The 114309-nt window shown below is 68.1% G+C and carries 107 protein-coding genes and 5 pseudogenes (1 of these 112 only partly in view); 71 read left to right on the top strand and 41 right to left on the bottom strand.

Features of this window, described 5'->3' with window-relative positions; genetic code table 11:
- Positions 1-119: the beginning of a mycofactocin-coupled SDR family oxidoreductase gene (locus K6T84_RS06030; protein ID WP_224864257.1), read on the bottom strand. It extends 712 nt beyond the left edge of the window; 119 of the gene's 831 nt are visible here — the first part of the coding sequence; the start codon lies at positions 117-119; its stop codon lies off the left edge, out of view.
- Positions 120-166: 47 nt separating this feature from the next.
- On the opposite strand from K6T84_RS06030, the gene K6T84_RS06025 reads away from it, so the two are divergent.
- Positions 167-733 carry a TetR/AcrR family transcriptional regulator gene (locus K6T84_RS06025; protein ID WP_224864258.1) on the top strand — a complete coding sequence of 189 codons (567 nt, stop codon included), beginning with the start codon at positions 167-169 and terminating at the stop codon, positions 731-733.
- Here K6T84_RS06025 and K6T84_RS06020 read toward each other — a convergent pair.
- Complete coding sequence (locus tag K6T84_RS06020) at positions 730-1242, bottom strand: nitroreductase/quinone reductase family protein (protein ID WP_224864259.1); 513 nt, start codon at positions 1240-1242, stop codon at positions 730-732. The two genes, K6T84_RS06025 and K6T84_RS06020, sit on opposite strands and share 4 nt — an antisense overlap.
- A 48-nt stretch (positions 1243-1290) precedes the next feature.
- Here K6T84_RS06020 and K6T84_RS23975 point away from each other — a divergent pair, with 48 nt between their 5' ends.
- Positions 1291-2091 carry a DUF8817 family protein gene (locus tag K6T84_RS23975; protein ID WP_526025536.1) on the top strand — a complete coding sequence of 267 codons (801 nt, stop codon included), beginning with the start codon at positions 1291-1293 and terminating at the stop codon, positions 2089-2091.
- A gap of 11 nt (positions 2092-2102) precedes the next feature.
- On the opposite strand, the gene K6T84_RS06005 is transcribed toward K6T84_RS23975, so the two are convergent.
- Positions 2103-4298, bottom strand: coding sequence for an AAA family ATPase (locus tag K6T84_RS06005; RefSeq protein ID WP_225401260.1), 2196 nt, complete (start codon positions 4296-4298; stop codon positions 2103-2105).
- A gap of 348 nt (positions 4299-4646) precedes the next feature.
- On the opposite strand from K6T84_RS06005, the gene K6T84_RS06000 reads away from it, so the two are divergent.
- Entirely contained in the window at positions 4647-5207 is a 561-nt protein-coding gene (locus K6T84_RS06000) for a chorismate mutase (RefSeq protein ID WP_225401261.1), read from the top strand.
- 1 nt (position 5208) lies between these two features.
- Here the strand turns inward: K6T84_RS06000 and pssA are convergent, their stop codons facing one another.
- From pssA to K6T84_RS05980, 4 genes are read right to left on the bottom strand one after another with little or no spacing between them, the layout of a single operon-like run.
- Positions 5209-6102, bottom strand: a complete 894-nt coding sequence (pssA, locus tag K6T84_RS05995) for a CDP-diacylglycerol--serine O-phosphatidyltransferase (RefSeq protein ID WP_329786659.1) — start codon at positions 6100-6102, stop codon at positions 5209-5211.
- Positions 6099-6806, bottom strand: coding sequence for a phosphatidylserine decarboxylase (locus tag K6T84_RS05990; RefSeq protein WP_224864262.1), 708 nt, complete (start codon positions 6804-6806; stop codon positions 6099-6101). The genes pssA and K6T84_RS05990 overlap by 4 nt, the downstream gene beginning before the upstream one ends.
- Positions 6807-6825: 19 nt before the next feature.
- Positions 6826-8043 (bottom strand): molybdopterin molybdotransferase MoeA, encoded by a 1218-nt coding sequence (gene moeA, locus K6T84_RS05985; protein WP_225401262.1) that lies wholly within the window; start codon positions 8041-8043, stop codon positions 6826-6828.
- A gap of 14 nt (positions 8044-8057) precedes the next feature.
- Positions 8058-8981, bottom strand: a complete 924-nt coding sequence (locus tag K6T84_RS05980; RefSeq protein WP_225401263.1) for an SDR family NAD(P)-dependent oxidoreductase — start codon at positions 8979-8981, stop codon at positions 8058-8060.
- A 100-nt stretch (positions 8982-9081) separates the two neighbouring features.
- On the opposite strand from K6T84_RS05980, the gene K6T84_RS05975 reads away from it, so the two are divergent.
- Genes K6T84_RS05975 through K6T84_RS05965 form a run of 3 tightly spaced genes read left to right on the top strand, consistent with a single transcriptional unit; the run spans position 9082 to position 11675 of the window.
- The gene (locus tag K6T84_RS05975) at positions 9082-9594 is read left to right on the top strand and encodes a PH domain-containing protein (RefSeq protein WP_224864265.1); all 513 of its coding nucleotides are present in this window, start codon (positions 9082-9084) and stop codon (positions 9592-9594) included.
- Between the two features lie 30 nt (positions 9595-9624).
- The gene (gene fic, locus K6T84_RS05970; RefSeq protein WP_225401264.1) at positions 9625-10176 is read left to right on the top strand and encodes a protein adenylyltransferase Fic; all 552 of its coding nucleotides are present in this window, start codon (positions 9625-9627) and stop codon (positions 10174-10176) included.
- 8 nt (positions 10177-10184) lie between these two features.
- Positions 10185-11675: a PH domain-containing protein gene (locus K6T84_RS05965; RefSeq protein ID WP_225401265.1), complete on the top strand. Its 1491-nt coding sequence runs from the start codon at positions 10185-10187 to the stop codon at positions 11673-11675.
- Between the two features lie 24 nt (positions 11676-11699).
- Here the strand turns inward: K6T84_RS05965 and K6T84_RS05960 are convergent, their stop codons facing one another.
- Positions 11700-13385, bottom strand: a complete 1686-nt coding sequence (locus K6T84_RS05960) for a DEAD/DEAH box helicase (RefSeq protein WP_225401266.1) — start codon at positions 13383-13385, stop codon at positions 11700-11702.
- Between the two features lie 56 nt (positions 13386-13441).
- On the opposite strand from K6T84_RS05960, the gene K6T84_RS05955 reads away from it, so the two are divergent.
- The 4 genes from K6T84_RS05955 (at position 13442) to K6T84_RS05940 (ending at position 18383) form a co-directional block, all read left to right on the top strand.
- Positions 13442-14140 carry a M24 family metallopeptidase gene (locus tag K6T84_RS05955; RefSeq protein WP_224864269.1) on the top strand — a complete coding sequence of 233 codons (699 nt, stop codon included), beginning with the start codon at positions 13442-13444 and terminating at the stop codon, positions 14138-14140.
- Positions 14141-14321: 181 nt separating this feature from the next.
- Positions 14322-15947 (top strand): chaperonin GroEL, encoded by a 1626-nt coding sequence (gene groL / locus K6T84_RS05950; RefSeq protein ID WP_224864270.1) that lies wholly within the window; start codon positions 14322-14324, stop codon positions 15945-15947.
- Positions 15948-16087: 140 nt separating this feature from the next.
- Positions 16088-17044: a hypothetical protein gene (locus K6T84_RS05945; RefSeq protein ID WP_224864271.1), complete on the top strand. Its 957-nt coding sequence runs from the start codon at positions 16088-16090 to the stop codon at positions 17042-17044.
- A gap of 13 nt (positions 17045-17057) precedes the next feature.
- Complete coding sequence (locus tag K6T84_RS05940; protein ID WP_225401267.1) at positions 17058-18383, top strand: bifunctional adenosylcobinamide kinase/adenosylcobinamide-phosphate guanylyltransferase; 1326 nt, start codon at positions 17058-17060, stop codon at positions 18381-18383.
- Here K6T84_RS05940 and K6T84_RS05935 read toward each other — a convergent pair.
- From K6T84_RS05935 to K6T84_RS05925, 3 genes are read right to left on the bottom strand one after another with little or no spacing between them, the layout of a single operon-like run.
- A complete protein-coding gene (locus K6T84_RS05935; RefSeq protein WP_224864273.1) occupies positions 18376-18768 on the bottom strand; it encodes a pyridoxamine 5'-phosphate oxidase family protein in 393 nt (130 codons plus the stop codon). The genes K6T84_RS05940 and K6T84_RS05935 overlap by 8 nt on opposite strands.
- 10 nt (positions 18769-18778) lie before the next feature.
- Positions 18779-19159, bottom strand: a complete 381-nt coding sequence (locus K6T84_RS05930; protein ID WP_224864274.1) for a hypothetical protein — start codon at positions 19157-19159, stop codon at positions 18779-18781.
- Between the two features lie 33 nt (positions 19160-19192).
- Positions 19193-22924 carry a PE family protein gene (locus K6T84_RS05925; protein ID WP_225401268.1) on the bottom strand — a complete coding sequence of 1244 codons (3732 nt, stop codon included), beginning with the start codon at positions 22922-22924 and terminating at the stop codon, positions 19193-19195.
- Positions 22925-23168: 244 nt separating this feature from the next.
- Between K6T84_RS05925 and K6T84_RS05920 the strand changes: the two genes are divergently transcribed.
- From K6T84_RS05920 to K6T84_RS05910, 3 genes are read left to right on the top strand one after another with little or no spacing between them, the layout of a single operon-like run.
- Positions 23169-23390 carry a hypothetical protein gene (locus K6T84_RS05920; RefSeq protein ID WP_224864275.1) on the top strand — a complete coding sequence of 74 codons (222 nt, stop codon included), beginning with the start codon at positions 23169-23171 and terminating at the stop codon, positions 23388-23390.
- Positions 23391-23424: 34 nt separating this feature from the next.
- Entirely contained in the window at positions 23425-26043 is a 2619-nt protein-coding gene (locus K6T84_RS05915; protein WP_304621313.1) for a LuxR C-terminal-related transcriptional regulator, read from the top strand.
- 18 nt (positions 26044-26061) lie between these two features.
- Entirely contained in the window at positions 26062-27078 is a 1017-nt protein-coding gene (locus K6T84_RS05910) for an aldo/keto reductase family protein (protein ID WP_225401269.1), read from the top strand.
- Between the two features lie 6 nt (positions 27079-27084).
- Here K6T84_RS05910 and K6T84_RS05905 read toward each other — a convergent pair whose 3' ends face one another.
- The gene (locus K6T84_RS05905) at positions 27085-28818 is read right to left on the bottom strand and encodes an N-acyl-D-amino-acid deacylase family protein (protein WP_224864277.1); all 1734 of its coding nucleotides are present in this window, start codon (positions 28816-28818) and stop codon (positions 27085-27087) included.
- A 47-nt stretch (positions 28819-28865) separates the two neighbouring features.
- Between K6T84_RS05905 and K6T84_RS05900 the strand changes: the two genes are divergently transcribed.
- The 5 genes from K6T84_RS05900 (at position 28866) to K6T84_RS05880 (ending at position 33381) form a co-directional block, all read left to right on the top strand.
- Complete coding sequence (locus tag K6T84_RS05900) at positions 28866-29243, top strand: VOC family protein (protein ID WP_224865653.1); 378 nt, start codon at positions 28866-28868, stop codon at positions 29241-29243.
- 11 nt (positions 29244-29254) lie between these two features.
- The gene (locus K6T84_RS05895; RefSeq protein ID WP_225401270.1) at positions 29255-29776 is read left to right on the top strand and encodes a mycothiol transferase; all 522 of its coding nucleotides are present in this window, start codon (positions 29255-29257) and stop codon (positions 29774-29776) included.
- Between the two features lie 59 nt (positions 29777-29835).
- A complete protein-coding gene (locus tag K6T84_RS05890; protein WP_225401271.1) occupies positions 29836-31356 on the top strand; it encodes an aldehyde dehydrogenase family protein in 1521 nt (506 codons plus the stop codon).
- Positions 31356-32189, top strand: coding sequence for a hypothetical protein (locus tag K6T84_RS05885; RefSeq protein ID WP_225401272.1), 834 nt, complete (start codon positions 31356-31358; stop codon positions 32187-32189). Before K6T84_RS05890 ends, K6T84_RS05885 begins: the two co-directional genes overlap by 1 nt.
- 91 nt (positions 32190-32280) lie before the next feature.
- Entirely contained in the window at positions 32281-33381 is a 1101-nt protein-coding gene (locus K6T84_RS05880; protein ID WP_224864281.1) for a hypothetical protein, read from the top strand.
- Positions 33382-33384: 3 nt separating this feature from the next.
- On the opposite strand, the gene K6T84_RS05875 is transcribed toward K6T84_RS05880, so the two are convergent.
- Positions 33385-35406: a prolyl oligopeptidase family serine peptidase gene (locus tag K6T84_RS05875; protein ID WP_225401273.1), complete on the bottom strand. Its 2022-nt coding sequence runs from the start codon at positions 35404-35406 to the stop codon at positions 33385-33387.
- A gap of 58 nt (positions 35407-35464) precedes the next feature.
- On the opposite strand from K6T84_RS05875, the gene exaC reads away from it, so the two are divergent.
- From exaC to K6T84_RS05855, 4 genes and pseudogenes are all read left to right on the top strand, one after another.
- On the top strand, positions 35465-36988 hold the full coding sequence (gene exaC, locus K6T84_RS05870) for an acetaldehyde dehydrogenase ExaC (RefSeq protein ID WP_224864283.1): 1524 nt from the start codon (positions 35465-35467) through the stop codon (positions 36986-36988).
- A 13-nt stretch (positions 36989-37001) separates the two neighbouring features.
- A pseudogene (locus K6T84_RS05865) lies at positions 37002-37394 on the top strand (DUF779 domain-containing protein); the annotation flags it as partial.
- A gap of 41 nt (positions 37395-37435) precedes the next feature.
- Positions 37436-37714 carry a putative holin gene (locus K6T84_RS05860; protein WP_224864285.1) on the top strand — a complete coding sequence of 93 codons (279 nt, stop codon included), beginning with the start codon at positions 37436-37438 and terminating at the stop codon, positions 37712-37714.
- Positions 37707-38258, top strand: a complete 552-nt coding sequence (locus K6T84_RS05855; RefSeq protein ID WP_408065929.1) for a hypothetical protein — start codon at positions 37707-37709, stop codon at positions 38256-38258. Before K6T84_RS05860 ends, K6T84_RS05855 begins: the two co-directional genes overlap by 8 nt.
- A gap of 63 nt (positions 38259-38321) precedes the next feature.
- Here K6T84_RS05855 and K6T84_RS05850 read toward each other — a convergent pair whose 3' ends face one another.
- Together K6T84_RS05850 and K6T84_RS05845 are read right to left on the bottom strand one after the other, a co-directional pair.
- Positions 38322-38726: a type II toxin-antitoxin system VapC family toxin gene (locus K6T84_RS05850; RefSeq protein ID WP_224864286.1), complete on the bottom strand. Its 405-nt coding sequence runs from the start codon at positions 38724-38726 to the stop codon at positions 38322-38324.
- Positions 38711-38956, bottom strand: coding sequence for an antitoxin VapB family protein (locus K6T84_RS05845; RefSeq protein ID WP_225401274.1), 246 nt, complete (start codon positions 38954-38956; stop codon positions 38711-38713). The genes K6T84_RS05850 and K6T84_RS05845 overlap by 16 nt, the downstream gene beginning before the upstream one ends.
- Before the next feature lie 135 nt (positions 38957-39091).
- On the opposite strand from K6T84_RS05845, the gene lpdA reads away from it, so the two are divergent.
- Complete coding sequence (gene lpdA, locus K6T84_RS05840; RefSeq protein ID WP_225401275.1) at positions 39092-40486, top strand: dihydrolipoyl dehydrogenase; 1395 nt, start codon at positions 39092-39094, stop codon at positions 40484-40486.
- 23 nt (positions 40487-40509) lie between these two features.
- Here the strand turns inward: lpdA and K6T84_RS05835 are convergent, their stop codons facing one another.
- From K6T84_RS05835 to ramB, 3 genes are read right to left on the bottom strand one after another with little or no spacing between them, the layout of a single operon-like run.
- Positions 40510-41964: a DUF92 domain-containing protein gene (locus K6T84_RS05835; protein WP_225401276.1), complete on the bottom strand. Its 1455-nt coding sequence runs from the start codon at positions 41962-41964 to the stop codon at positions 40510-40512.
- A gap of 6 nt (positions 41965-41970) precedes the next feature.
- Positions 41971-42510: a carboxymuconolactone decarboxylase family protein gene (locus K6T84_RS05830; protein WP_225401277.1), complete on the bottom strand. Its 540-nt coding sequence runs from the start codon at positions 42508-42510 to the stop codon at positions 41971-41973.
- Positions 42507-43934 carry an acetate metabolism transcriptional regulator RamB gene (ramB, locus tag K6T84_RS05825; RefSeq protein ID WP_224864291.1) on the bottom strand — a complete coding sequence of 476 codons (1428 nt, stop codon included), beginning with the start codon at positions 43932-43934 and terminating at the stop codon, positions 42507-42509. Before ramB ends, K6T84_RS05830 begins: the two co-directional genes overlap by 4 nt.
- 82 nt (positions 43935-44016) lie before the next feature.
- Between ramB and K6T84_RS05820 the strand changes: the two genes are divergently transcribed.
- From K6T84_RS05820 to K6T84_RS05810, 3 genes are all read left to right on the top strand, one after another.
- Positions 44017-44835, top strand: coding sequence for an acyl-[acyl-carrier-protein] thioesterase (locus tag K6T84_RS05820; protein WP_225401278.1), 819 nt, complete (start codon positions 44017-44019; stop codon positions 44833-44835).
- A gap of 292 nt (positions 44836-45127) precedes the next feature.
- Positions 45128-46414 (top strand): isocitrate lyase, encoded by a 1287-nt coding sequence (gene aceA / locus K6T84_RS05815; protein ID WP_224864293.1) that lies wholly within the window; start codon positions 45128-45130, stop codon positions 46412-46414.
- Positions 46415-46503: 89 nt separating this feature from the next.
- Complete coding sequence (locus tag K6T84_RS05810; RefSeq protein WP_225401279.1) at positions 46504-47358, top strand: 3-hydroxybutyryl-CoA dehydrogenase; 855 nt, start codon at positions 46504-46506, stop codon at positions 47356-47358.
- A gap of 3 nt (positions 47359-47361) precedes the next feature.
- Here K6T84_RS05810 and K6T84_RS05805 read toward each other — a convergent pair whose 3' ends face one another.
- The gene (locus K6T84_RS05805; RefSeq protein WP_225401280.1) at positions 47362-48075 is read right to left on the bottom strand and encodes a TetR/AcrR family transcriptional regulator; all 714 of its coding nucleotides are present in this window, start codon (positions 48073-48075) and stop codon (positions 47362-47364) included.
- A gap of 104 nt (positions 48076-48179) precedes the next feature.
- On the opposite strand from K6T84_RS05805, the gene K6T84_RS05800 reads away from it, so the two are divergent.
- From K6T84_RS05800 to deoC, 6 genes are all read left to right on the top strand, one after another.
- Positions 48180-49517: a DUF445 domain-containing protein gene (locus tag K6T84_RS05800; RefSeq protein WP_408066057.1), complete on the top strand. Its 1338-nt coding sequence runs from the start codon at positions 48180-48182 to the stop codon at positions 49515-49517.
- Positions 49518-49605: 88 nt separating this feature from the next.
- Complete coding sequence (locus K6T84_RS05795; RefSeq protein ID WP_224864296.1) at positions 49606-49998, top strand: helix-turn-helix domain-containing protein; 393 nt, start codon at positions 49606-49608, stop codon at positions 49996-49998.
- Between the two features lie 62 nt (positions 49999-50060).
- Positions 50061-50654, top strand: a complete 594-nt coding sequence (locus tag K6T84_RS05790; RefSeq protein ID WP_224864297.1) for an ATP synthase subunit B family protein — start codon at positions 50061-50063, stop codon at positions 50652-50654.
- Between the two features lie 42 nt (positions 50655-50696).
- Positions 50697-50978: a DUF2516 family protein gene (locus K6T84_RS05785; RefSeq protein WP_224864298.1), complete on the top strand. Its 282-nt coding sequence runs from the start codon at positions 50697-50699 to the stop codon at positions 50976-50978.
- A gap of 26 nt (positions 50979-51004) precedes the next feature.
- Positions 51005-51367: a DUF2599 domain-containing protein gene (locus K6T84_RS05780; protein ID WP_224865656.1), complete on the top strand. Its 363-nt coding sequence runs from the start codon at positions 51005-51007 to the stop codon at positions 51365-51367.
- On the top strand, positions 51367-52044 hold the full coding sequence (gene deoC / locus K6T84_RS05775) for a deoxyribose-phosphate aldolase (protein WP_225401281.1): 678 nt from the start codon (positions 51367-51369) through the stop codon (positions 52042-52044). Before K6T84_RS05780 ends, deoC begins: the two co-directional genes overlap by 1 nt.
- A gap of 10 nt (positions 52045-52054) precedes the next feature.
- Here deoC and K6T84_RS05770 read toward each other — a convergent pair whose 3' ends face one another.
- From K6T84_RS05770 to K6T84_RS05745, 6 genes are all read right to left on the bottom strand, one after another.
- A complete protein-coding gene (locus K6T84_RS05770; protein ID WP_225401282.1) occupies positions 52055-52813 on the bottom strand; it encodes an LmeA family phospholipid-binding protein in 759 nt (252 codons plus the stop codon).
- A gap of 10 nt (positions 52814-52823) precedes the next feature.
- A complete protein-coding gene (locus K6T84_RS05765; protein ID WP_408066065.1) occupies positions 52824-53717 on the bottom strand; it encodes an LmeA family phospholipid-binding protein in 894 nt (297 codons plus the stop codon).
- 122 nt (positions 53718-53839) lie between these two features.
- The gene (locus K6T84_RS05760) at positions 53840-54655 is read right to left on the bottom strand and encodes a carbon-nitrogen hydrolase family protein (protein ID WP_224864302.1); all 816 of its coding nucleotides are present in this window, start codon (positions 54653-54655) and stop codon (positions 53840-53842) included.
- 9 nt (positions 54656-54664) lie between these two features.
- On the bottom strand, positions 54665-54922 hold the full coding sequence (locus K6T84_RS05755; RefSeq protein WP_224864303.1) for a Txe/YoeB family addiction module toxin: 258 nt from the start codon (positions 54920-54922) through the stop codon (positions 54665-54667).
- Positions 54919-55194, bottom strand: coding sequence for a type II toxin-antitoxin system Phd/YefM family antitoxin (locus K6T84_RS05750; RefSeq protein WP_225401284.1), 276 nt, complete (start codon positions 55192-55194; stop codon positions 54919-54921). The genes K6T84_RS05755 and K6T84_RS05750 overlap by 4 nt, the downstream gene beginning before the upstream one ends.
- Positions 55195-55270: 76 nt before the next feature.
- On the bottom strand, positions 55271-55777 hold the full coding sequence (locus K6T84_RS05745; RefSeq protein ID WP_224864305.1) for a DUF2505 domain-containing protein: 507 nt from the start codon (positions 55775-55777) through the stop codon (positions 55271-55273).
- Between the two features lie 26 nt (positions 55778-55803).
- Here K6T84_RS05745 and K6T84_RS05740 point away from each other — a divergent pair, with 26 nt between their 5' ends.
- Positions 55804-56859 carry a UDP-N-acetylmuramate dehydrogenase gene (locus tag K6T84_RS05740; RefSeq protein ID WP_225401285.1) on the top strand — a complete coding sequence of 352 codons (1056 nt, stop codon included), beginning with the start codon at positions 55804-55806 and terminating at the stop codon, positions 56857-56859.
- Between the two features lie 19 nt (positions 56860-56878).
- Positions 56879-58222 carry a L,D-transpeptidase gene (locus tag K6T84_RS05735; protein ID WP_225401951.1) on the top strand — a complete coding sequence of 448 codons (1344 nt, stop codon included), beginning with the start codon at positions 56879-56881 and terminating at the stop codon, positions 58220-58222.
- Here the strand turns inward: K6T84_RS05735 and K6T84_RS05730 are convergent.
- On the bottom strand, positions 58200-58958 hold the full coding sequence (locus K6T84_RS05730) for an SDR family oxidoreductase (RefSeq protein WP_224864307.1): 759 nt from the start codon (positions 58956-58958) through the stop codon (positions 58200-58202). The two genes, K6T84_RS05735 and K6T84_RS05730, sit on opposite strands and share 23 nt — an antisense overlap.
- 259 nt (positions 58959-59217) lie before the next feature.
- On the opposite strand from K6T84_RS05730, the gene K6T84_RS05725 reads away from it, so the two are divergent.
- From K6T84_RS05725 to K6T84_RS05710, 4 genes are read left to right on the top strand one after another with little or no spacing between them, the layout of a single operon-like run.
- Complete coding sequence (locus tag K6T84_RS05725; protein ID WP_408066064.1) at positions 59218-60450, top strand: ROK family protein; 1233 nt, start codon at positions 59218-59220, stop codon at positions 60448-60450.
- Between the two features lie 21 nt (positions 60451-60471).
- A complete protein-coding gene (gene mshA, locus K6T84_RS05720) occupies positions 60472-61800 on the top strand; it encodes a D-inositol-3-phosphate glycosyltransferase (RefSeq protein WP_225401286.1) in 1329 nt (442 codons plus the stop codon).
- The gene (locus tag K6T84_RS05715; protein ID WP_225401287.1) at positions 61797-62318 is read left to right on the top strand and encodes a type III secretion system chaperone family protein; all 522 of its coding nucleotides are present in this window, start codon (positions 61797-61799) and stop codon (positions 62316-62318) included. The genes mshA and K6T84_RS05715 overlap by 4 nt, the downstream gene beginning before the upstream one ends.
- A 53-nt stretch (positions 62319-62371) precedes the next feature.
- Entirely contained in the window at positions 62372-62494 is a 123-nt protein-coding gene (locus K6T84_RS05710; protein WP_255613074.1) for a putative type II toxin-antitoxin system PemK/MazF family toxin, read from the top strand.
- On the opposite strand, the gene K6T84_RS05705 is transcribed toward K6T84_RS05710, so the two are convergent.
- Positions 62466-63254 carry a cutinase family protein gene (locus K6T84_RS05705; protein WP_408066056.1) on the bottom strand — a complete coding sequence of 263 codons (789 nt, stop codon included), beginning with the start codon at positions 63252-63254 and terminating at the stop codon, positions 62466-62468. The two genes, K6T84_RS05710 and K6T84_RS05705, sit on opposite strands and share 29 nt — an antisense overlap.
- Before the next feature lie 67 nt (positions 63255-63321).
- On the opposite strand from K6T84_RS05705, the gene K6T84_RS05700 reads away from it, so the two are divergent.
- The 6 genes from K6T84_RS05700 (at position 63322) to K6T84_RS05675 (ending at position 79710) form a co-directional block, all read left to right on the top strand.
- Positions 63322-64068 carry a phosphoglyceromutase gene (locus K6T84_RS05700; RefSeq protein ID WP_225401290.1) on the top strand — a complete coding sequence of 249 codons (747 nt, stop codon included), beginning with the start codon at positions 63322-63324 and terminating at the stop codon, positions 64066-64068.
- A 128-nt stretch (positions 64069-64196) separates the two neighbouring features.
- Positions 64197-65384, top strand: coding sequence for a sensor histidine kinase (locus K6T84_RS05695; protein WP_225401291.1), 1188 nt, complete (start codon positions 64197-64199; stop codon positions 65382-65384).
- Between the two features lie 12 nt (positions 65385-65396).
- On the top strand, positions 65397-66080 hold the full coding sequence (gene regX, locus K6T84_RS05690) for a two-component sensory transduction protein RegX (RefSeq protein ID WP_224864315.1): 684 nt from the start codon (positions 65397-65399) through the stop codon (positions 66078-66080).
- A 191-nt stretch (positions 66081-66271) separates the two neighbouring features.
- On the top strand, positions 66272-73360 hold the full coding sequence (locus tag K6T84_RS05685) for a type I polyketide synthase (protein ID WP_225401292.1): 7089 nt from the start codon (positions 66272-66274) through the stop codon (positions 73358-73360).
- A gap of 3 nt (positions 73361-73363) precedes the next feature.
- A complete protein-coding gene (locus K6T84_RS05680) occupies positions 73364-78715 on the top strand; it encodes a non-ribosomal peptide synthetase (protein WP_225401293.1) in 5352 nt (1783 codons plus the stop codon).
- Positions 78716-78720: 5 nt separating this feature from the next.
- Positions 78721-79710: an NAD-dependent epimerase/dehydratase family protein gene (locus tag K6T84_RS05675; protein ID WP_225401294.1), complete on the top strand. Its 990-nt coding sequence runs from the start codon at positions 78721-78723 to the stop codon at positions 79708-79710.
- Between the two features lie 220 nt (positions 79711-79930).
- Here K6T84_RS05675 and K6T84_RS05670 read toward each other — a convergent pair whose 3' ends face one another.
- From K6T84_RS05670 to K6T84_RS05660, 3 genes are all read right to left on the bottom strand, one after another.
- The gene (locus tag K6T84_RS05670; RefSeq protein WP_224864319.1) at positions 79931-80191 is read right to left on the bottom strand and encodes a ribbon-helix-helix domain-containing protein; all 261 of its coding nucleotides are present in this window, start codon (positions 80189-80191) and stop codon (positions 79931-79933) included.
- Position 80192: 1 nt separating this feature from the next.
- The gene (locus K6T84_RS05665; RefSeq protein ID WP_224864320.1) at positions 80193-80447 is read right to left on the bottom strand and encodes a hypothetical protein; all 255 of its coding nucleotides are present in this window, start codon (positions 80445-80447) and stop codon (positions 80193-80195) included.
- Positions 80448-80639: 192 nt separating this feature from the next.
- Positions 80640-81902 carry an ATP-binding protein gene (locus K6T84_RS05660; protein WP_225401295.1) on the bottom strand — a complete coding sequence of 421 codons (1263 nt, stop codon included), beginning with the start codon at positions 81900-81902 and terminating at the stop codon, positions 80640-80642.
- A gap of 490 nt (positions 81903-82392) precedes the next feature.
- Between K6T84_RS05660 and brnA the strand changes: the two genes are divergently transcribed.
- The 11 genes and pseudogenes from brnA to K6T84_RS05605 all read left to right on the top strand — a co-directional run bounded on the left by brnA (position 82393) and on the right by K6T84_RS05605 (position 92311).
- Positions 82393-82629: a type II toxin-antitoxin system BrnA family antitoxin gene (gene brnA / locus K6T84_RS05655; protein WP_224864322.1), complete on the top strand. Its 237-nt coding sequence runs from the start codon at positions 82393-82395 to the stop codon at positions 82627-82629.
- Positions 82630-83748: 1119 nt separating this feature from the next.
- The gene (gene egtA, locus K6T84_RS05650) at positions 83749-85083 is read left to right on the top strand and encodes an ergothioneine biosynthesis glutamate--cysteine ligase EgtA (protein ID WP_082632566.1); all 1335 of its coding nucleotides are present in this window, start codon (positions 83749-83751) and stop codon (positions 85081-85083) included.
- Positions 85080-86042 (top strand): annotated as a pseudogene (gene egtD, locus K6T84_RS05645) (L-histidine N(alpha)-methyltransferase); the annotation flags it as partial. The gene egtA and the pseudogene egtD, both read left to right, overlap by 4 nt.
- Before the next feature lie 294 nt (positions 86043-86336).
- Entirely contained in the window at positions 86337-86834 is a 498-nt protein-coding gene (locus K6T84_RS05640; protein WP_224865607.1) for a YkgB family protein, read from the top strand.
- Positions 86827-87543 (top strand): flavodoxin family protein, encoded by a 717-nt coding sequence (locus K6T84_RS05635; RefSeq protein WP_224863853.1) that lies wholly within the window; start codon positions 86827-86829, stop codon positions 87541-87543. Before K6T84_RS05640 ends, K6T84_RS05635 begins: the two co-directional genes overlap by 8 nt.
- Positions 87544-87563: 20 nt before the next feature.
- A complete protein-coding gene (locus tag K6T84_RS05630) occupies positions 87564-88205 on the top strand; it encodes an RNA polymerase sigma factor (protein ID WP_224863852.1) in 642 nt (213 codons plus the stop codon).
- A 5-nt stretch (positions 88206-88210) separates the two neighbouring features.
- On the top strand, positions 88211-88435 hold the full coding sequence (locus tag K6T84_RS05625; protein ID WP_224865606.1) for an anti-sigma factor family protein: 225 nt from the start codon (positions 88211-88213) through the stop codon (positions 88433-88435).
- 176 nt (positions 88436-88611) lie between these two features.
- Positions 88612-89124, top strand: coding sequence for a DoxX family protein (locus K6T84_RS05620; protein ID WP_057003408.1), 513 nt, complete (start codon positions 88612-88614; stop codon positions 89122-89124).
- A 62-nt stretch (positions 89125-89186) separates the two neighbouring features.
- Positions 89187-89819, top strand: a complete 633-nt coding sequence (locus K6T84_RS05615) for a TetR/AcrR family transcriptional regulator (protein ID WP_224863851.1) — start codon at positions 89187-89189, stop codon at positions 89817-89819.
- Positions 89820-89952: 133 nt separating this feature from the next.
- Complete coding sequence (locus K6T84_RS05610) at positions 89953-90867, top strand: haloalkane dehalogenase (protein ID WP_224863850.1); 915 nt, start codon at positions 89953-89955, stop codon at positions 90865-90867.
- A gap of 229 nt (positions 90868-91096) precedes the next feature.
- The gene (locus K6T84_RS05605) at positions 91097-92311 is read left to right on the top strand and encodes an MFS transporter (protein WP_224865605.1); all 1215 of its coding nucleotides are present in this window, start codon (positions 91097-91099) and stop codon (positions 92309-92311) included.
- Between the two features lie 28 nt (positions 92312-92339).
- Here K6T84_RS05605 and K6T84_RS05600 read toward each other — a convergent pair whose 3' ends face one another.
- On the bottom strand, positions 92340-92948 hold the full coding sequence (locus K6T84_RS05600; protein ID WP_224863849.1) for a CGNR zinc finger domain-containing protein: 609 nt from the start codon (positions 92946-92948) through the stop codon (positions 92340-92342).
- A gap of 166 nt (positions 92949-93114) precedes the next feature.
- Here K6T84_RS05600 and K6T84_RS05595 point away from each other — a divergent pair, with 166 nt between their 5' ends.
- From K6T84_RS05595 to K6T84_RS05575, 5 genes are all read left to right on the top strand, one after another.
- Complete coding sequence (locus K6T84_RS05595; RefSeq protein WP_224863848.1) at positions 93115-93633, top strand: hypothetical protein; 519 nt, start codon at positions 93115-93117, stop codon at positions 93631-93633.
- A gap of 40 nt (positions 93634-93673) precedes the next feature.
- A complete protein-coding gene (locus tag K6T84_RS05590; RefSeq protein WP_224863847.1) occupies positions 93674-94537 on the top strand; it encodes an alpha/beta fold hydrolase in 864 nt (287 codons plus the stop codon).
- The gene (locus K6T84_RS05585) at positions 94534-95220 is read left to right on the top strand and encodes an alpha/beta fold hydrolase (RefSeq protein ID WP_224863846.1); all 687 of its coding nucleotides are present in this window, start codon (positions 94534-94536) and stop codon (positions 95218-95220) included. The genes K6T84_RS05590 and K6T84_RS05585 overlap by 4 nt, the downstream gene beginning before the upstream one ends.
- Positions 95221-95358: 138 nt before the next feature.
- Entirely contained in the window at positions 95359-95895 is a 537-nt protein-coding gene (locus K6T84_RS05580) for a carboxymuconolactone decarboxylase family protein (RefSeq protein WP_057003414.1), read from the top strand.
- A 13-nt stretch (positions 95896-95908) separates the two neighbouring features.
- Positions 95909-96787: a pyridoxamine 5'-phosphate oxidase family protein gene (locus K6T84_RS05575; RefSeq protein ID WP_224863845.1), complete on the top strand. Its 879-nt coding sequence runs from the start codon at positions 95909-95911 to the stop codon at positions 96785-96787.
- A 50-nt stretch (positions 96788-96837) separates the two neighbouring features.
- On the opposite strand, the gene K6T84_RS05570 is transcribed toward K6T84_RS05575, so the two are convergent.
- Complete coding sequence (locus K6T84_RS05570; protein ID WP_224863844.1) at positions 96838-97449, bottom strand: CGNR zinc finger domain-containing protein; 612 nt, start codon at positions 97447-97449, stop codon at positions 96838-96840.
- Between the two features lie 151 nt (positions 97450-97600).
- On the opposite strand from K6T84_RS05570, the gene K6T84_RS05565 reads away from it, so the two are divergent.
- The 5 genes from K6T84_RS05565 to K6T84_RS05545 all read left to right on the top strand — a co-directional run bounded on the left by K6T84_RS05565 (position 97601) and on the right by K6T84_RS05545 (position 100983).
- Positions 97601-98014 (top strand): hypothetical protein, encoded by a 414-nt coding sequence (locus tag K6T84_RS05565; RefSeq protein ID WP_224863843.1) that lies wholly within the window; start codon positions 97601-97603, stop codon positions 98012-98014.
- Positions 98011-98184 carry a hypothetical protein gene (locus tag K6T84_RS05560; RefSeq protein ID WP_224863842.1) on the top strand — a complete coding sequence of 58 codons (174 nt, stop codon included), beginning with the start codon at positions 98011-98013 and terminating at the stop codon, positions 98182-98184. Before K6T84_RS05565 ends, K6T84_RS05560 begins: the two co-directional genes overlap by 4 nt.
- 26 nt (positions 98185-98210) lie before the next feature.
- Positions 98211-99068: an alpha/beta fold hydrolase gene (locus tag K6T84_RS05555; RefSeq protein ID WP_224863841.1), complete on the top strand. Its 858-nt coding sequence runs from the start codon at positions 98211-98213 to the stop codon at positions 99066-99068.
- Positions 99069-99130: 62 nt separating this feature from the next.
- Positions 99131-100036, top strand: a complete 906-nt coding sequence (locus K6T84_RS05550; RefSeq protein WP_224863840.1) for an MOSC domain-containing protein — start codon at positions 99131-99133, stop codon at positions 100034-100036.
- Positions 100036-100983, top strand: a complete 948-nt coding sequence (locus K6T84_RS05545) for a PDR/VanB family oxidoreductase (RefSeq protein WP_224863839.1) — start codon at positions 100036-100038, stop codon at positions 100981-100983. The genes K6T84_RS05550 and K6T84_RS05545 overlap by 1 nt, the downstream gene beginning before the upstream one ends.
- Before the next feature lie 195 nt (positions 100984-101178).
- On the opposite strand, the gene K6T84_RS05540 is transcribed toward K6T84_RS05545, so the two are convergent.
- Both K6T84_RS05540 and K6T84_RS05535 read right to left on the bottom strand, forming a co-directional pair.
- Positions 101179-102030 carry an SDR family oxidoreductase gene (locus tag K6T84_RS05540; protein WP_224863838.1) on the bottom strand — a complete coding sequence of 284 codons (852 nt, stop codon included), beginning with the start codon at positions 102028-102030 and terminating at the stop codon, positions 101179-101181.
- A gap of 39 nt (positions 102031-102069) precedes the next feature.
- The gene (locus tag K6T84_RS05535; RefSeq protein ID WP_255612426.1) at positions 102070-102693 is read right to left on the bottom strand and encodes an SDR family NAD(P)-dependent oxidoreductase; all 624 of its coding nucleotides are present in this window, start codon (positions 102691-102693) and stop codon (positions 102070-102072) included.
- A gap of 183 nt (positions 102694-102876) precedes the next feature.
- Between K6T84_RS05535 and K6T84_RS05530 the strand changes: the two genes are divergently transcribed.
- Entirely contained in the window at positions 102877-103500 is a 624-nt protein-coding gene (locus K6T84_RS05530) for a TetR/AcrR family transcriptional regulator (RefSeq protein WP_224863837.1), read from the top strand.
- Between the two features lie 145 nt (positions 103501-103645).
- On the opposite strand, the pseudogene K6T84_RS05525 reads toward K6T84_RS05530, so the two are convergent.
- The 4 genes and pseudogenes from K6T84_RS05525 to K6T84_RS05510 form a co-directional block, all read right to left on the bottom strand.
- Positions 103646-104149, bottom strand: a pseudogene (locus K6T84_RS05525) (IS1380 family transposase); the annotation flags it as partial.
- Between the two features lie 51 nt (positions 104150-104200).
- A pseudogene (locus K6T84_RS05520) lies at positions 104201-104353 on the bottom strand (L-histidine N(alpha)-methyltransferase); the annotation flags it as partial.
- A gap of 263 nt (positions 104354-104616) precedes the next feature.
- Positions 104617-105468 (bottom strand): inositol monophosphatase family protein, encoded by an 852-nt coding sequence (locus tag K6T84_RS05515; protein WP_224863836.1) that lies wholly within the window; start codon positions 105466-105468, stop codon positions 104617-104619.
- A 3-nt stretch (positions 105469-105471) separates the two neighbouring features.
- A complete protein-coding gene (locus tag K6T84_RS05510; RefSeq protein ID WP_224863835.1) occupies positions 105472-106299 on the bottom strand; it encodes a DUF5919 domain-containing protein in 828 nt (275 codons plus the stop codon).
- 256 nt (positions 106300-106555) lie between these two features.
- Between K6T84_RS05510 and K6T84_RS05505 the strand changes: the two genes are divergently transcribed.
- The 4 genes from K6T84_RS05505 to K6T84_RS05490 all read left to right on the top strand — a co-directional run bounded on the left by K6T84_RS05505 (position 106556) and on the right by K6T84_RS05490 (position 110278).
- The gene (locus K6T84_RS05505; protein ID WP_224863834.1) at positions 106556-106900 is read left to right on the top strand and encodes an SCO3933 family regulatory protein; all 345 of its coding nucleotides are present in this window, start codon (positions 106556-106558) and stop codon (positions 106898-106900) included.
- An 89-nt stretch (positions 106901-106989) separates the two neighbouring features.
- Positions 106990-108393 (top strand): FtsK/SpoIIIE domain-containing protein, encoded by a 1404-nt coding sequence (locus K6T84_RS05500; RefSeq protein WP_224863833.1) that lies wholly within the window; start codon positions 106990-106992, stop codon positions 108391-108393.
- Between the two features lie 80 nt (positions 108394-108473).
- Positions 108474-110003 (top strand): replication initiator, encoded by a 1530-nt coding sequence (locus K6T84_RS05495; protein WP_224865603.1) that lies wholly within the window; start codon positions 108474-108476, stop codon positions 110001-110003.
- Positions 110003-110278 (top strand): hypothetical protein, encoded by a 276-nt coding sequence (locus K6T84_RS05490; protein WP_224863832.1) that lies wholly within the window; start codon positions 110003-110005, stop codon positions 110276-110278. Before K6T84_RS05495 ends, K6T84_RS05490 begins: the two co-directional genes overlap by 1 nt.
- A gap of 45 nt (positions 110279-110323) precedes the next feature.
- Here the strand turns inward: K6T84_RS05490 and K6T84_RS05485 are convergent, their stop codons facing one another.
- The 3 genes from K6T84_RS05485 to K6T84_RS05475 form a co-directional block, all read right to left on the bottom strand.
- Entirely contained in the window at positions 110324-110722 is a 399-nt protein-coding gene (locus tag K6T84_RS05485) for a hypothetical protein (RefSeq protein ID WP_224863831.1), read from the bottom strand.
- Between the two features lie 104 nt (positions 110723-110826).
- A complete protein-coding gene (locus K6T84_RS05480; protein WP_224863830.1) occupies positions 110827-112266 on the bottom strand; it encodes a recombinase family protein in 1440 nt (479 codons plus the stop codon).
- A gap of 9 nt (positions 112267-112275) precedes the next feature.
- Positions 112276-112428: a hypothetical protein gene (locus K6T84_RS05475; RefSeq protein ID WP_225401296.1), complete on the bottom strand. Its 153-nt coding sequence runs from the start codon at positions 112426-112428 to the stop codon at positions 112276-112278.
- Between the two features lie 490 nt (positions 112429-112918).
- Between K6T84_RS05475 and K6T84_RS05470 the strand changes: the two are divergent.
- Positions 112919-114309: pseudogene (locus K6T84_RS05470) on the top strand (hypothetical protein); the annotation flags it as partial.

Raw genomic sequence — 114309 nt, 5'->3', positions numbered from 1 at the left:
GCGCAGATGTCCACCCCGATGATGTCGGCGCCCTCCCGCGCGAGCCGCACGGCGTGACTTCGCCCCTGCCCCCGCGCCGCGCCGGTGATGAATGCGACCTTGCCGTCGAGAGAACCCACGGGCGCTACAGTAACTGTGTTACTCATCGGCGGCAAGGGGTTGATCAGTGTTCAGTTCGCAGGAGCGGATCCTGGCGATCGTCGTCGAAATCCTCGAAACCGACGGCTACGACGCGGTGCAGTTGCGTGAGGTCGCGCGCCGCGCCCGGATGTCGCTGGCGACCATCTACAAGCACTACGGCACCCGCGACGAGCTGATTCTGGCCGCGCTGGACACCTGGATGCTGACGAACCGTTACGCGGGTATCACCCCGCAGGGCCGCGAACCCGGAGAGCCGCTCTACCCGGCGCTGATGCGGATCTACCGGAGCATCTTCGAACCGTGGGAGCGGCATCCGGCGATGCTCACCGCCTACGTGCGGGCCCGGTCCGCGCCGGGCGGAGACAAGCTGGCGCGCCGGGGATTCGACGTCGTGGTCCCTGCGGCCATGGCGGTGCTCGTCGGCGTCGACGAAGGATTCATTGCCGACCTGGACCTCGTCATCTCCAACCTGGTGTACGGGTTGTCGGGTCGCTTCGCGGCCGGGGAGATCGCCATCACGGACATCCTGCCCGGACTGGATCGGGCCGTGTACTGGATGACCAACGGCTACGAGATGAATGCGCGTGCTTAGCGTCTGGTCAACGCGAACACGTGGATGTCACGATCGGTCCGGTGCTGGTAGGTGCCGTAGTTGCTGACATAGTCGACGAACATCTGGTAGACGCGGTCGTGCTCGGCACCGGTGAGCTCGGTGGCCCGAACCGGAATCTCCTTGCCGCCCATCGTGACCCAGGCATTCGGGTCGGCGAGCAGGTTCAACACCCACGCCGGATGGTGTGACTGCCCGAAGTTGCTGCCCACCAGGAACAGCCGGTCGCCCTCGCGCATGTAGGCCAGCGGGATCTGCCGGCGCTGACCCGATTTTCGCCCCGTGGTGCTCAGCAGCAGCAGCGGGACCGCCATCGGGCCCAGGATGGTGAGCCGCCCGCCACTCTTTTCGAGCAGCCAGCGGTCCAGCGGAGCGCCCCGGCGGATGAGCCACGCGACAGGTTTCGTCCCGACGACGGCCCCCACCGCCCGCCGTACTCGCTCGCCAGGGTCGCGTCCCCATCGCACGTCGGGAAAAGCGTCTTCGGTCATGTCAGGATCCTGCCATTTCAGCGGCACAGGCCGTGTGAGACTGACGAAATGTCGGAAATCGTTTTCACCGCTGTCGCGCCGGTCATTCCGGTGCGGGACCTCGACGCCGCACTGGACCGCTACCGCCGGCTCGGGTTCACCGTCGCGCCCTACTCCGGGGCCGCCCGGTACGGTTTCGCCGAACGCGGGCCGGTCTCGTTGCACCTGTCCGAGTGGGCCGAGCATGATCCGGCGCGGACCGCCTCCAGCGTGTACTTCTACGTCGACGACGCCGACGCCCTCTACGCGCAGTGGACCGCCTCCGGAGTGCCGGGACGTTTCGTCGAGCCGGCCGACACCGACTATCGACTGCGCGAGTTCGCCTACGTCGACCCCGAAGGCACCCTGCACCGCGTCGGCTCACCGATCCTGACCAAGATCGCCCAGGCCAGCCGCGACATCGCGGCTCCCGCGGAGGTGATCTTCGAGTTGATCGCCGATCCGGCGCAGCAGCCGGGCTGGGACGGCAATGACAATCTGTCCGAAGCCGCTGCCGGACAACGGGTTCGTCAGGTCGGGGCGATGTTCACCATGGCGCTGACTATGGGGGTGGTGCGGGAGAATCACGTGGTGGAGTTCGAAGAGGGCCGCCGTATCGCCTGGTTCCCGGCCGAACCCGGCCGGCAACCGCCGGGGCATCTGTGGCGGTGGGAGCTGGAGCCGCTCGATGAGACCCACACTCGGGTCACCCACACCTACGACTGGACGCAGCTGACCGACCCGAAACGCCTTGAGCGGGCACGCTGGACCACTGCGGACCGGCTCGCCGAGTCGCTGGCCCGACTAGCCGCACTGGCCGAGGGATCCTGACGTCGCGGCGCTCACCGACCGTCGGCGAAGGCACGCAGCGCGTCGATCTGAGCGGGATCCAGCGAGGGCCGGACGTTTTCCCGGGCGGCGGCGACATCGGCCTTCGTGACGTCGGCGGCGTCGATCGAGCGTCGCATCGCGGTCAGCGCCGCTTCGCGCAGCAGCGCCACGCAGTCCGCGGCGCTGTAGCCGTCCAGGTCGGCGGCCAGCGCATCGAGGTCCACGTCGTCGTGCAGCGGCACGGATTTGCCGGCCACCTTCAGGATCTGCCGGCGGGCGTCGGCGTCCGGCGGCTCGACGAACACCAGCTTCTCCAGCCGCCCGGGCCGGGTCAGGGCCGGGTCGATCAGTTCGGGCCGGTTGGTGGCGCCCACCACCACCACGTCGCGCAGCGGGTTGGCACCGTCGAGCTCGGTCAGCAGCGCGGCCACCACCCGGTCGGTGACGCCCGAGTCGAAGCTCTGGCCGCGCCGTGGCGCGAGCGCGTCGATCTCGTCGAGGAACACCAGCGACGGAGCCGAGTCGCGGGCGCGCTGGAACAGATCCCGCACCGCTCGCTCGCTGCTGCCCACCCACTTGTCCATCAGCTCAGCGCCTTTGACGGCGTGCACGCTCACCCGCCCGGAACCGGCCAGGGCGCGCACCACGAACGTCTTGCCGCACCCCGGCGGGCCGTAGAGCAGCACCCCGTGCGGCGGTTCGACGCCCAGCCGGGTGAAGGTGTCGGGATGTTGCAGCGGCCACAGGATCGCTTCGGTCAGAGCCTGTTTGGTGGCCACCATGTCACCGACGTCATCGAGGGTCACCGAGCCGACCGACACCTCGGCGGTCGCCGAGCGCGACAGCGGACGGATCACGCTCAGCGCCCCGATGAGGTCGTCCTGGGTCAACACGGGTTCCTCGCCACCGTCGCTGGCGCGTGATGCCGCCCGCAGCGCCGCCTCGCGGACCAGTGCGGCAAGGTCGGCGGCGACGAAACCCGGAGTGCGATCGGCGATTTCGCTCAGCGTGAGGTCGGCGGTGGGAACCGACACCAGCAACGTCGTCAGCAACGCTGCTCGGGTGGGGCCGTCGGGCAGGCTCAATCTGATCTCGCGGTCGCAGAGCTCCGGTGCCCGCACTCGGGCGTCCAGCTGGTCGGGCAGTGCCGAGGTCGCGACGAAGGCGACCCCGTCGGTGGCCACCGCGGCGCGCAGTTCGGCCAGGATCAGCGTGGCCACCGGTTCGGGTGTTTCGGGCAGTAATGCGTCGATGTCGGCGATCAGCAGTACTCCGCCGCCGTCGTGGATCTTCGCCGCCGCTGCCCGCACCGCGGCCAAACGGTCGTCGGCGGCCAGTGCCCCGACCTCGGGGCCGTCCAACTCCTCGATCCGGCGACCCTCGCAGACCGCACGCACCAGCGTCGTCTTGCCGACCCCGGCCGGACCCGACACCAGCACCCCGAGGTTCGTTCCGGCGTTGAGGGTCTTGAGCAGCTGCGGCTCGTCGAGGGCCAGTTTGAGCCATTCGGCGAGTTTGGCCGCCTGGGCCTCGCAGCCCTTCAGTTCGTCGATGGCGATGCGGGCCGGGCGCACGTGTGTGACGGCGGGGGCCGCCGGTGACGTCGTGGTGCCGCCGTTGCCCCAGGTGACCAGTGAATTGGGTTGCACGCTCACCGGACCGGCGGGATCGACCCCGGTGACGGTCAGCAGCTCGGAGGTCCAGCTGATGCCGACCGCCGAAGCCAGCGCCGTGGTCGCCTCCGACGTCGACGTGCCCGGCCCCAGATCACGCGGCAGCAGCGAGACGGCGTCGCCGACGGTCAGCACCTTGCCCAACAGGGCCTGGCGCAGCGTGGTCGGCGACAGCGCTTGCGAGGCCGCCGAGCCGCTCAGCGTGACCGAGCGGGCGCCGTAGACGGTCACCGCGGCCACCACCACCTCGGTGCCGTCGCGCAGCCCGGCGTTGGACAGCGTCACGTCATCGAGCAGCACCACCCCGGCCGGTGCGTCCGGCCCGGCCAGCCCGACCACCGCCGACGTCGTCCGGGAACCGGTGAGCGACACCGCATCCCATTCCCGAATACCCAGGGCGGCAACCGCTTCGGCGTGCAACCGGATCACGCCCCGGCGGGCGTCGACGGCCGAGGTGTTCAGCCGGGCGATCAACGTCAGGTGCCGAGACGTGTCGACGCGGCGGTGTTCGGTTTGCTCTTCGGTGGAACCCACCCGGGTCAAATTACGCGGATTTCGTCGTCAGTGTCGACTACTACCGCGCGCCGTTAGGAGTCGAACCGGATCAGCTGGATGCTGACGGTTTCGGTGTCTCCGGTGACGGGCACGGTGTACCAGATCGTCCGCCGGTGAGGCTGCGGAAGTGCCTCGTTTTCTTGCCAGACCTGACCAGGAAATCTGATCCGCCGCTCGGTCAACCGGTTATGCCCCAGGCTTCAGCCAGCTGCTCGCGTGACATCGTCAGCGATTCGCCCTGTTCGAGTCCATCCGATTTTATGCGTTCGGGTGCGACGCGTCCTACCTGACGGCGTAGACGGTCATCCGAGGCGCTTGAATAGACCCATGTGGTCACACCGAAGCACGCTTGCCGCGGCGCTCTGCGCGGCCCTGCTGCTGGCCCCGCCGGCCCGAGCCGACTCCACCAACCCGCTCCACGACCTGATCGACGCCGCCGCCCAGCGCCTGCAGGTCGCCGACGACGTCGCGGCGGCCAAGTGGCTCGCCGGCGCCCCCGTCGAGGATCCGGACCGGGTACAGCTGCAACTGACCGCGCTGGCCTCGGCGGCGCGGGCCAGACACCTCGACGCCGACTATGTGACAACGGTTTTCACCGACCAGATCGACGCCACCCAAGTCCTGGAACACCACTGGTTCGCCCAGTGGAAGCGCAATCCCGCCTCCGCACCGGCCACCGCCCCGGACCTGATGGCATCAAGGGCCCGCATCGACGGCCTCAATCAGGTGATGCTCGGCGAGATCGGCCGACAGTGGCAGCAGCTGAACGCACTGGACTGTGCGGCCCGGCGCGACGAGGCGGTCGACGACGTCGGCGCCAACCGGCTGTTCGACGACGTCTACCAGCAGGGGCTGATAGCGGCGACCCGGAACTATTGCCTGCGGTAGCTCAGCGGTTCGGTTTGCGCAGCCGCAGCCGGGCCATCGACTGCCCGCTGGGCCGGCGGATCCCCAGCGGCCGGCGTCCCGGCTGTGCCCGGCGGATCGCCCGCCGCGCGGCCCGGCGCTCCTTGGGTGCGTCCTCCCAGGCCTCCGGGTGCGCGGCCACCCAGCGCTGGCTGCGGACCGAGAACGGAATGGTGCACAGGTAGGCCCCGATGAGCACCAGCACCAGCACGTAGGGGTACTGGAACGCCGCCGCTGCTACCAGCGCCAGCACCGCCAGCAGCACCGCGGCCAAATGCGGCGGCACCGACACCGCGTGCATCTTGCGCATCGGGATCCGGCTGACCAGCAGCATCGAGGTAGCCACCACCCAGGCACAGGTGAACCACGGCGAGGTCCACCAACCGTCGCCGAACTGCAGTTTGGCGGCCAGCAGGCCCATCAGCGTGATCGCGCCGGCCGGGGCGGGCATCCCGACGAAGAACTCCCGGGTGTAGGCCGGCAGGGTGGCGTCGTCGAGCAGGGTGTTGAACCGGGCCAGCCGCAGCACCACGCACACCGCGTAGACCAGCACCACGATCCAGCCCGCCGGCTGCGTCGACAGCAGCGTCACATAGATCACCACCGCCGGGGCCACGCCGAAGTCGACGGCGTCAGCCAGGGAGTCGATCTCGGCGCCCATCCGCGACTCGGCGTTGAGGATGCGTGCCACCCGGCCGTCGAGGCCGTCGAGGATGGCGGCGGCGGCGATCAGCGCCATCGCCAGGTGGGGCTGCCCGTCCAGGGCGTACTTGATCGAGGTCAGTCCGGCGCAGATCGCCAGCACCGTCATGGAACTGGGCAGGATGTGCAGGCCCACCGGACGACGGTTGCGGACCTGCTGAGAGGGTCCCGTCACGGCAGCACGGCCAGCACGGTCTCGCCGGCGACCATCCGCTGGCCGATGCCGACCAGCGGCTGCGTCCCGGGCGGAAAGTAGACGTCCAGCCGCGATCCGAACCGGATCAGCCCGTAGGTGTCGCCGATCGCCAGATGGTCACCGGGCCGGGCGTCGCAGATGATGCGACGGGCCACCAGGCCGGCGATCTGCACGGCGATCACCTCGGCGCCCTCGGCGGTGCGGATCCGCACACTGTTGCGCTCGTTGTCCGCGCTGGCCTCGGCGCGATCCGCCGACCCGAACCGGCCGGCGCGATGCAGCACCTCGATCACCTCGCCGCCGACCGGGGCGCGCTGCACGTGGGCGTCGAACACCGACATGAAGATGCTGACCCGTGGCAGCGGAGTGTCCGGCAGATCGAGCTCCGGCGGAGGACTGGCCGTGTCCACCAGGCAGACCGCGCCGTCGGCGGGGGCCACCACCACACCGGGACGCGTCGGCGGCACCCGGTGCGGATGCCGGAAGAAACCGGCACTGGCTCCGGCGGCCAGCAGTCCGGCGCCGCGCAGCCAGCCGCGCTTGCGGCCCAGCGCCGCGACGCCGAGCCCTCCGGCGACGAACGGCAACCCGGCCCGGTGCATCGGCGGCACCGTCGATCGCACCAACTCGAGGAGGTGTCTCAGACCGCCGGGGTCATCGGCGGCGCGGGGTCTTCTGGCCATCCGGTCATCTTAGAAGGGTTCACCCGGTGAGGTCCCAGACCTCCACCTCGGTGCCCTGCGGCAGCTCGGTCACGTCGTCGGCGATGTCGAGCAGGCAGTTCGCCGAGGCCAGGAAGCGCAGATGGTGCGACGCCGGGGGGCCGTAATTGGTGACGGTCCCGGTCTCATGGTCGAGCAGGCCGCGCCGGAACTGCCGCCGGCCCGGCGGTGACGTCAGATGCTCGCTGAGCACGGCGCTGCGGCGCGGTCGGTCCGGCGCCGGCAGATCCATCGCGCGACGCAGGGCGGGACGCACGAACACCTCGAAGGACACCTGGGCGCTGACCGGATTACCGGGCAGGGTGATGATGGCCGCCCCACCGACCCGACCGATACCCTGCGGCATCCCCGGCTGCATGGCGACCTTGACGAAGTGCACGCCCTGGTCGCCGTCGCGGCCGAACACGTCCTTGACCACCTCGTAGGCGCCCGCGCTCACTCCGCCGCTGGTGATGAGCAGGTCCACCGCCCCGTCGCGCACCCCGTATCGGTCGAGCACGGCGGTGAACTCGGCGGTGTCGTCGGCGACGGTCGCCGCGCCCACCACCTCGGCACCGGCATCACGTATCGCGGCCGCCAGCATCACCCCGTTGGACTCGTAGATCTGGCCGGGCTTCAGCGGTGTTCCCGGATGGATCAGCTCGGAGCCGGTGGAGATCACCAGCACCCGCTGCCGGGGCCGCACGGTCAGCTGGGCCAGGCCCAGTGCCGAGGCCAGGCCGACCGTGGGCGCGTTGACGACCTGTCCGGCCCACAGCACGGTGGCGCCCTCGGCGACGTCGCCGCCGGCCCGGCGGATGTGGCGACCCTGGGCGGTTGCGGCGCTGATCGTCACCACATCGGTGCCGCCGTCGGTGGCCTCCACCGGCACCACCCCGTCGGCGCCGAAGGGCATCGGCGCACCGGTCATGATGCGGTGCGCGGTGCCGGCCACCAGCGTCGGAATGTCGGTGCGGCCGGCCGGAATATCCTCGGCCACCGGCAATCTCACCGGACTCTCGGGCGTCGCGCCGGCCACGTCGGCGGCCAGCACGGCGTACCCGTCCATTCCGGAGTTGTCGAAGACGGGCAGACAGATCGGTGCGGTGACGTCGGCGGCCAGCACCAGGCCCTCGGCATCCGACAGTGAGACCGCGACCGGCGGGCGAGGACGGATCAGGCCGGTGACAGCCCGCTGGTGTTCTTCGACAGATCGCATTCCGACATTTTGGCCTAGACCGGGTAGGTGATTCCTGTCAGCTCCTCCGACAGTGCCCACAGCCTTTGCTGGAGCTCTGTCTCGTGGGCCTGATTGCTGGCGTCGACCAGTTTCGGGTGGCCGCGCTGCTCGCCGATACCGCTGGGCCCGTAGTACTGCCCACCCCGCACGCCGGCGTCGGTCGCGGCACGCAACGTCGGCAGCGCGCCCATCGCCGCGCTCTGCACTACCAGCGGTGTCAGCAACCGGTCCGCCGGTCGCAGCAGCGGCGGCAGATAGCGGGTCAGTTCGGTGTTGGAGGTGCCCGGATGCGCGGCGACGGCGATGGTCGACTTGCGTTTGGCGGCCAGCCGGCGCTGCAACTCGAAGGTGAACATCAAATTGGCCAACTTGGACTGGCCGTAGGCGGCGATCCGGTTGTAGCCGTGCTCCCACTGCGGGTCGTCGAAGTGGATGGCCGCCATGATCCGGTGCGCCATGCTGCTCACGGTCACCACCCGCGAACCCTTGACCCGCATCATCTTGGGCAGCAGCAGGCCGGTCAGGGCGAAATGGCCGAGGTGGTTGGTGCCGAACTGCAGCTCGAAGCCGTCGACGGTGGTCTGTTTGGGGGTGTACATCACCCCGGCGTTGTTGATCAGCAGATGGATGCGTGAATGTGCCGCGGTCAGGGCCGCGGCGGCTTCGCGGACTGACGCCAGCGAACTCAGATCGAGCTCTTGGATGTCGACGACGGCCTTCGGGTGGGCCTTGGTGATCCGCTGGGCGGCCGAGTGGCCCTTGTCCAGATCGCGCACCGCCAGCACCACCGTCGCGCCGTGCATGGCCAGCGCCTTCGCGGTGTGATAGCCGATTCCGGTGTTGGCGCCGGTGATCACCGCGACGCGGCCGGCCTGATCCGGAATGTCCGCCGCCGTCCACCTGTCCCGGCTGCTCATGTGGCAAACGATACTCAGGTGACGCAGGTTGTGCCGGGTCAGTTTGCGGGTTGCGTGGTCGGCAGTGCGGTGCCGGACGCGCCCTGACATCCTCTCCTACATGGCCCAGTACGCAGACCGCCCGACGGGGATCACCCTGGTCGACCCCACCAACCCGCCGAGCTCCCGGGCTCCGTTGGTGTGGGCGCTGGTCGGTGCGGTGCCCTGGCTGGTGCTGGCCGTGGTGCAGCTGGGGTGGGCGACGACCGATCAGCGGTTGCCGTGGCTGCACGTGGCGGCCCTGGCCGTCACCGCCGCGGGTCTGCTGGTCTCGACGGTGGTGGCCCCGCTGTGGCGCTACCGGGTGCACCGGTGGGACATCAGCGACACCGCGGTCTACACCCGCACCGGCTGGCTGGTGCAGGAGCGCCGGATCGCACCGATCTCGCGAGTGCAGACCGTCGACACCTACCGCGGCCCGTTGGACCGGCTGCTCGGGCTGGCCAACGTGCGGGTGACCACCGCGTCGTCGGCGGGGGCGGTGCACATCGTGGCGCTGGACGCCCCGGTCGCCGACCGGGTGGTGGCGCACCTGACCGACATCGCCGCGCTGGGCAGCGACGACGCCACGTGAGCGATCGGCGGCGCGGCATACTATTGTGGGATGCGCGACATCGACGAGGCCAGCAAGCGTCGCGCACTGGCACTGTTCGGAAGCGCTGAGCTAGCGGCATTCGAAGTCGGCACCACGCGCGGGCTGCAGCAGATCCACCGGTACCTGTTCGTAGATCTCTATGACTTCGCCGGCCAGATCCGTTCCCGAGATATCAGCAAAGACGGATTTCGTTTCGCCAGCGCAATTTACCTGAGCGACGCGTTGAGGCAGATCGAGAAGATGCCCGAGTCGACGTTCGAGCAGATTGTCGAGAAGTACGCCGAAATGAATGTCGCGCACCCGTTCATGGAAGGCAATGGGCGCAGTACGCGGATCTGGCTCGACCTGATCCTGAAGAAAAACCTGGGGAAGTGTGTCGACTGGGTGGCCGTCGACAAACATGAGTACCTAGAGGCGATGAAGCGCAGTCACGTCAAAACCACCGAGCTGCGTGAACTGCTGCGTGGCGCTCTGACCGACAGGGTCGACGACCGAGAGGTCTATATGAAGGGCGTCGAGCAGTCGTACTACTACGAGGAACCCGACAACTACAAGGGCTGAACCGCGCTATGAACGGCACACAACGCTCTGACCAGTGGCAGCGCCTGAGCCCCCGGATGCTGCTGGTGCATCCGCTGCACGAGGCGCTGCGTGAGCTGCCGCTGCTGATCGCGGTGGTGGTGTTCGGCTCGGCCACCGACAACAAGGTCTGGGTGGTGGCGATGATCTGGGTGATCGCCCTGGTGGGTGTGACGCGCTGGTTCACCACCACCTACCGCATCGAACCCGATCCGGAGAGCGGCCGGGTGCAGCTGCGCTCGGGATTGCTTCGCCGAAACCTGCTTTCGGTGCCGCGCAACAGGATTCGTTCGGTGGAGACCGACGCCCGACTGTTGCACCGGCTGCTGGGCCTGACTGTGCTGCGGGTCAGCACCGGCCAGCACGCCGCCGGTGACGGGGTGTTCGAGCTGAATGCCGTTGAGAGCAGCCAGGTTCCACAGTTGCGGAAGATCCTGCTGGCGCACACCGGTCAGCCTGCCCGCGCGGCGGCGCCCTCGGCCAAGTCGAAGGTGCTGGCACGGTGGCGGCCGTCCTGGTTGCGCTACAGCCCGTTGAGCCTGTCCGGGCTGCTGACGATCGGGGCGGCCGGCGGAGCGTTGCTGCAGAGCGGAGCCTGGGCGGCGCTGCAGGATTCGCCGATGAGCCGGGCGTGGCTGGATGCCGCGCAGCGGTTCGGCAGGCAGCAGAGCGTGGCGGTGACGGTCGCGGTGCTGGTGGTGGCCGCGGTACTGCTGGCGGTGCTGAGATCCCTGTTGACCTACGGAAACCTGGTGCTGTCACGCAGTTCCGGGCAGGTAGGGGATGTGCTGGCGTTGAGCTACGGGCTGCTGCGGGTGCGTGAGCACAGCTACGACATGCGGCGGCTGCGCGGCGGAACACTGCGGCGCCCGCTACTGGTGCGGATGTTCGGCGGGGCGCGGCTGGACGCGGCGATGACCGGAGTCAACGGGGAAGGGGAATCCTCGATCCTGTTGCCGCCGTGCCCCCGGGTTACCGCCGAGCAGGTGCTGACCGGATTGGTGGCGGACCCCGTCGTGGTGACCGGGCCGCTGCGTCGGCACGGGCCGGCCGCCACGAGACGCCGCTGGACCCGGGCACTGCTGCTGCCGATGGCTCTGGGGGCCGGGCTGGCGATCGCGACCTCGGGTTATGAAGTGCCGCAATGGTGTTGGCCGCTGTGGGGGGCGCTGACGGTCGGTGCCGCGCTGCTGGCCGCCGACCGGGCGCGCGCCCTGGGGCACCGGGTGGACGCCCGGTGGCTCACCGCCCGCACCGGCAGTTGGGAGCAGCGCCGGTATGCCATCTCCACCGACGGCATCATCGGCTGGACGGTGCGCCAGAGCTGGTTTCAGCGACGCGCCGGGGTGGCCACCCTGATTGCGGCAACGGCCGCCGGGGTCAAGGCCTACCGGGTGATCGACGTGCCGGAGGCATGGGCCTGGTCGGTGGCCGCGCAGGCGTCGCCGTGGGTGGCCGGCAGCACGTGGGCGCGTTCCTGACCGCTCGGCTGTGACTGCTCGGCCCTACAGTTGCCGGATCGCCTCGATACGCGCCCGCAGCTGGTCCGACGTCGCCGCCGCCACCGGCGGGCCGCCGCAGATTCGGCGCAGCTCGTTGTGGATCCAGCCGTGCGGTTTGCCGAGGCGGTGATGCGTCGCCGACACCAGCGCGTTGAGTTCGTGGCGCAGCGCGCGCAGCTGCCCGTGGGTGGTCACCGGTACCGGAGCACCGCCCACCACCTTGGAACGCCGGTCCAGCTGCTCCTCCTGGCGCTGACGCAACAGATCCCGCATCTGGTCGGCATCCAGCAGACCGGGGATGCCGAGGTAGTCGGCCTCTTCGTCGCTGCCGGCCGGGGTGGCGGTGCCGAACGAGGCGCCGTCGAAGATCACCTGGTCCAGCTCGGCGTCCGCGCCCAGGGATTCGAAGCCGTTCTCCAGCTCGGACGGCTCGTCGCGGCGGCGCTGCGCCTCGTCGAACTCGTCGCGTTCGGACTCCCGGTGCGGCTTGCCCAGGACGTGGTTGCGCTGCTCTTCCATCTCGCTGGCCAGGCCCAGCAGCGACGGCACCGACGGCAGGAAGATGCTGGCCGTCTCACCCGGCCGCCGCGAGCGCACGAAACGGCCGATGGCCTGGGCGAAGAACAACGGGGTCGACGCGCTGGTGGCGTACACACCGACCGCCAGCCGCGGCACGTCGACGCCTTCGGAGACCATTCGCACCGCCACCAGCCAGCGAGACGTGGCCGCGGAGAACTGTGCGATCTTGTCCGAGGCGCTCGGGTCATCGGAGAGCACCACCGTGGGGGCCTCGCCGGTCAGGGTCGTCAGCAGCTTGGCGTAGGCGCGGGCGGTCTTCTGATCCGAGGCGATGATCATGCCGCCGGCATCGGCCATGCCGCCGTCGCGCAGCTGCCGCAGCCGGGTGTCCGCCGCGGTGATCACCGCCGGCATCCACTCGCCGGCCGGGTCCAGTGCGGTGCGCCAGGCCCGCGCGGTGTGCTCGGCGGTCAGCGGCTCACCGAGCCGGGCCGAATGCTCCTCACCGGCACTGTCACGCCAGCGGGCCTCACCGGAGTAGGCCATGAACACCACCGGGCGCACCACGCCGTCGGCGAGCGCGTCGGTGTAGCCGTAGCTGTCGTCGGCCACCGAGCGCAGGTGGCCGGCGCCGTCGGGCTCGTAGTTGACGAACGGGATGGGACTGTCGTCGCTGCGGAACGGGGTTCCGGTCAGCGACAGCCGGCGGGTGGCGTCGTCGAACGCCTCGCGGATGCCGTCGCCCCAGCTCTTGGCGTCGCCGCCGTGGTGGATCTCGTCGAAGATCACCAGGGTCTTGGCGGCCTCGGTGCGCACCCGGTGCCGGGCCGGGTGGCTGGCCACCTGGGCGTAGGTGACGACGACGCCGTGGTACTCCGAGCTGGTCTGGGAGTCGGAGTTGGAGAACCGCGGGTCCAGCGCGATGCCGTGCTCGGCGGCGGCCGAGGCCCACTGCACCTTGAGGTGTTCGGTGGGCACCACGATCGTGATGCGCTCAACGGAACGGTCGGCCAGCAGCTCGCCGACGATACGCAGCGCGAACGTCGTCTTACCCGCGCCTGGCGTGGCGACCATCAGGAAATCTCGCGGCTTGGCCGTCAGATAGCGCACCAGAGCCCGGCGTTGCCAGCCCCGCAAAGCCCGGGTGCTGGGCGCTGCGTCAGCCCGCACCCGGTCTCCTCCCCTGATCGGAATGCAGTCTAAGCCAAGCGGATAGCATCGCTGGCGTGTCCACCCCGGGCGAGCCGGAATCGATTCGCGTCGAGCGACTGCTCGACGCTCAGGCCAGAGCCGTCGCGTTGTTCGACGAGATCGAGCGTCGCGGCCTGGTCAGGCCCGGTGTGGGTGAGCGGCAACTATCCGACGAGATCCGCGACCTGGCCGCCGACATGTTCGGGGTGACGCGGCACTGGCACAAGCGGGTGATCCGCGCCGGCGAGAACACTCTGCTGCCGTTTCACGCCGACCCGCCCGATCGCGTCATGGCCGACGACGACATCGCCTACCTCGATCTGGGGCCGATCTTCGCCGAGTGGGAGGCCGACTTCGGCCGCACTTTCGTGCTCGGTGATGACCCGGACAAGCTCGCGCTGCGTGACGCGCTGCCGCGGGTCTGGCAGGCCGGGCGGGCGTTCTTCGACGCCCACGCGGACGTCACCGGCGCGCAACTCTACGAGCATGTCGGGCTACTGGCGCAGGCCGAGGGGTTCGAGTTCGGCGCCCCGATTGCCGGGCACCTGCTCGGGGAGTTCCCGCACAAGAAGATCTCCGGCGACGACGCCCGGTTCTACGTCGCACCCGGATCCGACGAGCCGATGCGCCGCACCGACCCCACCGGCCGGATCTGCCACTGGATCCTGGAGGTGCACCTGACCAACCGGGCTCGGGGGTTCGGCGGGTTCTACGAGCAGTTGCTCGATCTCTAGCAACCTTGCACTCTCCAGGTCCGAGTGCTAAAAATGACGTTGGCACTCGCGACCGGCGAGTGCTAGGTCGGGACAGTGAGGTACGGGGCCGCACCTGCGGAGCACACCCACAGCCGTCCGTCGCGGGCACTGCACCCGACCAACAAGCCGTGCACCCCCTAACCGGAGGAATCACTTCGCAATGGCCAAGCAAATTGCGTATGACGAAGAGGCCCGCCGTGGCCTCGAGCGGGGCCTGAACGCCCTCGCTGACGCGGTCAAGGTGACGCTGGGCCCCAAGGGCCGCAACGTCGTCCTGGAGAAGAAGTGGGGCGCCCCCACGATCACCAACGATGGCGTGTCCATCGCCAAGGAGATCGAGCTGGACGACCCCTACGAGAAGATCGGCGCCGAGCTGGTCAAAGAGGTCGCCAAGAAGACTGACGACGTCGCCGGCGACGGCACCACCACCGCCACCGTGCTGGCCCAGGCCCTGGTCAAGGAAGGCCTGCGCAACGTGGCCGCCGGCGCCAACCCGCTGGGTCTGAAGCGCGGCATCGAGAAGGCTGTCGAGAAGGTCACCGAGACCTTGCTCAAGGAAGCCAAGGACGTCGAGACCAAGGAGCAGATCGCGGCCACCGCCGGGATCTCCGCGGGCGACCAGTCCATCGGTGACCTGATCGCCGAGGCCATGGACAAGGTGGGCAACGAGGGTGTCATCACCGTCGAGGAGTCCAACACCTTCGGTCTGCAGCTGGAGCTCACCGAGGGCATGCGCTTCGACAAGGGTTACATCTCGGGCTACTTCGTCACCGACGCCGACCGTCAGGAAGCGGTCCTGGAGGACCCCTACATCCTGCTGGTCAGCTCCAAGGTGTCCACGGTCAAGGACCTGCTGCCCCTGCTGGAGAAGGTCATCCAGGGCGGCAAGCCGCTGCTGATCATCGCCGAGGACGTCGAGGGTGAGGCCCTGTCGACCCTGGTCGTGAACAAGATCCGCGGCACCTTCAAGTCCGTGGCCGTCAAGGCCCCGGGCTTCGGTGACCGTCGCAAGGCGATGCTGCAGGACATGGCGATCCTCACCGGTGGCCAGGTCATCAGCGAAGAGGTCGGGCTGTCGCTGGAGAGCGCCGACATCGCGCTGCTGGGCAAGGCTCGCAAGATCGTCGTCACCAAGGACGAGACCACGATCGTCGAGGGCGCCGGTGACTCCGACGCCATCGCCGGCCGGGTGTCGCAGATCCGCGCCGAGATCGAGAACAGCGACTCCGACTACGACCGGGAGAAGCTGCAGGAGCGGTTGGCCAAGCTGGCCGGCGGCGTTGCGGTGATCAAGGCCGGGGCTGCCACCGAGGTGGAGCTCAAGGAGCGCAAGCACCGCATCGAGGACGCGGTGCGCAACGCCAAGGCCGCCGTGGAGGAGGGCATCGTCGCCGGTGGTGGCGTGGCCCTGCTGCAGGTTGCTCCGTCGCTGGACGAGCTGAAGCTCACCGGTGACGAGGCGACCGGTGCCAACATCGTCAAGGTGGCGCTGTCGGCTCCGCTGAAGCAGATCGCCTTCAACGCCGGCCTGGAGCCGGGCGTTGTCGCCGAGAAGGTCTCGAACTCGCCCGCCGGCACCGGCCTGAACGCCGCCACCGGTGAGTACGAGGACCTGCTCAAGGCCGGCGTCGCCGACCCGGTGAAGGTGACCCGCTCGGCGCTGCAGAACGCGGCGTCCATCGCGGCACTGTTCCTGACCACCGAGGCCGTTGTCGCCGACAAGCCGGAGAAGGCCGCCGCTCCTGTCGGCGACCCGACCGGTGGCATGGGCGGCATGGACTTCTAAGTCTGGTTGCACGAAAGAGCCCGGTTCCCCTTCGGGGGGCCGGGCTTTTTCGTGGCCGAGGGGCCGACAGCAACCCCCCAGGAATAAGTGCTGATGCTTGTTGTGAAAAAGAGCCACGCTGTTATGACCGAGAGGGATCGATGAAGCACATCGCATGGGGGATCGTTATCGGCGGAGCCGCGGCGGCCGCGTTCGCAGGTTCGGGAGTGGCCAACGCGGATCCCGCGTCGTGGACGCCGAGCTACGACGTCGACGGCGCCCAATTATTCGCAGGGCTGCCAACTTTGGGCCAGGAAGCGTGGTCCCCGGCATGGGAACTGCCCGTGAGCTTCACCTCGAGCGATGGCACGACCCTGACCGGGACCGACTACATCACCGCGTCGTCCGGCGGGTTCAACGACGAGTTCATCACCAAAGACGGGGCAACCTACGACCAGAACCAGCTGCTCCCGGGATTCACCAACCTGTACTACGACCCGGCCGGGGACGGTACCGCCGTCGACGTGATGAAGACCCCGTTCGGCAACGTCGATCTGTCGTCGATGGCCTCGACGTTCGCCCCGCCGGAGCTTCCCACGGTGAACGCGGAAACCGTGGGCCACAACATCGTGGTCGCTGACGGCGCCATCTACCGCATAGGGGAGGCGATCGGCCTGTCCGACAAGACCGGTGTTGCCGCGGCCGGAGGGCTGACGGATCCCGCCACCATCACTACATTGCAGACCCCCGAATCGTCGCTGGTGTGGGCGGCACCGGCCGCCTACACCGATCACAGCGGAGTGGATGCAACGACGCTGACTGGGAATCTGTATGTCACATCGCCGACCGACGTCGAGTTCGTCGACCAAGCCGGGGATGTCTTCGACCAACACACGTTGGTATCGGGCTTGTTCTTCGTAGAGAACTTGTATTACGACCCGGTCAACGGCCCTGCGGTGGATAAGGCCCTGACGCCTTTCGGGCTCGTCGACCTGTCGTCGGTCGCCTCCTGGTTCGCCCCGGCCGACGTCTCCGATCTGTCGGTGACTCCGTCGCCGGTTTCCGACCTGGCCGACGCCGGCCTGTACAGCGCGCTGGACCTTGGGTTGCCGTCGTAACGAGGATGGCGGTATGGAAATCCTGCTGCTGGGCACCGGGTCCGCCGACGGGTGGCCGAATCCGTTCTGCCGATGCGGCTCCTGCGCGTCGGTGACGCAGGTTCGTGGCCAGACCGCCGCGCTGGTCGACGACACCCTGCTGCTGGACTGCGGGCCCGAGGCGCCGCGGGCCGCGGTTCGCTTAGGGCGCTCGCTGGCTTCGGTGCGCCACATCCTGTTCACCCACGGCCACCCCGACCATGTCGGGCCCGCCGCGCTGCTGATGCGGCACTGGACCGGGGCCGGCGAGTCCCTCGATGTAGTCGGACCGGCCAGTGCGCTCGACCAATGCCGGCATTGGGTGGGGCCAGCCGATCCGGTCCGATTCGTCGAGGTGACCCCCGGCGACGACATGCGCATGGGTGACTACCGGGTGCGGGTACTGGCGGCCGCACATGGCGCCGACATCGGCGCCGACGCGGTGCTCTACGACCTGGAATCGGTTGGCGGCCGGATCTTCTGGGCCACCGACACCGGCCCGCTCCCGGAGGCCACGCACGCCGCGGCGGCCGGCGCCGTCTTCGACGCGGTGTTTCTGGAGGAGACTTTCGGCAACTACACCGAGCATGGCACCGAGCACCACGATCTGCCGGCGTTCACGGCCACCGTGCAGCGACTGCGAGCGTCGGGGGCCGTCGTCGACACCACCGATGTCGTCGCGGTGCATCTGAGCCATCACAACCCTCCGGAGGCGGAATTGACTGTGGCACTGTCGGAGTCGGGTGCTCGGCCGGGACGCGACGGTGAGGTGGTGACGGTCGGGCGGCGACGGCCGACGCGCACCCTGGTGTTGGGCGGGGCGCGATCGGGCAAGTCCGCGCACGCCGAGGCGCTGCTGGCCGGCGAGTCCGCGGTGACCTACCTGGCCACCGGCGGGGTGCGCGAGGGCGATCCGGAGTGGGCGCAGCGCGTGCGGCTGCACCGGGAGCGACGGCCGTCGTCCTGGCGAACGGCAGAGACCATCGACGTCGCCGATGCCCTGCGTAGCGCCGAAACCCCTTTATTACTGGACTGTTTGGGGACTTGGCTGACCGCGCGGATGGACCTGCACCGGGTGTGGGATGGCGGCTCGCTGGAGCCCGTGCACACCGACATCGAGGAACTGGTGTCGGCCTGGCGGGCGTGTCCGACGGTTGCGGTGGCCGTCAGCAACGAAGTCGGCAGTGGGGTGGTGCCGCCCACTGCGGCCGGGCGGCTGTTCCGCGACCTGCTCGGTGTGCTCAACGCGCGGATGGCTGCGGAGTCCGATGACGTGGTGCTGATGGTGGCCGGTCGGCCGCTCCGGCTACCGGCTAGGTGAGCTTCAAGTCCACACAGTCGCTGTAGCAAGGGGTTTCGCCCGGCGACGCCGGGGTGGCGACCCGGATCAGCACCGCGCGGCTGGGGGCGATCGCCAGGCTGGCCAGATCGCCTCCGGCATCGGAGACCTCCGCGGTGCCGTCGACGATCACGGTGTAACCGCCCGGGACCGGTGGCGGCCACATCACCGTCACCTCACTGCTGCGGGCGAGGTTGTTCCGGCTGCGCCGGCCGCCCAGTGCGCCGATGTGCACGGTGTCGCCCTGCAAGGTCGGCATCACCGGCACCGGGTGCGGGCGGTTCTCGGCGTCGACGGTGATCAGGTAGGCGTAGTCATGGCCCACCAGCCTTTCGGCGAGCTGTGCAAAATCCACGTTCGAGGTCATGTCCGCCAGCCTAATCCGCTTTGAGCTGCACGCAGTCGTGGACGGTGCCCACCGCCCGCCCGGCCTCGAACACCGGCCGGTGCAGCAGGGCCTTGGTCGGCGTGACCAGCACCGGGGCGGCCGGGTCGTCGGACAGCTCGGCCCGCCCGTCGACGAACAGCGAATAGTCGCCGACTTCACGCGCGGGCCAGACCAGGGTGACCGAGTGTCGGGCGGACATGTTGTCCCGGCCGTGGGCGCCGACCGGGCCGATGTCCACCCGGGTGCCGTCGAACGTCGGGGTGATCGCGGTGGTACGGACGCGGTAGTCGTCGCCGACGGTCACCAGGTACGCGAAGGCGTAGCCGGGTAACAATTCCCCGAGGCGGGCGAGGTCGACGGACTTGGCCATGAAATCGAGGATAGGAGCCGCCCGTCGACGGCATCAGCCGGCGTACCCGCCGGCTCCACCGGGCAGGCCGCCGCCGCCGCCACCGCCGCCGCCTCCTCCGCCGATCGCGTCGCCGACGCCGCCGCCGCTCCCGCCGCCAGTGGGGCCGCTGGGACCGCCGCCGCCACCGGGGACGCCGCCGCCGCCGTGGCCGCCTCCTCCGCCGCCGTAGACGTCGTTGCCGGCGCCGCCAGCCCCGCCGTAGGGTTCGCCGCCGGCGCCGCCGCTGCCGGCGCCGCTGCCGCCTCCTCCGCCTCCGCCGCCGAAGCCTTGGTTGCCGGCGGTGCCGTCGCTGTTGGGGCCGCTACCGCCAGCCCCACCACTGCCGTCGGAACCCCAGCTGCCGCCGCCGCCCCCGCCGCCGTAAACGCCGCTGCCGGCGCCCCCGCTGCCACCGGCACCGAAGCTGCCGCCGTCGCCGCTCCCGCCGTCGCCGCCGTCGCCACCGGTGCCGTCGCCACCGGTGCCGTGGCCGAGGCCGCCGCCACCGCCGCCGCCCCCACCGCCGCCGGCGATGCCGCTGTCGGTGCCGTTGCCCCCGTTGCCGCCGTCGCCGCCATCACCACCGTTGCCGTACAAACCGCCGTTGCCGCCAGCTCCGCCACCGCCGCCGGCGGCGCCCGAAGTGGTGGCGCTGTAGCCGTTGCCGCCGTCGCCGCCGTTGCCGACCGGGTCGGTGAAGGTGTTGGTGCCGGCACTGCCGGGAGTGCCGGCGCTGCCGCCGGTGCCCCCCGTGCCGGCGTCGCCGCCGTTCCCGCCCGCGCCGACGTGCCCGGGGTCACCGCCCTTGCCGCCGTTACCGCCGTTGATGTGCGAGGCGTCGCCGTCTGCGCCATTGCCGCCGTTGCCGGGTGTGCCGGCAGCACCGCCGTGACCACCGTCGCCGCCGTTGCCGTTGGTACCGACGGTGCCGGCGACCGCGCTGCCGCCGCTGCCGCCGTTTCCGCCGTTCCCGCCGGCCCCGCCGTCGCCCCCGTTTTCGCCGTCGCCGCCGTTGGCGCCTGCGACGTAGGGGGAGGCGTTGGCGGCGTCGAAGCCGTCGTTTCCGGTGGCACCAGTGGCGCCGTCGCCACCGTGCCCGCCGGTGCCGCCGGTCCCGCCGTTGCCCGAGAACGCGCCCCCGGCGCCCCCGGCGCCGCCGTCGCCGCCGTCGGTGCCGCTGACGTCGGCGTCGACATAGCCGACGGGGACCTCGGTGGCGTCGTAGCCGTCGCCGCCGGTACCGCCGTTGCCGCCGTTGCCGATCCGCCCGCCGTCGCCGCCGGCCCCGCCTTTGCCGCCGTCGATGCCGGGGGTGTAGGAGGCAGAGCCGTTGCCGCCGTCGCCACCGTTGCCGCCGGTGCCGGGCCCGTTGTCGCCGGCGGTCAGGCCGGAGAGGGCGCGGGTGCCGTTGCCGCTGTCGCCGCCGAGACCGCCCACTCCGCCGGCGCCGGGGTTGCCGCCGTTACCGCCCTTGCCGCCGTCGCCGGGCAGGGAGCCGGGCCCGCCGTCACCGCCATGCCCGCCGTCACCGGCCGCACCGCCGAGACCACCGGCCCCGCCCTGGCCGCCGGTGCCGTGCGCGCCGTCGTGGAATCCGGCGGCAGATGCCCGACCCCCGGCGCCGCCGTTGCCGCCCAGCCCGCCGTCACCGCCGGTGCCGCCGTCACCACCGGTGCCGCCGGTTCCGCCGGTGCCGCTGGGGTCGTCTTGGGTGCCGAAACCGCCGAGGCCCCCGTTGCCGCCGTTGCCTCCGCCGGCGCCGCTGCCACCGGCACCGCCCAGGCCGCCGTGGCCGCCCGCGCCGCCGTTCCCCGCCAGTGCTCCACCGGCTCCGCCGGCACCCCCCGCGCCGCCGTTGCCGCCGGCCAACCCGGCCGCGCCGACCCCGCCGGTGCCCCCGTCCCCGCCATTGCCGCCGATGCCTGCACCGGTGTGGAGGGGGACGTCGTCTCCGCCTTCCCCGCCGTTGCCGCCATTGGCGCCGGTGCCGCCGGTCCCGCCGCTGCCGCCGGTCCCGCCGACACTGCCGGCCAGCCCAGCCCCGTAGCCGCCGTGCCCACCGTTCCCGCCGGGGGCTCCGGCGCCGCCGTCGCCACCGTTGCCGCCGTCGCCCCCGGTCGTGACTGTGTTGAAACCGTTGGTCCCCCGGCCGTTTCCGCCGTCACCGCCGGGCGCCCCGGGACCGCCGTCACCGCCGTTGCCGCCGGCCGCACCGGTGACCGGGTCGGTCACATTAGTGAAGCCGCGGCCCCCGTTGCCGCCGGTACCGCCGGCCTGGCCGGCGACGGTGCCGTGCCCACCGTCGCCGCCGGGCGAGCCGATGCCCTGGTTGTTGTTGACCCCGTTGGCGCCGTCGGCCGCCGGGGTGGTGGGGGTCAGCGGGGTGGGGTTGACGCCGTCGGTGCCCTTGACGCCGTTGCCACCGTCGCCGCCCGCCCCGCCGTTGCCGACCTGTCCGGCGTCGCCGCCGGCGCCGCCGTTGCCTCCGGACGCTCCGGCTGTGGTGGGGGTGTAGCCGTTTCCGCCGTTTCCGCCGTTTCCGCCGCTGGTCGGGGTGGCGCCGGCGATGCCGGCGGCACCAGCGGCGGCGCCGAGTCCGGGTGTGCCGGCCGCTCCGCCGGTGCCGGGGTTGCCGCCCTTGCCGCCGGCGCCGCCGTCGAGGGTGGTGGCGTCACCGTTGGCTCCGTTGCCGCCGTTTCCGGGTGTGCCGGCGGCCCCGCCATCACCGGCATCACCGCCGGTGCCGGTGGCCCCGGCGGCGCCGAACAGCCCACCGCGGCCGCCGCTCCCGGCGTTGCCGCCGTTGCCGCCGCTTCCTCCGTTGCCCCCGTCGCCGGCGTTACCGCCGGCGGCTCCGGCGAGGACGGCATTCAGGCCGTCGACGCCGGCGCCGCCGGCTCCACCCGTGCCCCCGGCCCCGCCGATTCCGCCGTTGCCGCCGACACCGATCAGCCAGCCGGCGGCACCCCCGGCGCCGCCGTTGCCGCCCAATCCTCCTGCGGCCCCGGCGGTTCCGCTGTCGCCGGGATTGGTGCCGTTTTTGCCGGCGGCCCCGGTCGCGCCTGCCGCACCGGCCCCGCCGACCCCGCCGTCACCGAACAGCCAGCCACCGGCCCCACCGTTGCCGCCGTCACCGCCGTCGAAGCCCTTACCGCCTGCCCCGCCGACACCCATCAGCCAGCCACCGGACCCGCCGTCACCTCCCGTACCGCCGTCGACGCCGTCACCGCCGTCACCGCCGTCACCGCCGTCACCGACGAGCCCCGCGTCCCCGCCGTCGGCGCCGGCCGCTCCGGTGCCACCGTCCCCGAACCAGAAACCGCCGTCACCGAGGTCGCCGAACGCCCCGGAGGAACCCAGCAATGAGTCGTTGGTGCCGGTGAAGTCGTCGACTCCGTTGCCGATCAGGACCCGGCCGAACAGCTCGACGAAGGGGGCGTTGATGATCGGGTCGAGCCATTGGCCCACCGGGCCGGTGATCCAGGCCTGGTCGGCGGCATGGATCGGGTCGTAGATGTACTGGTCGAACAGCGAGGCGATCAGCTGGTCGAAGTCTGCGGGATCGGTGGACGGGGCCGCGCCCAGGTCGGGATCGAAAGCCCCCGCCCCGAACACCGAACTCACAATCATGTCCAGCGCGTCATCGAACGGATCGGCCACCGCGCCCGGCGCGGTACCGAACGCCAGGAACGCGCCCACCGCACTGCAAGCACCCACCACCCGAACGCGACGACGACCCGACATGTCTACCTCCCGGCGAACCCCGCTGAATCCCACGTTCCCTCAGCTTGCGCTCAGCACGCCGCGGCCGTCCCCGTAGCGCACTACCTGTCCTTACGCCCACCGCAGCGCGGACTACTCAGGCCACCGGAGCCGAGCAGTCGAGTAGTCGGCGGCATCGCGCAGTCGGGAATCGGGTAGTGGTCCACGGACGCCGCGGGCCACCGGACCGTTCACAGTGGGTGGCGAGCGGGAAGCGAGGGAAGCCGTGGCCGCAACTCATGGCATCGGGCACACCGGGCACCGGTATGAGACGGCGCTGCGGCGGCTCCCGGACGCGCATTCGCTGGCGCTGCGGCTGCGTGACGCCGGTGTCGCCGACGAGGTGATCTGCGGGTACCTACAGATCGAACCCGAAGGCCTGGACAGTGTCATCGAACTGGCACAACAGAAGCTGGACGCCGAGTTGACCAGGATTCCTGAGTATTGACCGTCAGAGTCTAGGGGTTGCTTACTATCGACCAATGAGTGACCGCTGGCCGTTGACGGGTCGCGGGGAAGAACTTCGGCTGGTCACCGAGGCACTCGCCGACCATGAGTGGCGGGGTGTTCTGATCGCCGGCCGGGCCGGTGTGGGCAAATCCCGGCTGGCCCGTGAGGCCGCGGACGCCATGGCCGCTGCCGGCTGGGCGGTCAGTCGGCTGTCCGGGACCGCGACCGCACGCTCGGTTCCGCTGGGTGCGTTCGCGCCCTGGGTCGACGACTTCGATGCGAACCCCATGGCGATGGCACGCCAGGTCATCACCGAGCTGCGGGCGCGGGCCGGGGATGCGCCGCTTCTGGTGGTGGTCGACGATGCGCATCTACTCGACGATCTGTCGGCGCTGGTGCTGCATCAACTCGTAGGGCACGGTGCGGATGCGGCGGTGGGCGTCATCGCCACGGTCCGCAACGGCGAACACCCACGCGATGCGGTGACGACGCTGTGGAAGGACGGCGTGCTGCGACGGCTGGAACTGCAGCCCCTGTCGCGCCCGGAATCCGACGAGTTGATGGTCGTGGCCCTGGGCGCCGTCAGCCCCGACTGCCTGACGCGGATGTGGAAACTGACCCGCGGCAACATGCTGTATCTACGTCATCTCGTCGAGCAGGAGCGGGCGGCGGGCCGGCTGGCGTGCGAGGCCGGCCAGTGGCGCTGGGCGGCCGGGTTGGCGGTGTCGCCGACGCTGGTCGAGCTGGTCGAATCCCAGATCGGTGCGGTGCCCGACGAGGTGCGCGAGGTCGTGGACCTGGTGGCGGTCGGCGAACCCATCGACCGGGCTTGCCTGGCGTCACTGGCCAGCCCGCACGCCGTCGAGGCGGCCGAGGAGCGCGGACTGATCCGGGTGCCGCCGCATGGCGACGTGGTCTATGTGGGGCACCCGCTGTACGGGGAGATCCGGCTGGAGCAGTGTGGCCCGCTGCGGCTGCGCCGGATGCGCGGTGAGGTGGCGACCGCGATGGCACGTGAGCCCGGGCGGGTGGACCCGCTTCGGCTCGGTCTGCTGTGGATGGAATCGGATCTGCCACCCGACCCGATGGTGCTGTCGCGGGCCGCCAACATCGCCCGCTCGCGGCTGGATCTCGCGCTGGCCGAGCGGTTCGCGCGCGCGGCCGTCGAGGCCGGTGGTGGGCCGATGGCCGAACTGCTGCTCGCCTACGTGCTGTTCATGCTCGAGCAGGGCCCGGAAACCGAGCAGATCCTGAGCACCGTCGACGTATCAAGGCTGCCCGCAACGGGTTTCGTCACCCCGGTGATCCTGCGTTCGGCGAACCTGCTGTGGGTGCTGCGACGGCCCGAACAAGCCTGGGAGGTGACCGAACAGGCGCTGCGCGGCAACGACGATACGGCGCTGCGCACCTTCCAAGCCGTCCAACAGGTGTTGGGCGGGTGGCCGGCCGAAACCGTTGACACGCTGGCCGGGGTGGACCTGGACCAGCTCGATCACTTCGGCCAGACCCTGGGCCGCTGCGCCGGCGTCATCGCACTGGGTGATCTGGGCCGGACCAGCCTGGCCGCGGCGCAGGTCGAGGCCGGGTACGCGGTGATCGCCCAGTCGCCCCAGGACAGTTTCCAGGGCAGTGGGCTGGCCGAGTTCCACGCCTACGCGCTGCTGGCCGCCGGCTGCATCGAGGATGCGGTGGCCGTTGCCGAAGCCCGCTACCGGCTCTGCGCGGACCTGCCCGGGATGGTCAGCGCCATGGCCGCCGCGACCGCCGGCATGACGTCACTCGGCCAAGGGGATCTGCCCACTGCGCTGCGCCGACTGGCTGGGGCCGCCGCCGGGATCGGCAGCTACGGGGAGATCAGCGGCCTGTTCTATCGGTTCAAGATCCTCTACACCGAGGCGCTGGCCCGCAGTGGGCAGGTGGATGCCGCCGACGCCCAGCTGGCAGCCATCCGGGACAACCATCATCCCGCCTACGCCTATGTCGAGACGGGCTGTCTGCTGGCCGGGGCGTGGGTGGCTGCGGCGCGCGGCAGAGCCGGTGAGGCACGTCGAATCGCCTCCGGTGCAGCGAGATTCGCCCGCGACCACGGTCAGCTCACCCGCGAGGTGGTGGCGCTGCAGACCGCGGTGCAGTTCGGTGACCCGTCGGTCGCCGACCGGTTGGACGAACTGGCGGGAACGGTCGAGGGTCCTCGGGCGCCGCTCGCGGCCCGCTATGCGCACGCATTGGCCGACGGCGACAACGACGCCCTGGAGGCGGTGTCCCAGGAGTTCGAAGCCATCGGTGACGTGCTGGCCGCTGCCGACGCCGTGGCGCAGGCCTCCGCGGGTTACCGCCAGGCCGGCCTTCGTGGCAGCGCGCTGTCGGCCAGTGCCCGCGCCCGCCAACTCGCCGAGCGCTGCGGCGGGGCCACCAGTCCGGCGCTGGCCGCGGCCAGGATGACGCTTCCGCTGACCGGGCGCGAGCGCGAGATAGCGCTGCTGGTGGCCCAGGGCCTGTCCAACCGCGACATCGCCGAGGCGATGTCGTTGTCGGTGCGCACGGTGGAGGGCCACGTCTACCGGGCGACGGTCAAAGCCGGTGTCGCCACCCGAGCCGAATTATCCACAATGGTCCAGCAATTCGACCAGACGCCGGTGCCGCCCGGCTGAGTTGGGCAAGATGAACCTATGGAATTCCGCTACCTGGGCAAGTCCGGCCTGCAGATCTCCGAGATCACCTACGGCAACTGGCTCACCCACGGCTCGCAGGTCGAGAACGACGTCGCCACCGAGTGCGTGCATGCCGCACTGGACGCCGGTATCACCACCTTCGACACCGCCGACGTCTACGCCAACGGGCGTGCCGAGGAGGTGCTCGGCGCTGCGTTGAATGGTCAACGACGCGAGTCGCTGGAGATCTTCACCAAGGTGTACTGGCCGATCGGCCCGGCCCCGCTCGGCAAGAACGACACCGGCCTGTCCCGCAAGCACATGATGGACGCCATCGACGGGTCGCTGCGCCGGCTGGGCACCGACTACGTCGACCTCTACCAGGCACACCGCTACGACTCCTTCACCCCGCTGGAGGAGACCATGCAGGCCTTCGCCGACATCGTCCGGGCCGGTAAGGCGCGCTACATCGGGGTCAGCGAGTGGACGCCCGAGCAGATCCGCAACGCGCACGGGCTGGCCCGCCAGCTCGGCGTCTCGCTGATCTCCAGCCAGCCGCAGTACTCGATGCTGTGGCGGATCATCGAACCCGAGGTGGTCCCGACCTGTCGGGAACTGGGCCTGAGTCAGATCGTCTGGTCGCCGATGGCCCAGGGCGTGCTGTCGGGCAAGTACCTGCCGGGCCGGCCGCCGCCGGCCGGGTCGCGGGCCACCGACGAGAAGGGCGGTGCGAACTTCATCAAACGGTTCATGACCGACGACGTGCTGAGCAGGGTGCAGCAGCTGGCGCCGATCGCCGCAGAGCTGGAGCTCACCACCGCACAGTTGGCGATCGCCTGGGTGCTGCAGAACGACAATGTCGCCGCCGCGCTGGTCGGGGCGTCGCGCCCGGAGCAGGTCACCGAGAACGTCAAGGCATCCGGGGTGCGGATCCCGGACGAAATCCTGGCCCGCATCGACGTGGTGCTGGGTGACGCGGTGACCGCTGACGGCGAATTAGTGGCGAAATCCACTCCACCGCAACGGATGCTCTGATCCGGGTCAGGCCGGCGCTGGTTGCCGGCCCCGCACCAGCCTGCCGGGCCGCGCGGCGGTGGGTTTGCCGTTCTCGGCGATGATCTCGCCGGCAACCACCGTCGCGACGTAGCCATCTGCGGTCTGATCGAGCCGACGCCCGCCGGCGGGCAGGTCGTAGGTGACCACCGGCCTGTGCAGACGCAGGTTCTGGTGATCGATCACGTTGAGGTCGGCCTTGTAGCCCACCGCGATCCGGCCCCGGTCCGCAAGGCCCGCGACCTGGGCGGGTACGGACGTCAATTCGCGGACCGCCACCTCGACGCTGAGGCGCCCGGAAGCGCGGTCGCGTGCCCAGTGCGTCAGAACGTAGGTGGGAAAGCTGGAGTCGCAGATCATCCCGTAGTGCGCGCCACCGTCACCGAGGCCCAGCACCACGTCATCGCGGCGCATCAGGGTGCCGACGGTGTCCAGGGAGTTGTTCTCGAAGTTGGCCAGTGCGTCGAGCAGGATCGCGCGGCCGTCGTCGTCGAGCAGCCGATCATAGGCTTCCTCGACGGGGGAGACGCCGCGGGCTTTGGCCCGTGCCGCAATGCTTTTCGCTTCCTCGGGCTCGTAGTCGGCGTCGTCGTCCAGCGGGAAGGTCCAGTCCCAGGACTGGGCCATGTAGGCGAGCGGATTGGTCGGGACGATACTGGGCGAGTCGGCCAGAATCTGCTGGCGGACCTCGGGTTTGCGCATTTCGGCGACGCGCTCGGCCAGTGGCAGGCCCGCGATTCTGCGGTAGCTGGGGTACAGCACGAACGGGTGGATGCTCAAGTCCAGGCCGACCATGAGGCCGATCGGGCGGGGGAAGACCTGCGCGGTGATCGCGGCGCCCGACCCGTTGGCCGCCTCCACCATGGCCATGGCGTCTTGCCAGAGCGGCGGGCCGGTGTTGCCGATCAGCAGGCTGAAGGTCACCGACAGACTTGATTCGATTGCCGCGTCGAATACCTGTTGCAGCACAGGCTGATATGCACCGGCGGGCAGATCCGGGACGAACTGGATCAGGCCGCCTCCGCCGTCGGCCAGGCCGCGGCTGATCGCCTGGATCTCGGCGAAAGAGGCGTCGTAGCTGGGAATCTGCGAACCGGTTTTTGTACGGTGGGTCATCAGTCGCGACGACGAGAACCCAAGCGCCCCAGCCTCGGCGGCCTCGCGGGCCAGCCGGCGCATGTGCTCAAGATCCTCTGGAGTTGCGGGCTCGCGGTCGGCACCGCGCTGGCCCATCACGTAGACCCGCAGTGGTGAATGCGGCAGGAACGCCGCAACGTCGATGTCCCGGTGGCGTTGGTCGACGGCATCCATGAACTGCGGGAACGTTTCCCAGGTCCACGGCAGGCCGTCGGTCATCACCACACCGGGAATGTCTTCGACGCCGGACATCAGGTCCACCAGCACGTCGTGGTCGGCCAACCGGCACGGCGCGAAACCCACCCCGCAGTTGCCCATCAATGCGGTCGTCACGCCATGGGCCGATGAGGGATTGAGCCGATCCGACCAGATCGACTGCCCGTCGTAGTGGGTGTGCAGATCGATGAAACCCGGTGTCACCAGAAGCCCGGTCGCATCGATCACGTGCTGGGCCCCGCCGGCCCTACCGACCGCCGGACCGATCTCGACGATCACCCCGTCGCGCACCGCGACGTCACCGACGAACGGGCTGCCGCCCAGCCCGTCGACGACCGTCCCGTTTCGGACGATGAGGTCGAAACTCACCCAACCAATCTACGACCGTGTCGGCATCTCGTGCCAGGATGGCTGAAATGATCGACCACTTCGGCATCAACTGCACCGACTACGCCGCATCGCAGCAGTTCTACGACACGGTGCTGGCCGTACTCGGCTACAGCCGAGAGCTCGATTTGGGGCCGGCCATCGGGTACGGCCGCGACGGTCACCCGGCATTCTGGATCGCCGACGCCGCCGCTGGTGACGCCTCGGGTCCCAACCGGGAGATTCACGTCGCGTTCGCCGCCGCCGATCACGCCCAGGTGCAGGCGTTCTACGACACCGCACTGGCGCTCGGCGCCGAATCACTGCACGCCCCGCGACTGTGGCCCGAGTACCACCCCGACTACTACGGCGCCTTCGTCCGCGATCCCGACGGCAACAACGTCGAGGCCGTCTGCCACCAGGCGTAGCGTCAGCCGGTATGACCGGTACCGACCCGACGGCGGCCCTGCGGGATCTGCTCCGCGACGCGTTCACCCGGCTGATCGAGCACAGCGACGCAGTCACCGACGGACTCACCGAGGAGGTGGCCCGGTATCGGCCGACGCCGAAGGCCAACAGCATCGCGTGGCTCGTGTGGCACAGCGCCCGGTGCCAAGACATCCAGGTGGCCCAGGTCGCGGGCGTCGAGCAGGCCTGGACCCGCGACGGCTGGGTGGGCCGGTTCGCCCTCGACCTGCCGCCCGATGACAGCGGGTACGGCCACGGCCCGGCCGAAGTCGCCAAGGTCGACGCACCCGCGGAACTGCTGGCCGGCTATTACCGCAGCGTGCACCAGTTGACGCTGGACTACCTCGACGGTGTTACCGCCGACGAGCTGGCCCGCGTCGTCGACACCCACTGGGACCCGCCTGTCACCGCCGGTGTGCGGCTGGTCAGCGTCATCGACGACTGCGCCCAGCACCTGGGTCAGGCCGCGTACCTGCGGGGTCTGAAGGACTGACTTGACACCTGTCGAGACCGGGTGCGATCCGGATCACAAACCGGACTAGCATGGCGCCCATGACCACCACGAATCCAGCCCCCACCTTCTCGGGCACCGACACCGTGCTCAACCCCGCCAGCGGTGAGGTCGCCGGCGAGGTGCATTGGACCGATGCGTCGGACGTCCAAGGCATTGCCACCGGCCTGCGCACCGCCCAGCGCGAATGGGAGCGCCGCGGCGCCAAGAGCCGGGCCAAGGTGCTGTCCCGTTTCGCGATCTGGCTGGGCGACAACCGCGACGAGATCGAGAAGCTGCTGATCGCCGAGACCGGCAAGTCCAGCACCGACGCCGCGCAGGAAGTGCCGCTGCTGATCATGATCCTGTCGTACGTGATCAAGGTGATGGACGAAGCGATGGCGCCCGAGACCCGCCCGGCGTCGCTGCCCATGATGCGGATCAAGAAGGTCGCCATCCACTTCCGGCCGCGGCCGGTGGTCGGTGTGATCGCGCCGTGGAACTACCCGGTGGCCAACGCGCTGATGGACGCCATCGGCGCGCTGGCGGCCGGCTGCGCGGTGCTTCTCAAGCCGTCCGAGCAGACCCCGCTCACCGCTGAGCTGCTGAGCCAGGGATGGAAGGCCGCCGGCGGCCCGGACGTGTTCGCGGTGGTCCAGGGCGCCCGCGAGGTCGCCGAAGCGGTGATCGACAACTCCGACTACGTGCAGTTCACCGGTTCCACCGGTACCGGACGCAAGGTGGCCGAGCGGGCCGCGAGCCGGCTGCTGCCCTACAGCCTGGAACTGGGCGGCAAAGACCCGATGATCGTCTGCGAAGACGCCGACATCGACCTGGCCGCGCACGCCGCGGTGTGGGGGGCGATGTTCAACGCCGGCCAGACCTGTGTGTCCGTCGAGCGGGTGTATGTGCTCGACGCCGTCTACGACAAGTTCGTCGCCGCGGTGGTCCGCGACGTGGAGGCGCTGGAGATGGGCTCCGGTGAGGGGAAGCACTTCGGGTCGCTGATCAGCGATGCGCAGCTGGCCATCGCCGAGCGCCACGTCAACGAGGCGGTCGCCGCCGGGGCGCGTGCGCTGACCGGCGGTAAGCGTGCGGCGGGTCCGGGTGCCTTCTTCGAGCCCACCGTGCTTGTCGACGTCGATCACTCGATGGCCTGCATGACCGAGGAGACCTTCGGCCCGACGCTGCCGATCATGAAGGTCAGCAGCGTCGACGAGGCGATCCGGCTCGCCAACGACAGCGTCTACGGGCTGAGCGCCTCGGTGTTCTCCCGCGATGTCGCTCGGGCCAAAGACATTGCCCTGCAACTGGATTGTGGAGCGGTGAACGTCAACGACGTGATCTCCAACCTGATGTGCACCACGGCGCCGATGGGCGGCTGGAAGACCTCGGGTATCGGCGCGCGGTTCGGCGGCGTCGACGGAATCCGCAAGTTCTGCCGGCAGGAGACCGTCGTCGCGCCGCGTACCAACGTGGGGGCCGGCGGCAACTACTACCACAATTCTCTCAAGGCACTGGCGCGGATGAACGGGCTGATGACCCGGATGGCGCTGGCGCGTCCGCGCCGCACCGCCAAATAGTGCGTGCGCTGACGGCGGCGCTGTTCTGGTTGCTGGCCACCGTGAGTCTGGCGGCCGCGGTGCCGACCGCGTGGGCGCAGTACAACCTGATCGACGGTGACGGCTATGCGCGCCTTGCCGAACGGGCCGCCGGCCAGCCGGGTCTGCAGGACGCGGTCGCGGCCGAACTCAGCGCCCAGGCCGTGCAGTTGATCCGCGGCGCGGGTTTCTCCGTCGACCCGTCATCGGTGCGGCGGGCGGCTCGCGAATACACCGCCGGGCCGTCGTTTCCGACGCAGTTCGTCCGCGTCAACCGGGACGGGCACGCGTGGCTGCTCAACGTCGGCGACCTCGGGCCCTGGGAGATCGACGTGGCGCCGATGCTGCGCGACGACGCGTTCGCCCAACTGCTGTCGGACTACCCGGTCACGGTGCCCGCCTCGATGACGGTGCCGTTGACATCGACCTCGACGGAGGTGATACGCCCCGCCGGACTGCACCGGCTTCCGGTGTGGGGACCGATGCTCAGCGTGGTGCTGGCCGCAATGACCGGGTTGTGCGCCGTATGCACCCTGGTCGGCGCGCGTCATCGCGGGCGAGCCTTGGCCGGTCTGGGTGTCTCGGCACTGCTGGTGGGGGCCGGCGCCTGGTCGGTGATCGAAGTGGGGCGGCGCTACCTCGACCAGCTGCTCAACCAGGCCACCGGCGACATTCGCCGGATCGCCGACGCCATGGTGGACGCCGCCGAGGGCAGCCTGCATCTGTGGCTGAGCCTCACGCTGGCGACCGGCGGGGCGCTGGTGCTGGTGGGCGTGGGTGTCGCGCTCATGGGTGGGCTGCGCAAGTCCAAATAGCCACCCAAAGACATGTCGACTGAACGATCGACACCCGTGGGCCGCGCTGATTGCCATAATTGACGATCAACCACGGGAGGTTGACACGTCCATGAGCAAGCCCGACACGGCACGATTCGACTTCCGGCCGCACCATGCGATGTGTGCCCTGGCCGTGTTGTGGGTGGTGCTGGCGCTGCTCACCTGGCCGGGTATCGGCTGCTGGTTCGCCGCCGCGGCCTACCTCTGCGCTTGGGCATACACCCGCCACCACCAGACCGTCTGGCCGGCCGACGTCCAGGCGGCGTGCGCGAACCGCGGCTGGGCGCTACCGCGTGACGAGCCGGCCCCGGACGACCGCAATCCCCCGATCCCGTTTCGCCCCATGACGATTGCCGAACTGTACGCCGGCGTCGTCAAGATCGTGTGGCGGAACTGGCCGACGCTGATCGGAGTACCCGCAGTCATTCTCACCGGCCTGGTGGTGGCACTGGTCGCAGTCACCCAGACTGTCGAGAAGGTCATGGGTTCACCGCAGCTGGCCGGCATGGTCGTCGGCGGCGGCGGGGATCTGCGCCCCGGTGCGGTCGCACTGATCGTGGTGGTGGCCTTGGCGTTCCTCGCAGCCATGCTGCCCGGTGACGGGCTGATGATCAGCATCGCCACCAAGGCAGCCGACTGCGCGGTGCGCGGCCAGCCGATCCGATTCGACGAGATGTTTCACCGTGCCAAACGGCGCAAGTATGCGGTCGGCCGGTTGACCGGCACCTACTACCTGATCTTGACGGTCATGCTGGTGGTTCAGGTCGTCGCGGCTTCCAGCGTGTTCTACACCGCGCTGGTGCCCACGCTGGTGGTCGGTGGCCTGGCGTCGGTGTTCGTCTCCATTCTGCTGTGCCTGTCGCCGGTGGTGCTGGTTCTCGAAAAGCGTGGAGTCGCAGACTCATTCCGGCGTTCGATCGAGATCTGTCGACCGGCCGTGGGACGAGTCATCGCGATCAACCTGGTGTGGATCGTCGCCGTGACACCGGTGGTGGTGCTGTCGGTGTTGTTCCCCACGGTCACCCCGGTGGTGGTCCTGGTCATCGTGCCGGTGGTGTTCGGCGTGGTCCGCTGCCTGCAGATGCTGGTCTACGCCGATCTGCGTATGCGCCAAGACAACTACGGGCAGGAACTACGAACCGCATGGGCCCGCAACACCGGGGCCGGGTAACGCTCAGCCCTTGCCGCCCAGCATCCGCCACAGGAACGAGAAGCTCAGCGCGGACTTGAACGCCGCTTGGGCGTTGTCGGCGGCGCCGCCGTGGCCGCCCTCGATATTCTCGTAATACCAGACCTTGTGGCCGAGCTCTTCGAGTGCGGCGGCCATCTTGCGGGCATGCCCCGGGTGAACGCGGTCGTCGCGGGTGGAGGTGGTGATCAGCACCGGGGGGTAGTCACGTGAATCCGAAATATTCTGGTACGGAGAGTATTTGGAGATGAATTCCCAGTCTTGCGGGTTGTCCGGGTCGCCGTACTCGGCGACCCAGGACGCACCGGCGAGCAACAGGTGGTAGCGGCGCATGTCCAACAGCGGTACCTGACAGACCAGTGCGCCGAACAGCTCGGGATAGGCGGTGAGCATGATGCCCATCAACAGCCCACCGTTGCTGCCGCCCACCGCGCCCAGCCGGTCCACCGTGGTGATGCCGCGGTCCACCAGATCGGTTGCCACCGCTGCGAAGTCCTCAGCCACCAGATGCCGACCGGACCGCATCGCCTGGGTATGCCAGCCGGGGCCGTACTCGCCGCCGCCGCGGATGTTGGCCAGCACGTAGGTGCCACCGCGGGACAGCCACAGCCGGCCTAGCACGCCGTCATAGCCTGGGGTGCGGGCCACCTCGAACCCGCCGTAGCCGCCCAGCAGGGTCGGCCCGGTGGCGCCGGCCGGGCGCACCACGAAGTAGGGGATCGCGGTGCCGTCCTTCGACGTCGCGAAGTGCTGGCTGACGTCCAGGCCATCGGCATCGAAAAAGGCCGGGGCGGCCTTGATCTCGGTCAATGGACCGTCCACCGGACCGTGCAGCAGCCGCGACGGACGGTCGAATCCGCTGGAGTCCAGGAAGATCTCATCACCGGTGTGGTCGGCGGTGGCGATCACGGTGTTGGTGTTCGCCGGCACCTCGGCGACCGGACGCCGCTCCCAATCGCCCGGCGTGATGACCTCTACCCGGCTCGCCACGTCGTGCAGGGTGACCAGCACCAGCCGGTCGCGGGTCCACGCGTAATGGTGTAGCGCGGTGTGCTCATCGGGTTCGAAGACTACACTCAACACGGCTGTGCCGGAGAGGAATTCGTCGTAGTTCGCGGCCAGCAGTGAACCGGCGCGGTAGGTGTCTGTGGCGGTGACCCAGTCGGTGCGCAGATCGATCAGGAGCCACTGCCGGTGGGCGGACACCGTCGCATCGGTAGGCGCGTCGATCCGGATCAGCTCGCCATCGCGCAGCTCATAGACCTCGTCGTTGAAGAAATCGATGGCCCGCGACACGAGCGTTCGCTCGAACCCGGGTGTGCGGTCCCGGCCGGCCGCCACCACGACGTCGGTCACCGACCCGGCGAACACCAGCTCCGCCTGCGACAGGTCCTGCCCACGGCGCCACCGCTTGACCATCCGCGGGTAACCGGACTCGGTCAACGAATCGGCGCCGAAGTCGGTGCCCACCAGCACGGTGTCCTCGTCCTCCCAGCCGATCCGGGTCTTGGCCTCAGCTAGCGTGAACCCGTCCGGAACGAATTCTCTTGCTGTCATATCGAATTCGCGAACCACGACGGCGTCCGAGCCACCACGGGACAACGACACCAGGGCGCGGGTGTGGTCGGGTTCGATGACGTTCGCGCCGCCCCACACCCAGTTCTCGTCGTCGGTGCGGGCCAGCTCATCGAGGTCGATCACCACGTCCCACTCGGGCGCGGAACTGCGGTAGCTGTCCAGGGACGTGCGCCGCCACCGGCCGCGTGGGTTGGCGCCATCGCGCCAGAAGTTGTACAGATAGTCGCCGCGGCGACGCACGTAGGGGATCCGGGCGTCGGTGTCGAGGACCTCGAGGGCGGCGGTGCGCATCGCCTCGAAGTCCTCGCCGGCGAACTCGTCGACGGTCGGTGTGTTCTGCGCCCGCACCCAGTCCAGCGCGTCGTCTCCGGTGACGTCTTCGAGCCAGAGGTACTTGTCGTCCAGCGGGTCACCAGCCATGGAGGACATTGTGGCAACGGCGGTAGTGTGATGTGTACAACACCATCGAAAACTAGGGGTTAGGCCGATGACCGTTTTCGCGCGCCCGGGTTCTGCCGGCGCACTGATGAGCTACGAGTCCCGTTACGGGAATTTCATCGGCGGCCAGTGGGTGGCACCGACCGGCGGTGAGTACTTCGAGAACACCACGCCGGTCACCGGCCAGCCGTTCTGCGAGATCCCGCGCTCGACGGCGGCCGACATCGACAAGGCGCTGGACGCCGCGCACGCCGCCGCCCCGGCGTGGGGAAAGACCTCCCCGGCCCAGCGGGCGGAGGTCCTCAACAAGATCGCCGACCGGATCGACGCGAACCGCGAGGCGCTCGCGGTGGCCGAGGTATGGGACAACGGCAAGCCGATCCGGGAGTGTCTGGCCGCCGATATCCCGCTGGCGGCGGACCATTTCCGCTACTTCGCCTCGGCGATCCGCACCCAGGAGGGCGCGCTGTCCCAGCTCGACGACGACACCGTGGCCTACCACTTCCACGAGCCGCTGGGTGTGGTGGGCCAGATCATCCCGTGGAACTTCCCGATCCTGATGGCGGCCTGGAAGCTGGCGCCGGCGCTGGCGGCCGGTAACGCCGTCGTGCTCAAACCCGCCGAGCAGACTCCGGCGTCCATCCTGTTCCTGATGGGCCTGATCGGTGACCTGCTGCCGGCCGGAGTCCTCAACGTGGTCAACGGATTCGGTGTCGAAGCCGGCAAGCCGCTGGCGTCGAGTAATCGGATCGCCAAGATCGGTTTCACCGGCGAGACCACCACCGGTCGGCTGATCATGCAGTACGCCAGCCAGAACCTGATCCCGGTGACGCTGGAGCTGGGCGGCAAGAGCCCCAACATCTTCTTCTCCGACGTGCTGGCGGCCAACGACGGCTTCCAGGACAAGGCCCTAGAGGGGTTCGCAGGGTTTGCGCTCAACCAGGGTGAGGTGTGCACCTGCCCGTCGCGTTCGCTGATCCAGTCCGACATCCACGACGAGTTCCTTGAGTTGGCGGCGATCCGCACCAAGGCGATCCGCCAGGGCGACCCGCTGGATGCCACCACGATGATCGGCGCGCAGGCCTCCAACGACCAGCTGGAAAAGATCTTGTCCTACATCGAGATCGGCAAAGACGAGGGTGCCCGGGTGGTCACCGGTGGCGAGCGCGCCGAACTCGGCGGCGAGCTATCGGGTGGTTTCTACGTGCAGCCGACGATCTTCGCCGGGCACAACAAGATGCGGGTCTTCCAGGAGGAGATCTTCGGCCCGGTGGTGTCGGTGACGTCGTTCTCCGACTACGACGACGCCATCTCGATCGCCAACGACACCCTCTACGGCCTGGCGGCCGGGGTGTGGAGCCGCGACGGCAACACCGCCTACCGGGCCGGCCGGGACATCCAGGCCGGCCGGGTGTGGGTGAACTGCTATCACGCCTACCCAGCACACGCCGCGTTCGGCGGCTACAAGCAGTCCGGGATCGGCCGGGAGAACCACAAGATGGTGCTCGACCACTACCAGCAGACCAAGAACCTGCTGGTGTCCTATTCCGAACAGGCGACCGGTCTTTTCTGATGGGCCCTTTCTGATGGACGCACCGGACCGGGTGACGATCACCGCCCCGGCCGCCGAACTGGTGGCCCGGCTGGTGGCGCGTCACGGTCCGGTGATGTTTCACCAGTCCGGCGGTTGCTGCGACGGCTCGGCACCGATGTGTTACCCCGACGGGGACTTCATAATCGGTGACTACGACGTGCTGCTCGGGGTGCTCGACGGGGACGCGGCCGGGGTGGGGGTGTGGATCTCCGGGCCGCAGTTCGAGGCCTGGAAGCACACCCAGCTGATCATCGACGTGGTGCCGGGCCGGGGCAGCGGGTTCAGCCTGGAGGCGCCCGAGGGCATGCGGTTTCTGTCCCGCGGCCGGGCGTTCACCGACGCTGAGAACGCAGCGCTGCAAGACGTGCCGCCGATGACCGGGTCGTTACCCCGCTGACCGGCGTCGCCGCCGTAAAATTTGCTGGTGTGATACCCCTGCCGCGCCCGTGGTTGTTGAGCAGTGTGATGCTCGTCGGTGCGGCGGTCGGCATTCTGACCGGAATCGGGTTGACGCTGTTGGTGCGGGGACCGCTGCGCCCCGACGCCGCGATAGCCCTGGTGCTCGGCGGGCCCAGCATCACCGGCCTGGTCCTGGTGTTCGTGTCGTCGCGACGGTGGGTGACCGCGTTGGGCGCGGCGCTGCTGGCGATGGCCGTCGGCTGGTTCGGGACGCTGGCGGCGATCCAGGTGGTCTCCGGTGCCTGACTCCGCCGACACCGGGGCAGACACCGGGGCCATGCCCCTGACCGAGCCGCACTGGCCGCCGAGCCTGGACACCGGGCCGCATCCGACGCCGCTGCCCTCCGATCTCAGCGAACCGACCCCCGAGCCCGCTCCGGAACCCGAGCCGGTACTCGCGGCACAAGAACCGGAGGAGCCTTCCAAGCCTGCTTCGCCGTCGAAGTCGATGGTGGTCGCCGGTCAGCTCCGGTTCCTCAAGTGGTGGCACCTGGTCCTGGTGCTGCTGGCGGTCTGGATACCGGCGGCCGGGATCGGGCTGGGCCTGTTCTCCTGGTGGTATTCGCTGGCCGACAAGACCCCGGCGGTGTTCGTCGTGGTGGTCTACGCGGTGGTGTGCATGGTGGGTGGGCTGATCGTGGCGATGGCGGGGGAGCGGCCGTTGACGTCGGCGGTGGCGATCGCGTTGATGTCGGCGGTGTTCGCCTCGGCGGCCGCCGCGGCCCCGCTCTACGGCCACTACTTCTGCGAGCACGCCAGCCGTTGCGTCGGCGGAGTCATCCCGTACTGAACGGATTCGCCAGCCGAACGCCCTCGATCACCTGACCGCCGCATCATATGCGTAGAGCACGGATCAGCGATATTGAACGATGCCCAAGCCGCTGATGCGGTGAAAATGCACAACATTCGCGGTGACGATCGGGATACCCAGTCGCAGGCTGGTGCAGCCGATCCACAGGTCATTGGCGCCGATCAGTTCACCGCGCCGGCGCAGCTCCCGCGACACCCGGGCGTAGGTCAGTGCAGTCTGCTCGTCGATCGGCGCCAGGGTGTGCCCGTTGCGGACGGCGTTGACGACGGGGTGGTCGGGCTGGTCGAAGCCTTCAGCGAATTCGCCCAGGGCCACCGTGGACAGGAACAGTTCGGCCTCGGGCGAGCCTTTCAGCAGCCGGTGCGCCGCACCGTCGGCATCGCCGGCAGACCGCTCGCGCTGCAGGTCGATCAGGAAACTGGTGTCGACGCTCAGCCGGAGTGCCATCGGTCCTGGGGGGGTGTGTCGGCCTGCTGTGCCTCGTCGAGTCGCGCCAGCACGTCCGCATCGACCACCGGCGTTCCGGCCAGCGCGTCGAGCAGCGCCGCGGCGGTACGGGTGTCGTCACGCCAATGGGCGCGCTTGATGACCCGGGAGAACGACTCGTCAGGGGATCTACGAGCCGCCCGGAGGCGCTCGTAGGCCTCAAGGTCGACGGAGATGGTTTTCGTGGCCATAGTGCATGTATACATGCATGATGCTGTGTACGACAAGCTGTGCGGATTTGTCGGCAAAACGGCATGCCGCACCAGGTTTCCGCACACCCGACACGGGAACGCCTGCACCGTTCGGCGGCCCGATAGGGTGGGCGGGTGACCCACTATGACGTCGTAGTCCTCGGAGCCGGCCCCGGTGGTTATGTCGCGGCCATTCGTGCCGCCCAGCTGGGCTTGAACACCGCCATCATCGAACCGAAGTACTGGGGCGGGGTCTGCCTCAACGTCGGCTGTATCCCGTCGAAAGCGTTGCTGCGCAACGCCGAACTGGCGCATATCTTCAACCGCGAGGCCGACGTGTTCGGGATCAGCGGCACCGCCAGCTTCGACTACGGCGCGGCGTTCGACCGCAGCCGCAAGGTCGCCGAGGGCCGGGTCGCCGGCGTGCACTTCCTGATGAAGAAGAACAAGATCACCGAGATCCACGGCTACGGCACCTTCACCGACGCCAACACCCTCTCGGTCGCCCTCAATGACGGCGGCACCGAGACCGTCACCTTCTCCAACGCGATCATCGCCACCGGCTCCAGTACCCGGCTGGTGCCGGGAACGTCGCTGTCGGACAACGTCGTCACCTACGAACAGCTGATTCTGTCCCGCGAGCTGCCGAAATCGATCATCATCGCCGGCGCCGGCGCGATCGGCATGGAGTTCTCCTACGTGCTGTCCAACTACGGCGTCGACGTCACGGTGGTGGAGTTCCTGCCGCGGGCGCTGCCCAACGAGGACGCCGAGGTGTCCAAGGAGATCGAGAAGCAGTTCAAGAAGCTGGGCGTCAAGATCCGCACCGGCACCAAGGTGGAATCCATCACCGACGACGGCTCGACGGTGTCGGTGGTGGTCAGCAAGGACGGTGCCACCGAGACCCTGCAGGCCGACAAGGTGTTGCAGGCCATCGGTTTTGCACCCAACGTCGACGGCTACGGCCTGGAGGCGGCCGGGGTGGCGCTGACCGATCGGCGCGCCATCGGCGTCGGGGAGTACCTGCAGACCTCGCAGCCGCACATCTACGCCATCGGTGACGTCACCGGCCTGCTGCAGCTCGCCCACGTCGCCGAGGCACAGGGCGTCGTGGCCGCCGAGACCATCGCCGGTGCCGAGACCATGTCGCTGGGCGACTACCGGATGATGCCGCGTGCCACGTTCTGCCAGCCGCAGGTGGCCAGCTTCGGGCTCACCGAGGAGCAGGCCCGCGCCGAGGGTTACGACGTGAAGGTGGTCAAGTTCCCGTTCACCGCCAACGGCAAGGCGCACGGGGTGGGTGACCCGAGCGGGTTTGTGAAGCTGATCGCCGACGCCCGCTACGGCGAGCTGATCGGCGGGCACCTGGTCGGCCACGACGTCTCCGAGCTGCTGCCGGAGCTCACCCTGGCGCAGAAGTGGGATCTGACCGCGGGCGAGCTGGCCCGCAACGTGCATACCCACCCGACCATGTCCGAGGCGCTGCAGGAGTGCTTCCACGGCCTGGCCGGCCACATGATCAACTTCTGAGCCGTCGCCCCGGGGTCCGCGGGTTACGCGACCAGCCAGAAGACGGCAAACCCCACCACCATCCCGGTTACGTTGGCGCACGCGTTGACGACGTCGTTGTCCACCCACCGCCACCCCGACGACGGCTGCGTGGGCGCGCCGCAGTGCAGGCGGTCCTCCACCGTGGCGCCGCAGGAGCCGCATAGGTAGCGCGCCTCCACGCCGGCGCCGATCAGGGTGTCCACCGCCGAGCCGGCGATCCCGGCCAGCAGACCGACGGGAATCATCGCCAGCCCGCCGAACACGGCGCCGAAGCATCCCACCGCCAGCGCGCCACCCACCGTCGCCGCCGAACCCAACGGCGAGATGGCCCCTGAGGTGCCCTTGGCGACGCGGCCGCGGGTCCGCACCGACACCGGATCCTGCTTGGAGAACCGGCCGATCTCCGAGGCCCACGAGTCGGCGATGCCGGCCGCGACCCCGCCGATGGACACCGCGTACCAGAGCGGGTCACCGGTGAAGGCGTAACCGATCACCGGCACCAATACCGGAAGGCCGGCGTTCACCGCGACCTGACTCATGCTGCGCATGCCGTCGGACCGAACCGGCCGCCGATACCCGGTGAGCACACTGGTCAGCGAGAAGAACAACGCGGCCGGGATGATCCACCCCCACCCGCCGAGGCCGACGGCGACACCGGCGATCAGGCCGCCGCATAGCGCACCCGGCAGATCAAGCCAGCGCATCCGGAGCATGAACGGCACTATGGCGCAGCCGAATACGGCCGCGGCCAGCCAGCGCAATGCGTCGTCGGTGGACAGTTCCTGGGCGACATGCAGCAGCAGCGCGACCCACGGCGTGATCAGCAGGTTGTCCGCCGCCGGCAGCACCAGCAACTCGACGGCTGCGGTGGTCAGCGCGACGAAGATCGACACTGTCACCGCCATGAACGAATTCAGTTCCAGCCACACGGTGCAGAACGTCCAGGACACCGCGAACGCGATCGCCACGAACGCCACCGAACCTTCAAGTGTGCGCACCCCGCCGCCCGCGGTGACCTGGTGCCGCCCGAAGCGCTGACCGATCAGCGCCGCACCGGCGTCAGCCAGGCCCAGCACCACCACCCCGCCGGCGATGGCGACCCGGTCCGGCCAGAACGCCAGCGTCGCGAGCAGCGCCCCACCGGCGAACGCCACCAATCCGTAGTCCCGCGAACGGGTTCCGTCGAACACTCCCGGCACCGGAACCAGGCCGCGTTCCACGATGAACGCCAGCGCCAGTGTCGCCGCGGCGAGCACGCCGGCCACCACCGTGCCATTGGTCAGCTGGAAGGCGGCCACCGCCGCGAACAGCCCGCACAGCGCGTGCGGAATCTTGCGGGTCACCAACGGCCCGGCGCCGCGGCGCGCCAGCATGCGACCGACCACGATCAGCACCAGCGCGATCAGCAGCGTTCCGCCGCCGGCAATGGCGAGGTCGCGAAGAACGGATTTGGTCACGCAGCGCTACTCGTCGAAGTCCAGTGGGACCCGCAGCGCACTCAAGGTCGCGGCCAGCGCGTCGTATTGGGATGTCAGCATGACGAATTCGATCAGCCGGGGTCGGTCCAGATGCTCGGCCAGCTGCGCCCAGGTGGCATCCGAGAGGGTGCGGGTCTGCACGAGTTCGTCGATGCCGGTCAGCATGACGCGCTGGCGGTCGGTGAGCCCGGCCGCGCCGGGGCCTTCGAAGATGAGCTCCTGGGTGGCGTCGTCGATGCCGGCGGCGCGGGCCATCCGGCGATGGTGCTGCAGCTCGTACCGGCTGTCGCGCAGGTGGCCCACCCGCAAGATCACCAGTTCGGTGTCTTGGGTGGAGAGCTTGCCGCCGCGCATCAGCACACCGCCGAACGGCAGCCAGGACCACATCAGCCGCTTGTGCTGGCCCAGTGTGGTGAACAGGTGCGCACGCGGCACACGCTGGCGGGCGGCGACGACTTTGCAGACCACCCAGTTGGCGATGCCGAGGTCGCGCAGGCCGGGGGCTTCGGGGATACGTTCTGTCACTGCTGTTGCTTTACCAGATACGGCGACACCGTGCTGCGATGTTCGTTGAGATCCAGGTCGCGGCCCAGCGCCGGGAACGCCCGCTGCGGACAGTTGTCGCGTTCGCAGACCCGGCAGCCCGCCCCGATCGGGGTGGCCGGGACGTCGTGGCCGGCCTGCAGGTCGAGCCCCTCGGAGTAGACCAGGCGGTGGGCGTGCCGCAGTTCGCAACCCAGCCCGATCGCGAACGTCTTGTCGGGCTGGCCCCAGCGCGACGCCCGGCGTTCCACGGTGCGCGCCACCCACAGGTATTTTCTGCCGTCGGGCATCTCGGCGATCTGCACTTCGATCTTGCCCGGGTTGCCGAACGTCTCGTAGACGTTCCACAACGGGCAGGTACCCCCGCTGGACGAGAAGTGAAAACCGGTGGCCGACTGACGTTTTGACATGTTTCCGGCTCGGTCCACCCGGACGAAGGAGAACGGCACGCCGCGCATCGACGGCCGCTGCATGGTGGACAGCCGGTGCGCGATGGTCTCGTAGCTGACCCGGTAGAACGCCGACAGCCGCTCGATGTCGTAGCGGAACGTCTCGGCGCTGTCGTGGAACTGCCCGTAGGGCAACACGATCGCCGACGCGAAGTAGTTGGCCAGCCCCAGCCGGGCCAGCGTGCGGGAGTCCTTCGAGGTGAACTTGCCCTCTTCGACCAGGGCGGAGATCTGGTCGTCGAACTCCAGGTAGGCCAGCTCGGCGGCCATCTTGAACACCCGCTGTCCCCAGGTCAGGTGGTGACCCATGTCCAGGGTGCGGGTGGCCGCGTCGTAGCGGTGCAGCACCGTCTCGCCCAGGTCGATCCGGCGGTTGATCCGCACACCGTGCTTCTCGGTGAGCCGATTGGCCAACTCGACGGCCAGCTCGCCCTGATGCCGGCGCATCCGGGTGGCGAGTTCCTCTGCGGCGGTGTCTAATTCGTGCAGGTAGTTCTGCCGCTGATAGAAGTAATCCCGAACCTCCTCGTGCGGCATGGTGATGGCGCCGGTGCCGCTGCCGTCGGAGTAGCGTTCCTCGGTCGCCGCGGCCAGCTGCGCGGTGGTGATCCGGTAGCGACGGTGCAGGTTCACCATGGCCCGCGCCAATTTCGGGTGTGCGCTGACCAGTTCGGCCACCTCGGCCAATTCCACGTTGAGGTCCAGATCGCGATCCATGGCGACCTCGCGCAGTTCGGCGACCAGCCGGGTGTCGTCGTGGGAGGCGAAGAAGGTGGCGTCCACCCCGAACACCTCGGTGATGCGCAGCAGCACCGCCACCGTCAGCGGCCGGACGTCGTGTTCGATCTGGTTGAGGTAGCTCGGGGAGATGTCCAGCATCTGCGCCAGGGCCGCCTGGCTGAACCCGCGCTCACTGCGCAATTGACGCACTCGGGAGCCGACATAGGTCTTGGCCACCCAGCCGAGGCTACCCGCTGCGAAGGCGGTATTCGCAGTGTTGGCATGGCATGATCGCTCAGGGAAAACCAGGGGAGCGTCGATGCAGCAGACAGATGAGCCGACCGGTCTGGCCAAGGTTTTGATGCCGGTGCCGGACCCGCACCCCGACGTGTTCGACCGGCAGTGGCCGCTGCGGGTCGCCGACATCGACCGCACCGGCCGGCTGCGCTTAGACGGCGCCGCCCGCTACAGCCAGGACATCGGCCAGGATCAGCTGCGCGAGGGCGGCTACCAGGACGTTCACCCGCTGTGGATCGTGCGCCGGACGATGATCGACCTGATCGAGCCGATCGAATTCCAGGACATGCTGCGGGTCCGACGCTGGTGTTCGGGAACGTCGAGTCGCTGGTGTGAGATGCGGGTGCGCATCGACGGGAAGCGCGGTGGCGGCTTGATCGAGGCCGAGTCGTTCTGGATCAACATCAACCGGGAGACCCGGGGGCCATCGCTGCTCGTCGAGGATTTCCAGGCCGGGCTCAAGCGCACCACCAGCGTCGACCGGCTGCGCTGGAAGGCCTACCTGAAGGCCGGTGGCCGCGAAGACGCGGCGGAGATTCACCACTACCCGGTCCGCTTCACCGACATCGACCTGTTCGACCACATGAACAACTCGGTGTACTGGACCGTGGTCGAGGACTACCTGTCGAGTTACCCGGAACTGCTCAAGGCTCCGTTGCGGGTCACCTTGGAGCATGAGGCGCCGGTGGCGCTGGCGGACAAACTGGAGATCGCCTCGCACGTCCACCCGGCCGGATCGACAGATCAGTTCGGCCCCGAACTGGTCGATCGCACTGTTAGAACGCTCACATACCTGGTCGGCGACGAGGTCAAGGCGCTGGCCGCGATCTTCCCGCTGTAACACGTTCTAGTCAGTACGGGCGTACTGCTGAAAACGGCGCTGAGCTGTGCAGACTTGTTACCGATCGGTAGCTTAGCCGCCGGTTTCCATGACGGCCGCTCCGGCGTTTCTTCGCAACCTTTGCAATCCGTGTCGATGCAACTAGCGGAACTTGGCAATGGAAACGGCTGGACCTGGGCAGATGTGCTGTGCCAAGGTCGGCTTAACACACCAGTGAATCGATCGGGGTGTTAGCAAGTCCGGCAAGCTCCGGTGGTCCCCGGCCGATCGATAACGCAAAAGGAGCGCATCCATGTCGACCGTTGGCACGCCGAAGAGCGCAGAGCAGATCCAGCACGACTGGGACCACAACCCCCGGTGGAAGGGCGTCACCCGCACCTACACCCCGGCCGACGTCGTCGCGCTGCAGGGCCACGTCGTCGAGGAGAGCACGCTGGCTCGCCGCGGCGCCGAGGTGCTCTGGGAGCAGCTCCACAGCATGGACTACATCAACGCCCTGGGCGCGCTGACCGGCAACATGGCCGTCCAGCAGGTCCGGGCCGGCCTCAAGGCCATCTACCTGTCCGGGTGGCAGGTCGCCGGTGACGCCAACCTGTCCGGCCACACCTACCCCGACCAGAGCCTCTACCCGGCCAACTCGGTGCCGCAGGTGGTGCGCCGGATCAACAACGCGCTGCTGCGCGCCGACGAGATCGCCAAGGTCGAGGGCGACACCTCGGTGGACAACTGGCTGGCTCCGATCGTCGCCGACGGTGAGGCCGGCTTCGGTGGTGCGCTCAACGTCTACGAGCTGCAGAAGGCGATGATCGCCGCCGGCGTCGCCGGTTCGCACTGGGAGGACCAGCTGGCCTCGGAGAAGAAGTGTGGCCACCTGGGCGGCAAGGTGCTGATCCCGACCCAGCAGCACATCCGCACTTTGACGTCTGCCCGGCTCGCTGCTGACGTGGCCGACGTCCCGACCGTGGTGATCGCGCGCACCGACGCCGAGGCCGCGACCCTGATCACCTCCGACGTCGACGAGCGCGACCAGCCGTTCATCACCGGTGACCGGACCGCTGAGGGCTTCTACCGGGTGAAGAACGGCCTGGAGCCGTGCATCGCCCGCGCCAAGGCCTACGCCCCCTACGCCGACCTGATCTGGATGGAGACCGGCACCCCGGACCTGGAGCTGGCGCGCAAGTTCGCCGAGGGCGTCAAGAGCGAGTTCCCCGACCAGATGCTGGCCTACAACTGCTCGCCGTCGTTCAACTGGAAGCAGCACCTGGACGACGCGACCATCGCCAAGTTCCAGAACGAGCTGGGTGCCATGGGATTCAAGTTCCAGTTCATCACGCTGGCCGGCTTCCACGCCCTGAACTACTCGATGTTCGATCTGGCCCACGGCTACGCCCGCAAGCAGATGAGCGCCTACGTAGAGCTGCAGGAGCGCGAGTTCGCCGCCGAGGAGCGCGGCTACACCGCCACCAAGCACCAGCGCGAGGTCGGTGCCGGCTACTTCGACCGGATCGCCACCACCGTGGACCCGACCTCGTCGACCACCGCGCTGGCCGGTTCCACCGAAGAGGGCCAGTTCCACTAGGTCTCCGGCCGCGAGCGTGCACAGTTGTACGGTGTTTCCCACGTGGAGCCGGACAACTGTGCACGCTCGCGGCATAGAAAGGGAGTGACGTGTCGATCCAACGAGTAGGTGTGATCGGAGCCGGCCAGATGGGCGCGGGCATCGCTGAGGTGTCCGCCCGGGCCGGTGTCGACGTGAAGGTGTTCGAGACCACCGACGCACTGGTCACCGCGGGCCGGGGCCGCATCGTCAAGTCGCTCGACCGTGGCGTGAGTGCCGGCAAGATCACCGAGCGCGAGCGCGACGACGCCGTCGGCAACCTGACCTTCACCACCGATCTGGCCGATCTGGCCGACCGGCAGCTGGTGATCGAGGCCGTCATCGAAGACGACACGGTCAAGTCCAAGATCTTCGCCGAGCTGGACGCCGTGATCACCGACCCGGACGCAGTGCTGGCGTCGAACACGTCGTCCATTCCGATCATGAAGATCGCCGCCGCCACCAAGAACCCGCAGCGGGTGCTGGGCCTGCACTTCTTCAACCCCGTCCCGGTACTGCCGCTGGTCGAGCTGGTCAGCACGCTGGTCACCGACGACGCCGCTGCCGCGCGCACCGAGGAGTTCGCCAGTGCGGTGTTGGGCAAGCAGGTGGTGCGCTGTTCGGACCGCTCCGGCTTCGTGGTGAACGCCCTGCTGGTGCCCTACCTGCTCGCCGCGGTTCGCATGCTCGAGTCCGGATTCGCCACCGTCGCCGACATCGACAAGGCGATCGTCGCCGGTCTGTCGCACCCGATGGGACCGCTGCGGCTGTCCGACCTGGTCGGCCTGGACACCCTCAAGCTGATCGCGGACAAGATGTACGAAGAGTTCAAGGAGCCGCTCTACGCCGCGCCGCCACTGTTGCTGCGCATGGTCGAGGCCGGTCAGCTCGGCAAGAAGTCCGGTCGGGGCTTCTACACGTACTGACCGCTACCGGGCGTCGCGCTCCCGTCGCCACGGCAATCTCGGCGACGGGTGCGGCGCACTGTTGAACTGCTCGCGCGAACCGCCGACCTCGACGATGCCGTACAACGCGCTCCAGGCGAACATGGTCAGGTAGTCGATCAGCTCGTCGGCGGTCATCCGCGGGTTCAGTAGCCAGGAGTGGGTGGCCAGCTGCACCGCGCCGACGATCATGTAGGACCATGGCTCGGCGCCGCTGGTATCCATCCCGACCTGGCTCATCCGGATCCGCAGCATGACGGCGAGCATGCGCGCGATGATCCGCTCGGAGTCGGCGATCACCTTGCTCTTGGCCGCGGAGCTGTTGGCCATCACGAAGCGATACGGCTCGGGTTCGGATGCCACGGTGTCGACATAGACCCGGATGATCTCGCGGGTCAGGTCGAAACCGTCCAGATTCGACGACAGCGCCTTGGCCATGTTCGGGATCAGCGTGGCCTGCGTGAAGCGCATCATCACCGCGGTGGTCAGATCGTTTTTGTCGACGAAGTAGCGGTACAGCACCGTCTTGGACACGCCGATCTCACCGGCGATCTCATCCATGCTCACATACTGGCCGCGACGCCGGATCGCCTCGATGGTGCCGTCGATCAGATCATTGCGGCGCTCGACCTTGTGCTGGTGCCAGCGCCGCTTCCTACCGTCGGTTTTGGCGCCACCGGTCCTGAGCTGATCTGCCACTGTTATGGATTCCCATTCGCTAGACGCTATAGATAATACGGGCCCGTACAGCAAACTTTGTGAGCTGGTAACAGTTACCGGCGGCTGAGATAGCGGATGATGGTGTGGTGGTTCCTCGAGAGAACAACTCGAAGTGGGCGCGGGCGGCGGACACCGTTCAGTCGCTGGCGGAGTCCTTTGCCGACGCCGATCCGGTGGCCGACGCCGCGAGATTGCGCGACCTGCGCAGGATGAAAGTGGTGGCACTGAGCTTCCTGCTCGGGGCCACCGTCGTCTTCCTGGTCTGCCGCTGGGCGCAGTCCGGCGGCGGCGCCGCGACGTGGGTGGGCTACGCCGGTGCGGCCGCCGAGGCCGGCATGGTCGGTGCGTTGGCGGACTGGTTCGCGGTCACCGCGCTGTTCAAGCACCCGCTGGGCATCCCGATCCCGCACACCGCGATCATCAAACGTAAGAAGGATCAGCTCGGCGAGGGCCTGGGCACCTTCGTGCGGGAGAACTTCCTGTCGCCGCCGGTGATCGAGACCAAGCTGCGCGACGCCCAGATCGCCAGCCGGCTGGGCAAGTGGCTTTCGGAGCAGGAGCACGCCGAGCGGGTGGCCGCCGAGACCGCGACCATGCTGCGGGTGCTCGTCGAACTGTTGCGGGACGACGAGGTCGCCTATGTCATCGACCGAATGATCGTGCGGCGCATCGCTGAACCGCACTGGGGACCGCCGGTCGGTCGGATGCTGGGCACCCTGCTCGCCGAGCATCGGCAGGAGGCATTGATCCAACTGCTGGCCGACCGGGCGTTCCAGTGGTCGCTCAACGCCGGCGAAGTCATCCAGCGGGTGGTGGAGCGCGATTCACCGACGTGGTCGCCGAGGTTCGTCGACCACCTGGTGGGCGATCGCATCCACCGTGAGCTCATGGATTTCACCGACAAGGTGCGCCGCAATCCCGACCATGAACTGCGCCGCAATGCGACTCGCTTCTTGTTCGAGTTCGCCAACGACCTGCAGCACGACCCGGCGACCATTGCGAAAGCGGACTCGGTCAAGGACCAGGTGATGGCGCGCGAAGAGGTCGCCAAAGCGGCGGCGACGGCGTGGGCGACCCTGAAGCGATACGTGCTCGAAGGGGTCGACGATCCGTCGGGGGCCCTGCGGACCCGCATCGCCGCCGCGGTAGTGCAGATCGGTGAGTCACTGCGCGACGACGTTGAACTGCGCGACAAGGTGGACAACTGGATCGTGCGGGCCGCCCAACATCTGGTGGGCCATTACGGGGTGGAGATCACCGCGATCATCACCGAGACCATAGAGCGCTGGGACGCCGACGAGGCCAGCCGGCGAATCGAATTGCACGTCGGGCGCGATCTGCAGTTCATCCGGATCAACGGCACCGTGGTTGGCTCGCTGGCCGGGCTGGCCATCTACGCCATAGCTCAACTTATGTTCTGACCTGCGCTAGCAGAGTGCTTGCAAAAGTTAGCACTTGCCCTTATCGTGGTTGCTGTCAGCAAGCAACAGTCCACGGAAGGGGTCACCGGTGTCGCAGGATGACAATCTCGCCGCAGTGGTGTCCACCGCCGCGGCCGACATCGGCAGCTTCATTCGCGCCCAGCGTGAGGCTGCGCAGGTGTCCATGCGGCAGTTGGCCGACAAGGCCGGCGTCAGCAATCCCTACCTCAGCCAGATCGAGCGTGGGCTGCGCAAACCTTCCGCTGACGTCCTCAACCAGATCGCCAAGGCCCTGCGGGTCTCTGCCGAAGTGCTCTACGTGCGAGCGGGAATCCTCGAGCCCGGCGAGAAGAGCGAGGTTCGTGATGCCGTCATCTCGGACATGGCGATCACGGAACGGCAAAAGCAAGTTCTGCTCGATATCTACAACTCCTTCATCCAGCAGAACGAGGCCGACGATGAGGAGACGACAACTGACTGATCCTCATCTGCGCCTCACCGCAGTTCACACCGGAATGATCCGCAACAAGAAAGGAAGCCACCATGGCTGAGAACCCGACCATCGAAGAACTCAAGACCCCGCTGCTGGCCGCGCTCGGTGCCGCCGACCTGGCCCTGGCCACCGTGAACGACCTCGTCGCCAACCTGCGCGACCGTGCCGAGGACGCCCGCGAGGACGCCACCAGCCGGGTCGAGGAGAGCCGCGCTCGCCTGACCAAGCTGCAGGAGGAGCTGCCCGAGCAGTTCGCCGAGCTGCGTGAGCGCTTCACCGCCGACGAGCTGCGCAAGGCCGCCGAGGGCTACGTGGAGGCCGCCAGCGGTCGCTACAACGACCTGGTCGCCCGTGGCGAGGCCGCCCTGGAGCGGTTGCGCAGCCAGACCACCCTGGACGAGCAGGTTGAGGGCTACGTCGACCAGGCCGTGGAGTTGACCCAGGAAGTGCTGGGCAATGTGGCTTCGCAGACCCGCGAGGTCGGCGAGCGCGCCGCCAAGCTGGTCGGCATCGAGCTGCCCAAGAAGGAAGCCGTCGCCAAGGCCCCGGCCAAGAAGGCTCCGGCCAAGAAGGCTCCGGCCAAGGCCGCTGCCAAGAAGGCCCCGGCCAAGAAGGCTCCGGCCAAGAAGGTCACCCAGAAGTAACGCAGTTCGACGCCAGGGACGGTAGCCGCCTAGGCTTGCAACGTGATCGCTGCGAGCCTGGTGGTTATCGTCCTTGGCGTTTTAAAGATTGCCGTGTTCGCCACGGCGGTCTATGCATTCGTCCATGCGGCCATGCAACGTGCCGACGCCTACACCGCCGCCGACAAGCTGACCAAGCCGGTCTGGCTGGTGATCCTGGGCGTGTGCGGGTTGCTCGCGCTGATCTTTGATGTGATGGGTATGGCCATCGCGGCCTGCGCCGCCGGCGTCTATCTGGTCGACGTCCGGCCCAGACTGCTTGAGGTCCAGGGCAAATCCCACTAGTGCGCACGCTGTTTCTCGCCGCGGCGCTGGCAGGTGGTCTCGTGTTCGCGGCGCCGGCCACCGCCGCCGGCGACTTGGTCGACCACACCGAATGGGTGAGCTACAGCGGTCGGTCCAGCCTGCGGGTGTACCCGACCCCGGCTGCCCGGGACGCGGCCCTGCGCCTCGACGACGCCGGAGGCGAGCAGGCCTGGCGCGAAGTGCTCGCCGGTGCTCCCGAAGCAGACACCGCCGGAATGCGCGACCAATTCCTGTGTCATTGGAACTACGCCGAATTCGCCCGGCCCGGCAAGACCAGCTGGAATCTGGAGCCGTGGCGACCGGTCGTCGACGGCACGATCATGCTCGAATCCGGGTGCAATCCCGGCGCCGCAGAGGAGGCCTTCTGATGCCCGGATGGGACCGCGACCAGGTGGCCAGACTGGTCGACCACACCCTGCTCAAGCCCGAAGCGACGACCGAGCAGGTCATCGCCGTCGTCGCCGAAGGCGCCGAACTCGGCGTCGCCGCGGTGTGCGTGTCACCGTCGGTGGTGGCTGTCGCCGCGGCCGCCAATCCCGCGGGTGTCCGGATCGCCGCGGTGGCGGGCTTTCCCTCCGGCAAGCACCTGCCGGCGGTCAAAGCGCAGGAGGCGGCGCTGGCCGTGGCGGCCGGGGCTGCCGAAATAGACATGGTGATCGACGTCGGCGCAGCCCTGGCAGGCGATTTCGCCGCAGTGGGCGCCGACATCGGCACCGTACGTGCCGCAGCGCCCGATGCCGTGCTCAAGGTGATCCTGGAGTCCGCCGCGCTGCTGGACCTGGGCGGGGAGGCGACCCTGGTCGCAGCCTGTCGGGCTGCCGAGGATGCCGGCGCTGATTTCGTCAAGACCTCCACCGGATTTCACCCCAGCGGCGGGGCGAGCGTGCACGCGGTGACGCTGATGGCTGACACCGTCGGTGGGCGGCTGGGGGTCAAGGCCAGCGGCGGGATCCGCAGTGCCGCAGACGCGTTGGCGATGCTGGAGGCCGGCGCGACCCGACTCGGCTTGTCCGGAACCCGGGCGGTACTGGACGGCTTGAGTTAACCGACGCGCGTCACAGTGAGCTGAAGCACTGGCTCGACGACGATGCCGGGATGGTCGCGTTCTTCGTCGAAAACTTCACCACCACAGCCGAATCGGTGACTTCCGTGCTGTCGATGTGGATGCCCAGCGGCAGATCGTTGGTCACCTTGCCGGTGAGGCTGTCCAGGTTGCTCTGCACGGTGTCGGTGTCCAGGTCCTGGCCCAGCGCCTCCAGGTCGACGACCTGCAGATGAAGCCCGTTGTTCACGATCTGCGGTTTGACGACCGCCTTGTTGAGCAGGCCCTTGAGCTCCACGGTGCCCGCGCCCGGGTCAGTGGTGACCTTGCCGGTGACGATGCTGCCGATCACCGGGACCACATCCTGAATGGACTGCTTGATGCCGTCGGCCGGCCAGGTGATGGTGCCGTCGAGCGACCCGATGGTGCCCTTGGAATCGGCGGTCTTCTCCACGTGGACGTCGCGGATGTCCAGGTCCAGCTGCATGCCCTTGGCCTGCCGGATCTGGTTGCCCGCGGTCTGCACCGAGATGTGCGAGTAGTCACCCTGGAAGTACTGCGCCAGCACCGGCGGAGTGGTGTCGAACGACACCGCCGCGCTGTCCTCGGCCTCGCACTTGACTGCGTCGGCGACCAGGCTTTCCGCCCGGTGCCGGGCGTACATTTCGCCGCCGAACATGCCGACCAGCGTCAGCACCAGTAACACGGTCAGCCCCAACAGGATTGCCGGAACGCCGGAGAACCGATGTGCGGGAGATCCGGGAGTGCTCATCCCGTTCAGGCTACAGGTTGGCGAAGCAGGGATCGTCCGAGCGCGGGATGGAGGCGTTGTGCGTGGAGAACCGGGCCACCACACCGGTGTCGGTGACCTCGATGCTGTCCGCGCGCAGGCCGAGCGGATATTTCTTGGTCAACGCCTGAGCGAAGCGGTCCAGCTCGGGCTGCAGGGTCTCCCGCGGCAGCGTCAGGGCGCCCAGGCCGGTGAGCTTCTGCACCTGCAGTGACAGGGCGCCGTTGACCACCTCCGGCTTGACCACCACGGACGCCAGGCCGAACGCGCCGCCCAGCTCGACGGTGCCGTCGTGGGCATTGGTCCTCAGGTCCGAGACCAGGTTGCCCAGGATCGGCACCATCGACTGCACCGTCTCCTTGATGCCGGCGGCCGGCCAGGTCAGGGTAGCGTTCAGAGTGCCGATGGTGCCCTTGCTGTCACCGGTGCCGTGCAGGTCGACGTCGCTGATGCTCAGGTCGGCCTTCATCTGCTGGGCGTCTTTGACCTGGTGTCCCGCTGTGCTGATCGAGATGTTGGTGTAGTTGCCGCGGAAGTGCTGCCACAGGAACGGCGGGGCCACCCCGAAGGACACGCTGGCCTTGTCGTGCACCACGCACTCGGTCGCCTTGGCCACCTTGTTGTCGGCGATCCGTCGCGCGATCAACTCGGCCCCGATCAGACCGGCCAGCGCCAGCGCGATCACGGTGATGAGGATCAGCGCGCACGCCAACGGGTCGCGCAGCATCCCGGCCGGCCGGCGCCGGGGTGCGGGGGTCCGGATCACCGTGGTGGGCGGCTCGCCGGGCGGGGGCGCCGACGGCGGACCGGCCGGCGGCATGGGCAGCGGGCCGGTCGGGGCGCTGGGCATCCGGGTGGTGGCCGCTTCGCGACTGCCGACCGGCATCTGCCGGGTCGCCGACGCGGACGGTTCCGGGAGATTCGGCGGTGCGTGCTCGATGGGGGGTTCGGGCTGGCCTCCGGGGCGGGCCCAGGGCGACTCGCCGTGGGGAGTTCCGGGCGGATTGCTCATCCGCGCGATTCTGCCTTACCGACCTGAACGAAGTCCGCGCGATTGCTCAACACGGCCAGCGTCCGGCGGGCGGCGGCGACGGCGTCCAGGTCGAGATCGCAGACCACCAGCTCGGGTGCGGCACCGGCCGCGGCGACCACCTCACCCCACGGGGAGGCGACCACGCTGTGCCCGATGCCGGTCGGTGCGCCGGTGGAATCCGCGCCCCCGGGGTCGGCCTGACCGACGGCGGCGACATAGCTGGTCGAGTCCAGGGCCCGTGCCCGGGCCAGCAGTTCCCACTGCGACAGCTTGCCGGGTCCGGCACCCCACGAGGCGCAGACCGCGATCAGTGCTGCGCCGCGGTCGGCCAGCTCGGTGTACAGCGCCGGGAACCGGATGTCGTAGCAGGTCGACAACCCGACACCGACTCCATCGACATCGATCACCACAGGCTCGAATCCCGGTGCGACCGTGCGTGATTCGGCGAAACCGAAGGCGTCGTAGAGGTGGACTTTGTGGTAGTGCGTGTCGGTGCCGGGACCGGTCGCCAACAGGGTGTTTCGGACCCTCCCGTCGTCGGCGGGGGTGAACATTCCCGCGACGACGGTGACTCCGGCCCGCGCGGCGATCTCCCGCACGGCGGTGGCCCACGGGCCGTCGAGCGGTTCGGCGACCGGGCCCAGCGGTACCCCGAACCGGCACATGGTCGCCTCGGGGAACAGCACCAACGTCGCGCCCTGGTCGGCGGCACGCGCGGTGGCCTCGGCCACCAGTTTCAGGTTGGCGGCCGGGTCGGTGCTGCTGAGTATTTGCGCACACGCAAGACGCATTGGTCCAGATTAGTAGTGGTATCGGGCTTTCAGGATCTTGACCTCGTGATCGTCTGCCCGGTACACCAACCGATGTTCGTCGCTTATCCGCCGTGACCAGTACCCGGACAGTTCTCCCTTGAGGGGTTCCGGTTTCCCGATTCCGGTGAACGGGTCGCGCTGGATCTCGCCGATGAGCCGGGTGATCCGGCGGGCCGTCCTCCGATCGGACGCCAGCCAGAACAAGAAGTCGTCCCAGGCGTCGGGATCGATGTGGATGCTCCTCACTCCTGGCCGCCGGCCATCTCCTGGAGCTCGTCGATGGACATGGTGGGGCCGGGACTGCCGGCTTTGTCACGGGCGACGGCTGCCATGAGCCGGCGGGCATTCTCGGGCGACCGCAACAGGTAGACCGTCTCCTGCCACGAGTCGTAGTCGACGGCCGACATGAGCACCGCGTCACCTGCCCTGGAGCTGATGCGCACCGGTTCATGGTCGGTGTTGACCTGTTCGAGGAGCGGGAAGAGACGCTGACGCGCTTCGCTGGCACTGATCGTCATGAGCGCCGCACCCTCCGTCGTACCAAAATCCCGTACCAATATCGTACGATAATTCTGTACCAGAAGGGGATTCTCCCTACTCGGCCCGCGCCAGCCAAGTCGACGTGAACCGCTGCTCGGTCGTCATCAACTCGGCCAGCTGCGTGCCGATGAAGTTCTCGATCTTGCCGCCCACCAGCGGGATGTCGACCTTAACCGTCGCGGTCAGCCGGAGCTCGCAGCCGGAGCCGGCCGGCTCCAGCACCGCGTCGCCGGACAGCTTCGCCGGGGCGCCGACGATCTTGCCGGTGACCTCGGCGCGGGCCTTCCCGTCCCGGATCGGATGCCAGACCTCGTGACGGGCCGTGTCCAGGTCGCCGGGGTGGAACTGCGCGGCCAGCGCCGGCAGCTTGTCGCGATGAATCCCCTGCGTCGTGCTGATGTCGATGCTGCCGTCGGCGTTGACGGTCAGCGTATCCAGCGCGACGGTGTCGGCTCCCGAATCCGCCAGCCGGGCCAGCCAATACCGCTCGTCGGCGAATGCGGCATACACCTGCTCGACGCTGGCCTGGTAGCGCTCGGACAGCGTGAATGTACGCGGCATAGCTGGTCAGGCTACCGTTACCGGCCGTGGCCAGTTCCGAGTTCGCGGGCGCGCGTGTCGCCGAGTCCGTACCGCTGGCGCCGCTGACCACGCTGCGAGTCGGGCCGGTCGCCCGGCGGGTCATCACCTGTGTCAACACCGAACAGATCGTGGCTACGCTGGGCGAACTCGACGGCACCGATCCGACGCTGGTGCTCGCCGGCGGCTCCAACGTCGTGATCGCCGACGACCTGACCGACCTGACCGTGGTCCGCCTCGCCAGCAATGCCGTCGAGATCGACGGCAACCTGCTGCGCGCCCAGGCCGGCGCCGTCTGGGATGACGTGGTGGCTCAGGCGGTGGCCTCCGGTCTGGGTGGCCTGGAATGCCTGTCCGGCATCCCCGGCTCGGCCGGCGCCACCCCCGTGCAGAACGTCGGGGCCTATGGCGCGGAGATCGCCGACACCGTGACCAGGGTGCTGCTGTGGGACCGGCGCACCGGTGACGTGCGCTGGACGCCGGCCGCGGAGTTGAACTTCGGCTACCGCACCAGCGTGCTGAAGCACTCGGATGCCGCGGTGGTGTTGGAGGTGGAGTTCGCGCTGGATGCGGCCGGGCGCAGCGCGCCGCTGCGCTACGGCGAGTTGGCCACCGCACTCAATGCCTCCGACGGGCAGCGCGTCGACCCGGCGACGGTGCGCGCCGAGGTGCTCACGTTGCGGGCCACCAAGGGCATGGTGCTCGACACGGAAGACCACGACACCTGGAGCGTCGGCTCGTTCTTCACCAATCCGGTTGTGCCGCAGGATGTTTATGAAGCGATCGCGGATCGGTCACCTGGCTCCGTGCCGCACTGGGACGCCCCCGGCGGGGTGAAACTGGCCGCGGGCTGGCTGGTGGAGCGGGCCGGCTTCGGCAAGGGCTATCCGGGTCCGGACGCGCCGGCGAGCCTGTCCACCAAACATGCGTTGGCGCTGACCAACCGGGGCACGGCCACCAGTGCCGACGTGCTGAGGCTGGCACGCACCGTGCGCGACGGCGTGCAGGCTGCGTTCGGGATCGTGCTGCACCCCGAGCCGGTGCTGGTGGGCTGCGCCATCTGACCGCACCCCGGTAACCGACATCGCAGGTGGTCAGGCGGCTTGGCCGGTATCTTGGGATGCCGTGAACCTCAACCGGCGGCGGGCCCTGGCGGCGTTGGCTGCCGGGGTGTTGGCGCCGAGTGCGCTGGCGGGGTGTTTCCGCCGGGGCGGCCAGGGCTCCGCCGCCGCGCCGCAGCCCTCGCCCACCCTGAGTTTTCAGCCGGCTTCGGATGACGCGAACGACGTGCTGCCCACCGTGGTGGTCGGGGTCGAGGTCTCCGACGGCTGGCTCCAGCGGGTGGCGCTGACCAGCCCGTCGGGCAAGGTGCTCAGCGGAACGTTCAACCGGGAACGCACCCGCTTCACCGTCACCGAGCCGCTGGGTTACGGCGCCGTCTACACCTGGAGCGGGTCGGTGGTGGGCCACGACGGTAAGGCGGTGCCGGTGGAGGGCAAGGTCACCACCGTCACCCCGACGGCCGTCATCGACGGCGGCTTCCAGCTGGCCGACGGGCAGACCGTCGGCGTCGCCGCCCCGGTGATCCTGCAGTTCAGCGGGCCGATCAGCGACAAGGCCGCCGTGGAGCGGGCCTTGACCATCACCACCGAGCCGGCGGTCGAGGGCAGCTGGGCCTGGCTGCCCGACGAGGTGCAGGGCGCCCGGGTGCACTGGCGGAGCCGCGACTACTTCCCGGCCGGCGCCACCGTCAGCGTCGCCGCCAAGCTGTACGGCCTGGCGGTCGGCGACGGGGCCTACGGCGCCCAGGACATGTCCCTGGACTTCCAGATCGGGCGCCGCCAGGTGGTCAAGGCCGAAGTTTCCTCGCACCGCATCCAGGTGATCCGCGACGAGGGGGTGATCATGGACTTCCCGTGCAGCTACGGCCAGGCCGACAAGGCCCGCAACATCACCCGCAACGGCGTGCACGTGGTCACCGAGAAGTACGCCGACTTCTACATGTCCAACCCGGCCGCCGGCTACAGCAACATCCACGAGCGCTGGGCGGTGCGGATCTCCAACAACGGCGAGTTCATTCACGCCAACCCGAACAGTGCCAGCGCGCAGGGCAACACCAACGTCACCAACGGCTGCATCAATCTGTCCACCGGCGACGCCGAGCAGTACTTCTACAGCGCGATCTACGGTGACCCGGTCGAAGTGACCGGCAGCTCCATCCAGCTGTCCTACTCCGACGGCGACATCTGGGACTGGGCGGTGGACTGGGACACCTGGGTGTCCATGTCGGCGTTGAAGGAGGATTCGTCGGCTCCGGAGAGGGCCTCGCTGCCCAGCGTGGCGCCGGCCACTCCGACCGATGCGCCGACGCTGTCCGGGACGCCCACGACGACGACCCCGGCGCCTAGTCCTGCACCTGGCGGCTAGCCCGCGTCGCGCTCGCCTGATCCCGCGGGCGGATCACGATCTGGTCCAGGTCGACGTGCGGGGGCCGGGACGCCACGAAACCGATCACCTCGGCGATGTCGGCTGCGGTCAGCGGGGTCAGTCCGTCGTACACCGCGTCGGCGCGTTCCCGGTCACCGTCGAACCGCACCAGGGAGAATTCGGTGTCCACCATGCCCGGCGCAATCTCGGTGAGCCGCACCGGTTTTCCCAGCAGCTCGCCGCGCAGTGTGCGGTGCAGTGCGCTCTGGGCGTGCTTGGCCGAGGTGTAGCCGGCGCCGCCGTCGTAGATCTCGAAGGCCGCGATCGAGGTCACGGTGACCACCAGGCCGTCGCCGGAGGCCACCAATTTGGGCAGCAGTGCCCGGGTCACCTGCAGCGTGCCAAGCACATTGGTCTCCCACATCCACCGCCAGTGCTCGAGGTCCGCGGCATCGACGTTCGCCAGGCCCTTGGCCCCACCGGCGTTGTTGACCAGAACATGCACCGGACCGGGGCAGGCCTGTGCCAGCGCGTCGACGGCGGCCGGGTCGGTGACGTCGGCTACCACCGGGGTGCCGCCGATGTCCGTTGCCAGTGCCGCGATCCGGTCTGCGCGACGGGCCGCGACGACGACGTGAAAGCCTTGTGCGGCAAGGGTTCTGGCGGTCGCCTCGCCGATGCCTGAGCTGGCGCCGGTGACGACTGCGGTGCGCTGTTCTGGCGCAGTTGTGATCATCGACCCAACATTAGTGACTGTGCTACATTGCTGGGTTATGTACCGCAGTGCCCGCAATCTGATGGCGGTCCGTCTGGCCGCCGACGGCGCGTGTTGTCGCCACGCATGTTGCTGCGCCTGACCCGCTACGAATAACTCCTTCGAGTGTCCGCGGGTCGCAGGTGGAGCCCAGCCCCCATCCGGATTCTGCAGACTAGGACGGCACAGCGTGCGTACCACTTCTCTCAGCGGCCACTCCACCCCGCACCGCTACGGCGCGCTGCGCTCGCATCCCCGCGTCCTGCCGCCGTCGCTGCACCTGCCCGACACCGCCGGTGCCGCGGTGTTCGCCGCGGTGCGCCAACACGGCCCCATCGCCCGCGAGGCCATCGCCGGCGCCACCTCCCTGAGCGTGGCCACCGTCAACCGTCAGGTCAGCGCCCTACTGGAGGCGGGACTGCTGCTGGAGCGGGCCGATCTGGCCACCTCAGGCGCGATCGGACGCCCTCGCCGTCCGGTGGTGGTCAACCACGAGCCGTTCCTGGCCCTGGGTCTGCACATCGGCGCCAAGACCACCAGCATCGTGGCCACCGACGTGCTCGGCCGCACCCTGGACGTCGTCGAGACCCCGACCCCGGCCAACGGGGCCGCGCCGGCGCTGGCCGCGCTGGCCGGTAGTGCCCGCCGGTACCTGACCCGGTGGCAGAAGCGCCGGCCGCTGTGGGTCGGGGTCGCCATCGGTGGGGCCGTCGACGGCGGTACCGGCATGGTCGACCACCCGCGGCTGGGCTGGACGTCGGCACCGGTCGGCCCGGTGCTGGCCGAGGAACTCGGGCTGCCGGTGTCGGTGGCCTCCCACGTGGACGCGATGGCCGGCGCCGAACTGCTGCTCGGGGGACGCCGGTCGTCGGTCAACGACGCCACCAGCCTCTACGTCTACGCGCGCGAGACCGTCGGCTATGCCCTGGTGATCGGCGGGCGGGTGCACAGCCCCGCCAGCGGTCCGGGCACCATCGCCGGGCTGCCGGCCGCCTCGGAGCTGCTCGGCGGGACCGGACAGCTGGAATCCACCGTCAGCGACGAGGCGGTGCTGGCGGCCGCCCGTCGGATGCGCGTCCTGCCGGCGAGCGGCGGAGCGCCCTCGGCGGCAGTCACGGGCCTGGTGCGGGCGGCTCGCGGTGGCGACGAGCGGGCGACATCGTTGCTCACCGAACGCGCTCGGGTTCTCGGTGAGGCCGTGGCCCTGCTGCGTGACGTCCTCAACCCCGATGACCTGGTGGTCGGCGGCCAGGGATTCACCGATTACCCGGAGGGCATGGCCGAGGTGGAGCGCGCGTTCGCGCAGCGATCGGTGCTGGCCGGGCGCAGCATCCGGGTCAGCGCCTTCGGCAACCGGGTGCAGGAGGCCGGCGCCGGAACGGTGTCGCTGGGCGGGCTGTACGCCGACCCGGTCGGTGCCATGCGCCGCTCCCGCGGGTCGCTCTCCCGAGCGGTCCCGGAAGCCTTGGCCTGACCGGGCTGTAAAGATGGCGAGGTGAGCCAGGGCTTGGGATCCGACGTGCGCCGGGTGGCGGTGCTGTCGGTGCACACCTCTCCGCTGGCCCAGCCGGGCACCGGCGACGCCGGTGGAATGAACGTCTACGTGCTGCAGAGCGCGTTGCACCTGGCGCGCCGCGGGGTGGCGGTGGAGATCTTCACCCGGGCCACGTCGTCGGCCGATCCGCCGGTGCAGCACGTGGCGCCCGGGGTGCTGGTGCGCAATGTGGTGGCCGGCCCGTTCGAGGGCCTGGACAAGAACGACCTGCCCACCCAGCTCTGCGCGTTCGCGGCCGGGGTGCTGCGCGCCGAGGCCGCCCACGAGCCGGGCTACTACGATGTCGTGCACTCGCATTACTGGCTGTCTGGTCAGGTCGGCTGGCTGGCCGCCGACCGGTGGGCGGTGCCGCTGGTACACACCGCGCACACGCTGGCCGGGGTGAAGAACGCCGCGCTGGCAGCCGGAGACACCCCCGAACCGCCGTTGCGCGCCGTCGGTGAGCAGCAGGTGGTGGACGCGGCGAACCGGCTGGTGGTCAACACCGACGACGAAGCGCGCCAGCTGGTCGCCCTGCACGACGCGGACCCGCGGCGCATCGACGTCGCGCATCCCGGGGTGGACCTGGAGGTCTTCCGTCCCGGCGACCAGCAGCAGGCCCGCGCTGTGCTGGGGCTGGCGCCCGACGAGCCGATTGTGGCGTTCGTGGGCCGCATCCAGCCGCTGAAGGCACCCGATGTGCTGCTGCGCGCGGCCGCCGAGCTGCCCGGGGTACGCGTGGTGGTGGCCGGCGGTCCGTCGGGCAGCAGCGGGCTGGCCGAACCGGGTTGCCTGGTACGGCTGGCCGCCGAACTGGGAATCAGTGACCGGGTGACGTTCCTGCCCCCGCAGTCCCGAGAGGAGCTGGCCGGGCTGTTCCGGGCGGCCGACCTGGTGGCGGTGCCCAGCTACTCCGAATCGTTCGGTCTGGTCGCTTTGGAGGCGCAGGCCTGCGGGACGCCGGTGGTCGCCGCGGCCGTCGGCGGGCTGCCGGTGGCGGTGCGTGACGGCGTCACCGGGGGCCTGGTCGACGGGCATGACATCGACGCGTGGGCCGCCGCCATCGGCGAGCTGCTGCGCCTGGGTTCCGGACCGCGCGGATGGGCGATGCGCCGGGCCGCGGTCAGCCACGCCGCGAGCTTCTCCTGGGAGCGCACCGTGGACGCCCAGCTGGCCAGCTACACCAGCGCCATCGAGGACTTCGCCGCGGCGCGCGGGGAGCGGATGCGGGTGCTCGGGTCGGCGCGCCGGCCCCGGCGGTGGCCGTCGCGTCGCGGGGTCCGGGCGTGAACCGCAGCGACGTCCGGAAGCTCATCGAGGACACCCTGGACGCGGCCGAGCTGACCTATTCGCCGTTCCCGGGCGCCCACGGCGGCCTGCCGGGACTGGTGGTGGAGCTGCCCGGCGAACGCAAGCTCAAGACCAACACCATCCTCAGCGTGGGGGAGCACTCGGTGCGAGTCGAGGCGTTCGTCTGTCGCAAGCCCGACGAGAACGACGCCGGGGTCTACCGGTACCTGCTGCGGCGCAACCGCCGGCTCTACGGGGTGGCCTACACCCTGGACAACGTCGGCGACATCTATCTGGTGGGCCGGATGTCGCTGGCCTCGGTGACCGCCGACGAGCTCGACCGGGTGCTCGGGCAGGTGCTCGAAGCCGTCGACTTCGACTTCAACACGTTGCTGGAGTTGGGGTTTGCCACCTCGATCCAGAAGGAATGGGAGTGGCGGGTGTCCACCGGGCAGTCGCTGAAGAACCTGCGGGCGTTCGAGCATTTGATCGACCGTGACGGTGATGATGCAGGTTGAGGTGCTTTTGTTCGCGGCAACGGAATGGGTGGACTGCTCAGGCCAGTTTCGCCATGGTGGACAAGATCACGACGGTCCGACGATCAAACCTAGGGATTCGGATCGGTCGCGTTTCGACCACATTGATGGCAGAGATCGAGCGCTCCCTCATGGTGTTTCTGGGTTTGGGAGCCTGACGCCGCCCACGTCGTCGCTCCTATGCCAGCCGTGCAGACTGATACCCCGACTCGCGTCGGCTGCGATCCTGCCGGTGGCGAATTTCGCGGCGGTCACAGCCATGCCGTTGGTCGGATAATCCATGTGCCCGAACGGAATACCGTCGCCGCCGTTGCAGACGGTGTCGTTCTGGGCGCAGAACTCGCGGGTCTGGGACGCATACAGTGGGCCGACCACGACCGGCGGCGCGTCGTAGCGGCGGATGAACGCCGCCGAGGGCTTGCCGAACAGCACCACCGCCGCGACGTGATCGGCCACCACGTCGGGCACCGGCTCGGGTAGGTCCGGCACCAACTCGGCCGGGACTCCGGCCGGAACCGATGACATGGTCGCGTAGCCGGTGACGGCCGCTCCCTGGGAATAGCCGCCCAGCACCATCTCGGTGTCCGGGCAGTCCAGCGTCGTCCACATCAGGTGGTTGGCCTCGTCGCGGATCCCGGCGATGGCGCTGCGCTCGAATTCGAGGCCGTTGGACAAACCGCTGACCGCCGCGTAGTTGACCGGATACACCGCCATCGACCGGCCGGGCAGGTCGTCGCGCAGCGCGTCGACGAAGGCCTGACCGACCTTGCCGACACCGGGCGGCTCGTCGCTGCCACGAGCGAATACCACCTCGACGTCAGCGCACGGCTTGGCCGCTGCAGTCGGGGGCCCAACCAGTGGCACCCCCGAGAGCGCCAGCAGTGCGGCGGCGAAAAGTCGGGCTAGATGCACAAGCACACCCCCGATCCCGAATCGGACCTTCCTTCGACGGTAACCCCTTGGCGCCCATGAGACACTGACCCGCATGTCTGAGACTGCCACTCTGGTGCTGCTGCGCCACGGCGAAAGCGAATGGAACGCCAGCAACCAGTTCACCGGCTGGATGGACGTCAACCTGACCGACAAGGGCCGTGCCGAGGCTGTGCGTGCCGGGCAGCTGCTGGTGGAGCACGACCTGCTGCCGGACGTGCTCTACACCTCGCTGCTGCGCCGCGCGATCACCACCGCGAACCTGGCGCTGGACGCCGCCGACCGGCATTGGATCCCGGTGCACCGCACTTGGCGGCTCAACGAACGCCACTACGGCGCACTGCAGGGCCTGGACAAGGCCGCGACGAAGGCGCGCTACGGCGACGACCAGTTCATGACGTGGCGGCGCAGCTATGACACCCCGCCGCCGCCGATCGAGGCCGGCAGCCGCTACAGCCAGGACGCCGACCCCCGCTACGCCGACATCGGCGGCGGCCCGCTGACCGAGTGCCTGGCCGACGTGGTGGACCGTTTCCTGCCGTACTTCACCGACGTCGTCGTCCCGGATCTGCGCTGCGGCAAGACCGTGATAATTGCCGCGCACGGCAACTCGCTGCGGGCCCTGGTGAAGTACCTCGACGGCATGTCCGACGACGACGTCGTCGGCCTGAACATCCCGACCGGCATCCCGCTGCGCTACGACCTGCGCAACCTGCGCCCGACCGTCCCCGGCGGCGTCTACCTGGACCCGGAGGCCGCGGCCGCCGGGGCCGCGGCGGTGGCCAACCAGGGCGCCAAGTAGCCGATCGGCCCACTCAGGGTGAATTCCGGGTGGATCCCCGGTGAAATCTTCGTCGTGAATTCACGTTCGGCGCACGTCAGGGTCGAATGCTGGTCAGATGAGCGGGCCGGACTGCGTACGATTTGGCCGTGGCTGCGACAACCGCGCTGACGCTCGTTGCGGTGTCGGCACTGCTGGCGCTCGCGGTCGGCACGGGGGCCGGAATCTGGCTCGCGCCCCGGCTGGCCGCGCGCCGCCGCCGGGTGGCCACTGAACGGTCCGGGATCACCGTCTCGCAGATGCTGCAGCAGATCGTCTCGCACGCGTCGCTGGGCATCGTCGTCGTCGACAACCACCGTGACGTCGTCTACCTCAACGACCGGGCGACGGCCCTGGGACTGGTCCGTGGCCGGCTGCTCGACGACGGCGCCTGGGAGGCCGCGCGGCGCGCACTCGACGGCGAGGACGAGGTGGTCTTCGACCTCACCGCGGCCAATCGGGCGGCCGGGGCCACCCGCTCGGAGCTGTCCGCGGTGCGCGGGTACGCCCGGCTGCTCTCCGAGCAGGACGTCCGGTTCGCGGTGGTGATCGTCGACGACCAATCCGAGCAGGCTCGGATGGAGGCCAGCCGGCGCGATTTCGTGGCCAACGTCAGCCACGAGCTCAAGACCCCGGTCGGTGCCATGGGGCTGCTGGCCGAGGCGCTGCTGGCCTCGGCGGACGACCCCGAGGCGGTGCGCCCGTTCGCGGAGAAGGTGCTGGTGGAGGCCAACCGGCTGGCCAGCATGATCGGTGAGCTGATCGAGCTCTCCCGGCTACAGGGCGCGGACCCGCTGCCGGACCTGGGTGTCGTCGACGTCGACAGCGTGGTGAACGAGGCCATCTCCCGGCACAAGGTGGCCGCCGACAACGCCGAGATCACCATCACCACCGACGCCCCCAGCGGCTTCCGGGTGCTCGGAGAAGAGACGCTGCTGGTCACCGCGCTGGCCAACCTGGTGTCCAACGCCATCGCCTACTCCCCGCACGGATCGCCGGTGTCGATCAGCCGCCGCCGCCGCAACGGCTTCGTGGAGGTAGCCGTCACCGACCGGGGCATCGGGATCGCTCCCAAGGACCAGGAGCGGGTGTTCGAACGCTTCTTCCGCAGCGACAAGGCCCGGTCGCGGGCCACCGGCGGCAGCGGGCTGGGTCTGGCGATCGTCAAGCACGTGGCCGCCAACCACAACGGCACCATCACGCTGTGGAGTCAGCCGGGCACCGGCTCGACGTTCACTCTGACCATTCCGGCATATCAACCGGGCGAGTCGGGAAAAGATGAGCAACAGCGACCATGAGGAGCAGCGCCGATGACGCACGTATTGATCGTTGAGGACGAGGAGTCGCTGGCGGACCCGCTGGCCTTCCTGCTGCGCAAGGAGGGATTCGAGGCCACCGTCGTCACCGACGGGTCGGCGGCCCTGGCGGAGTTCGACCGGGCCGGCGCCGACATCGTGCTGCTGGACCTGATGCTTCCGGGGATGTCGGGCACCGACGTCTGCAAGCAGCTGCGGGCCCGCTCCAGCGTGCCGGTGATCATGGTCACTGCCCGCGACAGCGAGATCGACAAGGTCGTCGGCCTGGAGCTGGGGGCCGACGACTATGTGACCAAGCCGTACTCGGCCCGCGAGCTGATCGCCCGGATCCGCGCGGTGCTGCGCCGCGGCGGCGACGACGAGGGCGGCATCGGCGAGGGCGTGCTGGAGTCGGGTTCGGTGCGCATGGATGTCGAACGGCACGTGGTCATGGTCAACGGTGAGCAGATCACCTTGCCGCTCAAGGAGTTCGACCTGCTCGAATACCTGATGCGCAACACCGGCCGGGTGCTCACCCGCGGTCAGTTGATCGACCGGGTGTGGGGCGCGGACTACGTCGGTGACACCAAGACACTCGATGTCCACGTCAAACGGCTCCGGTCCAAGATCGAGGCCGATCCTGCCAACCCGGTGCACCTGGTTACGGTGCGTGGACTCGGGTACAAGCTGGAGGGATGACGCACGCCTCATCAGGCGCTTCGCCGTGATGTGGTCACCTAACTTGCCCGTTTGGGCGTACTCCGGCGAAAATTGCGAGATTGGGTGTCCGGCTTCTTAATGTAGCCTTAATCAAGGTTGCCTGCGAGAAGGCCCGGGCTTTTAATCTGATAAAACCAATCTTCGTTAGTAATACGGGAGACGCGAGCGCGATGAGCCGGCCGGACGACACGGGAAACCCCCTGCGCACACTGGTGGATCTGCTGACGCAGCGGGCCGAGCAGCGCGTAGACATGCCGGTGTTCACCTTCTCCCGGGACGGCGACGAGAACGAGACCAGCCAGATCAGCTATCGCGAGCTCGACCTGCGCGCCCGCCGGATCGCCGCGAACCTGCAGGCCAACGGCGCCGCCGGTGAGCGGGTGCTGGTGCTGTGCCCGCCCGGCCTGGACTTCCTGGCCGGCTTCTTCGGCTGCCTCTACGCCGGCGCTATCGCGATTCCGGTGCACCCGCCGATGCGCGAGCACCTGGTTCCGCGCGTCGAGTCGATCATCGCCGACGTCAAGCCCGGATACGCGATCACCAACGCCGAGATCGAGCCCAAGATCAGGCCCGCCATCGACGCGCTGCCCGGTGGACAGACGCTGCGCTGGACGATCATCGACGTCGACATCGCCGACGGCGCCGAGAGTGCCTGGGTGGCGCCGCAGATCGACGGCGAGAGCATCGCCATGCTGCAGTACACCTCCGGGTCCACCAGCGCCCCTAAGGGCGTCGTGCTGACCCACGGCAACCTGGTGCACAACCTGATGACCATCTCCGAGGCCTGGGGCGCCAACACCGACATGCCGCATGTGGTCGGCGTGTTCTGGCTGCCGCCGTATCACGACATGGGCCTGATCGGTGGCCTGCTGGCAACCATGTACGTCGGCGGGCAATCCGTGCTGATGCCCCCCACGGCGTTCATCAAACGGCCGATGCGCTGGCTGGAGGCGATCTCCCGGCATCGCGCCATGATCACCGCCGCGCCGAACTTCGCCTTCGACCTGTGCGTCGAGCTGAGCACCCCGCAGGAGCGCGCCGCGCTGGACCTGTCCAACTGGTCGGTGGCGCTGTGCGGCGCCGAGCCCGTGCGTACCGCCACTCTGGACGGGTTCGCCGAACTGTTCGCCGAGTCGGGCTTCCGGCCGGAGTCGTTCTACCCGGTGTACGGGCTGGCCGAGGGCACCCTGCTGGTCTCCGGCGGCTCAGACCTGCCGACGCCGATGGTGCAGCACATCGACCGGGTCGCTCTGGGTGACAACCGGGTGATCGACGTCCCCGCCGACGACCCCAATGTGGCGACCCTGGTCGGCTGCGGCAAGCCGCGCGGCGGCCAGCGGGTGATCATCGTCGACCCCGACACCCGCCTGGAGTGCGCCGCGGACCGGGTCGGCGAGATCTGGGTATCCGGGGGCAGCGTCGCGCACGGCTACTGGGGTGCACCCGAGCTGTCCGCGGAGACGTTCGCCGCGACGCTGGCCGACACCGGTGAAGGCCCGTTCCTGCGCACTGGCGACCTGGGCTTCCTGCACTCCGGGGAGCTGTTCGTCACCGGCCGCCGCAAAGACCTGATCATCATCCGCGGCACCAACCACTACCCCAACGACATCGAGCTGACCGTCCAGAACACCAACCCGGCGCTGCTGCGCGGCCGCGGCGCGGTGTTCTCGATCGCCCCCGAGCCCGGTGCCGCAGAGCAGCTGGTGGTGGTCCAGGAGGTGGACCCGAGCCGGCTGTCCGGCGAGCAGGCCGACGAGGCCATGCAGGTGATCCGCACCGCGGTCACGCAGAACCACTCGGTGCGCACCCACTCGGTCGTGCTGGTCCAGCCCCTGCAGCTGCCGACCACCTCCAGCGGCAAGATCCAGCGCAACGCCTGTAAGAAGCAGTACCTCGACGGCGAGCTGCCCATCGTGGCGCAGTGGCCGTCAGCTGCCGCGCCCGCGGCGCCGACCGCCCCGGCGGCTCCCGTCCCCGCTGAGTCCGGGCCCGACTCCGGCACGCGCAGCGCCGCCGAGATCAGCGCCTGGCTGGTCAACCAGCTGGCCCAGGACCTGGAGCTGCCGGTCGCCGAGATCGACCCGTCCAAGCCGTTCGCGTTCTACGGGCTGGACTCCATCCACGCGGTGCGCCTGTCGACGGCCCTGGAGAAGTGGCTGGGCTGCGAGCTGGTCCCGACCATCGCCTATGAGTACCCGTCGATCGACATCCTGTCGGCACACCTGGCCCGGGTCGCCACGGATGCCCCCGCCGCTGAGCGGGAGGCCGAAAGGGTCGAACGTCCCGCCGCGGACGAGCCGATCGCGATCGTCGGCATCGGCTGCCGGTTCCCGGGCGCCGACGGCCCCGAGGAGTTCTGGAGGCTGCTGTCCGGCGGAGTGGACGCCACCAGCGAGGTGCCGGGCGACCGCTGGGACGTCGACGCCTTCTACAACCCGGACCCGACGGTGCCGGGCACCGCGGTCACCCGCCGGGGCGGGTTCCTCGACCAGGTCGACCAGTTCGATTTTCAATTCTTTGGGATCTCGCCCCGTGAGTCGGCGCAGATGGACCCGCAGCAGAGGCTGCTGCTGGAGGTGGCCTGGGAGGCGCTCGAAGACGCCGGGCAGGCGCCCGACGCGCTGGCCGGCACCCGAACCGGCGTGTTTGTCGGCATCTCCACCAACGACTACGGCTCCCTGCGGCTGGGCCAGCCCCAGCTCGTCGACGCCTACACCGGCACCGGCAACGCGCTGAGCATCGCCGCCAACCGGTTGTCGTACACCTTCGACTTCCACGGGCCGAGCATGTCGGTCGACACCGCCTGCTCGTCGTCGCTGGTTGCGGTGGACCTGGCGTGCCGCAGCCTGCGCGACGGCGAGTGCTCCATGGCGCTGGCCGCCGGCGTGAACGTGATCCTGTCGCCGGCGCTGGCGATCAACTTCACCAAGGCCCGCGTGATGGCCCCCGACGGCCGGTGCAAGACCTTCGACGCCGACGCCGACGGCTACGTCCGCGGCGAGGGCGCCGGGGTGGTCGTGCTCAAGCCGCTGAGCCGGGCGCTGGAGGACAACGACCCCATCTATGCGGTGATCCGCGGCAGTGCCACCAACTCCGACGGCCGCACCAACGGTTTGATCGCCCCCAGCGGGCGGGCGCAGGAGCGGGTGGTCGCCGAGGCGTTCCGTCGCGCGGGCCTGCCGGCCGGCTCGGTCCAGTACGTCGAGGCGCACGGCACCGGAACCTCGATCGGCGATGCCATCGAGGCCAACGCCCTGGGCAGCGTGCTGTCCGAGGGCCGGCCGCAGGGCAGCCGCTGTCTGGTCGGGTCGGTCAAGACCAACATCGGGCACTTGGAGGCCGCGGCCGGGGTCGCCGGACTGATCAAGGTGGCGCTGTCGTTGCAGCACCGCACCATCCCGGCCAGCCTGAACTTCACCGAGCCCAACCCGCACATCCTGTTCGACAGCCTGCCGCTGGAAGTGGTGACCAAGCAGACGCCGTGGCCGGCGGGCAGCCGCGCGATCGCCGGGGTCAGCTCGTTCGGATTCGGCGGTACCAACGCCCACGTCGTGCTCACCGAGGCCCCGCAGGTCCGCGCCCGCTACGCCGATGAGTCGGCTCCGCCACGCGCCGAGCTCTTGGCGCTGTCCGCGCGCTCCCCGGAGGCGCTGACCGCGCTGGTCGGCGAGTACGAGATGGCTCTTTTCTCCGGTGGCCTCGAGGGCGGGACCTTCCTGTCCGACCTGTGTTACACCGCCGGCGCCCGACGCGGCCACCACGACTACCGACTGTCGGTGGTCGGTGACTCGCCGGCGGCACTGTTCGAGTCGCTGTCGGCCTATCGGCAGGGCGAATCACGGCCGGGCCTGTCGGTCGGGCATTGTTCGCCGGGCCGCCCCCGGCACGGGGTCACGTTCGTCTTCTCCGGGCAGGGTTCCCAGTGGCACGGCATGGCGCAGCGGCTCCAGGCCGAAGAGCCGGTGTTCGCCGAGGCCCTGGCGGCCTGCGACAGCGCGATCTTCCCGCACCTGGGGCACTCGGTCCTCAAAGCGCTTGCCGCCAAAGAAAATTCGGGCAAGTCTCAGCTCAACGACATCGGTATCCTGCAACCCACCATCTTCGCGATCCAGGTGGCTTTGGCGGCGCTGTGGCGGTCCTGGGGCGTCGAGCCGGTCGCGGTCGTGGGGCACAGCCTCGGCGAGGTCGCGGCCGCCCACGTCGCGGGCGCACTGAACCTGGAGGACGCCGCACGGGTGATCTGCGCCCGGGCCCGGATGCTGCGGGGCGTGCGCGGCCGCGGCGCGATGATGGTCACCGAGACCACCATGGCTGAGGCACAGGACCTGATCGCCGGCCATGAGCGTGAGGTGGCCGTGGCCGCCAGCAACAGCTACCGCTCCACCGTGCTCGCCGGTGAGCGCAAGGTGCTCGAAGAGCTGATGGCCAAGCTGAACCAGCGCGATCGGTTCTGCCGGTGGATCGACGTCGACGTCGCCTCGCACAGCCCGCAGATGGACGCCCTGGCCTCCGGTCTGCGCGGCAGCCTGGTGAAGCTGAAGCCGACCGTGCCGACGGTGCCGATGTACTCGACGGTCACCGGGGAGCCGGTGGGCGAGCGGCCGCTCGACGCCGACTACTGGGTAGCCAACCTGTGCTCGCCGGTCCGCTTCTCGCCGGCGCTGCGCCGCCTACTGGAGGCCGGACACGACACCTTCGTCGAGCTCAGCCCGCACCCCATCCTGCTGACCGGGGCCCGCGAGGACGCCGAACACCTGCACCGCAGTGCCGTTCTGCTGCCGTCCATGCGCCGCGACGACGACGGTCGCTCCACCATGCTCGGTTCGCTGGGCTCGCTCTACACCCTGGGACATCCGGTGGCCTGGGAGCAGATCTACCCCGAGGGCAGCCGGCTGGTGCCGGCCCCCACCTACCCGTGGCAGCGAGTGCACTCCTGGCTCAACGCCGGTTCCATCTCGGCGCCGCGGCACGGCGGCGGTGCGCCCGGTGGCTGGCGCGGGCCCATCCGCTCCGCCGCTCAGCCGGACACCGTGCTGGCCGAGCTCGACATCACCACGGCGTTGACCGCCGAGCAGCTCGGCGAGCTTGCCCTGGCCGCGGCCGAGGTCGCGTTCGGGCCGGGCAGCCGTTCGGTCGGTGAGCTGACGCTGCGCGGCAACACGGCGCAGGTGCGTACCGTGCAGTTCGCGTTGACCGGGGATACGTTCGAGTGCTTCGGCGGTGCCGGCGAGGGCTGGTCGCTACTGGCCACCGGCACCCTGGCCGCCGGTGACTCCGGTGTTCCCACCGTCGTAGTGGATCCCACCGACCGCATCTACCAGATGGACTGGCAGCCCGCATCGGTCCCCATCGGCGGCGAGAGCCGATCCGACGGCCGTCCCGCCGAGCCGGGCAGCTGGCTGATCCTGTCCGACGGCCCGGTCGCCGACACCCTGCGTGACCACCTCGAGGCGCAGGCGCAGTCCTGCGTGCTGGTGGAGCCGGTCGTCGGGCTCGCCGCGATGGAACGGATCAGCGCTGACAGCTACCGGGTAGACCCGGCCCGGCCCGAGCACTTCGCCGAGCTGCTGCGTGCGGCGTTCGGCGGCGACCGTCCGCCGTGCCGCGGCGTGGTGCACCTGTGGAACCTGTTGGCCGGCCCGGAATCTCTTGCTTCTCTTGAGACGGCCGCCGACATCGGGTCGCTGAGCGTCGTGCACCTGCTCCAGGCGCTGACCCTGGCCGGTTGGCCGGAGTCGCCGCGGCTGTGGTTGGTGACCCGCGGCGCGCAGCCGGCCGGGGATCAGTCCGGTCCGGTGTCGGTCGCGCAGGCCCCGGTCTGGGGTCTCGGCCGCAGCATCGACCACGAGTACCCGGAGCTGCGGGCCACCGGCGTCGATCTGTCGGTCTCCGGCGGCCCCGAGGAGCTGCGCGGATTGTTCAGTGAGATCTGGTCGGACGCAACGGATTCCGACGTGGCCTTGCGCGGCCCCCGCCGCTATGTGGCCCGCTTGGAGGCCTACACCGCACCCGCGGACGCCGGCGAGCTCGCGGTGCGTGCCGATGGCACCTACCTGATCACCGGTGGCCTGGGCGCGGTCGGCGGCAAGATCGCCGAATGGCTGGTCTCTCGCGGCGCCCGCCACCTGGTCCTGATGGGCCGCGGTGCGCCGTCGGCGGCGGCGGAGGCGACGCTGGAAACGCTGCGCGCCGCCGGTGCCGAGGTGACCGTCGCCCGCGGAGACGTGACCAAGGCCGAGGATGTTTCGGCCGTGCTCGCCACGATCGGTTCGACCATGCCGGAGCTGCGCGGCGTGGTGCACGCCGCCGGCACCGTCGACGACGCGATCCTGGCCCGCCTGGACGCGGCGAAGTTGCGTGAGGTGATGGCACCCAAGGTCCAGGGCACCTGGAACCTGCATGCCCTGACCGCGGATGCCGAACTGGACTTCTTTGTGCTGTTCTCCTCGGCCGCATCGGTTCTGGGTTCGCCGGGTGCGGCGAACTACGGTGCCGCGAACGCCTTCCTGGACGCGCTGGCCTGGCATCGCCGGGCTGCTGGGCAGCCGGCGTTGAGCGTCAACTTCGGCCCGTGGGCGGGGTTGGGCATGTTCACCAATTCCGAACTGCACCGGCACTTCTCGCACTACGGCGTGGAGGGGATGTCGGCCGACGACTACTTCGCGGCGCTGGGGATCCTGATCGACGGGTCTGCCACGCAGGCCCTGGTGATCGACATCGACTGGCCGAAGTGGCGCCCGAACGTCCACCCGTCGCTGCTGGCCGACGTGCAACCCGTGGCTGCCGAAGAGGGTGGAACCCCTGCCGGCGGGCTGTATGACGCTGTGCTGGCAGCGGATCCGCAGGAACGCCAACGGCTGCTGTCGGCCTACCTGCGTGACCTGGTCGCCGGCAAGCTCGGCTTGGCGCCGGGGAGCCTGGACCTGGTGGCGCCGCTGAACAGCCTCGGGGTGGACTCGCTGATCACCCTGGAACTGCGTATTCAGGTGGAGCGTGAACTGGGCATCGTGGTGCCGGTGGCCCGCCTGCTCGACGGTCCGAGCGTCACCAGCCTGTCCGGCTGGCTCGGTGAGAAACTGGCCGACAGCGCGCAGAAGCCCGCGGATGCTCCTGCCGCGCAGGATGTCCCGGCGAGCAAGCCGCAGGCGGCGCAGGAGATGGAGCTGCTGTCCCAGATGTCGGACCTGTCCGACGACGACGTCGACGCGTTGCTGCAGAAGATGCTCGCCGACGGCGATCAGGTGAAGGATGGGGGATAACCCATGACCGACCAGCCCGTCGATATCTCCAATCTGTCGCCGGAGAAGAAGCGAGAACTGCTGGCGCAGTTGCTGATGGCCAAGGCGCAGGACGCGGCCTCGGAACACCAGATGTCCTATGGGCAGCGGTCGATGTGGTTCGTGCACCGGCTGGCTCCCGGCAGCGCTGCCTACACCGTCGCCTACGCGGGCCGGATCGCCGGAACCCTTGATGTCGCCGCGCTGGAGCGGGCCGCACAGGCACTGGTGGACCGGCACCCGATGCTGCGCACCACCTTCGCCGAGCGTGACGGCCAGCCCGTCGAACTCGTGCACGCACACGCGCCGGTGCGCATCGCCCGGCACCGGATCGGCGATGGCGAAACCGAACTCGCCGAATGGGTTCAGGCCGAGACCGACCGGCCGTTCGACCTGCGCACCGGACCGGTGCTGCGGCTGGCCCTGCTGGAGCGGTCGACGGATCACGTGCTGCTGCTGACCGTGCACCACATCGCCGTCGACTTCTGGTCCATCGACGTGATCCTCGACGAACTGCGCGGCCTCTACGCCGCCGAACACGGCGGCCCGGTGCCGGAGGTGACTGCGGACCGTTACGTCGACTATGCCGAGCAGCAGAACCAGGCACTGGCCGGGCCCGAGGGCGAAGCGCTCTGGGAGTACTGGCGGGAGAAGTTCAGCGGCGAGCTGCCCACGCTGGCGCTGCCCACCGACGCACCGCGCCCGGCGATTCAGACGTATAACGGTGCGCTGCACCGGTTCAGCATCGACGCCGAGGTGACGGCCGGACTCAAGCAGGTGGGCCGTGCCGTCGGCGCGACGCCGTACATGACCATGCTGGCCGCCTTCGCGGTGCTGTTGCAGCGCTACAGCGGCCAGGACGACCTGATCATCGGCTCGCCGTTCGCCTGCCGCGACCGGGCGGGGCTGATGGGGATGGTCGGCTACGTCACCAACCCGCTGCCGCTGCGGGTGGACCTGAGTGACGACCCGACCTTCGCCACGGTGCTTGGTCAGGTCAAGGACACCGTGCTTGGCGCGCTCGCCCACCAGAACTACCCGCTGCCGCTGCTCGTCGAGAAGCTGCGCCCGGTCCGCGACGCGGCCCGCACCCCGCTGTTCCAGGTGTCGTTCGCCTGGCAGCAGGTCCGGCTGTTCGAAGACGGCGCCGGTGACACGCCCGGCGTTCTGCACCTGGAGACCCTGCACATCGGCCAGGGCGGCTCACCGTTCGACATCACCATGCAGGTCGGCGAACACGAGGACGAGCTGCAGGCCGCGCTGCAGTACAACACCGATCTGTTCACCCCCGCCACCATGGCGGCCATGGCCGAGCACTTCCGGCTGCTGCTGGCTGGGCTGGTGGCGCCCGGCGCCGCCGAGGCCACCCCGCTGTCGCGGTTGAGCATGCTCAGCGACGCCGAACGTGCTGTCCTGGGCGCCTGGAACCAGACCGCGGTCGACTACTCCGACGCCCCGGCCCGCCTGCACGAGATGGTCGAGGCCGCCGCCGCGCGCACGCCCGACGCCGTCGCGGTGAGCTACGAGGACCGCGAGCTGAGCTACGCCGAACTGGACCGGCGCGCCAACGGGCTCGCGCACCGGCTGCGCGGGTTCGGCGTCGGCGTCGGTGTCGGAACTGATGTCGTGCCGGTGCTTTTGGAGCGTTCCGAAGACCTGGTGATCGCCCTGCTGGGTGTGCTCAAGGCCGGCGGTGTCTTCCTGCCGCTGGACCCCGCCCAGCCCACCGGGCGGCTGGAGGCGATGCTGGCCGACGTGCCGGACGCCCCGGTGTGTGTCACCCAGCGTGAGCACTTGTCGCACGTGCCAACCGATTTCACCGGCGCCCGGCTGTGTCTGGACCAGCCGTCCACCGCACCGGTCGAGCAGGCGTCGGCTCCCGAAGCCGTCTCATCCGGTGAGCTGGCCTACCTGATGTACACCTCCGGTTCCACCGGAGCGCCCAAGGGCGCGCTGAACAGTCACGCCGGTATCCGCAACCGGCTGCTGTGGATGCAGGACGCCTACCAGCTGACCGCCGACGACCGGGTGCTGCACAAGACCCCGATCAACTTCGATCCGTTCGTCTGGGAGATTTTCTGGCCGTTGACCGTTGGCGCCCGGGTGGTGATCGCCAAGCCCGAGGGTCACAAGGACTCCGGTTACCTGGCCCGGACCATCGTCGAACAGCGCGTCACCACGATGCACTTCGTCCCGTCGATGCTGCGGCGGTTCCTGGCTGACCCGGAGGCCGCGTCCTGCACCGGCCTGCGTCAGGTGTTTTGCAGCGGTGAGGCGCTCACCGCCGACCTGCGCGACACGTTCTTCGAGCTGCTTCCCGCCGAGCTCTACAATCTCTACGGGCCGACCGAGGCCGCCATCGACGTCACGCACTTCCATTGTGAGCGTGGCGTTTCCGGGGGTGTGCCGATCGGACGGCCGATCGCCAACATCGCGATCCATCTGCTGGACTCCGCGGGCAACCCGGTTCCGGTGGGGGTGCCGGGCGAGTTGCACATCGGTGGCGTCGGCGTCGCCCGTGGCTACCTGAACCGGCCCGAGGCCACCGCCGCGGCGTTTCTGCCCGACCCGTTCAGCTCCGAACCCGGGGCGCTGCTCTACCGCACCGGCGACCTGGCCCGGTACCTGCCCGATGGCAACATCGACTACCTGGGCCGTAGTGACGACCAGGTGAAGATCAACGGCTTCCGGATCGAACTCGGTGAGGTGGAGGCCGCGCTGGTCAAGCACCCCGACATCGTCGAGGGCGCGGTCGTGGCCCGCAAGGACGCCGGCGGCAACACCCAGCTGATCGCACATATCGTGCCCGTCGCGGCCGCACCGGGCACCGCCGAGCTGCGCCGCTTCCTGCTCGACCTGGTGCCGGCGGCCATGGTGCCCGCGGTGTTCCGCACCACCGACCTGCTGCCACTGTCGGCCAGCGGCAAGGTGGACCGGCGCGCACTGCTGGCGCTCGACAACGATCTCGACGCCGCACCAACGGAATTCGTGGCACCGCGCGACGCCACCGAAGAGGCGCTGGCCGAGATCTGGCGCGAGGTTCTCGACGTCGAGCGGGTCGGGGTCACCGATGACTTCTTCGCCCTGGGCGGGGCCTCCACCCAGGCCCTGGAGGTCGCGGTGCGGGTCGGTGAGCTCGGCCTGGAGCTGCGGCCGGAGTCGATGTTCGTCTACGGCACCATCGCCGAGCTGGCCGCCGAGTTCGGCCCGATCGGTGGCGAGCCCAAGTCGGTTCCCGCCGCCGAGCAGCCTGTCGCGCCCGCCCAGCCGGTGGCGCAAGCGCCCAAACCTGTTGCCGCGCCGGTGATCGAGCCGGCCAAGACCGGGCCGGCGCGCAACATCGTGATCGAGAGCCTGGGGGTGTACCTGCCGCCGCGGGCGGTCTCCACCGACCAGGTGCTGGCCGATTGCGTCAACGAGGTGAAGATCCCGCTGGAGCGGCTCACCGGCATCAAGAACCGGCGGATGGCCGGCGTCGACGAGTTCTCGATCGACCTGGGTCGCAAGGCGATCGGCGACTGCCTGTCCCGATCCAGCTACGCCCCCGAAGAGATCGACCTGGTCATCGCGTGCAACATCTCCCGTTGCGACGGCCCGGAGCACATGTTCACCTTCGAGCCCAGCACGGCCTCGCAGCTGCGCGACCAGATGGGGCTGACAAACGCGGTGTGCTTCGACATCAACAACGCCTGCGCCGGAATGTTCACCGGAGTCAGTGTGGCGCAGGACTTCCTGCAGACCGGGCTGGCGCGCAATGCCCTGGTGGTCAGCGGCGAGTACATCAGCCACATCACCGAGACCGCGCAGCAGGAGATCGAGAGCGCGATGGACCCGCGCCTGGCCTGCCTGACCGTCGGCGATGCCGGTGCGGCGGTGGTGCTGGAGCTGGGGCCCAACGACCGGGTCGGCTTCCACGACCTGGACCTGGCCACCTACAGCGAATTCGCGAAGCTGTGCATCGCCAAGGCGACCGAGGGCCCGCACGGGGGTGCCATCATGCACACCGACTCGGTCACCCAGACCGCGATCGCCGTCAAGCACTCGGTGCCCTACGTCGCGGCGGTCATGCAGCGCCACGGCTGGCGGCCCGAGACAGCCGACCAGCTGTTGATGCACCAGACCTCCGAGGCGTCCATCAACGACGCGATCCTGACCATCAACCGGGTGTTCGGTGCCGGTGCGGCCAGCCGTGCCAACACCATCTGCAACCTGGCCGAGCGTGGAAACACCGCTACCACCACACATTTTGTCGCGCTGTATGACTACATCACGGCGGGCCGGATCAATTCCGGTGACAACGTGGTGCTGTCCATCACCGGATCGGGTCAGACCATCGGGACCGGGCTGTACACCTTCGACGACCTGCCCGACCGGATGCGCCGGGCCGCGGGCGGCCAGGCCGGGCACGCCGGTCGCAGCCGGCCCGCCGCCCGGCGGGAGCTGCCGGCCACGCCGCGGGTGCGTATCGAAGGCATCGGCATGGCCCCCGCAGCACAGGGACAGCCCAGCAATATCCAGTCGGCCACTGACGCTGCCGCCGCCTGCCTGGCCGACAGCGGCGTCGACCGGACCGAGGTGGGCCTGGTGATCCACACCGGCATCTACCGCGACGACTTCCTGTCCGAGCCGGCGGTCGCCACCCTGGTCGCCGGTGAGGTCGGCATCAACGCCGAACCCGAATCCGCCGATGCCCCCAAGACGTTTGCGTTCGACATCCTCAACGGCGCAGTCGGTTTCCTCAACGGCTGTCACGTCGCCGCCGGCATGATCGGCGCCGGGCGCACCGGACACGCCATGGTGCTCGCCTCCGAGGTGGAGAACAACACACGGGAGAGCGGCTATCCGCTCGTCGGCCTCGCCGAGACCGGCTCGGCGATCATGCTCAGCCCGAGCAGTGGCCCGGAAGGCTTCGGCCGCTTCGTGTTCGGCCACCACCCGGAGTACCAGGGCGCGCTGCGCACCTACACCCAGGAGCGTGACGGCCGGATGTGGCTGCGGGTCGACCGTGACCCGAACCTCGCTTCGATCTACGTGAGCTGCCTGCCGGCTGCGGTCAAGGAGCTGCTGACGCTGGAGGGCCTGGAGCCCGAGGACATCGCGCTGGTGTTCCCGCCGTATCTGCCCGGTGCGGCTCTCAGTGAGCTCGCCGCGGGCATCGGGGTGGACCGGTCGCGCTTCGTCGAGACGCAGGGCCTGACCGGTGACCCGTTCACCTCGACGCTGCCGTACCAGATCGCCGATGCCCGCGAGCGTGGCCTGGTCAAGCCCGGTGACGTCACGCTGGTCATGGCCGTGGGCTCGGGCATCGAGGTCGGCTGCACCACCTATCGGTTCTGATCGGCATGCGCGCATTCGTCACCGGCGGAACCGGTTTCGTCGGCTCGAATCTGGTGGCCGCACTGCTGGATCGCGGCATGGAAGTCCGGGTGCTGCGGCGGGCGACATCACCGATGGCCGCGCTGGAGGGCTTGGACTGCGAGACCCGGATCGGCGACGTCAACGACGGGGTGGACGCCCTGACCGAGGCGATGGCCGACTGCGACTGGGTGTTTCACACCGCGGCGATCTCGGACTATTGGCGCTACCGCACCCAGACCCGCCTGTACCGCACCAACGTCGACGGCACCCGCGACATGGCTGCGGCTGCGTTGCGAGCCGGGGTCAAGCGCTTCGTCTACACCAGTTCACTTGCCGCCCTGGGCGTTCCGAAGCGGGGGCATCATCTGGTGGAGACCGACGAGTTCAACATCCGGCCGCGGAAGTTCCCCTACGGGCACAGCAAGCACCTCGCCGAAGCGGAGTTGCAGAAGGCTGTTGCGGCCGGCCTGCCGGTGGTGATCGTCAACCCGTCGGTGGTCATCGGGCCCCGTGACGTCAACCGGATCGCCAGCGCCATGCTCGTCGAGGCGCAGCGGGGTCGGCTGTGGTTCGCCGCCCCGGGCGGTACCAACTTCGTCTCGGTCGACGACGTGGTGGCCGGCCACATCGCGGCCGCCGAACACGGCCGGATCGGTGAACGCTACATCCTGGGCGGTGAGAACCTGCCGTTCCGTGAGGTGTTCACCGCCGCCAACGAACTCTTCGGTAGGGGCGCTCCTTCGGTCGTGTTGCCGCGCTGGGTGATTCCGGTGGCTGCGGCCGGCGTCAGTGCCGCGCGCGCCGTGGTGGGCCCCAGGTTGCCGATTGACGCCCGCCAGATGCGCCTGTCGACAGCCGACATCTACGCCGACCCCGGCAAGTCCCACAACGAGCTGGGCGTGCCGTTCACGCCGTTCCGTACCGCGCTGCAGGCCGGTTACGAGTGGTACCGCGACAACGGCTACCTGGATTAGCTGCGACAGCAGCGAATCGGCGGGGGCGGTGCTGAGCTCGCATCTACATCGATTCGATCCGCGCGGCAGATGCAATGACCGTGGCTTCGCCATGTGTCCGGCCGCCGGTACTGCGAGAATTACTGCCCCAACGTGTTTGAGTGTCCCTGGGCGCCTACTCAGTTGGCCGTCGGTGGCGGGTGGGGTTGGAAGGGCCGCGTGTTGACGGCGTGGCCGCCGATCAAGTGGTCAGGTACTCCACGAGCGCGCGCCGGATTGTCTCGCCCCGACTCACGCCTTCGAGTTCTGCTCGGGTGTCCACCAACGTCACCAGGTCGTCGGGCAGGCGCACCGAGTAGGTGCTCGCGGCTTCATCCCCTATCGACGGTCGGCCTCGGCGGCGCAGCTTCTCCTCAGGGATGCCTGCTTCGGCCTCGGCAACGAGCCGGTCCACTCCTGCGTTGTCCAGCGGTGGATGGGTCTGCTTCTGCGTGTGGGTCATATCATCGCCTGCCTCGTGCTCGGAGGGCTTTCTCCAGTTCCTTCGGACGGGCCTTCATGCAGTGGATGACGCGCCCGCCGGGGGTGTCATGAAGGATGAGCAACTCCAGCAGCGTCAGGTCGCGGGCGAAGCCGAAAACCCAGGTGCGCGGCGGATCGTCATCCTCGATGTCATAGTCGATGTGCCGGTGTTCTAGAGCGTGAAGGATGTCGTCGCGCGTCCACTTTCGCTTGAGCGCGGTGGGGCCAATCTCCACACGAATATCGTAACACGTAAATACAGGGTGTCGCACCCGGCGCCGGCACCCTTACAGAGACGGCGTGTTTGGCCAGCAGGTAGATTAGCGACGCATCGGAACTCTCGGACTTCTCTGCCGCGGTTCACTCAGCATGACCAGCGCATTCCCTGGTACGACACACCATCTCGAAGTTGGTCGCAAGTCGGGAAACTACCCCCTGGGAGCCCAGAGGGCGTCGATGGGGACGACTGCAAGCCGGTCGCCGAGTGGCTGGGCTTGTGGGCCGGTGTGGAGGATAAGGCCGCCGGCGAAGCGTGCGCCGACGCTGTCACGGAGTCGGGCGATCCAGCGGGTGTCTTTGCCGCGGAGGGTTGCCGCCGACTTGATCTCGATCGCGGCGATGCGGCCGTCTGCGGTTTCCAGTATCAGGTCGACCTCGGCACCATCTCGATCGCGATAGTGAAACAGTCGAGGCGTCAGCTCAGACCAGCCGAGTTGTCGCCGGAGTTCTGAGATCACGAAAGTCTCGATGATGGCCCCCGCCGCGTCCGGGTTGGCATTCGGTCCGGCTCCGGCGGGCGAGACATTGACGAGGCGAGCGGCCAGTCCGGAGTCCAGGAGCAGGACTTTCGGTCGATCGATTACACGCTTCGAAAGGTTGGTCGACCATGCCGGTATGCGGTCGATGAGATACAGGGTCTCGAGGAGATCGAGGTAGGGCGGCAGGGTACGCACGGGGATCTCGGTGCCGGCCGCCAGGGAACTCAGATTGAGCTCAGATGCGCTGCGCGCAGCCAAGAGTCGCAGAAGCCGCGGCAGGTCGGCGATGCGGTGGAGATTTGAGACATCAGGTGCATCGCGTTGGACGATGCGGTCGACGTAGTTGTCCAGCCATGCGTTTCGGCGTCTGGTCGATGGTCGATTGACGACTTCGGGGTAGCTGCCGGTACAGGCGCGGGTGAGATAGTCATGACGGGTCAGGCTGCTTGCGTGACCGAGAAAGAGATCGCCGGCGAACAGCCGGTCGATGAAGGTCTCGGTGACTCCGGCGAGTTCGCCTTGACTGAATCCGAAGAGCTCGAGGCTCTCCGCCCTGCCGGCGAGACTGTCCTCGGTCGCTGGAAGCTGCAAGAGGTTGGCGGATCCGGTGAGCAGATATCGCCCTGGCCGCTGGTCGGTGTCAACGGCGGCCTTGAGTGCAAGGACCAGTTCTGGGACCCGTTGCACTTCGTCGATCGTGAGCAGCCCGTCGGGGAACTGACGAACGAAGCCGTGGGGATCTGTGGCCGCTGCGGTTCGGGTCACGTCATCGTCGAGCGTGACCAATCGCCCGCCGCGGTGGCGGGTGATCTCGGCCGCCAGGGTGGACTTGCCAACCTGTCGCGCGCCCTGAACGACGACGATCCGTGTGTCGGCCAGTGTCTCTTCGACCCTCGGACGCAGGTTTCGAGCAACGCGGGACGGCACGCTCACCGCAACAGCGTATCTGGATTTCGCCGATTCGCGAGAATACTCTCGCCGATTCGCGGAACTTATTTCGCCGATTCGCGGTATATGTGCTCGCCGATTCACTGAATTTGGCCGGTGTCGGTGCCGTCGCCGCCGGGCGTCGGGACTCGAATCTCCAGCAGGCTCACTAGTACGAACTACCTCACGTGTCGCGAACGACACCCCCATGCCCTCGAAGGTGCTTTTACCTGCGATTTTTGTTGATGCTCCAGGTCCAAAGCGGCACAGACAACCGACCTTTGTCGCAGGTCGTTAATCTACCTGCATCCAACTGCCAGGAGTCGCCTAACACTGAGCGGAATTAGTATCGTTACGGTATAATTTCTACTCGTGCTTGACTTCGAGTTTGACCACGAGATCGACGGTCGATGCTGGTCAGCGGTGGTGACCTACCGAGGCGAGCACGTTCGAATCATCTCGGTACGCCGCTCACGCGAAGGAGAGGCAGCGATCTATGAAAGCTAACGAGTTCGACGAACGGTTCGACAACGGCCAGGACATGGCCACTGCCCTCGATGCCGCGCGAGCACGACGGCCTGGGGAGGAGCACCGGCGCGTCAACGTCGACTTCCCCGCGTGGATGATCGCCCAACTCGACCGCGAAGCGACCCGGCTAGGCGTAACCCGGCAATCACTCATCAAAGTCTGGATCGCGGAGAAGCTGGACAATGGCGGACACACCGCGGCCTGACCGCCAGATGTCTCGAGTCCTCCAAGCCTGAATGCCGCACGGTCGGGCCGGTTGGTGGATCGCAACCAGGCTCACCGATGGATGTCATCTGGCGCGTCCTAAACATGTCCCCTGGTCTCACCAACGACTTCACCAGCTGCTTTGTTGATGGAACATGGTCGAAATAACACAGACAACGCACCTTAGTGGCAAGTCAGGAACCTACCCCCTTGGCGGGATCAACTGGCAGATGCGGCGTACCACTTCGCCTGCGGCCATCGCCAACGCGGAATCGACACATCGCTTCGGACTGGAGTCACGCCGTCGTTTTGAGAACACCGACGCCGTGGTCGCACAACGCCCAAACACGGCCGATCGACTTGACGCCGTGGGCATCGCCCGTTAGATTCCTCGGCTGTACTGTTTAGTACAGTTACTGGTCGGTTCCGGCTGGTGCGGCCAAGGAAGGCTCCATGTCGTCGAGCGTGCAATCAGAACGGCTCCACTGACGTGCCATCAGCCAACAGGCGGCGGTGAAGGTAGTGGTGGTCCGGGTATTCGTCGGCGAGTCCGCACCGGCCGCGGTGCACGGTTCCTTGGCGTTCGCTGGTCGGCTGACGACCGTCGGCGGCATCATCACCCGGTACCCGTGGCCTACCCGCTATCCGGCTCCGCAGGCAGTTTGCATTGGATTCCGGGCTCGGCGGCGATGCTGATCATGCTCCCGCTGCCGGCCATGCCAGACACGGCCCGCTGGTACCTGCCCAAAGGTCGCGCCGAACGGGCCCGCCAGGCCCCCAACCCGATAGAAGCGCGGTCCGACGTCGATCTGGAGCGGGGTGAGATCGCGCGTGCGCTCGCCGCGCACAAGGCGCAGCGCTCGCAGTGGTGTGGCGCCAGCCGAATCGGAACGCGATGTTCTTTCTCGCCGGGCCCGACTTCTTCCTCCATAACACTGGTATCCACCCGACGATCGATAACAGTCCTCGGCTGTTTGCGGTCGTGGGGCTCCACGGTCGATCCGCGCTGCTCGCCGCACCAGCCCTGGCGCAAGGCGCCGAATTGGTGGCCGCCCCGTCGTCGCCGCTCTTGGTGTAGCGGCTCGGCTGCCGCCCAGTCCTGCTGTCCGGTGTCGCCGCAATGACCGCGGAACCCAAGCTGGAAGGCGCTGGCTTGGCCGACGGCGCGCTGGCCAGTGCGGCGTCGGCGGCGCACGACATCGCCCAGGAGTACCTCACCGACGGTCCGTTGGCGCGGGTTGGTCTGGAGGTGGAGGCGCACTGCTATGACCCGGCCGATCCTCACCGCCGACCTGGCTGGGATGAAATCATGGGCGTTCTCGAAGCGCTTCCCCCGCTGCCCGGCGCCAGCGTGATCAGTGTGGAGCCCGGCGGTGCGGTCGAACTGTCCGGGCCACCCGCCGAGGGCGTGCTGCCCGCGATCGAGGCAATGACCACCGACCAGGCGGTGCTGCGATCGGCCTTTGGCGAAGCCGGGCTCGGACTGCTGCTGTTGGGCACCGACCCGCTGCGTGCGCCCGAGCGCGTCAACCCCGGCGCACGTTACCGCGCCATGGAAGAGTTCTTTGTCGCCAGCCAGACCGGTGCGGCCGGTGCGGCCATGATGAACTCGACCGCATCGATCCAAGTCAACCTCGACGCTGGACCGCGGGCCGGATGGGCGAGACGGATGTGGCTCGCCCACGCGTTGGGACCGACGATGATCGCAATCACCGCGAACTCCCCATTGCTGGGCGGGAAGTTCACCGGCTGGGTGTCGACGCGGCAGCGGGTGTGGAGTCAACTCGACCCGGCCCGCTGCGCACCCATCCAACCCTCCAACGGAGACGATCCCGCCACCGGCTGGGCGCGCTATGCACTCAACGCGCCGGTGATGCTGGTCCACAGCCCGCACGCCGCTGCGGTACGCCAATCCGTCCCTTTTGCCGATTGGGCCGACGGCCGGGTGCTGCTGGGCGGGCGCCGAGCGAACACCGCCGACCTGCGCTACCACCTGACCACCCTGTTCCCGCCGGTGCGCCCCCGGGGCCGGATCGAGATCCGCTACCTCGACAGCGTCCCCGCCACGATGTGGCCGGCCGTGGTGTTTACGCTAGTGACTCTCCTCGACGATCCAATCGCCGCCGAGGCCGCTGCCGAGGTCGTCGAACCGGTCGCCACCGCCTGGGATACCGCGGCACGGATCGGCCTGGCAGATCCGCTACTGAGCGCGACCGCCAATCGGTGTGTGGCACTTGCCGCCGAGCGGGTGCCCGCTCAACTCGAGGATGCGATGAGCCGGCTGGTCCGGGCCGTCGAGCAGGGACGCTGTCCAGCCGACGACTTGTCCGATCGGGTCATCGAGGACGGCATCGCAACCACCCTCAGCCGGTTGACGCAAGAAGAATGCGTTGCACTCACATCAGCACCGCGGGCGGTTTCGCGGCGGATTCGGCGCGGGAAAGGACTTTCATGACGACGATCCTGTCAAACCACCTGAAGGCCGACTCGGCCTACGAAGCGCTGCGTCGAGATGTCTTGCTTGGATTGCGCAAGACACCGAAGGTGTTGCCCTCCAAGTGGTTCTATGACTCGGTGGGCGGCGAGCTGTTCGATCGGATCACCCGGCTGCCCGAGTATTACCCGGCCCGCGCGGAGGCGCAGATTCTTTCGGCCCGTTCGGCCGAGGTGGCCAGCGCCAGCGCCGCGAACTCCCTTGTCGAGTTGGGGAGCGGCACCTCGACGAAATCCCGGATGCTGCTCGACGCTCTGCGTGAGACCGGCGCGCTGCGCCAATATGTGCCGTTCGATGTCGATGCCCGCACACTCAAGACGTCCGCCGCAGCCATCGGCATCCAGTACCCAGACCTCGAAATCCATGCGATCTGTGGCGATTTCGAGGAACATCTGGGCCAGATTCCCGCTGATGGGCGGCGCCTGTTTGCCTTCTTGGGCTCCACGATCGGCAACTTCACCGCCGGACCACGCGCGGAATTCCTCACAACGCTGGCCACCGCGATGCGCACAGGCGACAGTTTGTTACTGGGCACCGACCTGGTGAAGGATCCCGACCGCCTGGTGCGCGCTTACGACGACGCCGCCGGGATCACCGCACGGTTCAACCGCAATGTGCTGGCTGTGATCAACCGAGAACTCGACGCCGATTTCGACCTCGACGCCTACACGCATGTCGCCCGTTGGAACGCCGCAGCCGAACGCATCGAGATGTGGCTGCGAACCGTCGACCCCCAGCGGGTGCACGTCGGCGCCTTGGACCTCACTGTCGAGTTCGCGGCCGGCGAACAGATGCTTACCGAAGTGTCGTGCAAGTTTCGACCCGACGGGGTCGCCGCCGAGCTCGCCGCGGCCGGGCTGCGGCGAACCCGTTGGTGGACCGACGACGACGGCGACTTTGGCGTGGCACTGGCCGTGAAATATCCGGCATCAGATCCCGCTCCGGAGCCCATCCCGGCCCCCGTACGGCATACCCGCGTAGCGCCGGACGCTCACCGGTCCAGCACCGAATCCGCACCACACCTCAACCCGTTGAAGTGGCAAGTAGGTACATCGGCAACGCCCCCTTCCAAGGGCGTTCCGCCCGGTGTGTCACGTGCGTTGTGGACAAATTCACACCCTCAAAAGGGCTGTAACGCTCCGCCTGCCGGGAGGCACTCCTCTTCGGTGACGGGTCGACGCACCGTCGGCCCTCGAACAGCTGAGGAGAGCACCATGACCGCCGACAATGACGCCGCCGCTGCGCCGCCGCTCGACGTGACCATCACCCGCTCCGGAGGCGCGATCGCCCGCTATGGGCTGGCGCTGGTGATCGGGTGGATCGGAGTCCTGAAGTTCACCGCATACGAAGCCCAGGGAATCCAGCCGCTCGTAGCGAACAGCCCGTTGATGAGTTGGCTGTACCACTTCTTCTCGGTGACGACATTCTCCTCGTTACTCGGTGTCGTCGAGGTGACGGCCGCGGTCCTACTGGCGGTGAAGCCCTGGCTGCCGAAGGTCTCCGCCCTCGGTAGCGTCGTCTCGGTCGGACTCTTTGCGGCCACCATCAGCTTCCTGTTCACGACCCCCGGTGCCACGGAAGCCACACAAGGCGGCTTCCCGTGGTTGAGCATGACCGGTCAGTTCTTGCTCAAGGACGTCGTTCTGCTGGGCATCGCGGTGTGGACTCTGGGCGACGCACTCGGCAGCGCGAAAGGTCACGACCGTGTCTGATCCAACGCTGGACTTCACCGGACTACGGGCGCTGTTCATCAACTGCACTCTCACGCGTTCCCCGGGGATCAGCAACACTCAGGGGCTCGTCGACGCATCGGCGAGTATCATGGCCGAACATGGTGTGGCCGTTGACATCGTGCGGGCCGTTGATCATGACATCGCACCTGGGGTGTGGCCCGACATGCGAGACCACGGGTGGTCGGTAGACGAATGGCCTGGCATCTTCGAAAAGGTGCTGGCCGCACATATCCTCGTCCTCGCGGGGCCGATCTGGCTGGGAGACAACAGTTCTATGATGAAGAAGATCCACGAACGCCTGTACGGTGGTTCGCACCTGCTCAATGACGCCGGCCAGTACCTGTATTACGGCCGGGTCGGCGGTTGCCTCATCACTGGGAATGAGGACGGTGTGAAGCACTGTGCGCAGAACGTTCTGTACACCCTCCAGCACATCGGCTACACGATCCCGCCGCAGGCTGACGCCGGATGGATCGGGGAGATCGGACCGGGACCGTCATTCCTCGACCCCGGTTCCGGTGGCCCGGACAATGATTTCACCAAGAGGAATACGACATTTATGACATGGAATCTGATGCACTTCGCGCGCATGCTGCGCGACGGGGGCGGCGTACCCGCCCACGGCAACGACCGCCGCGGTTGGGACGCGGGGAGCCGATTCGACCTCCCGAATCCCGAGTACCGATAGCGTACAGTCGATTGGCGACTATGGCCGCAACTACGGTTTCGGAGGACGAGGGTGTCCTGGTCGCCGCGCTTCGCGCCGGCGACCAGGACACTTTTGCCCGTCTGGTCGATCACCACACTCCGGTGATGCTGCGCGTGGCGCGTGGGTACGTGCCGAGTCAGGAGCATGCCGAGGATGTCGTGCAGGAGACGTGGATCGCGCTCCTGAAGGGTCTGGACAAGTTCGAGGGACGATCATCCTTACGTACTTGGCTTTTCACGGTTCTGGTCAACATTGCCAAGGCCAGGGGCCTCAAGGAACGCAGGCACGTCGACACTCAGATCAAGGCGTTCACGGGCGGCACGGTCGACCCCGAGCGATTCCGTGCCGCTGGCGCCGAGTTGGCCGGACACTGGAAGGCGGCAGAGACGCCGACACCTTTCCCGGACACTCCCGAAGGCTCAGCCCTGGGTCGCGAACTAACTGCCATCGCGCAGCGCGGCCTCGATACCCTGCCCGAGCGCCAGCGCACCGTGGTGACGCTGCGCGACATGCTCGGTCTCGATTCCGACGAGGTCTGTGCACTACTCGACATCAGTGCCACCAACCAGCGGGTGCTGCTTCATCGCGGCCGTGCGGTGATTCGGCAGACCCTCGAAGACTATCTGAGAGATGCGTCGTGAATCCACTGGATTGCAACGAACTCGTCGAATTGGTTACCGCCTATCTCGACGGATCGCTCGACCTCGAAACGCGGGCACGGTTCGACGAGCACCTGCTCGAGTGCGACGGATGTGCCAACTACCTGCAGCAGTTTCGGGTCACTATCGGTACCCTCGGCGGGATCCGCGAGGCCGAACTGACGCTGGAGTTCCGCGCGAAGCTACTTGAGGCATTCAAGGACTGGCGCTGACAGCCCGTTCGAGCACCCAGTGCCGCCGCCGGTCGACAGCCTGAGGCATGCCCGATCCCCGGCACGCACGGTGCGATCGTGGGGACAGCGCTCCGGCGACGCCGTGTAACGCCAAAGCCCCTCGCCGACACCACCAGACACCGACGAAGAAGGCTTCACGAGAAAGGAACAGCGCAATGAGGAACATCGTGATCCGGGGCGTCTCCGTTGCCGCCGGATTTCGGCCGGCATACGGTCGCGTCGCTGACGCGCTGAGCGACCTTGGCTGGCTGGCGAATCTGGTACTGCGACTCACCATCGGTTTCATGTTCTTCAGCGGTGCCATCGGCAAGCTTGGGGATCTCACGTCGTTCACGAAGATGTTCGCCGACCTGGGCATCCCCGCGCCCGCGTTCCTCGCCGCCGTTACCGCGGTGGTCGAATTGGTCGGCGGGGCGGCACTGATGTTGGGTCTGGGCACCCGCGTGGTGTCACTGGTGCTGGCCGGGGACATGGTCGGCGCGCTGATCACAGACATCGGCCCGGGCCTCGCGCAGAAATACCCGGGTTGGTGGGATTTTTTGAGCAATTTGTTTTACGCACCGGAATGGCTGCTGGTGGGCCTGCTGGCGTGGCTGGTCTGCGTTGGATCCGGCAAGGCCGGCCTGGACGGTCTACTCGCCCGACGTACCCCCGGCAACGCGGCCTGACCGCGAAGTCGAATCGGGGTGGCACCGCAGCCGACCTTTGTCCTTCACTTACCGTAGATGTCATGGCCACCGAACCCGCGCCGCCGCGCGCCACGGTCGCGACCACCGAGCGGGGCCGACGCACCCGGGCAGCCATCATCGACGTGGCGGCCACGATCATGTACGAGAACGGCGTCGCCGGAACCTCCCTCGACGACATCCTGGCCGCGTTGGGCACCGGCAAATCGCAGCTTTACCACTACTTCAGCGACAAATCAGAATTGGTCGCCGCGGTGGTCGAACGCCAACTGGAGCGAGTGTTGGCCAACCAACCCAGCCTCGCGCACGTCGACTCTCTGAAGGGCATTGAGCGCTGGGCGCGTGAGGTCCTCAAGGTGCACCGGCAACCCGGCGGTCCGTTCGCCTGCCCCCTCGGCATGCTCGCCGCGGAGTTGAAGAACGACCCGGCGTTTCGCCCGGCCCTCGCCGAGGCGTTCCGCTCGTGGGAGAAACCGCTTGCCGAGGGCCTGCGCACGATGCGTGCGCGCGGTGAATTGGGCCCACGGGAGAACCCGGACCGGTTGGCGGCCAGTCTGATCGCCGCGCTGCAGGGCGGCATGTTGCTCGCCCGGATCAGCGGAGACGTCACCACCCTGCGCGACACCTTGAACGCGGCGGTGGAGAACATTCGCCACCGAGTCCTGCCGCCGAGCTGATCACGATGCGTGCCGGACGACTCCGGCAGCACGCCCTGGGCTCACCACAATCAAAACTGTACTTGACAGTACAACTCGGTTCGGCCATGGTGGTGATGCACGCCAACGGTGCATCGATAGGGACGGAGCAGCTTTGGAGATTCTTCGCACCCCCGACCAGCGTTTCGCCGACCTTGCTGGCTATCCGTTCCAGCCCCACTACGTCGATGTTGCCAGCGGCGATGGCAACACCGCGCTGCGCGTGCACTACGTCGACGAGGGACCTGCTGACGCGCCGCCGGTACTGCTGCTGCACGGCGAGCCGTCGTGGTCGTTTTTGTACCGCAAAATGATTCCGGTGATCGCCGGCGCGGGTTTGCGCGCAGTGGCGATCGACCTGATCGGCTTCGGTCGCAGCGACAAACCAGCCAGTCGTGACGACTACACCTACCAAGCTCACGTCGACTGGACCCGCGCCGCCATCGAAGCGACCGGGCTGACCGACATCACACTGGTGTGCCAGGACTGGGGCGGGCTGATCGGATTGCGCCTGGTCGGTGAAGATCCCGACCGCTTCGCCCGCGTCGTGGCGGCCAATACGTTCCTTCCGACCGGAGATGCCCATCCCGGCGAGGCGTTTCTGGCGTGGCAGAAATACAGTCAAGAGACGCCCAACTTCGATGTCGGCAAGATCATCAGTGGCGGCTGCATGACAGCGCTCACGGACAGTGAGATCGCCGCCTATGACGCGCCGTTTCCTGATGACACCTACAAGGCCGGCGCCCGGCAATTCCCGATGCTGGTGCCCACCAGCCCGGACGATCCTGCCGCTGCGGCAAATCGGGCCGCATGGGAGTCTCTGCGCGAATACGACCGACCGTTTTTGTGCGCTTTCTCCGACCAGGATCCCATCACCCGTGGCGCCGACAGGGTGTTGCGTTCGCTGATTCCCGGTGCGCACGCCTACGAACCCGTCACGATCACCGGTGCCGGGCACTTCCTCCAGGAGGACAAAGGCCGCGAACTCGCTTCCGTTGTCGCCGCTTTCATCGCCGCGACGCCGCGATGAAGCCCTACAGGAGCGCAATCCCTCGTGCGCGCACCAAGCGGTGAGTCGTAAGGTGGTGGACGGCAACGAGGACGACGACGGCCAACTGCAAGCGGTGGCCGGTGCCACATCAGCACGACCGCGGCGTTGCGCTTTGGACGGATCGCGCCCGTCGGATCTGTGCGAGCCAAACGAGCAGCGTGCTTCGCCGATCGCCGAACCGAGGAAGAGACGCGGCTTTCCGGCAACGTTGTCGCGGACGCCGGGAATCGCGGAGTCGACCAATCGCGCGCAACTTGGTGTCTTCGCGGTATTCGCGGCTCATGCTCTCGTGTTTTCGTCGTGGGTGCCCCATATCTCTCATGTCAAGAGCGACTTGGGTCTGTCCGACGGCGAGCTGGGCGATGCCCTGTTGGGTGCGCCGTTGGGTGCTTTGCTGGCGACGGTGCTCTGCGTCTGGGTGTTGCCACGCTGGGGGAGTCACCGTCTGGTTCCGGTGACGGTGGCCGGCTACGCGGCGTCGGGACCCCTGCTGGGCCTTGCTGGGTCGGAGCTGGAGCTCTTTCTGGCGCTCACGTGCGTCGGTTTCTTTTTGGGCGGACTGGATGTCGCGATGAACGTTCAGGCCGGCGCCGTTGAGCGTCTCGCCGCGAGCCCGATCATGTCTCGCTTCCACGGGTTGCGCAGCGTCGCCGTGCTGCTGGGGGCATTGATCGGTGCGGCGTGCGTGAGCGCGGACGTGGGCCTGGCCGCCCAGCTGACCGTTGTCGGCACCATCGTCGTTGTTGTAGTCCTGCCGCTTTCGCGAGGTTTGCCCCGCGACGCGGCACCCAGCGTCGGCAAGCGAACCGAACGGCCCGGGCATATCTGGAAAAGTCCGACCGTGATGATCTTGTCGGCCGTCGCGTTCGCGTCATTTCTGTGTGAAGGATCCGCATCTGACTGGTCAGGCGACTATCTCGGCCGCGTCGTCGGCGCAGCGCCCGCCGTGGCCGCGCTCAGCTACGTGCCATTCACCTTGGTGATGGCCGCGACGCGGTTGGGGGGCCCCCGACTGTACAAGTATGCATCCATCCGCTGGCTGCTGCCGACGTTGGCGCTGTTCGCCGCCGCGGGTCTGTGCGTAACGCTGGTAACCGCCAACCTTACGGCGACCTTTGTGGGATTTGCCGCTTTAGGCGCCGGCGTGGCGCTGCTGGTGCCCGCCGCGATGACGGCCGCATACTCCCCGAGTGACGCGGGTACCGCGATTGCCTTGGTCGCCGCCATCGGCTGGGTCGGGTATCTCATCGGTCCACCGTTGATCGGCCAACTGGCCCAGCGGGCCGGGCTGACCGTAGCGCTGATCACCGTCCCCGTCATGATGACGCTCGTAGCGATCGCGATCCGATTCACCCACGCTTTCGACGCCGCCGACGCATTTCCTGCGGACAAAGTCAACCACGAACGCGGGGAGCCGAATTGACCCGAAGGTCAACCTCGACTCCCCAGCGCTAGCCGGAGGTGTCGATGCGGCGGTGGTAGTGGCGAGCGACGCGGGCCCGGTTGCCACATATGTTGGCGGTGCACCAGTTGCGGCGCGGATTGGTGGCCAGAAAGAGCATGGAGCAGTCCGGGTTGGCGCAGCGTCGCAACTGGTCGCGGTGGTGGGTATCGGTGAGCACGGTCATGGCGTCCGTGGCGATCGCCGCGAGCGCGGGGTTTCCGCCGTATTCGACATGCCAACGGAGACTGCGCCGCAGCCCCCCGGCGACTACGTCCAGTCGCGTGCTAGCGGGTGCCGCCGCGGCGGCGGCGTTGAGGTCATCCAGCGAGGCGGTTGGCGGCACGCGGTTCTCGAGGAGGGCGTCGAACGAGTCGCGAACTGCGTGGCGCAGCCGGCGGGTGGCAGTGACATCGGGGATGGGCGCGTCGGGAGGCAGTCGCGACGACTGCAGCTGCCACCACAGCCGCAGCTGGTCGGGATCGGACAACAAGTCGGTGGCAGGCTCGGTGACAGTGACCAATGTGTCGGCCAGGTCGACCGAGATCGACGGTTCGCCGCCCATCGGAAAGCCCGCCTGTTGCAGCGCCTGCAACGTCGGCCCGGTCTGGATCCTCACCCGGCCATTTTAGGCGTGTAGTGACGTCCGACCGGTACTCCCTGATCGCGAGAAATGCCTGCTGGGAGCCCGCCGCACTCGGTCGCCCTCAGTTGACTAATGTATTACAGTAGCATTTACGCATTAAGGTATCCAGTTTGACCACCGGCCATGAAGGAGTTTTGTTATGACGGTCGACTCACTATTCGTTGCGCGCGGTCGAGACTGGACCTGGCGTGGTGTCGTGGCGGCCACGCTGGTCGCCGCGATCGGCGATGCCGCGCTCGCCTTCATCGCATACGTGCTGATCGCCCATCGGTTCAACTTCGAGACACTGTTGCAGTACATCGCCAGCGGCCTGCTCGGCGCGTCGGCGTTCACCACCGGCGGCGGCGGAATCGGCATCGCGGCACTGGGGTTCGCCATCCACCTGGCGCTGGCGGCCGTCTTCACCCTCTTCTACGCGCTGGCCATCGCACCCCAGGTGCACACCCTGCCGACAGGCGCCTCGGTTGGAGCGGCCTACGGCGCAGCGATCTGGGTGTTCATGAACGCCGTGGTCCTGCCGTTAGGCCACGCAGCCGGCGAAACGTTCTTGAGCGGTTACTACCTGGCCTTCCTCGTCGATCACGCGCTGCTGGTCGGATTGCCGATCGCCGTGATTCTGCACGTCTTCGTCCGTCGCCGCGCTGCTGCGCGCGCCTAGTTCCCCTCCACCCCAACCACAGTCGAGGAGCACCGATTTCATGCCCGCCATCCGCCACCACAGCCTGACCATCGACGATCTGCATGTCTTCGTCCGCGAAGCCGGAAACCCGCAGCACGCCACGGTGGTCCTGCTTCCCGGCTACCCGTCGAGTACCCGCGCCTACCTGCGCCTGATCGACCGACTCGGCGAGAAATGGCATACCGTGGCCATCGACTACCCGGGCTTTGGCCTGTCGGACCCGCTGCCCGAATCCCCCACGTTCGACCGGCTCGCCGAGGTCACCGGCATGACAATCGACGCGCTCGGCATCAAGGAGTACGCCCTCTACATGTTCGACTTCGGCGCCCCGGTCGGATTCCGCATCGCCCTCGACCATGACCAGCGAGTGGCGGCGATCATCACCCAGAACGCCAACGCCTACACTGATGGATTCGGCCCCGGGGTCAAGGCGCTCGCCGACTGGTGGGCCGACCGCGCCGCCGGCCAACCCGCCGTCGACCACTTCGTCAGCCTGGCCGGCACCCAGCTGCAATGGCAAGCCGGTGCCCGAGACCCAGAACACGTCGACCCCGAACACGCCCTTAACGATCAACGTGTCTTAGACCTGCCCGGCCGCGCCGCCTACATGAAAGCGCTGTTGTGGGATTACCAAAACAACCCGCCACGCTACCCCGACTGGCAGGCCTGGCTGCGGGAGCGCCAACCCGCCCTGCTGGCGATCTGGGGTGCACGTGACCCGTTCTTCATCCCCGCCGGCGCCCAGGCATATCGCAACGACGTGCCCGGCGCCGAAGTGGTCCTGCTAGAGACCGGGCACTTCGCGCTGGAAGAAGAACTCGACGAAATCGCCACGCACATCAACAAACTGATGGGCACCACTCTTGGGGCAGCATCCCGATGACAACCGACACAACCTTCGTCTTGGTCCACGCCGCGTGGGCAGACAGCTCCAGCTGGGCGCCAGTCATCCATCAACTACAGAGGCGCGGCCACAACGTCATCGCAGCACCACTACCTCTGACGTCGTTCAGCGAGGACACCGCAGCGCTCAACCGAGTTCTCGAGCGAGTCCAGGGGCACACCGTTCTCGGCGGTCACGCTTACGCTGGCGCGGTCATCGGAGCGGCAAACACCGAATCAGTGAGGGCTTTAGTCTACGTCGCTGCAATCGCACCCGAAGAAGGTGAAACCGTAGCCAGTCTGTTTCACCGTGCGCCTGCCCATCGTCTCGCTCCTGCCCCGGAGCCGGATCGCCACGGCCTAATTTGGCTGCTGCACAGCGTCTTCGCGGCAGCATTCGCGCAAAACGCCACCCCCGAACAACAGGCCATGCTGGCCGCAGTCCAGCGTCCCCTATCACCAACATGCATCACCGCGCCCGCCCCGCGGCCAGCCTGGAAAGACCGCCCAAGCTGGTTTCTCATCGCCGAAAACGATCGCATGATCGCCGCAGAAACCCAACACTTCGTCGCTACACGTATGAACGCAACCATCCACACCGTCGATGCCGACCACCTACCCATGCTGACCGATCCCGACAGCGTCACCGAGATACTGCTCGCCGCCGCCAACCACCCCCAATAAACCGCACCCACAAGCAGTTCACAAACATGGCGGTCAAATGATACAGAGCCGCAAGCATTTTGATTGTCTACTACAACTTCTAATAGAAACAACCAGTCAGACCCGTGAGGACGGGTCGGGAGAGAAAAGGGAACCATCATGACCGACTTCGCCCCCGTCGAGCCCGAAACCGCCGCCGGTAAGGCCGCTGAGCTGCTCGCACAGGTCCAGAAATCGCTGGGAATGACGCCCACCATGACCAAGGTGATGGCCAACAGCCCCGCTCTGCTGCAGGGCTATCTGGCGCTGTCCGGCGCGGTCGCCGGTGGCACGCTGAAACCCGCTGTGCGCGAACGCCTGGCGGTCGCCACCGCGCAGCTCAACGGCTGCGAGTATTGCCTGTCGGCGCACACCTACATCGGCGCCAACATCGCCAAGGTCGACGCCGACGAACTCGACCGTGCGCGTCGTGCCGAATCGACCGATGCACATGTGGCGGCGCTGCTCAGACTGTCCAATACCATCGCCGAGAATGCCGGCGATGTCGACGACGTCGACGTTAAGACGGCCCGCGAGGCCGGGGTAACCGACGAGGAGATCGGCGAGATCGTGGCCAATTTGGCGCTGAACATCCTGACCAACTACTTCAACGTCTTGGCCCATGTCGACAACGACTGGCCCGTGGTCTCGTTGTGAGCCCGAGAGGGCCATGACCACAAGCGACCAACGCCGGCCCGCCGCTGTGGGATTTCACAGCGGCGAGCTGGCCGTCCAACAGCACGCCGGCGTGCAAGCCCAGGCCGCTCGCCTGGCGCGAATGGTGGGCCCGGGTGAACTTCGCGCCGGCATCGCCGCCTTCTTCGCCGACGCCACCTTCGCCGCCGTCACCGCCCGTGACCCAACCGGTCGGCTCTGGACCGCGCCGCTGATGGGACCACCCGGGTTCGTGTACGCGGGTGGGCCGAGCACCCTGCGGGTCGGCACATCGTTGCCCAGCGCAGACCCGCTGCACTCGCTGCCCACCGGGCAACCGGCCGGTATCATCGTCGTCGACTTCGCCACCCGGCGTCGGGTCCGGATCAACGGCGTCCTCACACAATCCGGCGAGGCCGGGTTGACCCTCGACGCCGAGCAGGCCTACGGCAACTGCCCGCAATACATCCAACAGCGCCACATCGACGTCGACGAAAAGCCCCGCCACCCGGCCCGCAAAGTGGCTTACAACGGAGAACTATTGCGGGAAAACGATATTCGCCTCATCCAGTCGGCGGACACGTTCTTTCTCGGAACCACCCACCCCGAATCGGGCAACGACGCCTCGCACCGCGGCGGCCCCGCCGGTTTCGTCCGCGTCACACCCGAGGGCCTGTGGTGGCCCGACTATCCGGGCAACAACATGTTCAACAGCTCAGGCAATCTGGCCGTGGACCCCACCGCTGCGTTGTTGTTCGTCGACTTCCGCACCGGCAACACACTGCAACTGTCTGGCACCGCCGCCCTGGCCTGGGACGCGCACGTCGAGGGCGACGACGGCGAAACCGGACGAAGTGTGCAATTCATCCCCCAGCACGTCGTCGCCACCCAGTGAGACCCACGGGCAGTCGATGTTCGCCCGGCGCTGGTGGGTGCAGGTCGGGATCACTCGGTGGTCGGGGTCGGGCGGGTGCGTTCGTAGTGACGAGCGACGCCCGCGCGGTTGCCGCAGATGTTCGCGGTGCACCACATCCGGCGTTTGTTGGTGGCGAGGAACAGCATCGAGCAGTTCGGGTTTGCGCAACGACGTAGCGTCTGCCGCTTTTTTGGGTCGGTGATCAGCGCGATGGCGTCGGCGGCGATCGCGGCCAGGGCGGCGTCTCCGCCGTATTCGGTGTGCCAGCGGGTGCGGCAGCTGAGCTGGTTGTCGACCACTGCCAGGCGTGGGGTCAGCGGGACCGACGCGCCGGCGGCGTTGATGTCCTCGATGGACGTCGGTTGCGGCAGCCGATGTTGCAGGTGGGAGTCGAAGAGGTCGCGGATGGCGTTGCGGAGCCGCCGCGTGGCGACTGGGTCGGGCGTCGGGCTCGCGGGAAGTCGTCCGGCTTGCAGCCCCCACCAGAGCGCTGCCCGGGTGGGCTCGGCGATCAGGTCGATGGCCGGCTCGGTCACGGTGACCAGGGTGTCCACAAGGTCCAGCGCGATGGACGGCTCAGCGCCCACGGGGAATCCGGCTCGCTGCATCTGGTCGAGCGATGGCCGCCAGCTCCTGGTCATATAGCCGTCTTACCCATGCGTTGACGGGCCCTTGAAGGGTTGTGTTCACAGGTTAGCCGACAGGACTAATGGAAGGTTGGCCTTGCCAAGCATTGACTAATGCGTCATAGTCAAACAAACCCATTAGGATTCGAGATTTCAGGAATACGCCATGAGCACCCAAAAGCGCACGGTCAACCAGACATCTTCACGTCCGGCAGCCGCCACGGCCGCTGTCGACAATTCCGTGCGTGCTCGGATGCGGCCCTGGCAACGGATCGTCGTGGCCACCGTGGCCACCGCCGGTGGCGATGCGGCGTTCGCCTTCGTGGCCTACGTGTTGGTCGCGCACCGCTACAACTTCGAGAGCCTCCTCCAGTACATCGCCAGCGGCCTGGCCGGCGACGCCGCCTTCACCTCGGGATGGGCCGGTGTTGGTTACGCCGCGCTGGGTCTTGGGATGCACCTGGCACTGTCGGCCGGCTTCGTCGTCGCCTACGCCATCGCGATCGCCCCCGGGTGCGCACCGCGGCGGCCGCCGTTACGGTCGGCCTGGCCTACGGCGCCGCGATTTGGCTGTTCATGAACACCGTCGTTCTGCCGCTCGGTCGGTCCGCGCACGAGCAGTTCCTCAACGGCTACTACATCGCCTTCCTCATCGACCACGCGCTGCTGGTCGGACTGCCGATCGCGCTGATCCTGCTCGGCGCTGATGCCACCACCCCGGCCGGCCGCCGGCCGTCCACCACCCGCTGACCCCCACCACGACAAGGAGCACCACGATGCCCGCAATCCGTCACCGCATACTCACCATCGACGGCCTGCAGGTCTCCGTCCGCGAAGCCGGCGACCCCGACCGGCCCACACTGGTGCTGCTGCCGGGATACCCGTCGAGCGCCCGCGCCTACGTCCGCCTCATCGATCGCCTCGCGCCCAACTGGCATACCGTCGCTATCGACTATCCAGGCTTCGGGCTTTCTGACCCGCTGCCGGAGCCGCCGACCTTCGACCGCCTGGCCACGGTCACCGCCGCCGCCATCGACGCCCTCGGCATCCAGGACTACGCCCTCTACATGTTCGACTTCGGTGCACCCGTGGGCTTTCGGATCGCGCTGGATCACGACCGGCGGGTCCGCGCGATCGTCACCCAGAACGGCAACGCCTACACCGACGGCTTCGGACCCGGCGTCGCCGCGCTGGCCGACTGGTGGAACGACCGCGAGTCCGGCCAACGTGCTGTCGATGAGTTCGTCAGCCTGCCTGGCACCCAGATGCAATGGCAGGCCGGTGCCCGCGACCCCGAACACATCGATTCCGAGCAAGCCTTCGCCGACCAGCGGGTTATCGACCTGCCCGGGCGCGCCGACTACATGAAAGCCCTGCTCTGGGACTACCAGAACAACCCGCCCCGCTACCCCGACTGGCAAGCCTGGCTAGGGCGCCGCCAACCCAAACTGCTGGCCGTGTGGGGCAAGAACGATCCGTTCTTCATCCCCCCCGGAGCCCAGGCTTATCAACGAGACGTGCCCGACGCCACGGTGATCCTGCTTGATACCGGCCACTTCGCCCTCGAAGAGGAAGCCGACGCGATCGCCGACGCCACCGCGAAGCTGCTGCACAGCACCTTCGCGGGGAGCTAGCGCATTCTTCACACCTACGTCGCCGCTGCATCCTCAGCTGCTACCGAAAAGGACGGCACGCGATGCCCGCAACTCGTGACCGCACCGACCGCAGGATCGGCAGCGCTGCGGCGTCTGTTCATGAACTTGCGGTCTACCCCCTCAAAGGACTCACTGCTCAAACGGTGTCCTCGGTTGCTGTGCACGCCGGACACGGTTTTCCCCATGATCGCGAATGGGCATTAGCCAGACCGGACGGCGAATACCGTTGTGGCAGCGACAAGGCCGTCCACAAGAGCAATTTTTTCGTACTACTCAAAGAGGATCGACTAGCTGGTGTCACAACATATCTCGATGTCGACACCCAAATCCTGGAAGTTAGGGTACGCCAGCACGTTGTGTTAGTCGCAGATGTGACGACATCAGCGGGTAAGCGAGCGGTAGAGCGGTTCTTCGCGCGGATGCTCGACTGCCCGGATGAAGCAGGGCCGATCCTGGCGCGCGAACCCGATCGTCGGTTTACCGACGCGGCAATCTTTTCGGACGCCTTCATGAACGCGGTGTCGGTCATTAACCTCGAGTCGATCCGCGATCTCTCGCGCAGAAGCGAACACGACATCGACCACCGTCGATTCCGTGCGAATATCTATATCGAAGGAACGCCTGCTTTTGCTGAAGCTGCGCTCGTCGATAAAGATTTTTCCATCGGTGCTGTCCGGCTGCGAGGGCTGGCAGCCATTCCTCGATGCGCCGCAACTGAAGTCAATCCATCCACGGCGGCTCGCGACCTGGCCGTCCCCAAGTTGCTCGTTGAACACTACGGTCACGCCAACTTCGGGATCTGGGCCGAGGTAACGAAAGGCGCGGTGCTGCGCCAAGACGACCCGGTCATGATCGCTTCGTGCGACGACAATGATCTGGCCTCGTGCTCCCGGGGAGTTCCTTCCACAGACCTCGTATCGAGGCCCGCAAGAAAGACGGTGCCCTAGTGGCCGAACCGGAAATCGCCGTGGTGATCGCGACCAAGACGCGTCTGGCAGAATCGATCTGGCGTTTCGAGCTCATACCGGACGGGCTGCAGGCCCTCGCGCCTTTCACGGCGGGAGCGCATATCACCGTTCGCACACCAAACGGTTCGGTACGCAGCTACTCACTGACCGATCCACCCGGCCGTGACGACCGCTACGCCATCAGTGTGAATCGTGACACGACCGGACGTCGAGCGTCAGTCGATCTCATCGATCAGACCAAACAAGGTGACCGGCTGGTAATCTCACCGCCGCGCAACACATTCCAATTAGTACCGTCACCCACCTATCTCTTCATCGCCGGAGGAATAGGTATCACAGCCATACGCAGCATGGCGTTAGAGGTTGTGAAGACAGCCGGCACTTGGGGGCGGTTCATCTACCTGACGAAGACTCGGGCTAATTCGGCCTATCGTGATGACGTGCTTCAGCTGCCCCCCAGGCTGGAGAGCCTGGTGCACCATAGCGACACCGACGGCCGGTTCGATCTGTGGCCGTATCTTGCCGAACCCAAGGACACCCACGTCTATTGCTGCGGGCCGACCGCATTGATGGACGATGTCCGCGCCCTCACGATGCACTGGCGACCCAGCCGCGTGCATTTTGAAAATTTCCAGGGAGTCAACTCTCTGGGCATGTCAAGCTCGCCGTTCTCCGTAGCGTGGCAGCCGACCAATCAAACCATCGACGTGGCGTCTACCCAGACGCTACTGGACGCTCTGCGTTTGGCAGGACTACCAGTCAAGTCATCGTGCGAAAGCGGCACATGCGGCACATGCAAGTTGCGTCTCGTTTCCGGCCAAGTCGACCATCGCGATGTTTACCTTGAGGAAGCCGAACGTGACAGCTACCTGATGCCGTGCGTTTCTCGAGCCACGAGTGAAGCGCTTGTCGTAGGACCACCCTGATCAATGAAACCAGTCGCTGCAATGCAGGTAGCCGGCATGGATCGAAAGCTGCCTGTGCTAGTGCACCTTTGCCGGTAGTCGGCGGTCCGCCAATTCGTGGCGGCAGGGCCTCCGCGCAGCGATGCCTGCGATGCCGATGGGCTGGATATGGCTGACCGGAGCGTATGAGGTGTCCCGTAGCGGCGTTTGCCCAGCTCAGGCGAACACGGGTGCGTATTCGGCGATGAAGGCGCCCAGGCTGCGTGGCGCGGTGCCGGTGAGCGTCGCCACGTCGTCGGTCAGCCATGCCGCATCGCCCTCGGCGATGAGCCCGAACGCCTGGGCGTTCGAGGACGCCACCGCTTCGGGAACACCGGCCGCGATCATCACGGCCCGATGCTCGTCGGGTCCGATCCGGCGGTACTCGACCTCGTGTCCCAGCGTGGCGGTCAGTTCTTTTGAGATCTCGGCGTAGGTGATCAGGTCGGGGCCGCTCAACCAGTAGACGCAGCCCGCGTGCGCGCTCGGCGCGACGGCGACCGCGGTCGCGCCGGCGGCGACGTCCCGGGCGTCGATCATCCCGACCTGTCCGTCGCCGGCCGACATCACAAAGCCCCCCGTCTGCCGGATCACCGGCGCCATCGCGAGCAGGTTCTGCAGGTACGCATTGGGCCGTAGCAGTGTGTGCGCCAGGCCGGTGGACTCCAGATGCGCCTCGATCCGCGCCTGGCCCCGCCGCCGCTCGACCGGGGAATCGGACGACGCCTTACTGCTGACCTTGACAATGTGCCTCACCCCCTGCCGGACGGCGCTGTCGATGACCGCGATCTCTTGGACTGGCGCGGCCGGGCTCACCAGGATGACGGTGCAGATACCGTCCAGGGCCGCGTCGAGCGTGTCCGGACGATCGAAATCGCCGATGACAAACTCGATCTCGCCGTCGAGTGCATCGCGTTGCGCCACGCGGGACGGGTCACGGACCAGTGCCCGGGTGGGATGGTGCCGCGCGGACAGCAGTCGTACGGCCTCTGATCCGACGTTGCCGGTCGCGCCGGTGACAAGAATCATGATGTTCCTTTCGAATGGGGTCAGCTGCGCACGAGGCGGTCAGAGCGTGGCGACTCGGCCCGCGTCAACGGCGAGAACGGTTCCGGTGATCGGCCGGGCTTCCTCGCCGGCGAGGTAGGCGATAACGCGGGCGACCTCGCCGGGCTCGTTCGGGCGACCGAGCGGGCTGGCGGCGGCGAGGGTGTCGAGCATGTCGCCCATGCTCTGGGTGACCTCAGTGCGGCTCGGTCGGAGCGCGACGGCGTTGACGCGCACACCGGCCGGTCCGAATTCAGCAGCCCACGAGCGGGTCAACGCCTCCAGGGCCGCCTTGCTCGCCCCGTAGGCGGCCATGCCGGCAGCGCCCCGTGCGGCGACCATGGTGGAGACGTTCACGATCGCTCCGTGACCGCGTGCGGCCATCGGCGAGGCCAGTGCCGCGGTGAGGAAGAACGAGGCGCGTACGTTCACCGCGTTCATCGCGTCGAACGCCGCGTCGGTGGTCTCGGCGGTCGGTCCCAAATCCCAGCAGCCGGCGTTGTTGACCAGCACGTCCACCTCGCCGGCCTCGACGGCCAGGCGTCGCACCTCCTCGGGTGCGGCCAGATCGGCGCGGATGAAGCGCCGGCCGGTCTCGGCGGCGATTTCCTTGCCGCGGGCCTCGTCGCGGCCGGTGATGATCACGGTGGTACCGCGCTGGCTGAACAGTTGCGCAGTCGCCCGCCCGATGCCCGAGGTTCACCGGTGATCAGCACCGGTGTCAAGTCAGTACTCATCCTGTTACTCCCGCCTAAAATGGATTGAGGTATCCAATCTAGGCGCGATAGGATTGGATAGTCAAGTCCAGTCCAGTCTTGAAGGGGTTCGATGCCGACACGCGCGGTGCCTCGGGAGGCGCCCAGCACCCGGAAAGGGCGCGCGACGCGCGAGCGGATCGTCGCGGCCGCGGCCGACCTGATGTACCGGCACGGCGTCGCGGGCACCAGCACCCCCGCCGTCCGCGACGCCGCCGGGGTCAGCTCGTCGCAGATCTATCACTACTTCGCCGGCAAGGACGACCTCACGCGAGCGGTCATCGAGTTCCAGGCCGAGGCGATCATGTCCCATCAGGCGCCGTTGCTGGCCATCGACAGCCTCGAGGCGCTGCGGGCCTGGTGCGACGTGGTGGTCGACGTCGCCCGCCGGCAGAACGGGGCCGGGGGCTGTCCGCTGGGGAGCCTGTCCAGCGAGCTGTCCGACGATCATCCGTGGGCGCGCGAAGCGCTGGCCGCCGGGTTCATCGCGTGGTCCGAAGCGATTCGCGCCAGCCTGGCCGCCATGGTCGACAACGGAACCCTGCGGCCGGAGGCCGACGCCACCGCGCTGTCCCTTGCCCTGCTGGCGGCGCTGCAGGGCGGGCTCGTCCTCGCGCAGGCCCAACACGACACCAGCGCCCTCGAAGCCGCCCTGGACGCTGTGATCACCCACATCCACGACTACGCCGTACGGTGATGCAGCGCCCGCGTTGACGATGGGTCAGCTGCGGATCGCGGCGGCTTCGCGGGTGGACTGGCGCTGGCTGAACAGCTTGTAGGCCAACCGAACTGGAGCCGGTATGACCTGCATCAACGTGTGCCGTTCGGCGTCATCGGTTTCTTCGCCAGCTGTCGAACAAGGTGGCCTGCCCTTGTTCGCTGCTGGGATTGCGGTCGGGGATGCGGCGCACCACCAACCGGCCCGGAACCTGCTCGCCGGTCTTGCGGGAGCAGAACGCGCTGAATTCGATCCGGCGACCTCGGCGCGTGAAATTCACTGTCGAGCGTCTTCGTCGGAGATCGTGTCGGTGTATGCGATGGGAATCCCGGCATAGCCGCCGATCGGGGCGGTGGCGGGCCTTGACCTTGGGGTCCAGCCGCACGGTGACCGATACGTCGGCGCCACCGCGTAGCGCCGCCGCCACGGTCGGATAGCCGTAGAACGCCGAGTCCGCCCGCAGCAGAGGCCTGGCCGTCGCCTCCGGTCAGTGCGGCCGCGCCACAGTGGCCAGGGTGTCACCGATCATCCGGGCCGCCCCACGTGGGGAGCCACATGCCCCTTTGCGCAATCGCTGGCCGGTGATCACCGGGGCCGACTGGTCGGTGGTGACCGTGGTGATCAAGGCGCACATCGCACAATCCCTGCGGTGCGCTTCGGCCGGCACGCATGGCGACTGCTTCACCGCCAGTGCGAGACCGAAGTCGCCGGCGTCGTCGGTCCAGCACCGGGTGCGCTCCAGCCCGACGGTGGCCAGTTGGGCGGACACCGCTTCGGATCGGAACTTGCACGAAACTTCGGTGAGCATCTCCTCGCCGGCGGTGAACTCGATAGCAGTAAAGAAAGTTCTCACAGCCGAGGTCAGGGTCAGTTTCTCGGGGTGCCACGCAGCCGGTGACGGTGCCAGCACCCTGGGCGCAGCGTGAGTGCTGGCTGTCTTGCTCGTGGGGTCCGCCCTGGCCGTGGGCGGGGGTGTGTTGTGGCCGGCGGACACAGGGTGTAGCGCAGCGACCGGCGCGGACGGGAGCGCCAGCGGACGGTAGCGCAAGGGAGCGGAGCGAAGCCCGGAGGGAGCCGGCCACCAGCGCAGTGTGGTCAGCGTGGTTGGGCGGTGAGCTGTGTGAGTTGGGCGGCGATGGCTGGGGCGGCGGCGAGGGTGCTGGCACCGGTGGCGGTGTGTGGGTGTCCGCTGAGATCGGTGACGGTGGCCCCGGCTTCGCGGGCGAGGAGAACTCCGGCGGCGGTGTCCCAGGGCTTGTTGGTGTCGAGGATGGCGGCGTCGGTGAGGCCGGCGGCGACGAATGCGAGGTCGATGGTGGCGGCACCGAACATGCGGATGCGTTCGACGGCGGGGATGAGTGCTGCGGTGATGGCCAGGCGCCGCCGATTCTTCGTCTCGGCGTTGTCGCCGGTGGCGTAGTCGTTGATGCTGACGATGGCCTTGCGCAGGTCGGTGGTGTTGCGTACGCGGGTGGGTTGGCTGTTGCAGAAGGCGCCGCCGCCGCGGGTGGCGTGGTAGGTGCTGTTGAGGGCGGGGATGGCGGTGACGGCGACGGCCGGCTCACCGAAGCAGGCCAGGGCCAGTGAGACCGCATGTAGGGGGATGCCGTGGGCGTAGTTGCTGGTGCCGTCGATCGGGTCGAGCACCCAGGCAAGTGGGGCGTCACTGAACTCGGCTGGGGTGATCTGCGGCAGGGCATCGTCTGCGATCTGGCCGGTCTGTTCTTCGCCGAGAAACACCGTCTCGGGTGTTGCGGCCGAGAGGTGGCGCATGACGGCCTGCTGAACGTGGAAGTCGGTTTCGGTGACGATGTCGCGGTCGGTTTTGTCGGTGATGCGGCCTGGCCCGTGCGCGTCGGCCAAGGTGCGGGTGCCGATGGACACCGCCTGCAAGGCGATCTGCTGATAGCGGTCGAGCTGGGCGCGGTCTGGAGTTGGGCTGGTCAACGGTTACACCTCGTTTCCGGTGGCCCAGGCGTCGGCGAAGACGGTGGCGAATTCGGTGAACAGATCCGGTGGTGCGGTGGTGGGTCGAAGCACGAGTGCGGGTGATTCGGTGCCGCGTGCGGTCGGTAGGTAGAGCTGGACGAGCGCCAGTGAGTCGTCGACCACCATGATATGGAACCGTAGCGGCGCATCGTAGGTGCGCAACTGCAACCGGTGCGCCATCTCGGCTGGCAGGTGGCGGCGGGCGCGTTTGAGAGTGTCGATGTTGGTTGCGGTCAGCTGCGACAAGACTCCGGCAGCGTGAGCTTCTTCGGCTTCTCGGTCGCTGACGTAACGGCTGTAGGGCTGCAAAAACAGGCATTGCAGCTCAAGACCGCCGTCAAGCGCTGCCCGCAGCTGCCGGTCGGAGACCGATTGCACGACCTGGTTCAGTGATAACCCCATGACCTGCACTCGCGTGGCTTCGGCCAGTATTTCCGCGGGCGGATAGGCACGCGTCAACTCCGCGCGGGATACGAATGCGTCGATGATGCCGTGATCGGCCACCGGCAACGCCGCCTCGGCTTCGCCACCATCGACTGTCACCGCCGTGGTGGGCGTATTGGTTGGTCCCAGGTCCGGCCAGATATCCCATACGGGAACTTCGAGGGCTTGCGCGACAGCGTAGGCGGCTGCCCGGTTGATCGGTTCCCCTTTGAGCCAGCGCCGGATCGACTTCATCGACACCCCGGCCTTGCTGGCAAGCTGCGGCACGGTCATCTGCTTGGCAGCGAGGGCATCGGTGAGCCGGGCACCGGACGCGGGATCGCGGATGGACGTCGATGCTGCCATGGCCCCCGGTGTTCCTCCCCAGTGATCGGCGGATCGCGGCATTCACAGTAGCGAACGCGGCCACATCTGACGCCGAAATCACCCCCGGACACCTCGCCGATGGGTGCGTGTCTGCCCGGTGTCCCTATCTGTCCATCCGGTGGCCGTAGATGTCCACCTGATGGGGCCGATATGTCCGCGGTGAACTGCTGAAGTGAAGGGGTGCAGCGAAACCCGTTGCACGACAACAGTTAGCAACCGCCCATGGAGGTGCGACATGCGTTTGAAACTCGATACATCAACGAGCCGTTTCATCGTGACCAAGCCGGCCGAACCGCGACTGAACTTCGACACCGGAAGCCCGAAGATCGATCCGGCAACCGGGGCGCAGCTGTATTCGATTCAGCTGCTCGCCCTCGATGACACCGGTGGTGAAGTCCTGACGGTCACCGTGGTCGGTGATCCGAAAATTGCCGTGACACAACCGGTCTCGGTGTCCGGTCTCGTGGCGATCCCGTGGAGCCAAGGAGACCGCAGCGGTGTGGCATTTCGCGCGGAGGCGATCGGCGCCGCCGACCCGGCCACCGGTGTAGCGAAGTCACCGAGCCAGCAGGGCCGCTAACAACCAGGGGCCAGGCCCGGTTGCGCGAGCGGGTGCGACCGGGCCTGCCCCGTCATCCAGCCAACGATCTTTGAAGAAAGCGTGACATCATGTCGAATACATCCCATCCCACCGGCCGCCGCGGTAATCCTGAATCAGCTGATTCCGACTGGTTCGGCGAACTCATTTCTTCGCTGCTGACCGCTACCGGTTACCTGCTGTGGTGGGCGATCCTGTTTCCCGCCGTGAGCATCCCGGTCGTCATCGCGATCTGGATCGGAGCCAGCCACGGTCCCCGCGCGGGTTTTGCGGCCGCATCGTTTGCCGCCGCGGCTTATGTCCTGTGGGCGATCCTGGACCCGGGCACGTTCGATGCGTGGGTGATCGATCCGGTCCGGCAACGCTGGGGGTCGTGGTCGCGGTATCGCCACAACTGGGAATCGGTGTGCACCCTGCACGGGCTGGCCACGAAAACCGGTGATCGCGTGCTGGTTCCGCAACTTTGCTCGGTGCGCATCGGCCGCGGTGTCGATGTGCTGGTCGTGCGGGTGGCCACCGGTCAATCGGTCAACGACTGGCACAAGCAGACCGCGGCGTTGGCGGCAACCTGGCGCGCTGACCGCCTGGCGATCCGCCCGACAACCCCAGGAGAGCTGCGGGTGACGATCATGCGCGGCGACGTGCTGTCCAACCCGGTCCGGCTGCCGGTGCCGACCCCGACAACGCCGGTCGATGCGAGTGCGGTCCGCGTCGGGATCACCGAATCCCGACGCTGGTGGACGTTGCCGGTTCTCGGTAACCACATCCTGGTCGCTGGGGCTACCGGAGCGGGCAAGGGCTCGGTGCTGTGGTCGCTGATCGCAGGGCTGGCACCCCAGGTCAACGCCGGGCGGGTTCGGTTGTGCGTGATCGACCCCAAAGGCGGCATGGAACTGGGTGCGGGCGCGCCGATGTTTTCGGTGTTTTGCACCGACGTGTCGGCGCGAACTGTGGAGATGCTGCGCCAGCTGGCGGAGCTGATGCAGGCCCGCGCCGCCCGGTTGCGCGGACACACCCGTCTGCACACCCCCACCGTCGCCGAACCGCTGTACGTGGTGATCATCGACGAGATCGCCGCGCTGACCGCCTACGTCACCGATCGCAAGCTGCGCGCCGAGATCGAACAACTGCTCGGGCTGCTGTTATCCCAGGGGCGGGCGGTCGGCATCTCAGTGATCGCCGCGGTGCAAGACCCGGCCAAAGACACCCTCCCTGTGCGCCAACTGTTCACCGTCCGGGTCGGGCTGCGCATGACCGAAGCCACCCAGACCGCGATGGTGCTCGGCCAAGGCGCCCGCGATGCCGGCGCCGAATGCGACCTCATCCCCGACGCCACACCTGGGGTCGGGTACGTGATGATCGACGGCACCGCCGACCCGCTACGGGTCCGGGCCTTCCACGTCACCGACCGCGACATCACCGCGTTGGCCCGCACCTTTCGGGCACCACGCCCCGGCGACCAGGGAAACCGGTGAACACCGTAACGACGCAAGACCCGGTGATCGTGCTGCCGGGCCTACCCACCACCGTTGATACGGATGCCGTGATCGGCCAGATGTGCCGACGTGCCTCCTCACCCGGTTTCGAGACGTGGTGGCGGCGGGTGGAATCGGTCGGCTACTGCGCCCACCCGATCCAGCTGGTCGGCGACGACACGGCCGGGCGCCGGCATACGGTGTGGACGCGCTGCAACAACCGGCGCGCCGCCGTCTGCCCGTCATGCGCCGATTTGTATGCCCGTGATACCTGGCAGCTGGTGCACGCCGGTGCCGCCGGCGGCCACCATGACGTACCCGCGCAGGTTGCCACGCATCCGCAGGTGTTCGCCACGCTCACCGCACCCGGCTACGGGCCCGTGCACAACGCCACCGGCACCACCTGCCACACCCGGCAATCGGGCGGCGCGACGGAGCGTTGCCCACACGGTAATCCACTACGCTGCAACGTGGTTCACGGCCTCGGTGATCCGGCCGTGGGCCAAGCATTGTGTCGGGACTGCTACGACTATCTGGGGCATGTGCTGTTCGCCTGGCATCTGCCCGAACTGTGGCGGCGCTTCACCATCACACTCCGACGCGCCATCTCTGCACATCTGAAAGCCATTGGGATATCTGCGGATTCGGTGCGAGCCAGTTTTGTCAAGGTGGTGGAGCTGCAAGCGCGTGCCATCCCGCACATTCACGCACTGATCCGCCTCGACCCACCCGGTGATCTCGCCACCACCGCATCGGGTGACCACATCAGTGACAGCCCCGCCGCCGCGTGCGGTGGTGGGGAGCCCCGTCGCATCACCGGCCAGCACCCCGGCTGGTCGTCACCGATCGCCGCCACCGAACTGACCGCCCTGATTCACCAGGCCGCCGGCCGCGTCCGCGTCGAGCTCCCCGCCGACGACGATCACCCCAACCAAGGGGTGCACACACTACGGTTCGGCACCCAAATCGACACCCAAGCATTGACACCCGAAACAACCACGGCCGCATACGATCCCGCCACGACGGGAACCCCCGCAAGCGCATCGCCGCGGCTCTCACCACGCCGGGTCGCCGCATACTTGGCGAAGTACGTCACCAAATCGTTGCACGACTTCGGCATCACCGCCCGACGCCTGTCCGCCGAAGCGATCGGCGAGCTGGCCGTCAGCGACCATGTGCGGGCCATCCTGGCCACCATCGCCGAGCTGGCCGAACACGGTAGTGGCGCGTTGGCGGGGATCGGGCGCTGGCTGCACACCCTCGGGTATCGCGGACACATCACCACCAAATCCCGGCACTACTCCACCACCATGGGTGCCCTGCGCACCGCCCGCGCCACCTGGACGCGCCAACAGATGACGAAAGACATAACGGAACGGAACGCAACGAAACCCGTTAACGAAGCGACCGCTACTGGCCGGGAATCCCACGAACCGATCGACCCCGATGCGGTGGCCTGGGCGTTCGACCACGCCGGACACGGCAGCGCCGGTGAGCACGTCCTGGTCGTCTCCGCAGCCCTGCGCCACATTGCCGCCCGTATCACCGGTATCACCGAAACCCGAACCGCCGCAAGAAGCATTCCACCCACGTCACCAGGCGGCGGGTAATGGTCGCCACACCCGCCGACGACAGTATGGGCCGCGACCACCCCGACGGCCCGCAACTGCATGAGAGGCCCGAGTTCGTCGCCTGGCTGACCGCATCATGTGAACGAAACAACGTCCCGGTCACCGTGACCGATCCCACCGTCATCGCCCGAATCGCCACCCTCCTCGGTGCCGGCTGCCCGGCCGGATCGACGCCCCGCACCCGCCGCAGGGGCTGCGCACGGCCGATATCCACACCGAAAACCCCAGAGGCGCCGGAAGCGATGACGGCATGATCCAGAACTGCCCTGCCGATCGGGTGCCGGCACACCAAACCCAGATCAGGAGCGCAGCGGGCGCAGAACGCCGACCGCGCTGGACAGCCCGAAGACGGCGATGGTGCCGATCTGGTCGATCGGCAGATGGAAAGTTCCGGTCGGCGGTGCGCCAAGACACCGGATAATGGAACTGGTGACAACAGTGATCGAGCCCACCTCGCGACTGCGCTGGGCAGGGGAATAAGAAAGGAAGCAGGGATGCGATACGTACCCGGAGGCGCCGAGATACAGGTTGGCGTAACGCTCTTCGTCGGAAGAAGCCATACCGAGATCGCTCGGCTGATCGCCTTCGACCACGGCTGGAAACTGTTCGGCGACCAGGTTATCGACGGCGATGGTGTCGTGATCGCTGAAACCCTCGAAGAACTCGGCCGCAAGACACTCGCCATGGGCTGGTTCCATCCGAGCGGAGCACACATCAACTGGCATCACTTCGGTGGCACGAAGGAGCTCAACGCGCAGACGGTACGCGACCTGCGTACCTGAGCCGGTCGCGTGCAGCGCACCTAAATGCGCCAATACGGTTGTACGCGGCCAATATCCAAACTGCGTGAGCCAGGCGTCCCCGGTGCGATCACCGCGTGATCCAACACCGCTTTGACGATCGCCTGCTGACGACCCAGGTCCAGATCAGCCCACCCCGTGCGCAGTATCCCTCCGGTGCCAGCCAGCTCGAACACCGCCGTGGTATCGGTCGCCGCAGCAATATCCCGGCGGGCTGCGGTGATGCGGTCGGTGATCGGATCACGCGCTGCGATCCACTCTCGGGCGGTAATAGCACCCTCGGCATACAGCCCGGCCAACTCATCCAGACGGTCCTGGCACGCATCGACTTGGGCCGCCAACGCGGTCACATCGGCATCAGCGGTGGCTTTGCCGGCCAAAACGTCGGCCAACTGCGGTGAATCCAGCCGCGCCAACACCGCCTCGGTCAACAGTTCCTCGACCGGGGCGGCGACCACCGTCAACCGGCCACACCCGCCATGATCCGGCCCCTTCAAACACACATAGCGGCGCGTCCGATTATCGGGATTGCTGTGCCGGGCTTGGGAATACAGCCGGTTGCCGCAGCGCCCGCAGCGCAACATCCCTGACAACAAATACGTGCGGGCGGTGCGGGATTTGGTCACCGACCGGGCTGCCATGCGCGCCAACACCCGATCTCGCTCTGCCGGGGTGATGATCGCCGGCCATACCGCCGCACCGATCACCTCCCCTCGGTGCTCGCGCAACCCGGCGATACGACCCGAGGACAACACCTGGCGCACCGCCGAAGTCTGCCACGACCTCGCCACACTCGGGGCGATCTGCGACTCGTTGAGCCAGATCGTCAGCGACCGCAGGGATTGGCCGGCCAGGTACCGGTCGACCATCTCACGGACCACGGCGGCCTCCGATTCGCGCACGGTGATCTTGTCGGCTTCATACCCGAACGGGCGTGCTGACCCGTGCGGCAACCCGGCCTGCGCGTTCTGCAACATCTTGCGGCGGATACGAGCCGACTTGCGCCCCGATTCCTTGGCGGCGAACGCGGCGAAAATCCGGGCCATGAACAACCCGTCATCATTACCGAGATCGATGTCGGCGGTCACCGTCGCAACATCGCGCACCCCCACCGACTCGCACAGCGTGACGAACTCCTCCAACTCCACCGGACGCCGATGCAACCGGTCCAAGTTGTAGACGATCACCGCATCACGAGCGCCGCCGGCAAGGTCAGCCAGCATCCGCGCGTACTGGCGGCGCGGCTTACCGGAAAACGCCGACACATCGTTGTCGACATACTCGGCCCCGACCGGCCAACCCCGATCAGCAGCGAGTTTGCGGCAATCCTCCAACTGCCGTGCCACCCCCAACCCCGTGCCCTCCGCGTCCGAGGAAATCCGGGCATAAATCGCCGCCGAGCACACCCCGACACGCTGACCAGTGGTTTTCCTTGCAGACATGAGGGTAGTTTAACAACGTATGACCTTGGACAGTTCGGTTCCGCCGCCGTGCTCCCAGTGGGTGATGTGGTGGTGCACCATCACGGTGGTGTACTGGCCGTGGGGGCGGCGGCCGGCTTCGGTGTCCCATCCGGTCTCGTGAAAACTGAATCCGCGCAGCACGCGGAGTATGCCATCCCGGAGCTCTTCGACCGACCGCCGCCGACTCGGCGCTCCTGGTCAGTTCCGGCACGATCTGGACGGCGCTGACGCCGCGTGTTGAAGATCTGGCGGGCCTCTCGAGCATCGGCTTCGGCGGCCCGGGTTCTGGGCTGCCGCAGTTCGGCGGCCATGCCCCAGTCTCCGCTGTCAACGATGGTTTCGCGGGCCTGGGGATGCTGTGTCATCACTGAGATGATCTGCGGATGGGTCAATAAAAGAGCGTGACACCTGAGGTTTGTGACCGCCGAACGCCGCTACGCATAGACAAGAAAACCACATGTCAAACCGTACAATCCGAGCGTCGATGCATCAAAACGTACTATCCGTATGTCAAGGCCGAGAAATTTGACTTTCGGTATTTTCTTGCTAGCTTAGCTCACACTGAGTGTTCGGTTACGGGGTTGGTGCGGCCAGTGCGGTAGGCGCCTTCTTGGCGTTCGGGTTGGGGCCGATGGCTGCGGCTCCTGCGGCGCAGGCCGAGTTCGATTTCTTCGGTCTGGATCTGGACTGGCTGTCGTGGGACACGGCCTGGTGGGATGCGGGGTCGGCGGCGTTCACGCTGCCTGATGGCAGCCCGGACAGTTGGGTGGAGTTCGACACCCAGCTCTACGACATGCTCTACACCCCGATTCAGTCGTTCTTGGACGACCCGGCCAGCGCGGGCCTGTTGAATCTGATCAACATGCCTTTCGCCGGTCTGGGCGGCGCGTGTGGGTTGATCTGCAACGGCGCCGACGCGCACCTCGATGACAACGGTGACTTGGTCGCTGCGCAGAACGGCGGCTGGCTGTACGGCAATGGTGGTGACGGCTTCGGTGGTTCCGACGGTGGGGCTGCCGGGATGTTCGGCGATGGTGGTGCCGGAGGCGCGGGCACCGATGACGACGTCACCGGTGGCGTCGGGGGCGCCGGTGGCTGGCTGATGGGTAATGGCGGCACCGGTGGCAACGGTTACGACGCGGCTGCCGACGCCAACGCCCTGGCCGGTGCCAGTGGCGGTAGGGGCGGTAACGGCGGTAACGGCGGGGCGCAGGGCAACGGCGGTGACGGTGGCCAGGGTGGCAACGCCGCGACGGGCGCCGCGGGAGCGCTCGGTGTCGACGCCGGCGACGGTGGCACCGGTGGAAACGGCGGCGACGGCGGCGCTGCGGGCAGCGGCTTGAGCGGACTGACCGAGGGCGACGGAGGCAACGCCGGTAACGGCGGTGCCGGCTACGACGCCGCGGCCGACGCGAACGCGGCACCGGGCACATCCGGCACCGACGGCGGCAGCGGCGGCAATGGTGGTGTGGGTGGTTCCGGCTTCAACGCCGGCAACGGCGGCCTGGCCGGTGACGGCGGCAACGGCGCCGCCGGCGATGCGACCACCCCCGACGGCGGCAACGGCGGTGACGGCGGCAACCCCGGTACCGGTGGCGCGGCGGGCACCGCCAACGGTGGCAATGACGGCACGGACGGGACCTCACCGACCGGCCCGCAGGGCCACGGTGGTGATGGTGGCGCAGGCTATGACCCGTCCACCGATGCCAACGCACTGACCGGCGCCAGCGGCGGCAACGGCGGTGACGGTGGTAACGGCGGCGACTACGGCGACTACGGCGATGGCGGCAACGGCGGCAACGGCGGCACCGGCACCGACGGCGTCGACGGCCACGTCGACAACAACCAGCTGATCGATGGCCAGACCGGCGGTTCCGGCGGCAACGGCGGCAACGGCGGTGACAGCGGCGCGATCGCCGGCAACGCCGGTAACGGCGGTAATGCCGGCAACGGAGCCAACGGTGGCAACGGTGAGATCGGCCAACCGACCGACCCCGGTCCCGGTGGCGGTGCCGGCGTCGG

This window comes from Mycobacterium zoologicum (assembly GCF_020181635.2).
In the GTDB taxonomy this organism is placed as follows: Bacteria; Actinomycetota; Actinomycetes; order Mycobacteriales; family Mycobacteriaceae; genus Mycobacterium; species Mycobacterium zoologicum.
This window is presented reverse-complemented; position numbering and strand designations above follow the sequence as displayed.

Bases quoted from the DNA above. Each gene is read 5' to 3' on its own strand.
- K6T84_RS05510 (WP_224863835.1), bottom strand. From the start codon at position 106,299: ATGGCAGCATCGACGTCCATCCGCGATCCCGCGTCCGGTGCCCGGCTC.
- deoC (WP_225401281.1), top strand. From the start codon at position 51,367: ATGCCCGGATGGGACCGCGACCAGGTGGCCAGACTGGTCGACCACACC.
- K6T84_RS05700 (WP_225401290.1), top strand. From the start codon at position 63,322: ATGTCTGAGACTGCCACTCTGGTGCTGCTGCGCCACGGCGAAAGCGAA.
- egtA (WP_082632566.1), top strand. From the start codon at position 83,749: ATGACCGCGGAACCCAAGCTGGAAGGCGCTGGCTTGGCCGACGGCGCG.
- K6T84_RS05570 (WP_224863844.1), bottom strand. From the start codon at position 97,449: ATGACCAGGAGCTGGCGGCCATCGCTCGACCAGATGCAGCGAGCCGGA.
- K6T84_RS05945 (WP_224864271.1), top strand. From the start codon at position 16,088: ATGAAGCACATCGCATGGGGGATCGTTATCGGCGGAGCCGCGGCGGCC.
- K6T84_RS05590 (WP_224863847.1), top strand. From the start codon at position 93,674: ATGCCCGCCATCCGCCACCACAGCCTGACCATCGACGATCTGCATGTC.
- K6T84_RS05915 (WP_304621313.1), top strand. From the start codon at position 23,425: ATGAGTGACCGCTGGCCGTTGACGGGTCGCGGGGAAGAACTTCGGCTG.
- K6T84_RS05900 (WP_224865653.1), top strand. From the start codon at position 28,866: ATGATCGACCACTTCGGCATCAACTGCACCGACTACGCCGCATCGCAG.
- K6T84_RS05935 (WP_224864273.1), bottom strand. From the start codon at position 18,768: ATGACCTCGAACGTGGATTTTGCACAGCTCGCCGAAAGGCTGGTGGGC.
- K6T84_RS05575 (WP_224863845.1), top strand. From the start codon at position 95,909: ATGACCACAAGCGACCAACGCCGGCCCGCCGCTGTGGGATTTCACAGC.
- K6T84_RS05845 (WP_225401274.1), bottom strand. From the start codon at position 38,956: ATGGCCACGAAAACCATCTCCGTCGACCTTGAGGCCTACGAGCGCCTC.
- K6T84_RS05820 (WP_225401278.1), top strand. From the start codon at position 44,017: ATGCAGCAGACAGATGAGCCGACCGGTCTGGCCAAGGTTTTGATGCCG.
- fic (WP_225401264.1), top strand. From the start codon at position 9,625: ATGCGCGACATCGACGAGGCCAGCAAGCGTCGCGCACTGGCACTGTTC.
- K6T84_RS05710 (WP_255613074.1), top strand. From the start codon at position 62,372: ATGGTGGACAAGATCACGACGGTCCGACGATCAAACCTAGGGATTCGG.
- K6T84_RS05990 (WP_224864262.1), bottom strand. From the start codon at position 6,806: ATGGCCAGAAGACCCCGCGCCGCCGATGACCCCGGCGGTCTGAGACAC.
- K6T84_RS05980 (WP_225401263.1), bottom strand. From the start codon at position 8,981: ATGAGCAGCCGGGACAGGTGGACGGCGGCGGACATTCCGGATCAGGCC.
- K6T84_RS05975 (WP_224864265.1), top strand. From the start codon at position 9,082: ATGGCCCAGTACGCAGACCGCCCGACGGGGATCACCCTGGTCGACCCC.
- K6T84_RS05930 (WP_224864274.1), bottom strand. From the start codon at position 19,159: ATGGCCAAGTCCGTCGACCTCGCCCGCCTCGGGGAATTGTTACCCGGC.
- K6T84_RS05580 (WP_057003414.1), top strand. From the start codon at position 95,359: ATGACCGACTTCGCCCCCGTCGAGCCCGAAACCGCCGCCGGTAAGGCC.
- K6T84_RS05530 (WP_224863837.1), top strand. From the start codon at position 102,877: ATGCCGACACGCGCGGTGCCTCGGGAGGCGCCCAGCACCCGGAAAGGG.
- moeA (WP_225401262.1), bottom strand. From the start codon at position 8,043: ATGCGATCTGTCGAAGAACACCAGCGGGCTGTCACCGGCCTGATCCGT.
- K6T84_RS05880 (WP_224864281.1), top strand. From the start codon at position 32,281: ATGAGCAAGCCCGACACGGCACGATTCGACTTCCGGCCGCACCATGCG.
- K6T84_RS05680 (WP_225401293.1), top strand. From the start codon at position 73,364: ATGACCGACCAGCCCGTCGATATCTCCAATCTGTCGCCGGAGAAGAAG.
- K6T84_RS23975 (WP_526025536.1), top strand. From the start codon at position 1,291: ATGTCGGAAATCGTTTTCACCGCTGTCGCGCCGGTCATTCCGGTGCGG.
- K6T84_RS05500 (WP_224863833.1), top strand. From the start codon at position 106,990: ATGTCGAATACATCCCATCCCACCGGCCGCCGCGGTAATCCTGAATCA.
- K6T84_RS05890 (WP_225401271.1), top strand. From the start codon at position 29,836: ATGACCACCACGAATCCAGCCCCCACCTTCTCGGGCACCGACACCGTG.
- K6T84_RS05730 (WP_224864307.1), bottom strand. From the start codon at position 58,958: ATGATCACAACTGCGCCAGAACAGCGCACCGCAGTCGTCACCGGCGCC.
- K6T84_RS05595 (WP_224863848.1), top strand. From the start codon at position 93,115: ATGACGGTCGACTCACTATTCGTTGCGCGCGGTCGAGACTGGACCTGG.
- K6T84_RS05480 (WP_224863830.1), bottom strand. From the start codon at position 112,266: ATGTCTGCAAGGAAAACCACTGGTCAGCGTGTCGGGGTGTGCTCGGCG.
- brnA (WP_224864322.1), top strand. From the start codon at position 82,393: ATGAAAGCTAACGAGTTCGACGAACGGTTCGACAACGGCCAGGACATG.
- K6T84_RS05925 (WP_225401268.1), bottom strand. From the start codon at position 22,924: ATGTCGGGTCGTCGTCGCGTTCGGGTGGTGGGTGCTTGCAGTGCGGTG.
- K6T84_RS05685 (WP_225401292.1), top strand. From the start codon at position 66,272: ATGAGCCGGCCGGACGACACGGGAAACCCCCTGCGCACACTGGTGGAT.
- K6T84_RS05585 (WP_224863846.1), top strand. From the start codon at position 94,534: ATGACAACCGACACAACCTTCGTCTTGGTCCACGCCGCGTGGGCAGAC.
- K6T84_RS05640 (WP_224865607.1), top strand. From the start codon at position 86,337: ATGACCGCCGACAATGACGCCGCCGCTGCGCCGCCGCTCGACGTGACC.
- K6T84_RS05560 (WP_224863842.1), top strand. From the start codon at position 98,011: ATGAACACCGTCGTTCTGCCGCTCGGTCGGTCCGCGCACGAGCAGTTC.
- groL (WP_224864270.1), top strand. From the start codon at position 14,322: ATGGCCAAGCAAATTGCGTATGACGAAGAGGCCCGCCGTGGCCTCGAG.
- K6T84_RS05615 (WP_224863851.1), top strand. From the start codon at position 89,187: ATGGCCACCGAACCCGCGCCGCCGCGCGCCACGGTCGCGACCACCGAG.
- K6T84_RS05940 (WP_225401267.1), top strand. From the start codon at position 17,058: ATGGAAATCCTGCTGCTGGGCACCGGGTCCGCCGACGGGTGGCCGAAT.
- K6T84_RS05565 (WP_224863843.1), top strand. From the start codon at position 97,601: ATGAGCACCCAAAAGCGCACGGTCAACCAGACATCTTCACGTCCGGCA.
- K6T84_RS05555 (WP_224863841.1), top strand. From the start codon at position 98,211: ATGCCCGCAATCCGTCACCGCATACTCACCATCGACGGCCTGCAGGTC.
- aceA (WP_224864293.1), top strand. From the start codon at position 45,128: ATGTCGACCGTTGGCACGCCGAAGAGCGCAGAGCAGATCCAGCACGAC.
- K6T84_RS05750 (WP_225401284.1), bottom strand. From the start codon at position 55,194: ATGACGATCAGTGCCAGCGAAGCGCGTCAGCGTCTCTTCCCGCTCCTC.
- K6T84_RS06000 (WP_225401261.1), top strand. From the start codon at position 4,647: ATGTGGTCACACCGAAGCACGCTTGCCGCGGCGCTCTGCGCGGCCCTG.
- K6T84_RS05495 (WP_224865603.1), top strand. From the start codon at position 108,474: ATGTGCCGACGTGCCTCCTCACCCGGTTTCGAGACGTGGTGGCGGCGG.
- K6T84_RS05745 (WP_224864305.1), bottom strand. From the start codon at position 55,777: ATGCCGCGTACATTCACGCTGTCCGAGCGCTACCAGGCCAGCGTCGAG.
- K6T84_RS05895 (WP_225401270.1), top strand. From the start codon at position 29,255: ATGACCGGTACCGACCCGACGGCGGCCCTGCGGGATCTGCTCCGCGAC.
- K6T84_RS05675 (WP_225401294.1), top strand. From the start codon at position 78,721: ATGCGCGCATTCGTCACCGGCGGAACCGGTTTCGTCGGCTCGAATCTG.
- K6T84_RS05770 (WP_225401282.1), bottom strand. From the start codon at position 52,813: ATGAGCACTCCCGGATCTCCCGCACATCGGTTCTCCGGCGTTCCGGCA.
- K6T84_RS05875 (WP_225401273.1), bottom strand. From the start codon at position 35,406: ATGTCCTCCATGGCTGGTGACCCGCTGGACGACAAGTACCTCTGGCTC.
- K6T84_RS05630 (WP_224863852.1), top strand. From the start codon at position 87,564: ATGGCCGCAACTACGGTTTCGGAGGACGAGGGTGTCCTGGTCGCCGCG.
- K6T84_RS05505 (WP_224863834.1), top strand. From the start codon at position 106,556: ATGCGTTTGAAACTCGATACATCAACGAGCCGTTTCATCGTGACCAAG.
- K6T84_RS05490 (WP_224863832.1), top strand. From the start codon at position 110,003: ATGGTCGCCACACCCGCCGACGACAGTATGGGCCGCGACCACCCCGAC.
- K6T84_RS05850 (WP_224864286.1), bottom strand. From the start codon at position 38,726: ATGGCACTCCGGCTGAGCGTCGACACCAGTTTCCTGATCGACCTGCAG.
- exaC (WP_224864283.1), top strand. From the start codon at position 35,465: ATGACCGTTTTCGCGCGCCCGGGTTCTGCCGGCGCACTGATGAGCTAC.
- K6T84_RS05550 (WP_224863840.1), top strand. From the start codon at position 99,131: ATGCCCGCAACTCGTGACCGCACCGACCGCAGGATCGGCAGCGCTGCG.
- K6T84_RS05765 (WP_408066065.1), bottom strand. From the start codon at position 53,717: ATGCCGGTCGGCAGTCGCGAAGCGGCCACCACCCGGATGCCCAGCGCC.
- K6T84_RS05965 (WP_225401265.1), top strand. From the start codon at position 10,185: ATGAACGGCACACAACGCTCTGACCAGTGGCAGCGCCTGAGCCCCCGG.
- K6T84_RS05670 (WP_224864319.1), bottom strand. From the start codon at position 80,191: ATGACCCACACGCAGAAGCAGACCCATCCACCGCTGGACAACGCAGGA.
- K6T84_RS05540 (WP_224863838.1), bottom strand. From the start codon at position 102,030: ATGATTCTTGTCACCGGCGCGACCGGCAACGTCGGATCAGAGGCCGTA.
- K6T84_RS05910 (WP_225401269.1), top strand. From the start codon at position 26,062: ATGGAATTCCGCTACCTGGGCAAGTCCGGCCTGCAGATCTCCGAGATC.
- K6T84_RS06020 (WP_224864259.1), bottom strand. From the start codon at position 1,242: ATGACCGAAGACGCTTTTCCCGACGTGCGATGGGGACGCGACCCTGGC.
- K6T84_RS05620 (WP_057003408.1), top strand. From the start codon at position 88,612: ATGAGGAACATCGTGATCCGGGGCGTCTCCGTTGCCGCCGGATTTCGG.
- K6T84_RS05790 (WP_224864297.1), top strand. From the start codon at position 50,061: ATGGCTGAGAACCCGACCATCGAAGAACTCAAGACCCCGCTGCTGGCC.
- regX (WP_224864315.1), top strand. From the start codon at position 65,397: ATGACGCACGTATTGATCGTTGAGGACGAGGAGTCGCTGGCGGACCCG.
- K6T84_RS05760 (WP_224864302.1), bottom strand. From the start codon at position 54,655: ATGCGTCTTGCGTGTGCGCAAATACTCAGCAGCACCGACCCGGCCGCC.
- K6T84_RS05485 (WP_224863831.1), bottom strand. From the start codon at position 110,722: ATGGAACCAGCCCATGGCGAGTGTCTTGCGGCCGAGTTCTTCGAGGGT.